The sequence below is a fragment of the Frankia sp. BMG5.23 genome (assembly GCF_000685765.2).
Taxonomy (GTDB): domain Bacteria; phylum Actinomycetota; class Actinomycetes; order Frankiales; family Frankiaceae; genus Frankia; species Frankia casuarinae.
Window position 1 is genome coordinate 27,699 of the sequence record NZ_JDWE01000013.1, and the last position, 83,436, is coordinate 111,134.

Consider the following 83,436-nt stretch of genomic DNA (forward strand, 5'->3'; position numbering starts at 1 on the left):
GCCGCACATCGGCCTCGACAGTGCCGCACATCGGCCTCGGCCGGGCCGCACATCGACAGTGCCGCACATGAGCCGAGCCGCGTCCGAGCACGGCCCGTCGGCACTGGTATGAAGCGTGCCACTCCTGGCCGCGTCGGACCAGTCGCATCGCGCGCTCTCGCCGGATCCACGGGCCGTGTACCCGGCGGGGCCGTGCGGATCACGGCCGCGCCGAAGAGGATCCGCTCCCGCGGCGAAGGCCCACGGCGGACCAGAAAAGATCCCTGCCGCCGGCCCCGAACAGGTGGGCTGTTCCCGGCCGGCGTCCGGCTATTGCGCCCAAAGGTTTTTACACATTCGGCATCCAACGCCGGGACGATGTCGTCGCGCCCTGACGTCCGGGCACTAGGCCGGATCGAGAACCAGGTAAATCGACCGGTGGCCACGTCCGGGCGAAGAAATCCGCACGCTCCGGCCCACCCGAGGCGCGGTGAATCTCCGGACCGCCGTCCGGGCTAGAATGCCGTTTCCCGTTAAGCCAGCCACCGGCGGAACGGATCGGAAGCAGCCGACACACTGCTCGACCAAGCCGCCCCGCGCCCTCGCCGACGCCTCGACGAGGAGCCGGCGGGCAGGCAGGGACGGTCACGCGCTCTTATTCACCCGGCGGTCCCGCTGCCACGAAGCCCCGCCGGCTCGAGCAACGCACGCGGTGAGCAGATGATCATCTTCCGCGATACTCGATCGGGCTAGACCGGCCGGGTGTTACGGAGAGTATTGGATAACGCCGAAGGGAACGAGAAGCATGCGGGGACCGGTCGCGGGCGGTACCAACATCACAGCTCCCCAGCTCCAACCAACAGCACCCAGTGCTATACATAGCGTTATACGCAGTAACCCGTAGTCGAGTTGATGCCGCCCATCGACCGACCATCCAAGCCTTAAAGTATTCAGAGCGACACCTCTAGTAGTCGAATCATTCTCGCTCGGCAATCTCCTCCATCCCGCGAACGCGCCGGGTCACCCAGCCCAATACGCCGGTCCGTGTCGGCACAAGCGGTGGAGTTCTGTCACGGGCGGCGGCCGGTGAAACTCGTGGCACAGATACTCGTATGCTCACCCACTACCGGGATGATTCGACGGCACGGAAAACAGAAAGTCTTCACTCACGGTAAGATCCGTCGAGTCCGGGCACGGTTGTCGGACGGGGCATATAGATGATCAGAGGTGGCCGAATCGGTGGGCGGCAAGCGCCCGGGCGAGTCACGGCCGCAATCAGAACCTCGGCGGCCCGGGCCGGATCGCGACTCCGGCGGCGATTCATCCACCCGCTGATCGTCGGACTACTCACGGTTGCGGTCCTCGGTACCATGGCAATCTGGACGGGCTCCGATCTGCTGAGCCGGGAGAAGATCGACCGCCTCAACGAACGTTCCCAGCTGGTCAAGCGGCTCGCGCAGTGGGCGGCGATCGTCGATAACCCGGCGGCGATGCAGTCCGCGACCGATCGGACGCCCTTCCAGCCCGGTGACCCCCTGGGAAACGAAGCCCTGCTCCCGCAGCTCCAGATCGCTCACTCCGGCGATGTCATCCGGGTGGTTGCGCTGCTCGACACCGCGGGCCATACCACGGCCTCCTATCCACGGGGGAACTCCATAGTCCCCGCCGACCTGGGGCAGGCCTGGTCCGCTGCCTGGTCCGGGGTTCCCGCGGTGTCCCCCGTCTTCGCCCTCCACGATGGCCGCGTCAGAGCAACGGTGGTTCCCGTCGGCCGTCCGCGGCCCTGGGCCGTCCTGGTCGCCGTGTCCACCGAAGAGTCCAACCTCCAGTTCACCAACTGGATCACGGCCCTGCTCGGGGTCGGCCGGGGCAGCATGTCGACGGTCGGCCCGGACGGGGTACCGATCGCATCCACCGAGCCGGGCATGCTGGGTCGGCAGGTCCTCTCGACCGCCGATCTCTCCCGCTCCCACGCCCAGCGTGGTGGTGCGCGGATCTGGGAGACGACCGAGAACGGCAGGAGGATCACGAACATCACGGCGGTGCAGCCGACGACGGGGTACCTGACCTACTTCCGGCAGGCCACGGACTCGCTGAACGCCGACCTCCGGGCCCGACGGAACCAACGGAATCTGACGTTGCTGGCCTTCGCGCTGACGTCGGTCCTGAGCATCGTCTTCGTCGGCCTGCTGCGAGAGACGGCGGCTCGGCGCTCCCGGGCCGGGCTGTGCGCGTTGTTCGCGGCGGCCCATGACATCGTGCTGACAACCGACCTCACTGGACGACTCACGTTCATCAGCCCCGCGATCGTCCCGTTACTCGACCATTCCCAGGAAACCTGGCTCGGGCGCAAGGTCGCGGATCTGGTGCACCCGGACGACGCCCACCGGCTCGTACGATTGATCGAGAACCCCGCTGCCGGGTCCCTGCTCAACATTCGGATGACGGCGGCGAACGGCACATCCCGGTGGTTCGACGTCGCGACCCGCCACCTGTCCACCCGGGATGGATCCGGCGAAGTGCTGATCACCTGCCATGCGGTCGGTAAACGGAAGCAGTTGTTGGACCAGCTCGGCTATCAGGCGCGCCATGACGTACTCACCGGACTGTGTAACCGGACCGCCTTCGAGGAGCAGCTAGAGGATGCCCTCGCCGCGGCTGGGGGCGTCGCGGTCCTGTTCATCGACCTCGACAGCTTCAAGCCGGTCAACGACACCTTCGGCCACGCGGCCGGCGACCGGGTGCTGCAGGTCATCAGTGGACGGATCCGAACACTGCTGGGCCCCGACGATGTCGCCGGGAGATTCGGCGGCGACGAGTTCGGGGTCCTGCTGCTGCGCGCGAACGAAATCGCCGCTCGCACCATGGCCGGTCGGGTCATCCGCGCGGTACGGGAACCGATCCTCGTCGACGGCTACGAGGTCTGCGTCGCCGCAAGCATCGGAGTAGCGCTGGCCGTCAGCCGGCCCAGCCATTCCGGGCGGCTGCTGCGCGCGGCCGACGAGGCCATGTACAAGGCCAAGCAGGCTGGTCCGGGACGATATGCCATGGCGGACCCCCCAGCGGCCGAGACCACCACGCTCAAGGCGCCCGCACCGTCCGCGTCTGTGCTCCTCGCCACCGACCGGATCATGCCGCGATCCCCGGTCACCCGACCGCGCTCGATGTCCTTCCCAGCCTTGCCCAGATCCCCAGGCCCGCCCAGATCCCCAGGCGCATCCGGATCGTCACCCGCGGGCCGGACCGGGCATCCGCTGTCTCCTCGACGCTGGCGGACAACCGTGCGCGAGCAGCTGGGGCGAGCCATCCCACTGCTCGTGCTGGGGACCGTCATCCTGGCCGCCACGGCGGTCACCCTGGAGATCGAGAATGCCAACCGGCGGCGAGACGAGGCCCAACACACCGCCGAGACCCACTCCCTCGTCCTCCGTCTGGCCGAGTATGTCGCGGACCTGGGTCAACCCGTGCGCCTGATCGACCCGATCTCCAGACTTCCCTGGTCGCTGACCGAACCCGCTGTCGACCAGCGGGTGCTGGCGTCGGTCTCCCGATCGGCGCTCGCGGGCCCCGACACCGTTCTGGCACTGGTCGATCTCGACGGCAGGCCGACGGCGGTCCAACCCACCGGCGCAACGATCCCGTTCCCCCCACGGGACCGGATCTGGGCTCTCGCCCGCACCAGCGGAATCAACATCCCTGTTTTCCACCTGGGCGATCGGGTTCGGGCGTACAGCATCGTGCCGATCGTGCGGGACGGACGCAGCGCCGCGTTTCTGGTCATGGGTAGACCGGGAGCCGGGATGCCGGGAGCCGAGATGGTCCGCGTTTTTGGCGGCGGGGGTACCGGGACGAGCGGCACCGGAGAGGACACCCGGATCGTCATCGTCGACGAGGCCGGGCGCATCGCCCTGTCCGACGATCCGTCCGCGGTCGGGATCGCCCTGATTGACGGCACGGAGCTGCGGTCAATCAAGCCAGGCCAGAGCCGGCAGGTGACGGTGCGCAACGGCGGCGGTCACGTCGCCGTCGCCGCCGCGATCCCCGGCCATCCCACGTGGGGGTACCTCATCCTGCAACAGAACGGCCCGCTGCCGCGCGACCCGCGAGACAACCATGCCGTCGGCGATCTGCTGCTGCTCGGCATTGTGACCGTCACGTTCTCAGGCCTGACAAAAATGATCTTCCGGGGAGAGCAGGCGGTCCGGCGCGACCGGGCGCGGCTGCAGACCCTGCTGCACGAGTCGCACGACATCATCGTCAACCTGGACCGTGCGGGCCGGCCGACCTTCATCAGTTCGGCGGTCGAAAGCCTGCTCGGCTACCCGGTCAAGGCCATGATCGGGCTGCCGCTCATCGACCTGGTCCATCCCGAGGACCAGGCTGCGACGCGGGCCTTCCTCGCGGACCGGCAGCGTGGTGGACCGGGGTCCCTGCTGGACGTCCGCATGCAGACGGTTAACGGCGACCATCGCTGGTTCGACATCGAGGCCGGCGCCTGGCGGCCCGCGTCCGGGCCGGGCTGCTTCGACGGTGGTGTCCTGCTCACCTGCCACGAGATCAGCGAACGTCGTCAGTTGCAGGAGCAGCTACGGAAACGTGCCACCCACGACCCGTTGACCGGCCTGCCGAACAGGGCGGCGCTTACCGAATTCCTCGATCAACTGGCTCGGGAGCAGACTCCGTTCGCGGTTCTACTCATCGATCTGGATGACTTCAAACCGATCAACGACACGTTCGGTCACCAGGTGGGCGACGATGTGCTGTGCACGGTCGCCACTCGGTTGGCCGACGTCCTCGCCCCGGGCCCGTCGGTGGCCAGCGCGGGACCGGTCGAGCCGATCGGTCCCGCGCTGATCGATCCCGAGATGATCCGACCGGAAGCACATGCTGGGCAGGCGTTCCGACTCGGCGGTGACGAGTTCGTCATTGTGCTGCCCGGGGCCGACTCCCTGACGATGCGCCAGACCGAGCAGCGGGTGCGCGAGTTCGTCGAGGCACCCCTCACCGTGGCCGGCAACACCCTTGTGGTCAAAGCAACGATCGGCCTGGCGTCCTCGCAGGCCGTCGGGGGCGCCGGCTCGCACAGTCCCGAGAGCGTGGTCCGGCACGCCGATACGGACATGTACGAGGCGAAGACGAGCGCCCGGGCCCGACGCTCCATCTCCCCCGCGGCGCGATGACCTCCGCTCTCCCGAGGCCCTCGGTCGCCCTGTCGACGTGCGCGGGATTGTCGCGCTTCACAGCCGGTGAGGTCGAAGTAACCGACACGTCGTCAGTACCCCCCGACCCACAGATCACATGTTCCGGAACACGTTTGCCGGCAGCCTGGTAGGGCCAGCCGCCGGGACCTGCAAGGATGGCGGCGCGAGAAGCCCGGATCGCTCGCCGGCCCGGGATGGGATCCATGATCAGGCGCGAGCCGCCTTATCGTGAAGGAGCACTCTATGTCCGTATTGGACCGTTTCCGATTGGACGGTCGGGTCGCCGTCGTCACCGGGGCGTCCTCTGGTCTCGGGGTGGACTTCGCCCGGGGCCTGGCCGAGGCCGGCGCGGACGTGGCCCTGGGCGCCCGCCGGGTCGACCGGCTCACCGCCACCGCCGAGTTCGTGGAGAAGGAGGGCCGCCGCGCCCTGCCCGTCGCCACCGACGTCACCGACCCCGCCTCCTGCGAACACCTTGTCGCCGCCGCGATGGAGACCTTCGGCCGGGTCGACATCCTGGTCAACAACGCCGGGATCGGCACCGCCGTCCCCGCGCTCAAGGAGACCCCGCAACAGTTCCGCTCCGTCATCGACGTCAACCTGGGCGGCTGCTACTGGATGGCGCAGGCGACGGCGCGGGTCATGCGACCCGGCAGCAGCATCGTTAACATCTCCAGCGTTCTCGGTCTGACGACCGCCGGCCTGCCGCAGGCGGCCTACGCGGCGAGCAAGGCCGCACTCGTCGGCCTCACCCGCGATCTGGCCCAGCAATGGACCGGCCGACGCGGCATCCGGGTGAACGCGCTGGCGCCGGGTTTCTTCCACTCTGAGATGACCGACGCGTACCAGCCCGAGTACCTCGAGACCCAGTTGCCGAGGGTCCTCGGCGGACGCTTCGGTGAACCGGAGGAACTGACCGCGGCGCTGCTCTTCCTGGCCTCCGACGCCGGCAGTTTCGTCACCGGGCAGACCCTTGCCGTCGACGGCGGTTTCACCATCACCTGAGCCCTCCGTCCATATCGTCCGACTCGCCAGAAACGCCCGCCGATCAGGTCTCGAGCGGCATGAGTTCGGCGGCGAAGGCGTCGAAGAAATCCGGCCATCCGCCGGGTGTCGTGACCGGATGAACGACGAACTTACTCATCCCGGCGGCAAGATATTCGGCGATCAACGAACGCGCCGCGTCCCACCCGACCGGGAGGAGTCGCTCGGGGTCGACCTGCGGGTAGCGCCGCCGCAATGCGGCAAACGTCTCCGCGGGCGGCGTGGAGATGGCGATCCGCAGGAGATCAGACCCGGCGGCCGTCGATGCCGGGCACCGTCGCCAGCTCGTGGCGCAGCTCGGCCACCACCTCGGCGACCAGCGGTTCCCGCAGGACGCCGCGGTGGTCCCCGCCGATCCGGCGGATCGCGGCGGGCCCGGTCAGGACGCCCCGCCAGGCCTCGATCTCGTCGTGGTCGTCGGCGAGCCAGACCGTCGTCCGGCCATCGTAGGTGCGGGGGCGGTAGGTCATCGTCAGAATGCGCCCCTGGTTGTAGAAGACGTCGTACTGGTGCATCCCCCGGAAGCGGACCACGCCGGCGAGCGGCAGCTCGACGAGTTGGCGCAGGCGGTCGACCACCACCCGCGGGGTCAGCGTGGGCCCGTCGTCGGCGGCGAGTGGGCCGATCCCCCGACCGGCGTCGGGCGGTGTTGGGGAGTCCGGATGCGCTCCCTCCAACTGACTGGTCGGCACGATCGCCCCGGATCGGGTCAGCCGCGAGGTACCCGGCAGATAGGTGTCGATCAACGCCAGCAGGCCGACCTCGTGGCCCGCCTTCCGGAGGACCTGCGCGGCCTCGAACGCGATCAGTCCGCCGAAAGAGTGCCCGGCCAGCAGGTAGGGACCCGTCGGCTGGAGAAGACGGATCTCCCCCACGTGCCGCCGGGCGGCGGCCGACACCGACCAGTCGGGGACGCCCCGCCGTTCCAGGGCGTGCGCCTGCATCCCGTAGACTCGCCGTTCGCCCGCGAAGTACCGGGCGAACGGGAGCAGACCGATCGCCGGCCCACCAGCCTCCGGGAAGCAGAACAACGGGGTGCCGGAACCGTCGGGCGTCAGCGGCATCACGGTGGGATGCCCGACGGACTCGCTCTGCCGGGCGGCCCACACCTCGGCGAACGCGGCGGGCGTCGGCGCCTGGGCGACCACGGAGCTCGGCAGCCGGACCCCGAACTCGTCGCACAGGGTCGCCACCAGCTCCTGGGCGGTCGCCGCATCACCGCCGAGATCGGTGAAGTCGTCATGCAGACCGACGGTCTCGAGACCGAGGACGCGGGCCCACAGCAGGGCCGCGGCCACCTGGTACGGATCGGCCGCAGACATGCCCGGCAACGACATCACCCCACAGGACTAGGCGAAGAGCACATTGAACACCACCGGTGGAGATCATCGACACGCCGACCAGGCGTTCGTGGGAACCAGTGGTCGCGGCCCGCGGCGCTGCGCCTGGTTCCGCCGGTCGGCCCGCCCCCGGCGGGAGGGCCCGTACCCCGATGGGGTGCCTGCTACCCGCCGGGGGCATTGACGGCTCGGTATCGGGCGCTCACCGTAGACGTGTGGGTGATGTGGGCAGACCGGAACGGATCGTCGAAGACGAGCCGATCAGCTTTCCCGACTCCGAGCCGCTGACCATCCCGGTCCCGGCCGCGCCGGAACCGGACCTGGAACCGGTTCCCGGGTGAGCCTGCTCGGCTGGCGGCAGTGGGCGGTGGACGCGCGCGGCCAGCTACGCCCTGCCTGGACGCCGTGGTCGCCGTTTCCACCCGGGTTGCTGCTCTGGCGCGCCGACGGCATGACCGAGGCACATTGCCTGCGCACCCGCCGGCCGGACCGGGACGTCGAGCCCGGCGAGCCCGGCGCGGGCCACGGACGGGTCCCGGACGAGCACTGCGCCTGCGGCCTGTATGCCTGGCGGGACCCGAGCATCCTGGCCGCCGCCCGCCCGCCCCGCTGGACCTCCCTGCCGTACGTCGTCGGAGTGGTCCGGCTCGGGGGGCGGGTCATCGTCGGTGAACGGGGCTATCGCGCGGAGCGCGGCTATCCCGTCGCCGTGCTTGACCGCGACGGCGTCGTCTCCGACGACTACGCCGTTGCGCGCTATCGCAGCTACGCCGCGTTGGTGGCGGAATGGGCGGATCCGAGCGCCACGCCCCGCGGCCAGGACCGGGCAGCCGGGTAGTACCGCGCGCCGCACCGGAACGGCCCGGACAGCCCAGCACCGGACAGCCCAGCACCGGGAACCGCCGGACCCGCGGGAACGAACGCGGTCCCGGAAAACCGGTGAGGGTTTCCGCAGCCGGCTGAGGAACTCTCCCCCGGCGGGTATCCCTCCCTGTGCCGTGTCGCGGGTGGACCGTCACCCCATACCGCCAAATCATCACGTTATGTAGCTACGGAGGCAATCAGGGCGACTATGGTCGTGAACGCCCCGTACATCCCGTCCGCAGGGGGCGGATCGGGGTCTACGGGCACACGAGGGGGGCCGTCGTGACGCAATCCGAAACCGCTGGGGCCGCCGAAGGCATCTCCGGTCACGGTACCGATCATGCTCCCGGCCACAGTGCACGCCCGGCGCCGGAGATCCGGTCCTGGCGGATCCAGGTTCCTCCGCCGCTGTTGGTCGCGGTGGGATACCTGGCGGTGGCCATCGGCATCTTCCACTCCGCGTGGGGGAATCTCGGGAACGTCTCCTACGGCGGCAACGACGCCATGCTGTTCGCCTGGTTCCTCGGCTGGACGCCGCACGCGCTCGCCGACGGGCTCAACCCGTTCCTGACGCACCACATCAACGCCCCCGACGGGGCCGACGTCCTGTGGAGCACACCCGTGCTCCTACTGGGCGCGCTGGCCGCACCGATCACGCTGCTGGGCGGCCCCGTGACCACGCTGACGGTGCTGCTGACTCTGGCGCCCGTGATCAGCGGATTCGCCCTGTTCTGGGTGCTGCGCCGATGGGTACGTCCGGGACCGGCGGCGCTGGCGGGCCTGCTGTACGGCTTCGGACCGCACATGATCGGCGCGTCCTACGGTCATCTGCATCTGACCTTCGCGCCGTTCCCGCCGGTTCTCCTGCTGCTCCTCGACGATCTCGTGGTCCGCGGGCGGGGGCCGCGGCGCACCGGCGTCCTGCTCGGCCTGGCGATCATCGCCCAGGCGCTGATCGGCGAGGAGCTGCTCGCCACATCCGCGCTGGCAGCCACGTTCGGCCTTGTGATCCTCGCCGTACGTCATCGCGATCGGATCCGATCGCGGCTACGACCGGCCCTGAGCGGCCTCGCCACGGCCGGCGGGGTCGCCGCGGTCGCGCTCGCCTGGCCGCTGGGCACCCAGTTCCTGGGTGCCCAGCGGATCCATGGCTCGATCCAACCCGATGGAATCGCCGTGACGGATCTGCTGACCTTCGTCACGCCGACGCCCATGCAGGCCGTCGCCCCGGACGGCGCGCTGCGCCACAGCCTCGGTTTCACGGGGAACGCGGTCGAGGTCAGCGGTTACCTGGGCGCTCCACTGATCGTTCTGGTCGTCGTGGTCGTCGTGGTCGTCGTCGCGACGGGCGGCGCGCGCCGGCCTCCGCCGGTCGGGGTGTTCGCTCCGCTCGGCGTGGTCATGGCCGTGCTCTCACTCGGTGGTCACCTGCATGTCGACGGCCGGGACACCGGCGTTCCCCTCCCGTGGCTGCCCCTTCAGCACGTGCCGGTACTCGGCAACGTGTTGCCCTCCCGCCTGGCGTTATACGTGATGATGTGCGCGGCCATCGTGGTGGCGACCGGGCTTGACCGGCTGGCGTCGGACCGGACGGTGCCCGCCGATCCGGACCCCGGACGGGAGATCCCCGCTCGGGTCCGGACCAGGACCGTCCGGCTGGGAGCCGGCCTGCTGACACTCGCGGCCCTGGTGGCGCTCGTCCCCGCCCCGATGCTCACCACGTCGATGACGACGCCCGCGTTCTTCACCAGTGACGGGGTGACCCTGATTCCGCAGGGTGCCACCGCACTCGTCGTCCCCTTTCCCCATCCCCAGAACGCCGAGGCCATGCTGTGGCAGGCCAGGGCGAACTTCCGGTTCGTCATCCCCGGCTGCTACTGCACCGTCCCCGGGCCCGATGGCCGGGCGGCGTTCCACAGCCCGCCGGACGCGCTGACGTCCGCCCTCATCGACATCGACAACGGCGCGACGACCGCCGCTGCCATGTCGGGATCGCCGCGGCTGCGGGCGGCCTACAAACGGCTCGCCCCGGACGCCGTCGTGCTGGGACCGGCGCGGCGGACCGCCGAGCTACGCACGCTGCTGCGCGAGCTCGTCGGCGCGGCTCCCAGCCGGGTCGGCGGGGTCGACCTGTGGCTCCCAGGCCGGGAAGCCGGACGTTGGCCTCGCCACCGGTGACCCCGTGTCGTCCACCGGACAAGCCCGAAGGCCCGCCGGGAATCGCGCTCCGGAAGAGTTTCCGAGAAGCTGGCAGCGGGGCGCTTTACCACCGCACCCCCGGCTGTGAACCTGCTCTGCCGATTCCTCTACGATTTCCCGCATTCCGCGACCATGGTCGTCAATGATCCACATCCCAGAGCGGAGGATGCGCGGTGTCGACGGACCAACCGGCCGGGTCCCGGCCGGAAAGGCTGACCCGACGGCAACGCCTCACCGTGGTGATCGGTGTGGTTCTCGCCGTCGCCGTCGTCACTTTGCTCATTACCACGTCCGATCGTTCCAGGGCGGCCGCCTGGCCGCCGGCGGGCCGATCCGCCTGCACTTCGGTACAGATCTTCACTGGCAGTGTCGGGTCACCCTACAACCAGTTTGCCCGGGTACTGCGGACCCGGTTGCAAGCCGCCCCGGAACACTTCGACGTGGACGTCGTGGAAACGGCGGGTTCCACGGAGAACATCTATAACCTGGAATCACCCGACAGCCGCGTCTGCGGGTTGGCGATCGCGCAGCTCAACACGACGGTCGACGCGGCGGAGGGGGTCAACCAGTTCGATCCGAACCGCGGTGGCCACCCGGTGGCGGGTCTGCGCACCATCGGACCCGTCCATCAGGACCTGCTGCACGTGATCGTGCGCGACCCCACCAGCAGGTCGGATGACGTCGACATCACCCGCTTCGCCGATCTCTGCCACCGACCCATCGCCGCCGGCCGGTCGGGATCGGGGGTCCGGCAGATCAGCGAGGTGCTCCTGCGGGTGGCCCTGTCCGAGGACTGCCGCGGCGAACTGGACGAATCCTCCATCGACGAGGCCCTGCGCCGCCTGTCCGCCGGGAAGGTGGACGCGGTGGTCTGGGCGGGCGGAGCCGGAACCCGGCAGATCAAGAACGCCATCGCCAGTGGCGCCAGGCTGCGCCTGCTCGACCTGTCCAGCTACCAGGACGGCATCACCGCCGACTGGGACCAGTTCTACCGGTCCCGCGGGCACTTCTTCGCCGGGCCGGTCTTCGGCACCGGAAGCCTCGGACCCGACGACTACCGGGGGATCTCGCCGGTCCGGACCGTCACGATCCCCAACGGCCTGCTCGCCCATGCGGACGCCGATCCGGTGCTGGTCAGGCGGGCGACCGCCGAACTGTTCCGGGATCCGCAGGACTACGCGAAGGAGCTGTGGGGCGACAACCCCGGGGGACGGACGGTCCCGGACGCGCTGTCCGTCTACGAAGGGCCACTTTTCTGCTATATACCGCTGCATCGGGCCGCCGCGGAATACTACGTTCAGAGATTCCGACGGCCACCGGGCTGTGGTGCGACGTGACAGCGCCACCAACGTGACAGCGCCACCAAAGGCAGTGCCGCCGGGGACAGGGACGCTCGAGGACCAGCCGTGCTACGACCACTGAACGACACCGACCCGCGGGTGATGGGGCCCTATCGCCTGCACAATCGCATCGGCGCCGGCGGCATGGGCGTTGTTTACCTGGGATTCGGACCGGACGACCAGCCCGTCGCGGTGAAGGTGCCGCACGAGGTGCATGCCAGTGACCCCGAGTTCCGTGCCCGCTTCCGTTCCGAGGTCTCGGCTGCCCGGCATGTGCGAGCCGACACCGTCGCCCGGGTGATCAGGGCCGAGGTGGACGGGCCGAAGCCCTGGCTCGCGACCGAATACGTGGCGGGCCCCACCCTGCGCGCCGCCGTCCAGGAGGGCGGCCCGCTCACGGGCCGCCCTCTGGATGGGCTCGCGATCGGTCTCGCCGCGGCCCTCGAGGCGATCCACGCCGCCAGCGTGGTGCATCGCGACCTCAAACCGGCGAACATCGTGATGTCCTGGGCCGGTCCCAAGGTCATCGACTTCGGGGTGGCCCGGTCGGCCGACTACACCGGCTACACCCAGGCGGGCGAACTCGTCGGGACCGTGGTCTGGATGGCCCCCGAGCAGATCAACGGCCAGCAGGCGGGATCGGCCGCGGACGTCTTCGCCTGGGGATGCTGCGTGGTCTTCGCCGCGACCGGGCGGCGGCCCTTCCGCGGCGAGGCGCCGGAGATCGTGGCGCTGCACATCAGCTCGACCGAGCCGGAGCTCGACGGCGTGCCCGAGCGGCTGCTCGGTCCCGTTCGTCAGGCCCTGACGAAGAACCCCGGGCACCGGCCCTCCGCCGGCGAGCTCGTCCGCCTGCTCACCCAGCGGCTCTCCCCCGAGGAGACGGCCGACGCCAGCAACGACGTCCCCCCGGTCACGGGTGCGGAACCGAACCGCGAGCAGACCCGGCCGACCCCGAATCCCGGCCCGCCGGCAACCCCTCCCCCCACACCCTCACCCGTCCCGACGCCGTCATTCCCCGCAGTCGGGCCCGCGCATCCGTCACGGCCATCCCCGTCCTCGTCACGGCCATCGGTCCTGACCGCGCTGCTCGCCCTGACCGGTCTGGCCGCCACGGTCGGGGTCTGGGCCGCCGAAACCGAGCGGACCGGCCATGCCGTCGTGGGGCCGGTGGCCGCCGCGATAATCGGCCTCATCTGCGGGCAAATGATCTTCCTGAGCGACCGGCGGATCGGTGTCCTGACGACCGTGGCCGCGGCGGTGAGCGGGTCGGGGATCGGTCTGCTGCTCGCGCGCGTCCTGGATGTTGACGAGCCGAATCGCGTGCTGCTGTCGGTCGCCGGCGCCCTGATCGTCGCCACGGCCTTCGCGGGCGCCATGGCGCCGTCCCGGCCGGCCCCGGGGGATCGGCCTGGAACCGACGGACCGGGTGAGCCGGTGGGGTCACACCGGCTCCTGGAACCGACCCACCCGGTATCCCGTACGAACACCGGTGGGGAAGCCGGCACGGACGCCGCCGGGGCGACCCTGCGCCTGCACGGCGCCGCGGCCCCCGGCCAGCACCTCGTGCCGGAACGCCCCGACCCGTCCTGACCGACCCAACCCCGGCCCAGCCCGGGGTCACCCGACCCGACCCCGGCGAGCGGGCTGCTCGGCAGCGTCTCGATATTTCCGTCCACCTGGGAAGCTGTCCTGCGACAATGGAGGAAGCCAAGGGGGTGTCGTGGCTACCGTTCCGGTAGGCAACCGTATGGTGGCGGGCCGATACCGACTCGTCGCGCGGCTGGGTGCGGGTGCGATGGGGACGGTGTGGCGTGCCTTCGACTCCGTGCTGGAGACCGAGGCGGCCCTCAAGGAGATCGAGTTCGCCGGCGGAGTCGCCGAGGCCGAACGCGCAGACCGGGTCGAACGCGCCCTGCGGGAGGCGCGCCATGCGGCCAAGCTTCGCGGCCATCCGCATGTCGTCACCATCCTCGACGTGCTCCTGGAAAACGGCCTGCCCTGGATCGTGATGGAGCTCGTGCCGTCCCGGTCCCTGTTCGAGGTGGTCCGGTCCGACGGGCCCCTGCCCGTTGCCGAGGTCGCCCGGATCGGGACCGCGGTGCTCGATGCCCTCGTCGCGGCACGGGCGCATGGCATCGTTCACCGTGACGTCAAGCCGTCGAACGTCCTGATCGGGACCGATGGACGGGTCGTGCTCACCGACTTCGGCATCGCCACCGGCGACGGCGACCCGACCCTCACCGTCACCGGTGTCCTCGGGACCCCCCTCTACATGGCGCCGGAGCGGCTGAACAACCAGCCCGCCACCTTCGAGGCGGACCTGTTCAGCCTGGGCGGCACGCTGTACTTCGCCGTCGAGGGCCGGCCGCCGTTCGAGCGGGACACGTTCGGCGCGATGCTCGCGGCCATCCTGCTGCAGCCGCCCGCCCAGGCGCACCGGGCCGGCGAGCTGGCCGCGGTGCTCGACGGCCTGTTGGAGAAGGACCCCGGCCGGCGGATGACCCCGGCCCGGGCGCACGAGCTGCTCGCCCGGGCGGCCCAGGCCGATCCGCCGCGTCGGGCGGCCCACGTTGACGAGCTGTCCTGGCATCCAGGGCCCACCGCCAGAGCGGCGCCCAGCCAGGTGCCCGGCCAGGCGCCCAGCCAGGTGCCCGGCCAGGCGCCCAGCGGACACGTCGATCCCGGCGCGCCGCAGACCGGCCGTCCTGCCGCCCCGACGGAGCTCACCGCGGTGGAGCAGGACGGCGCGGTCCTGCTCCGATGGGAACCATCGACCACGCAGGGCGCCTCCTACCGGGTGTCGCGTGTTCTTGTCGACCCCACGGCCCCCGGCGGCCGCCGCGAACGCAGCCTGGGCATCACCACGGCCACCGAGCTGTTCGACGCCGGCGTGCCCAGGGGCGTCCCGCACTGGCACGAGGTGGTCACCACGGTGTCCGGCGAATCCGGCCAGCTGCGGTCCGTACCGGTCCGCACCCCGACCCGCACGCTCTTCCCGCCCGTCACGGCGCTGCGGGCGAGCATGATCGACGACGCGGTCGCGCTGTCCTGGCGACCGGTTCCGGGGCAGGGCTGCATCGTCATCGAACGGACCTTCGCCGAGACCTCCCCGCTGTCGGGCGCGAAGCGCCGGTTCCGCGGATCCGACGGCTATTTCCTCGACCAGGACACCGCGCCCGGCGCGATCTACCGCTACCAGGTGTGGGTCGCCGGAGCGGACGCCTCGGATAGTCTCGTCGCCCCGTCGGGTGCCGCGGAGGTACTGGTGCGGGTCGTCGCACGGCCGCGCGCGGTGGTGGATCTGGAGGCCCGTTCCACCCTGGGCGGCACCGTCCTGCGCTGGACGACCGTGCCCGGAGCGATCGTGCGGATCTACGTGACCGAGGTTCCCGAGCAGGCCGGGCTGGTCGGTACCGGCCCGTTCGGCCCGGCCGACCACGAGGTGGGCGTGGGGTCGCTGGAGGGCCGGGCCCGTCTTGTCGGGGAGAGCCGCCGCGGACGTCTCGTCGACCGCAATCCCGCCGGCGTGGTGGTGTACACGCCGGTCACCATCACCGAGGACCGCGCGGTGATCGGCGCGGCCGTCACCCATCACGCTCCGTAAACAGGCCCCGGTCGTGACCTGAACGCCCATCCCGAGCGGAGTGGCCGCGGGTCCGGATGCCAGCATGGGTCACCGTGGAAAGTCCAGACAACATCGCCGACAGCACCGGCACAATCGACAGCATCGGCACCACCGGCCCGACCGACCGCACCAGTCCGAGCCACACCGGCCCAAGCCACACCGGCCCAAGCCACACCGGCCCAAGCCACACCGGCCCAAGCCACACCGGCCCAAGCCACACCGATCAGGACGGTTCCGCGCCGCTGCCGGCCTACGGCTACCGTGACATCGACCCGGACACGGCCCGCCGGGCGAGCCGCTTCTACTGGGACGATGCCGCGGCGGACTACCAGTCGGAGCACGGCGCGTTCCTCGGCGACAGCGACTTCTGCTGGTGCCCGGAGGGACTGCGGGAGTCCGAGATCGGGTTGCTCGGCGACGTCGCCGGCAAGGTGGTCCTGGAAGTCGGCTGCGGCGGCGCGCAGTGCGCCCGCTGGCTGCGCGGGCAGGGCGCCCGGGTGGTGGGATTCGACCTGTCCGGCGGACAGCTGGACCAGGCCCGCGCGCTCGGGATCCGCACCGGTATCGATGTGCCGCTCGTCCAGGCGGACGCCACGGCGCTCCCGTTCGCGGCCGCCAGCGTGGACGTGGCCTGCTCGGCGTTCGGCGCGGTCCCGTTCGTCGCCGACAGTGGCACCGTGATGCGGGAGATCGCCCGGGTGCTGCGGCCGGGCGGCCGCTGGGTGTTCTCCACGACCCATCCGTTCGTCTGGTGCCTGCCGGATGACCCGGACGAGAACGGCCTGCGGGTCTTCCACAGCTACTTCGACCGACGCGCCTACACCGAGCATGACGAGCAGGGCAGCGCGATCTACACCGAGACGCACCGCACAATGGGCGACCGGGTCCGCGAGATCGTCGCCGCGGGATTGATCCTGCTCGACGTCATCGAGCCGGAATGGCCTCCTGGCCAGGAGCGGGCCTGGGGGCAATGGGGACCGATCCGGGGCGGATACGTCCCCTCCACCTCGATCTTCGTAACCCAGCTCCCTTCCGGGGCCTCGGGTGCCGATCAGCATGGATGCGGCGCGTACCAGGCCACCGACTCAACGCCGCGACGGGCTGACACACTATGCGAACAACGCCCCAGGGTGCGGTGAGACGGCCCGATCCCCCCCGTTATGGTGAGCCCCGGATTCGCCGTTAGGGGCAGACCGTGTATCACGCTCACTCCACACCCGGAGATGCCACGTTCAGGCGACGCGGCAATCCGGCCGTCCGCACGTGCGCGGGCGTGGTCATGACAGCGGCGCTGGGGCTCGTGGCCGGGTGCTCCTCCAGCGGCGGCGACACCGCCTCGTTCACTCCGGCGCCACGGGCTACCCGGATCGCGCCTGCCGTCGCGGCTGATCCGTTGCCACCGTTGAGCAAGTTCATCACCCAGCCGGACGGCAGCCAGGTGACGACGGTCAGCGCTGACTACCTGTTCGACTCGAACAGCAGTGAGCTCCGGAGGGAGGCCGTGACCGCGTTGGGGCAGATTCTGCCGTCGATCCGTGAACACCCCGGCCACATCGCGGTCATCGGGTACAGCGATGGGCTGGGTCGGACCGAGGACAACCTGCGGCTGTCGCAGGATCGCGCCAAGGCGGTCGAGTCGTGGCTTGCTACTCAGGGCATCCCCGGCTCGGTGCTGGAGGTCGAGGGCAAGGGCGAGGAAGGCGCGCAGGACGGCGTCGCCGACGCGAGCCGGCGCCGAGTGGAGATCGTGCTGCGATGACGAGCAATGTTCCCGTCGCTGTTCCCGTCGCTCCCACGGTGGCGGCCGAGGATGCCACCGAGGACGATCTGATGGTTGCCGGGCCGCGGCGACGGGCCCGGCGCAGGCGGCTCGCCGGTCTGGTCGCGGCGACGCTGCTCGCGACGCCGATGCTCACCGCCTGCAACACCGGCGGTCTGCTGGGCAGGGCCGACGCCTCCGCTCCGTTGGACTGCACCCGATACCAGGAGAAGGCCCCGGACAACGGCGCACCCCTGCTACTGATCCTTCTCGACCTGTCCGACAACTCGCCCGAGACGGCCGGGCGGGTGACCGCCCGGACCCAGCCCTATCTCGACACCGCGCTGAAGAACGGCGAGTACATCCGGCTGGTCGCCAGCGGCGGCGGCCCGATGACCTACTCGGACTGCTTCCACGGTGACCGGATGTTCCAGATCACTCGGAACAACGACCGACGCGAGGAGAAGGACCGGCTCGCCGCGTCGAAGGTGCTCAGTCAGGAGATCGACCACATCGTCCAAACCGAGCGGGTCAGCCCGAAGGGCAGCGTGACGGGCCTGCTCGCCGGCATCAACGACGAGATCAACGCCGTCCGTTCCACGCCCGATGTGAAGGTCAACGAGGTGACCGTGCTGGTCTGGACGGACCTCCTGGGGACCGGCCAGGACTCCGACTGCCTCAACGTCGACGGTAAGAAGGCCTCCGTGTCGATCGCCGAGGCACTGGTCAAACGGTGCTTCGAGACGCGGCAGATCACCTCCGTCGGAAACGACAGGGTGCGTTTCATCGGCGTCAACGAGGGATCAGCGGACCGCCCGCAGCAGGACCTCGCCCGTTACCTCAAGGGCGAGCTGTGCCGACGGATCAGCAGTGACTGCAGCTAGGACGGCCCCGCCCCGGCCGGACACCCGGCGTCATCATCCTCATGCCCCCGACCAGCCCGGCCCCATCGAAAGCGGCACTGCACTGACCACTCTCACCGCCACCTCAAGTCCGGCCGCGACCGTCGCCGGAGCACCCGAGATCCCGGAACACCCCGTCCGCATCCGCCGCGGCGCGCACCACGCCGACACGTCCGAGCCACTGATGATCGCGACAGCACCGGTGGAAACCCACGCAAGGAGGCGACCCATGGGTGTTCTTCACGAGCCCGAGGAGCAGCATTTCAGCCCGGCCCTCATGCGCTCGACGGTCGTGATCACCAGCTGTCTGCTCATGCTCGCGGTGCTGGAGATCTGGGTCTGGCTGACCCTGTCGTCGCCGTTCGCGAAGGTCTCCGTCACCGGCTCGATGATCGTGACCGCGCTCAGCTTCTTCATCACCGGGAACACCTTCCGACTGCGCGACATCCGCCGCCGTGTGGGCAACCAGGCCCGGGCCGGCCGGATCGCCCCGATCGACGCGCTGTCCAGGCTGCCGCCGCGGGAGACCATCCAGCGACGGTTCCTGCTGGGGGCCGTCGGTGCGGTCGTCGGGGTCGGCACGCTCGTACTGACCATGGTCTTCTCCGGTGACGAGGCCCAGGGTGCGCGCGAGGCGATGGTCGCCTCGGTGCTCGGCATCGTCTGCGCCATGCTCTGCTTCGTCGGCGGCACCTTCGCCCGTCCGATCGACTGACCGGCCGACCACGCCAACCACACCGACCAGCAGCCGACGAGGCCGACAGCTCCGTGGAACCTCTCGTCGAATGTCCCGTCGAACCCGTCCGGTCGAACCCGGAAGGACCGAGATCGGAAAGTAGGAACCTCCAAGGTGCTGCGTAGGGGAAACCAGCCAGGGCGTCTGGCCAAGCAGCTCATCCGCCGGGTGGGAGACGCCGACATTGCGCTGGCGGGCGCCGAGACCCGCCCGAAGGTCCTCAAGAGCCTCGAGGACGCGGAGGTCCAGGAGGTCCGCGCCGCGGTCCGGGCCGACGGACGGACCCTGGAAGAGCTGATCGCCGAGCTCCGGATGGAGATCGACTCCCGGGCCGAACGCCGAGAGCGGCGGACCGAGCTGATCAAGAACAAGGTCGAGCAGGGCCGGCTGTGGCGCAGCGTCGGGGTGCAGGAACGCATCCCGCAGATGGCACTGGCGGGCCCGGCCCGGGCCGCGGTGCTGACGGTGCTCGCGGCGCTGGACTTCTACGTCTTCGCCCAGTCCTACGCCGTCCTCGCCGACGTCGGCGGGTACGGGCCCGAATGGTGGCTGGGCGGCCTGCTGGGGGTCGCCGTGTTCATCGCCGGGGTGGCGCTCGCCCACGGCATCAAGGCGTCGATCCTCGCACGGGCCCAGAAGCAGATGCTCGCCGACGCCGACGCGGGCCGGTTCAAGATCGATCCGGAGATCCGCGAGCAGCTGGTGGAGTCGAAGTCGTCGCCGCTGGCCTTGACCCTCACCACCGCGATCTTCCTGCTGCTGTCCATCGCCGGAGTGCTGGTGCGCACCCAGGGATCGGCCAGCGAGAGCACCGGCGGCGCGGTGATCGTGTTCCAGGCGTTGATCCCGCTGGTCGCCGTCGCGGTCGAGCTCTACCTGCACGACCCGACGGAACGGGACGAGCCGATGCCCAACATCGTCGACCGTCGGCTCGAACGGCGGCTGGCCAAGGCCGAACGGCGGCTGCGCATCGTCGCGGCCCAGGTCGAGGCGAAGGTCTCCAGGATCGAGAAGCTCTACCGGGTCGAGGAGGCCATCCTTGACGTGGAGCAGAAGGACATGGGCCTGCGGCACACCACCGACCTCGTCCTCGGCGGTGGCCACATCCCGACCGTCCCGACGAACGGCCGGGTCGCCGAGGTGGACCGCGAGCAGTTGGAGAAGACCCTCAAGATGGCCCGTCGATCCTGATCCGGCTGACGGGTACCGATCCGGCTGACGGGTACCATATGAGACCGCCATCGAAGAGCACGCCGCCCGCGTGCCGGCCCCACAACCGGGGGTGACAATATTCCCATGCTTTCGGATGACGGCCTTTCGGATGACGACGTAGACGAGATCGTCTTCAAGGCCGCGGGAAACGGCGACCATCGCGGCGCGGCGGCCACTCTGGAGGCCCTGGCCGAACGGAGCGAGACGCACAGCGAACGCGTCACCCGGGCATCCCTGCTGGTCGACGCGGGCAGCCAGTACGGGCTCGCGGACGACTGGGACGAGGCGATCCGCTGCTACCGGGCGGCGGTGGCGGACGGCGGCAAGTGCCCGGTCGATCCCCGCGTCTGGCTGCATGACGGCCTGCTGCGCAACGGTCAGCAGGACGACGCGGCCGCGCTGCGGGCCGAGCTGAAGGCGTCCCGGTCGGTCGATCCGGGCGTCTACGAGGCCGTGGCCGAGAGCCTGGAGTCAATCGGTCTGCTCACCGACGCCCACGCCTGGTTCACCATGGGCTACCACCGCTGCGAGCACGCCACGGTCCCCGACTTCATGCTCGATCTCCTGCTGGTCGGCCGGCGGCGGGTGCGCGTCGCCCTCGGTTATCCGACGGACGATCTCGACGAGGTGGCCGAGGACTACATGGAGACGGTCGGCGGCTGATGGCCCCCGGGGTGCCCGGGGAAGTACCCCGGGAAGAGCGCGGCCGGATGCTTCGTTATAACCAGCCGTGAGCCCGGCCCGACCTGTCCCCCTGTCCGTGTTGGATCTCGTCCCGGTGGGCACCGGCGTCCCCGCCACCGACGCGGTCCACGGGACACTCGAACTCGCCCGACATGCCGAAAGGCTCGGATACACCCGATACTGGTTGGCCGAGCATCATGGCATCCCGGGGATCGCGAGCTCGGCGACCTCGATCCTCATCGGTCAGGTCGCCGCGGCCACCACCACCCTCAGGGTGGGGTCCGGTGGGGTGATGCTGCCCAACCATGCGCCACTCGCCATCGCCGAACAGTTCGGCACGTTGGGCACCCTCTTCCCGGGACGGATCGATCTGGGTGTCGGCCGTGCTCCCGGCACCGATCCCGCGACCGCCCGGGCTCTACGCCGCACCAGCGATCTGTCAGCCATCGACGACTTCCCCGAGCAGCTCGCCGAACTGACGACCTTTCTGGCCGGGGGGAATTTCCCCGACTCGCACCCGAGGCGCGGCGTCACCGCGTTCCCGCGGGCCGAGGTACCGCCCATCTGGTTGCTGGGATCGAGTGGCTACAGCGCCCAGGTGGCCGGCATGCTCGGCCTGCCGTTCGCGTTCGCGCACCATTTCAGCTCGGTGAACACGGTGCCGGCGTTGGAGCTCTACCGGAAGTCCTTCCGTCCCTCGCCCGGCCGGGAACGACCGTATGCGATCGTCGCCGCCGCGGTGCTCTGTGCCGCCGACGACGAGCACGCGCAGTGGCTGGCCGGACCGCAGCGGCTGGCGATGCTGCGGCTGCGTAGCGGCCGCCCCGGGGTGTTCCCTTCGCCCGAGGAGGCCGCCGCCTACCCGTGGACCTCGCGGGAGCGGTCGATCGCGGAGGCCGCCACCGCCTCGCACATCGTCGGCTCCCCGGTGACGGTTCGCGCGGGGATCGACGCGCTGCTCGACGAGACGGGTGCCGACGAGGTCATGGTCGTCACCAACGTCACCCGGCTGGCGGACCGGATCCGCTCCTACGAGCTGGTGGCCGAACTCGGCGGACTGACATCGACGGGTCCGGCGGCCGCGAGCGGCCGGGGCGCAGTACCCGTTCGGTGATCCGCGCGACCAGTCCGCGCGGCAGCAGCCGGGAGGCGTTGGAGGTCAGGTAGTTCAGCCGTCCGTCGATGACGTACGGCTGGCCGCGGTCGAGGGCACGGAACGCGGTGGCGATCACCTCGTCCGTGGTCCGCAACCGGCCACCGGCGGACATCCGGGTTCCCAGCACCTCGAAGAACTCGGTGTCGGTCGGTCCGGGGCATAACGCGAGGACGCGCACCCCCCGCCGGCGGTACTCGGCCCACAGGCCGATCGAGAACGACAGGACGAAGGCCTTCGAGGCCCCGTAGACGGTCATGTACGGGACGGCCTGGAAACCCGAGGTGGAGGAGACGTTGATGACCGTGCCGCGGCCCCGGGCCACCATGCCCGGCAGGAACAGGTGCGCGACCCGTTCGACAGCCACCACGTTCAGCATCACCTCACGGTGATCCCGGTCGGCGGACAGCTCGTGGTAGGGACCGCGTGTCCCGAACCCGGCGTTGTTGACGAGGATGTCGACCTCCAGGCCCGCTTCGGCGACCGCCTCGGCGAGGCGGTCCGGACCACGCTCGTCGGCGAGGTCGACCGCGATGACGTGCGCCTCGGTGCCGTACCGGGCGCCGAGGCGCTCCGCGACCATCCACAGCCTCGGCTCGGACGGCGCCACGAGGACGAGCCGGGCTCCACGGTCCGCGTATGCCTCGGCGAACGCCGCGCCGATGCCCGAGGATGCGCCGGTGATGAGAGCGGTGCTCATCCGAAGATCCGGGTCGGCGGTCATGCTCCTCCTGCTCAGCCGGGGTTCCGCACGGGCGTCCGCGCCGGGCGCGCCGGGCACGCCACAGGGCGATGTCAGGAAACGCCATCATCGAACACCCGGAAGGAGGAGCACTCACCCGGCACTAGGCGGATTTTCCCTTAGGCGACAGATCGCTCACGCCAAGCATCGACAACCCGGCGAAAATTACTACGGAAAGTCACCATCGCCGTCAGAGTCCCTCACCCGCTCCGCTCGACTCACCCACGAAGAATGACTCCGATGCGCGTCTAATCAACTACAATTTCGCCGCTACCCGGCAACCGCGGCAGGAGGATCGTGTCCCTACGTAGTCGAATGCCGCGACATCCCGGCGCACTCGTCCTCGTCCTCCTCGCCATGAGTGCTGTTCTTATCGCGACCCTCGGTCACGAACACCGCGGCCGCGACGGCAGCAGCGCGGCCGGGCCCAGTAGCCCGGACAGACCAGGGCCCACCAGCGCGGCCAGCCTTCCCGGCCCACCCGGCGCCCATGCACCACCCGGCGCCCATGCACCACCCGGCGCCCATGCACCACCCGGCGCCCATGCACCACACGATGAAGGGGATCCGCGGCCCGGCCCCTGGGGCCGGGCGCTGGCGGCGGGAATCCGACCCGTCCCGGCGACCCAGCCGGGCAAGCTGCGCTTTGGTCTCGGGCCGGCGCTCGACAGCGCCCTCGCCTCGCCGCTCGCCGGGAACCTGGACTTTCTCACCACCTGGTACAACGGCCCGGGCGACCTGAGCTTTCTACGGAAGTGGCGGGCGGACCTGATTCCCGAGGTCTACCGTTCCGGCCACGGCATTCATCTCGTCGTCTGGCTCGACGGCACCGGCAGCGTGGGGACCTTCCAGACCTCCCATGGCCCCGCCTGCGGCCGGGAGTACCCGTTGTCCGGCGCCTTTCTCACCGACGCCCGCGAGCTCGCCTCGATCTTCGCCGGACCCGCGAACGGCCCGGCGCTCTACGTCACGCTCTTCACCGAACTGCAGACATATCCGTGCCAGTCCAACGAGTGGGCCGCCACACCCGAGACCACGAACTACTACCGGGCTCTGCAGGACCGCTATCTGGCGACCCAGGAGATCTTCCATGCCGGGGCGCCCAACGCCCGGGTGTCGCTGGGCTGGGGCGGTTGGCAGAGCCGCTGGGACGATCCGGTGAAGGGCGGCGGCCGCTCTCTGATCACACACTTCGCGGACGTGCTGCGGGCGTCGGACTTCCAGAGCTTCCAGGCGATGGGGAACGATTCCAACGCCGCCGACGTGCGGAACATGACGAAGCTGCTGGGACAGTACGGCCCGGTCATGGTGGCGCATTTCAAGTCGGGGTCGCAGGCGGCCTGGGACGCGGACATGCACGCCCTGCTCGCCGGTGACGAGGTGCGCAAGCTCAGCCTGGACGGGCTGTTCGCCTTCAGTTTCATGGACCAGTCCAACATCAACTTCTCACCGCAGGCGCTGGCCACCGCCCGGGGGGCGGTGCAGAGCCACGGCGTCCGGTCCTCGTACTAACTGATCTCCTAGAACGATCAGTTAGTACGCGTGCGGAGAGGGTAGTCGGTTAGGACTACGAGGCAGCCGTGGCCCGCGCCCGCCGCACGCGATGATCACGCAATGATGAGGAGGAGGCCGCGCGGATGCGTCTGCCCGCAGCCCGGACCGTCCTGCGCGTGCCGAGCGCCCTCCTGGGGGCGGTGGCCCAGCCGGTTCTCGCCCATACGGTTCTTGCCCATACCCGGACCGGGTGGAGTCCGGATTCAAAGCCCGGTTCCCTCGCACCCGGGCCCCCCACGCCCCGCGGCGTCGATCGCGACGGCGCCGATCGCGACGGCGCCGATCGCGACGGCGCCGATCGCGACGGCGCCGATCGCGACGGCGCCGATCGCGAGATCGCCGGCTCCACGGCGGCCGGCGAACCGCGGGGGAGGGCCGACGCCCACCACCTTCTCAGTCTCGGGATCCGGGGGATCTCCGGGCCTGCCGGCGAATCCCGTCGCCGGCAGCTGGAACGAGTACTGGAGAATCAGCCCGGGGTGGCGTGGGCCCGGGTCAACGAGCCGTTGCAATGTGTCCTGATCGGGCTCGCCGAACCGCCCCCCACCCTCGACGACCTGGTCGCGGCCCTCGGCCGGGTGGAGGGCGTCGCGCTCGAACCGAAGCCGGGAGCGGTGGCGAGGTTCGCGGCGCCGGTCCGCCGGACGGCCGCGGCACTGGCGGCCGACGGGGTCGCGTTCGCGCTGGCGTCGGCGGGCCGGCTCGCCCGGGCGGTGCCACTGCCCATCGAGATCGCATCGCTGGTCACCCTCGTCGACACCCAACCCCGGCTGCGCCGGTGGGTGGAGCAGATGCTCGGCGCGGGCCGGGCCGACGTCGTCCTCGGGCTGGTCAACGCCGGTGCCCTCGCCCTGGCGCAGGGGAATCTCGGTCTCGCGGTCGACGCCGGCTACCGGATGGTCGCGCTGGGCGAGGCGCGTGCGCGCCGGGACGCCTTCATGACGGCTCGGGACGGGCTGCTCGGTCATCCGGACTGGGCCGCGGCCGAGCCGGTGGTGACCGAACGGCCGCGACCGCTGCCGGACGGTCCGGTGGAGCGCTACGCCGACCTCGCCGTGCTCGGCGGGCTCGGCGGGTTCGCGGCCGCCACCGCCGCCACCGGGAATCCGCGCCGTGCCGTGGCGCTGGCCGCCACCTCGCTGCCACGCCCGGCCCGGGTCGGGCGGGAGGGCTTCGCCGCCCAGTTGACCCGCGTCCTGGCGCGCCGCGGCGTCCACGTCATGGATTCGGCGGCCCTGCGGGTGCTCGACCGCGTCGACACCATCGTCATCGACGCCGACGTCCTGCGCGGAGAGGAACGCATAATCGCCGACGTCGTGCCGCTGGCCGGTGCGAACCGCAGCGACGTCGCGGTCCGCGCGCACGCCCTGTTCCGTCCGGCCGGTATCAGCGCCGTCGCCACCGCGGAGGGCTGGGCCCTCGGGCCGGTGGAACAGCTCGGCCTGCGCGGCCGGACCGGTGTCCGGGAGCGCCGCGAACTGGCCCGGTCCGGGGCGGACACGGTGCTCGGTCTGGCTCAGGGCAGCAGGCTGATGGCCATCGTGTCGGTCGAACCCGGGCGAGCGGAGGGGAGCCACCACCTGCTGGCCGCCTGCCGCCGTTCCGGGCGGGCGGTGTTCATCGCCGGTGACCCTCCCGCCGGCGCCGGCGGAACAGTGGAGGACACCAACCTTCCCGGGGTACCCGGGGGGGACCGGTTGGTCGGGACGATCCGCGGTCTGCAGGCCGAGCGCGGCGGCGTCCTGGTCGTGTCCCGCCGACGGGCCGCGGTCGGCACCGCGGACTGCGGCGTCGGCGTGAACGGCCACGACGGCTCGCCGGCCTGGGGGGCGCACATCCTGGTTGGGAATGACCTGGCCGCCGCCAGCCTCGTGATCGAGGCGGTCGCCGCGGCCGCCCGGGTGAGCCGGCACGCGGTGCGGCTCGCCCAGGTGGGCTCGGGTGCCGGTGCGTTGGCCATGCTCACCGGGGCCGACCCGCGGCTGGTCTCCCGGGCCATGACAATGGTCACCGCGGCGGTCACCGCAGCCCTCGGCGAGGGGATCTGGGCGGCGCGGGAACTGGGTCGCCGCCCCCCGCCGCCCGCGGTCCCCCGTACCCCGTGGCATATCCTGCCGGCCGAGGACTGCCTGGCTCGGCTGGACAACAGCCGCCCGGCTGGGCTGTCCACCGAGGAGGCGGCGCGACGCCGCCAGGACGGCGCGGTGTCGATGCAGGCGACCGCGCCCAGCCTCGTCCGGGCGTTCGCGGCCGAACTGGCCAACCCGCTCACCCCCGTCCTCCTCGGCGGCGCCGCGCTGTCGGCCGCGACCGGTTCCGTGCTGGACGCCGGTCTGGTGCTCAGCGTCGCGATCGGCTCGGCGTTCGCCGGCGCGGTCCAGCAGATACGGGCGGACCGGGCACTCGCCCGACTGTTCGCCGTCTCGGCGGTTCCGGCCCGGGTGCTGCGGGACGGCGAGGAGACCAAGCTGCCGGCGGACGACCTGGTCCCGGGCGACATCATCATGGTCGGGGCCGGGGATGTCGTCCCCGCGGACTGCCGGCTCCTGTCGACGACGGGGCTCGACGTCGACGAGTCGTCGCTGACCGGCGAGTCCATGCCGGTCACGAAATCGCCCGGACCGGTGGCAGCCGCCAGCCTGGCAGACCGCTCCTCGATGATCTACGAAGGAACGACCGTCGCCGGCGGACGGGGCACCGGCGTGGTGGTGGCCACCGGCTCGGCCACCGAGGCGGGGCACAGCATGGCCGCGACCGCCGGTCCCGCCCGACTCAGCGGCGTCGAGGCGCGACTGTCCACAATCACCGATCTCACCATTCCGGTGGCGCTCGCCGCCGCCGGGGCACTGTTGGCCTCCGGGTTGATCCGTGGCCTGCCGATCCGGGACACGCTCAGCGCCGGGGTGGCGCTCGCCGTCGCGGCGGTGCCCGAAGGGCTGCCCTTCCTCGCGACCGCCGCCCAGCTTTCCGCCGCCCGGCGGCTCTCGGCACGGGGCGCGCTGGTACGCAACCCCAGCACCATCGAGACCCTCGGCCGGGTGGACGTGCTGGGTTTCGACAAGACCGGAACGCTCACCGAGGGCAGGATCCGCCTGCACGCCGTCTCGGACGGCACGCACACCGCCGCGGTGACCGAGTTCGGAGCGACGCATCGGCGGGTGCTGGCCGCCGGGCTACGCGCCACGCCGCGCGGCAAAGGAAAGAAGAAGTTGCCGCATCCGACCGATCGCGCGGTGCAGAAGGGAGCGGCCGCGGCGGCGGTGACCCGCGAGTACGGTCTCGCCGTGTGGTCGCCGACGGCCTCGCTTCCCTTCGAGCCGGGCCGCGGCTACCACGCGGCAGTGGGGGATGCCGGCACGACCACGGTGCTGAGCGTCAAAGGGGCGCCCGAGGTGCTGCTGCCACGGTGCGCCCGCATCCGGACCGCCGACGGAACGGCACCGCTGAACGACCGCCGGCGGGCGAGGCTCATCCAGGAGCACAGCCGGCTCGCGGGCGCGGGCTACCGCGTCCTCGCGGTGGCCGATCGCGACCTGGGGTCCGCGCCCCGACCGGCGGACGAGGAACTCACCGATGACAGCGTGGCCGAGTTGGCCTTCCTCGGCTTCCTCGTCCTGTCCGACCCGGTCCGGACCACGGCCGGGGCGTCGCTGGAGGCGCTGCGCGCCGCGGGCGTGCAGGTGCTGATGATGACCGGAGACCATCCGGCCACCGCCAGGACGATCGCCACCGAACTGGGAGTGCTCACCGACGACCAGATCATGCTGACGGGTGTCGAGCTCGAAGCCATGGACGACGAGGCCCTGGACGCGGTCCTGCCCAGGGTGGCCGTGATCGCCCGGAGCACTCCGCTGCATAAGGTGCGGGTCGTGGAGGCCTACCAGCGGCTGGGCAAGACGGTGGCGATGACCGGCGACGGCGCCAACGACGCGCCCGCCATCCGGCTCGCCGACGTCGGCCTCGCGCTGGGCCGGCGTGGCACGCCGGCGGCCCGGGCCGCCGCCGACGTGATCGTGACGGACGACCAGCTGAACACGATCATCGACGTGCTCGTCGAGGGCCGTTCGATGTGGGCCTCGGTCCGCCAGGCCCTGGGCATCTTCGTGGGCGGGAACCTCGGCGAGATCGCGTTCACTCTCCTCGGCTCCATGGCCACCGGGCGGTCGCCACTGTCCGCGCGGCAACTGCTGCTCGTCAACCTGCTCACCGATCTCGCCCCGGCCCTGGCCGTCGCGCTGCGCGAGCCGGATCCGGAGGCGACCGGACAGCTCCTCAGCGAAGGCCCGGAGCGCTCCCTCGGTACCGCCCTGAACCGGGAGATCGCGGTGCGGGCGGTCGCCACGACCCTCGCCGCCACGGGTGCCTGGATCATCGCCCGCCTCACCGGGCGCCGACGGCACGCGAACACGGTCGGCCTCGCCGCGCTCGTCGGCTCGCAACTGGGCCAGACGCTGCTCGTCGGCGGCCGCAGCCGGACGGTCCTGCTGAGCATCGCCGCCTCGGCGGTCGTCCTGGCCGCCATCGTGCAGATGCCAGGCGTCAGCCAGTTCTTCGGTTGCACCCCGCTCGGTCCGGCGGGCTGGTCGATCGCGATCGGCGCGTCGCTGGCGGGGACGTTGCTCTCCTTCCTCCTCCAAGCCTCCGCCGGGCTGCAGTCCGCCGCAGGACACCTTTGGGTACGTGCGAGGTGAGTTGCGAGGTGAGTGGGGTAGGTGCCCGCACAGAAGCGGCCATGATATCGCGATTGAGGAATCTGATATTGAACCTGTGAGGTGACGCCGGTGGCCGACATCCTCGTACGTGACGTGCCGACGCGGTTCTCCCCAAGCTTGACGCTGCCTCCGCCCGAGCCGGAAGCTCGCGTGTCGAGTATCCGCGCCGCACGCTTGCCGCCGCAGCCGGCCATCACCGGGCCCCGAGCGTCCCCGATCCGCTGATCGCAGCGACAGCGGAAGCCGCCGGCCTCGGTCGCTCCACTCGACCTGACCGCGTTCCTGGCGGGGATTGGAGAGCTGGGGCGGCCCTGGGCGCCAACGCATACTCGACCGTTACGTGATGGTACAGTCGCAACCGTGCGGGATGTGGCTACTTCGCCGCAGATAGCCGCGATCGACCCGCATCGACGCGTGTTCGCGCTGGCGAACGGGACCCGTCCGCGGATCCCAGCGGCAGCCTGCTCGTGTTCGTCCAGGTTAGCGACCTGCGCCACTCTGCCGAGGAGCGTCCAAGCAGTGACGGCAAAGCAGAACCTGGCCATCGCCTGTGCCGACCATCTGCTAGGCGGAAGTCCGCGTACCCACCTGCCCCACCTGCCCCAGCTCGCCGGCCGCGGCGCACTGGTCACCGGTGCCTCCAGCGGGATCGGGCGCGCCGTCGCCCTTCGGTTGGCGCGGGCCGGCGCATTTGTCATCGCGACCGGTCGCGATGAGGAGGTGCTGGCGAGGATGGTCAAGGAGGCCGACGAGGTCGGTCTGACCATCCACCACCAGGCTGCGGACATCACCGATCCCGCGGACCGCGGCTGTCTGGTCGACATGGTCCGTGATCAGCCCACGGACCTGAAGATCCTGGTGCACTCGGCAGGGGCCTACCACCGCGGCGCGATCGCCGACGCCCCACTGACCGACCTTGACGAACAGCTGGACATCAATGTACGCGCGCCCTATGTGCTCACCCAGATGCTGATTCCGGACCTCGTCCGGACCGGTGGCGACGTGGTGTTCATCAACTCCACCCAGGGCTTGTCCGCCGGCGCCGGCGTCGGCCAGTACGCCGCGGCCAAGCACGCCCTGCGGGCGATCGCCGACAGCCTGCGGGCGGAGGTCTCGGCTGCCGGGGTGCGGGTGTGCACGGTCTTCCCGGGCCGCACGGCGACCCCCATGCAGCAAAAAATCTTCCAGGCCGAGGGGCGGGCGTGGAATGCCGACCTGCTCATCGCGCCCGACGACATCGCCGACGTCGTGACCGGGGCAGTGGCACTTCCCGACCGCGCGAGTATCACCGAGATCGTGATACGCCCCACCCATGGACCCGGACCAGTGGACTCGTTCGTAGCTCGTCCACAGACGGGCTAGACCTCACAACGCTGTGCGGCGACTGCCGCCCAGGTCCCAGGTTCGCCCGCTAGCCGGCTGCCGGCGCCACGATGTTCACCCGATCGGGGGCGCGATGGGCAATTCAACACCTACGTTAGTGTTTGTTCCTCCGAGGTATCGCCGTGGCCTCGCCTGGGACGGCACGCACGGCTGACGATCAAGGGGGCGCGTTGACCCGGAGGACCTCGCCAGAATCCGCCCAGCAGGAGAGCTTCCGTCCCTCGCGGCAGCTCCCAGCACCTCAGACCGGGCTGGAGCTGCCCACGTTGACCGGCTTGCGGGGAGTCGCCGCCACTCTGGTGTTCCTCCGCCACATCCACGCGGACGTCCAGGGGACCCTGCCGGTGGTCGCGGTGCTGGGCAACATCGGTTACGTGGGCGTCACGTTCTTCTTCGTGCTGTCGGGGTTCGTCCTCACCTGGGCGACCAGGCCGATCACCGCGGGGCAGTTCTACTGGCGCCGGTTCGCCCGGGTCTATCCCCTGTACTTCGCCGCCATCTGGATCTGGCTCGCGATCGCGTGGCCGCTGGGGACATTGGGGGACTTCGGCTCGAAGCCCCTCTCCATCCTGCCGAGTCTGCTCCTCGTCCAGGCATGGGTTCCAACCCAGTCGATCTATTTCGGCTGGGGTGGTGCCGTGCTGTGGTCGTTGTCCTGCGAGGCGTTCTTCTACCTGGTCTTCCCCCACGTGTACCGCAGGTTCGCGCCCCGCACCAACCCCGAACGCATCCGCGCCGCGCTCCTGTTCGTTCTCCCTGCCGCGGCCGTGGCATGTGCGGCGAGCACCGCGGGCTCTCGGTTCGATCTTGCCGCGTACGCGAACCCGGCGGTGCGGCTCGGCGAGTTCGTCCTTGGCGTGGTCCTTGGGTTGCTGGCTCGTGAGGGTGCCCGCGCAACGCCGTGGCAGCGTCGGATGCTCACCGCCTTCTCCTGCGCCTGGCTGGTCGTCCCGATACTCCTGGGCTACCGCTACGGCCATCTACAGGGATTCATGGACACGCTCACACTGCCGGCGTTTGCCATCATCATCTTCCTGGCCGGCACCCGTGAGGCGGACGGCCGCCGGATTCCGGTGTTCAGCTCCCGCCCACTCGTCTATTTCGGCGAGATCTCCTACGCCTTCTATCTCATTCNCCCCGCCACACTCACGATCAGCGGGGAACTCGGCTGGGTCGACGCCACCACCGCGGCCGGGACGGCGCTCGCCATCCTCGCCGACTTCGCCCTGTCCTTCGCCTTCGCCGCGGTCCTGCATCACACGGTGGAAGGCCCGGCCCGCCGATGGCTGATGGGGGTACTCCGGTCACGATCATCCCCCCGTCATGCCTACCGGAGTCTGCTGCCCGATGTGCGACCGCGGATCCCACCGGAGTCCGCAAGCGCGGATCATGTCGTACCTGTCGCTCGTCCGTGACCACCGGCCCATCCCGCCCGGACGGAGGTCGGACGACGCATCGCCCTGTGAACGGCCATCACCCGCCCCCCGCGTGACGGAGCCGGGAAGGCCCGGTTCACGATGGTGGCCGGTCCCGACTTCGGACCGGCCCCGGACCGCGGCCATCGGTCCCGGCAGACGGAGGTGCCCATGGGCTCGCCCGTTGGTAAGTCCTCGGCCTGGCGCAACTGGGCGGGCAACGAGACCGTCCGGTCGGTGCGCCTCGCCCGCCCCCGCGACGCGGAGGAGATCTCCGCCCTGGTCGGTACCGCCATCCGGGACGGCCATCAGATCCGGGCGATCGGATCGTCCCATTCCATGAGCGCCATCGGCCGCCCGGACCCGGGCTCCGTCCAGGTCCGCCTGGACAGGTGCGCCGACCTCGTCGCTCTGGACGGCGGCAGCGGCCTGGTAACGGTGCGCGGTGGGATGACCATGCGCCGGCTGAACCGGCTGCTCGCGGAGGCCGGGCTCGCCCTGACCAACCAGGGCGACGTCGACGAGGTGACCATCGCGGGTGCCATCTCGACCGGCACCCACGGCACCGGGAGCCGCTTCGGCGGCCTGTGCACCCAGGTCCGGGCACTCGAGGTGGTACTCGGCGACGGCAGTGTGGTCACCTGTTCACGCGGCGAACGTCCCGAGTTGTTCGCCGCCGCCCGGCTGGGCCTGGGTGCCGTCGGCGTCGTCACGTCGGTCACCCTGCAGGCGGTGCCGCTGTTCGCCCTGCAGGTCCAGGAGGGTCCGATGCGCCTGGACGAGGTCCTCGACACCTACGACGATCTCGTCGACCAGACCGACCACCTCCGCTTCTCGTGGTTTCCGCACACCACGACGGCCCTGGTCAGACGCGGGCAGCGGCGTCCGCTCGACGACGGTCTGGCGCCGCTGCCCCGGCTGCGCTGCTGGGTTGACGACGAACTGGTGTCGAACACCCTCTTCGGCGCGCTGATGACGACGGGCCGGCGGATGCCCGCGGCGGTGCGGCCCATCGCGCACGTCAGCGCGCGGGCCTCGGGCAGCCGCACGTTCCGCGACCTGTCCTACCGGGTGTTCACCTCCCACCGCCGGGTCCGGTTCAAGGAGATGGAGTACGCCCTCCCCCGTGCCGATCTCGCCGCGACGCTGCGTGAGCTGGTCTACGCCATGGGGAGCGCGGACGTGCGTGCCGTCTTCCCGGTGGAGGTCCGATGTGCCGCCGCGGACGAGATCCCGATATCGACGGCGTACGGCCGCGACACCGCCTACATCGCCGTGCACGTGGATCATCGCGGTGCGCACGGCGACTACTTCGGCCTCGCCGAGAAAATCATGTTGTCGGTCGGCGGCCGGCCGCACTGGGGCAAACTGCATTCACTGGACGCGGCGACGCTGCGTGGGCTCTATCCCCGTTTCGACGACTTCCTGGCCGTGCGCGACGCCGCCGACCCGACCGGGGTGTTCGCGAACGCGTATCTCGACCGCGTCCTCGGCTCACCGGCCTGCGCCACCAACGCTCGGTGACCCGACCGCGGCACGCCACGGCGGTTTCTCGCCGATGTGGCGACGGGCGGAGCAGCGGTCGCGGGCGGTTCAGCCTGCGGTGGTCCGGCCGCCGACGTCCTCCCCGAGGTAGGCCTGCCGGACCCGGTCGTCGGCCAGCAGACTCGCGGCGGTACCCGCCAGCACGACCTCGCCGGTCTCCAGCACGTAGCCGCGGCCCGCGATCCGCAGCGCCGAAGCCGCGTTCTGCTCGACCAGCAGTACCGCGACCCCCTCCCGGTTGATCTCCGCGATCACCTCGAAGATGGTCTGAACGATCATTGGGGCCAGCCCCATCGACGGCTCGTCGAGGAGCATCAGCCGGGGACGGCTCATCAGCGCGCGTCCGATCGCGAGCATCTGCTGCTCGCCGCCGGACAACGTGCCTCCCGGCTGCGCGATCCGCTCGGCCAGCCGGGGGAAGAGCGCGAGCACCCGGCCGAGGTCGGTCCGCACATGCCGGCGATCGTGGTAGGCGCCCATCAGGAGGTTCTCTCGGACACTCATGCTCGGGAAGATTCGCCGGCCCTCGGGCACGTGGCTCACCCCCCGGCCGACGAGTTCGTGCGCCGGAATTGACGACAATGGGCGACCGTCCAGCCACGTCTGTCCCGCCCGGGGCCGCAGCAGTCCGGAGACCGTCCGCAGCGTGGTTGTCTTGCCGGCGCCGTTGGCCCCGAGCAGGGTGACGATCTCGCCCTCGGCCACCTCCAGGCTGACGCCGCGCAGGGCGGTGACGGCGCCGTAGGCGACCTCGACATTGGCCAGGGTCAGCAGCATCAGCGCAGTTCCTTCCACCCGGCGGGGCCGGCCGCGCCGGGATCCACCACATCGGGATCCACCACATCGGGATCCACCACATCGGGATCCGCCGCGCCGGCGTCGGCCAGGCCCAGGTACGCCTCGATGACCGCCGGGTCCCGCTGGACCTCCACCGGCGTGCCGGACGCGATGATCCGGCCGAAGTTGAGCACCACCACCGAGGTCGCCACCGACATGACCAGCCGCATGTCATGCTCGATGAGCAGGACCGACACCCCGGTGCCCGCGATCCGGATGATCAACTCTGCCAGGTCACGCTTCTCCGCCGGGTTCGTGCCGGCCGCGGGCTCGTCGAGCAGCAGCAGGCGCGGCTCGGTACCGAGCGCCCGGGCGATCTCCAACCGGCGTTGCTCGCCGTAGGGCAGCGACGAGGCGAGCTCGTGCGCCCGGTGCGGCAGGCCCACGAGCTCAAGCAGCTCCAGCGCGTGCCGCACGCCGTCACGCTCGGCCCGCCGGGCGCCCGGCAGCCCCAGCACCGCGGCCAGCGGCCCGTACCGCTGCCGCACCTCGGTCCCGATCTGGACGTTCTCCAGCGCCGACAGGGCGGGGAAGAGCCGGATGTTCTGGAAGGTCCGGGCGACGCCGAGCCGGGTGATGGCGTGCGGGCTGCGCCCCACCAGCTCGGCCTGCCGGCCGGGCCGGGGCCAGAAGGTGACCGATCCCTGCTGCGGGCGGTATGCCCCGGTGAGGCAGTTGAACAGCGAGGTCTTGCCGGCCCCGTTCGGTCCGATCACCGCCAGGATCTCGCCCCGGCGCTGGCGCAGTGAGACGCCGTCGAGGCTGGTCACACCCCCGAACCGCAGCGCCAGGTCGCGGGCCTCCACCACTAGGTCCTCCGGGCCTCCGCCGCGCCCGGCTTCCCCCGGGCCCTGGCTGTCCCCGCGGCCCTGGCTGCTCCCGCGGCCCTGGCTGCTCCCGCGCTGCCGGTCCCGGGAGCGCCGGTGTCCCGGCGGGGAGACGCGGTGCGCTCCGCCCCTGGTCACGGCTTGCCCCCCGTGGGCGCGGCGCCCAGGGAGTCCGCCGCGCCGATGCCGGCCTCCGCGAGCTGGATCTCCCGACGCCGCCGGCGCGACGGCACGAGTCCCTGCGGACGGAAGATCATCATGATCACGATGACAGCGCCGAAGTAGATGTACCGGTCCGCGGGCGGGACCTTGTCGCGCAGGTAGAAGGCGATGCCCTGGAGGACGACGGCACCGACCACCACCCCGAGCCGGGAACCCATCCCGCCGAAGATGACGACGGCGACGACGAAGAACGACGCCTGCAGGCTGAAGCTCTGCGGGTTGAAGAACTGTTTGGAGGCGAAGAGCACGCCGGCGAAGCCCGACACCGAGGCGCCGATAGCGAAGGCGAGCAGCTTCATCCGCAGGGTCGCGACCCCGGTCGCCTCGGCTGCGATCTCGTCCTCGCGGATCGCCGCCCAGGCCCGGCCGATCCTGGACCGTTCCAGCCGACCGAAGGCGATCATGACTCCGACGATGATGGCCAGGAGCAGGTAGTAATACGGCAGCGGATCGATGCCCCACTCGTAGCCGAGGCCGAGCAGGTTGATCGACAGGTGCGGAACGCCGAAGGCCCCCCGGGCACCGTTCGTGATGTTGTCGGCGTTGTTCGCGATCAAATGGATGATCTCACCGAAACCGAGCGTGACGATCGCCAGGTAGTCACCCCGCAGCCGCAGCGTCGGCGCGCCCAGGACGACGCCGGCGAGCGCGGCAAGGACCAGCGCGATCGGGAAGACGAAGAACGGGTTGAGCACGAAGGGCGCGTGCCACGGCATCGCGGTCTGTGAGGTGAAGTAGGCCGTCGCGTAGGCACCGATGGCGAAGAAGGCGATGTAGCCGAGGTCGAGCAGGCCGGCGTAGCCGACCACGACGTTCAGGCCCAGTGCGAGCAGCGCGTAGATGCCGATGTCGTTGACCATCGACTGCTGCGCGGCGGTCGAGACGACCAGCGGGGCGATGATCGCGACCGCCAGAAGCGCCAGGTTCAGCGCGATCGGGCCGCCCCGGGTGGCGTAGGCCGCGCTCACCGGCCCCCGGATGCCGGCCGTCAGCCGGCCCGCCGCGCCCCGCAGTTCGACGCCGAGCGCCAGGACGATCCACAACGCGGCGGCGAGCCCCAGGTAGGGCAGGATCCGCGCGTCCAGCACCGAATCCTGAAATGCCTTCAGCGGTTTGTCGGAGCCCCCGGCCGGACCGGTCACCACCGCGGCGAGCACACCCACCAGCAGCAGCACCCCGAGCTGGCGCAGCCGGGCCGGGGAGAACAGCACGGCCGGACGCAGCGATGCGCCCGCCGGGTCGCCACCAGACCCGCCACCCGGCCCGGCGGGTGGGAGCGGCGCCCCGGCCCTCGGCGGGCGGGCGGACGACGTCGCAGCGCTCACGCTGCCCTCCCTAGACGTTCCCCGAGCAGGCCGGACGGTCGGATCATCAGGATGCCGACCAGGACCAGGAAAGCGATCACGTCCTTGTAGGACGCCTGGAAGATATATCCGCCATAGCTTTCCACCAATCCGAGGAGCAGGCCGCCGAGCATCGCCCCGCGCACGTTGCCGATGCCGCCGAGGACCGCGGCGGTGAACGCCTTCACCCCGGGGACGAACCCCATGCTGTAAGAGGCGTTGAACGTCATCGCGTACAGGAAGCCACCGGCCCCGGCCAACAGGCCGCCGAGCACGAACGTGACGATGATGATGCGTTCGACGTTCACGCCCATGAGAACCGCGGTGTCGGCGTCCTGGGCCACCGCGCGGATGCCCTGCCCGAGCCGGGTCCCCGCGACCAGCCGGTCCAGTCCGACCAATATCGCGATCGCGACCGCGAAGATGACCAGCGACTGGGTGGAGACGTCCGCTCCGAACAGCGTGAACACCGTTCCGTCGGTGAACAGGTCGGGCAGGGCCACATTCTGCCGGCCGAACTCCTTGCCGGCAAGGTTCACCGCGAACAGCGAGGCCCCGATGGCGCTGATGAGATAGGCCAGCCGGGGGGCGGAACGGCGCCGCAGCGGCCGGTACGCCACCCGTTCGAGCGTGAAGGCGGCGAGCCCGCCGCAGATCGCGCCGGCGCCGAGGCCCATGGTCACCAGGCCCACCGATTCGAGGCCGCCCGGGACCGAGCCGTCCCCGGGCAGCAGGGCGCGGGCGGCGAACAGCCCGCCGAAGGATCCCAGCATGAAGACCTCGCTGTGCGCGAAGTTGATGAGCTGGAGGACCCCGTAGACGAGGGTGTACCCGAGCGCGATGACCGCGTACAGGGAGCCGACCGTCAGACCGTCGACGGTCAGCTGCCAGAACTGGTCGAGGAAACCCATCCGTGTGCCTCGTTCACCACCAGGCGAAGCGGTGGCCGGACGTCCCACCCCCGGCCACCGCCCGCACCGACATCAGGACTTGACCAGGTTCGCGATGTTGCCGAGAACGGTGATCTGTCCACCCTTCACCTGGTAGACGAACACGTTGGAGCCCTTGACCTCGCCGTTGGGCTCGAACACCACGGTCTTGGTGATGCCGGGGAAGTTCACGGAACCGAACGCGCCGGTCACGGACTCCCGGGTGACGTCCTTGCCGAGCTTCTTGAAGACGTCCGCGAGGGCGAGCGTGGCGTCGTAGGCCTCACCGGAGTAGGTGCCGGGCTTCGTCCCGTTGTTGACCTTCTTGTAGGACGCGACGAAGGACGCGGCCTTCGGGTCGGTGTTGGCGTCGCCGCAGGGGCAGGTGAGGTAGGCACCCTCGGCCGCGGCGGCCCCGGCCTGCGCGACGTACTGCGGGTCGAGCGAGCCGTCACCGCTGATGATCTTTCCGGTGAAGCCCTTGCCCTTCAGCGCCTTCGACAGCAGCGCGAACTCGGGGTAGTAGCCGGAGTAGTAGAGGACCTCGGGCGCGGCAGCGATGATCTTCGTTGCCTCGGAGGTGTAGTCCTTGGTCGGGTTGATGCCGTCGTGGGTCGCGTTGACACCCTTGGCTTTGAGCTCGGCCTCCAGCGCACCCGACAGGCCCGTGCCGTACTCGCTCTTGTCGTCCAGCGAGTACACCTTCGTCGCCTTGAGCACCGTGGCGATGTAGTCGGCCGCGGCCTTGCCCTGCACGGTGTCCGGGGCGATGACCCGGTAGAAGGTCTTGAAGCCCAGGGTGGTGAGCGCGGGGTTCGTCGCCGACGGGCTCACCGACAGCAGCCCGGCCTGGGTGTAGGCCGGCTCGCTCGCCTTGGTGGCGCCGGAGAACATCGGGCCGACCACCGCGACGACCTTGGAGTCATCGATCAGCTTCTGGGCTGCCGTCGGGCCCTGATCCGGCGAGCCGCCATCGTCGGATTCGACGAGCTTGAGCTGGAACGGCGCGCTCGCATCCGCGTTGACCTCGGCGATCGCCGTCCGGACGCCGTAGAGGGCGTTCAGACCGAGCTGCTGGCTGTCGCCCGAGAGAACTCCCTGGAAGCCGATCGTGATGGTCTGCTTCCCGTTCGAGGACGAACCACTGTCACTTCCACAGGCCGCCGCGGTCAACGCCACGGTCGCGGCAAGGGCTATCGCTCCCAGGAGCGGGCGCCTACCCATGCAATTCCTCCTCCGGTCCCGCCAGACCCGACTCCGATGCCATGGCCCGGCCCAGTCACCCCGACGCGCCCGGCCCGCGAGCCGGTGCGCCACCGCATAGAGAATGACGTGCTAACCAGCATCAATTCGCACCACCCCCCGGATGGACGGGGCGGCGCACGGTTACACACCGGCACGATCCCGCGGAACCCGGCACCTCAGCATGGCTATGCCCAGACCGCCGGGCTGGTGCCCAGCTGTGCCGGCGGGGAGCTCCAGCTCGGCGCGACGCCGGCCACGGTGGCGGCCGGGCGGATGTACGACAGGGGTCCGAACTCGCTGTTCATCGTGGCGCAGAACTCCTCGGCCTCCTCCCGGGTCGGGTCGGGGAGCGCGAGCGTGTCGTGGTGTCCCAGCCCCTGCAGCCAACGACCGGTCCGGGTCAGGGACACACCGACGTGCCAGCTGCCCCCCTCGGTCGCCCGGCGCGCCAGCGCGTCCAGCACCCCGTAGACGGTGAGGTAGCCAGTCGAATGATCAAGGGCCTGTGCCGGCAGCGGCACGGGGCGGTCGGACCGGGTCACCGCCGCGGCGGCGGTCGCGATGCCGGACGCGGTCTGGACCAGACTGTCGAACCCGCGCAGACCGCTCCAGGGGCCCTGCCGTCCATACGCGGTGATGGTCGCGCAGACGATGCCCGGCCGGATCCTGGCGACCGCCTCCGGGCCGAAGCCGAGCCGGTCGAGGGCCATCGGCCGGTAAGCCTGGAGCACCACGTCCGCCGAGGCGATCAGCTCGCGCAGCCGGCGGGCGTCCGCGGTCACCCGCAGGTTGAGGAAGGCGTTGCGCTTGCCGAACCCGGTGTCGACGAGCACCGTGTGCACCTCCGGCAGGTGGGCGGCGCCGACCCGCAGGACGTCGGCTCCGTAGGCGGCCAGCGTGCGACCGGCGACGGGACCGGCAATGACCCGGGTCAGGTCGAGCACCCGCAGACCCGCGGCCGGCGTCTCGGCCGGGGGCGCGGCGAGCGCCGGGCCGTCGCCGAGCCGGCGCACCTCGACGAGGGGAAGCTCGTCAACCGCCCGGGCCTGCCGGTGCTCGCGCCACTCCCGCTCGCTACGGGCCATGCTGGCGCACAGACCCATGGCGTGCAGCTCGAGTTCCAGCGGCTCGGCCTCGAAACGGCGGATGACCCGTTCGACGGCGGCGCGCTCGCCCGGCGTCCCAAGAAGATCCAGGATCCCGTTGCGGTGGTGCGGGAAGTTGCAGTGCAGCTGGATCCACCGGTCGTCCCCGGTGCGGTAGTACCCGGAGATCGGGTCCCACGGGCTCGGCGGTGGCTTGCCGGCCACTCGCAGGTACCGTTCGCTGCGGAAGACCGCACTCGCGTGACGAGTGTCCACGGTGACCTCCGGCGGGGCCCCGCCGCCGCGGGCCGCGAGCAGGCGGCTAGCCCCGACGGCCGCGGCCGCCACCGACGCGGTCGCCACCGTCGTCACCCGGTAGAGGCTGGGCAGGACGTCGGCGGGTCCGGTCACGGTCAGCCGCTCGGCGATGTCCGGATCCTGTACCAGCGACGCGACCTCGGTGACAATCTCCGAGTTCTGCCGTTGCCCCATCCACCCATCCTGTCCCACCCTGGTGTGCACGCGGCGCCCCGAGCGCGCCGTCGGCCGAACCGGAATGAGGCCGGCACGCCCGATAAGACGATCCTGAGAGCCAAGAGCCACAACGCACAGAAAATCCTATTTTGCCGCTGTCCCGGCCTCCCGACTCGCGCTCGCCCCGGGCCGTCCAAGGCCCATTCTGGTCATGTGTAGGTACTTTCGCCATGACACCGGGCTCGCGGCCGCCCGGTCGGGTGGTCGGCAATGGCAGGAGACACCCCGATGCGCGTGCAACGCTCGCTGTACGAGGTGCTGGACGTACCGCCCAGCGCCACCGCCGAGCAGATCCGGCATGCCTACCGCGTGGCCGCCCGCCGCACCCATCCCGACGCCGGTGGTTCGTCACCGGCCTTCGATCGGGTCACCCTCGCCTACCGCGTTCTCGGCGACCCCGACCGGCGGCGCCGCTACGACCTGCGCCTCGCCGCCGGCACGCCTCACCCGTCCGCGCCGCGCCGATCATCACCGGGCCGATCATCACCGGGCCCATCCGCACCGGGCCCGGGTGCACCGGGCCCGGGTGCCGATCCGATGGTCCGTCGCCGCTACCTCGCCCTGATGCTGGTGGCGCTGACCCTGTTCATCTCGGCAGGCACCGTGGTGCGGCTGTACTCCGTGACCGCCGCCATGATCATGATGGTGGTCGCGGCGATGATCCCGCCCGTCGCGGTCACCGTGGCGAGCCGTCCCCGTCGGGCGCCTTCCGACCCCCGTCCCCGAGCAGGCGAGGACCGGGGCGTCCGCGCCGACCGCACTCCCCCGCCCGGATCAGACCGGTAGCCGCACGCGTAGGGAACCGGCCGGGCGCCCGCCGCCGAGCACCGTGGGCGCCCCGAGCACGGCGAGCTGGGCGAAGTCGAGCTCCTGGTGCCCGGGGGCGTCCGGACCGGGAAGAGCACCCAGGCGGGTCAGCACGGCCAGCGCGACCGGGACGCCGGGCCGCCCGCTCCCATCCGCGATCTTGACCGCGACCGCGTGACCCTCGGACGTCGCCACCACCGTGACACCCTCGGCGCCGTTCTTCGCGACGACGCCGGGTACCGCCCGCATCAGGTCGGTGTCGGACCGGCCAACACCCCCGATCAGCTCGGGATGCGCCCGCATGGCGTTGATGACCCGCCGCTCGGGGCCGCCCGGCGCGGCCCGGACCATCGCCCGCAGCCCGCGAGCCAGGCCCGTGAGCGAGAACGCGAACAACGGGGCCCCGCACCCGTCCACGCTGGTCGCGACGATCTCCTCGCCGATCAGCTCCTCGATCGTGCGCCGGATCACCTGCTGCAACGGATGATCGGGGTCGGTGTAGTTCTCGATCGGCCAGCCGGCCGCCACGCAGCAGGCGATCATCCCCGCATGCTTGCCGGAGCAGTTCATCAGCACCGGCTCCGCGCGGCCCCCGGCGCGAAGGTGCGCCTGGGCCGCGGCCGGGCCCAACGGAAGATCGGCGGGACAGCGCAGGGTGTCGACGGAGACGCCCGCTACCGAGAGGATCTCCAGCACCCGCGCGAGATGCACCGGCTCGCCGCTGTGGGAACTGGACACGATGGCAAGCAGGTCACCGGGGATCTCCCGGCTCAGGAAGATGCCGTCCAGCCCGGCACGAAGCATCGCGGCGGCCTGAAGGGGCTTGACCGCCGATCGGGGGAAGATCGGGTGGTCGGGCACGCCGACGGTGAGCGCGCTGTCCCCATCCCGACCGAGGCCGATGACGGTGCCGTGATGGCAACTCTCCACGAACGGCGCACCGCCGCGCAGCCCCCGGACAACCTCGGCGACCACCTGCGGGCCCTCCGGCGGCTGCATACAGCCAGCGTACGTCGGGCCTTCTCCCGCTCACCCGTTCTCGCCATCCGCCGAATCCGACGCTCGCCTCACGGCGGCCGCATATCCTGGTGCCGTGCCTGCCTACGACTACCGCTGCCGGGTATGTGACGCATCGTTCGAGGTTCGCCGCAGCATGCACGAGTCCGTGCCGGACAGCGCGGTGAGCTGCCCCTCCGGACACACCGAGACCTCGCGGATCTTCTCTGCGATCGCCGTCAGCCGCGGCTCGGCCACGCCGGCTCCGGCTATGGCCTCGCCGTCCGCCGGCGGGGGCGCGTGCTGCGGCGGCGGCTGCTGCGGCTGACGCCACCGTTCATCCTGACGCCACCGTTCATCCTGACGCCACCGTTCATCCTGACGCCACCGTTCATCCGCGGTGACGATGGATGCCCGCGGCCTGCGATTTCGTCGGCCCACGCGCCGCCCGGGTCCGCGGGCCGACATCCACCTGACGGTCCCGCTGGCCGCCGCACGCGGCGGCCCGGTCCTCCACCAGCCGCCGTCGCAACAGCCGCAGGGTATCTTCCCGCTCCGTCTGATCCAGACCGGCTACGAGGGTCTGCAGCAGATCACCTGATCCGGGTCGTTGGTCGCCATAGCCGAACCCACTCGTACCCATGGGCGTGTCCTACCCAGGCCACCGGCGTGTCACGCAGTCCCGGGCCCACGGGAACAAGGCACCGGGCCACCGGCGTCTCCGCCGCACCCCCCGCAGCGCCTCCCGCAGCCGAGCGCGGACGACCCGGCGATCGATGGCCCGCGGGCCGAGCACCATGATCCATGCGATACCCAACGCCCACAGGCCGGCGAGGGCACCGAAGGCAAAAACGTTGAACGCTCCGATCATCGCGAAGCCGACGAGCAGCAGAACGCTCGCGGCGAGCCCGCCACCCACGGGTGTTTCCGTACCCCGCCGGCTACGGCGTCATACCGACTACTTCATGATGTTGGTCATATTATGGATCATCGGACGGATTCAGTGACGCCGTGACTCCACGTGAGGAGGGCCGGGTCGCAGTACCCGCCACAGCGCGCCCAACGAGGTGAACTGGATGTCGGGCGGCGCACCGGCGACCTCGTCAACCACCCGGTCCGGGGCGTGCTGATGACGCAGATGATCCATGATCTCGTCACGGTTGGCGGGGAAGACCGCCCGGCCGAGCCAGCGGGCGAGCTCGGAGCGTTCCTCGACGTCCACCGGCGTCATCCCGGCCGGCACACCGACCCGCGACCCAGCGGCATCCAGGTTCTGCGGGCCACCGGTCGCTTCCTCGGGGAACGGTTCAGCGGAGCGCCATTCCTCCGCCCGCGTGTCCCGCCCGGCCCGCACAAGCCCCTCGACCTCGTGCGCCAAGATGTCGTCGCGCACAGGGCCGTGCTTGGTGCTTCCGCGATCCACTGCCATGTTCTCGTTCCTTTCCGCTGTTTCAGTGGTGCGCGCTGACGGACGAAGCAAACCCGCGATCGGGCCACCCGGCTTCTCCGGTCAGCAGATGTTCACGGCCAGCGATGGGCGGGAACACCGGCATCCATGGTGCGGATACCCCACAACGTGTTGGTCAGACCCGCCGAACGCCTGGAGCGGGCCGAAGCTCTCGACCCGGTGGCAGTGAAGATCCGTGACATGGTCCGCCGCTCCCTGCACGACGGGACCATCCGGGACACCCTGCACGGCGTGCCGCTCGGTCACCCTCTGCATCCGGCGCTCGCTGCGCTCCCCATCGGAACCTGGATCTCCGCGGGAATCGTGGACCTGCTCGCGGGACGTCACGAGGGGTCCGAACGGGCGGCCCGGGTACTGATCGCCACGGGGTTGCTCGCGGCGGTCTCGGCCGCCGCCAGCGGCCTCGCCGACTACTCCGAGCTGCATGAGCGCCAACTGCGGGTCGGGGTGGCGCACGCCGCGACGAACAGTCTGGCGGCCTGCTGCTACGCCGCCTCGCTCGGCATCCGATGGCGTGGCAACGGCCGCCTCGGCCGTCGTCTCGCGCTGCTCGGCCTCGCCACGGCCAGCACGTCGGCCTACCTCGGCGGTCATCTGGCCTACCGGCAGGCGTCGGGAGCCAACCACACCGAGGAGGTACCCCACCTGCTGCCGCCCGGTTGGCATCCGCTCGCCCTTCTGGACGAACTGGCGGACGGCCGACCCGAGGCGCGGCTGTTGCGGGATGTGCCGGTCGTCCTCCTCCGGAAGGGAGACCACGTCGACGTACTGGCCGGCCGGTGCAGCCACCTGTCCGGACCACTGCACAAGGGAGAGATCATCCGAAGGGACGGCTTCACCTGCCTGCGCTGCCCCTGGCACGGCAGCACCTTCCGGGTGACGGACGGCGCGGTGGTGCATGGTCCCGCGACCGCGCCCCAGCCGCGGTTCGATGTGTGGATCTCCGATGGTGAGGTCCGGGTACGGCTGCCTGGGGCGGGATAGCTACCGCGGAATAGCTAACTGGGGCGGGACAGCGTCGAGGGGCTGTCCGCCGCGGAGCGGGGCGTCCCGGCTGCCGGACCGGTTGGCGGGACGGCTGGCGGGACGACGGCCGGGCTGGCGGCGCCAGCCGAGCGCTGTAGGCCCGCGCGGTCCGAGCCCGGGCGCCCGGTGGTGGCCATCTCGCCCACCCCGTAAAGCGCATAGGCTTTCCTGATCACCGGCCGGGCCACGTTACGGACCGGCACCCCACCGGCCGTCATCCCGTGCTCCGAACCGGCATGGGCGTGACCGTGCAGCGCAAGGCAGGCGGCCCCCGCGTCCACCGCCTCGGCAAGGTGGTAGCTGCCGAGAAACGGGAAGATCTCGGTTCGCTCGCCGATGAGCGTGTCCGGTACCGGAGCATAGTGCATCAAAGCCACACGGATTTCGCAATCCAGACTTTCCAGCGCACCGCGCAGCCGGGATCCGGCGTCCTTCGTGTGCCGGATGAACGCCTTCATCAGTGGTTCGCCGAAGTCGCTTCCGCTGGCCCCGGCGAACCCCCCGCCAAATCCCTTGACGCCGGCGATTCCGAGACGGCGGCCGTCGATGTCGAGGACCGTGCCGCCGCCTTCGAGGACGGTCACGCCAGCATCGGCCAGCATTTCGATGATCTCGTTCTCGGCACCGCCGTGGTAGTCGTGATTACCCAGGACGGCGACGACGGGCACCTCGGCGTCCGCCACCTCGGCCGCGACGATCTCGGCCTCGGCCGGCAGCCCCCGCTGGGTGAGATCACCGGCCAGCAGCAGCACGTCCGCCCGACCGGCGAGTCCACGCAGCAGCGGTGCGAAGGTTCCGCGGCTGTCCACGCCCAGGTGGATGTCGCCGACGGCGGCAATTCTGATCATGAGATGGTCTCCACGTTCGGCGGCGCCTCGGTCGGCATCCCCCGATCCGCGATGGTGACCTCGTTACTCACCAGGCGTCCGGGAAGCGCCTCGGCGAGCACATCCGCGACGGCCCGGCGGCGGGCGTCCGTGGCGACCTCGCCCTCGACCAGGATCTGCTGGCCATCCACCACCACCTCCAGCCCGAGCTCGGCCACCCTTGGATCCTCGGCGAGGCGTTCGTGCAGGTCACCGGCAAGATACTCATCGGCCTCGGTGAGGTTCAGTGCCCCGTACCCGGCGGTGTCGGCGATCCGCTTCGCGGTCCCGGCCTGCTCCGCCGCACCCGCTGGCACCGCCCCACCCGCTGGCACCGCCCCACCCGCTGGCACCGCCCCACCCGCTGGCACCGCCCCACCCGCTGGCACCAACGGGCCGTGCGGACGTGAACCCGTGGGGGTGCCCCCGGCCGACGGAGCACCTTCGGTAGACGGAGCACCTTCGGCCGACACTGCACGACCGGCGGCCGGGATCAGGTTGAGCCGGGTGGCCACGAGCAGGGCCGCCTCGGCGAAGGGGGAGGTGGCCGTCGCGCGACGTACCTGATCCCAGTCGACCTGCTCCCGCATCGCTCTGATCATCGGTATCACGCGAGCGAGGTCACAGTACCGTTCCTCCAGGGCCAACAGGGTCATCTCGAACCAGTCGGTGGCATCCAGCACGGGCATGCGCACCGAGTCCACCGACATCTCACTGGACCGCTCCAGCGTTTGCTGGGTCACCGCCCGACCCACCGGATGGTGGATGAGATCGACCAGCACCTCGCCGTCGAACACCTTGGTGAGCCAGTCCTCGGGTGAGTCGACCGGGCGCAGGCCGGCGTTCGCAAGCACCTCGACCGCCCGCGGCACGTCGTCCTCGCGCAGCATGAAATCGACGTCGTGGACCGGCTCGGGGCCGCCCCGGGCCCAGCAGGCGTAGCTGCCCCCGAGAGCGAACGGGATGCCCGCCTCCTTCAGGGTCACAGCCACGCGTTTCAGACTCTCCCGCAGGCCTCTGGGCGCATCCTCCATACCGCTGCCCGTACCCGCGGGAACCATGTGATGCACCTCGCGTACCCCACCGGAGTCGGGCGGCAGGTGGCTGTCGCGATTGCGACACCTCTAAATGACTACCTCGAAGCGGTGACAGGACTACTACAGAAGCATGGCGCCGTCCGGCTATCCGTAGTTATAATTTCACTACATGCCACAAGAGTTACCACTTCGACGCCTGATAGACACCTGAATCTCACGGCTTGACGACACCGAGCGTCGACATGAGCGATGATGACCTTCGCGGCAAACCTGTCGCCCGCCTACTTCGACACCGGATTGGAAGCGAACCCTGAACACGCGCACACGATCCGACCAGTTGGCCAGGGCCCTCGGAGGGGAAACAGCCGCACCGGAGAACTCCGGCGAACGCCTCCCTGAACAACGCGCCACTGGGCCGGCCACCCTGACCTCGCGGCCGGCCGCCCCGGGCGGCCACGGCGTGGTCGACCTGTCCAGCCATCCCGGCCAGCTGGCCCGCCGGCTCCAGCAGGTGACCTATCAGCTCTGGACCACCACCGTCTCGACCGAGACGACACCTCCGCAGTTCGTGGTCCTCAACAGCCTGCTCGCTGATCCCGATATTGATCAGCGCACGCTCGGAGAACGAGCCTCCCTGGATCGGTCGACGGTGGCCGATGTGGTGGCGAGGCTCGTGCAGCGTGGGCTCATCCGCCGGGTCCGTGACCCGCGTGATGGCCGGCGCAACGTCCTGCGGCTGACCAAGCGGGGAGAGTCGACCCACGGTCAGGTGGCGGACCGCATCGACCAGATGAACGACAAGCTGCTGGCGCCGCTGTCCGAGGAGGAACAGACCGCCCTGTTGTCGATGTTGGCCCGCATCGTCGACCAGGATAGGCCCCATTAACACGATGCGGGGTCGCTACGTATCGCCCGAGGTCGATGACGGTCGGCATCTTCGGTATCGCCGCCTCTTGACGTCCTCTCCGCCCTGAAGGGTGGAGATTCCCGCCTGCTACGCCGCTGTTCGCATCCCGGTCGTGGACGACCCCGCAGGCCGGGCACGTCCACGACCGGACGGTCAGTGGTTTCGGCCCGTCCTTCACCCCGCACGCCGAACAGACCTGCGACAACGCAAACCACCGGTCGACCTTCACCACGGTCCGGCCGTACCGGGCGGCCTTGTACTCCAGCATCCCGACGAACCGCGACCAGCCAGCGTGGGACGGCTCCGCCTAGCATGGCCAGGCATCACCGACCAGAAGCAGCCCGATGCCTGTCCAGATCACGAAGGTGAAAATGTGACTTCACGAATCTCTCGTGGGGCATCCACGCCGCGAATCCGGTGAACGTCGCCGGTCTGCTGCTCGCTGCCGGGGCAGGACGGCGGATGGGACGCCCCAAGGCTCTGGTCGAGTTGGGCGGTGTGACGCTGGTCGAGCGGGGTGTCCGCCTGCTCACGGCGGGGGGCTGCCGGCCGGTCGTGGTCGTCACCGGCGCCGCCGCGGACGAGGTGGGCATCGTCGTGCGACGCCTCGCCACCCGCCGGGTCGCCGGGCCGGCGCCCGCGGGCTGGGATGCGCCCGAGATCGGCCTGGAACCCACGGCCGGCCTGATACCGGAGGTTCGCCTGGTATCGGCCGCGCGGTGGACCGAGGGTGTCGGCGCGTCGCTGCGGGCCGGTCTCGCCGCCCTGGTCGGCACCGACACCGACGCCGTGGTTGTCACCCTGGTGGACCAACCTTCCCTCGGCGCGGCGGCGGTGCAACGTCTGATCTCCGCCGCGGCCGACCCGGGGTCGGCCCATCCGGCGATGACCGCCACCTACGGAGGCCGGCCGGCCCATCCCGTCCTGCTACGCCGCTCGGTCTGGCCCGAGGTGGCGGCTCTCGCGCGCGGCGAGGCCGGCGCCCGGGCGTGGCTGCGGGCCCACCCGGGAGAGGTCACCGGCGTGCCCTGCGACGGCACCGGCTCACCCGCCGACGTCAACACCCCCGCCGACCTCGAAACCCCCGCCGACCTCGCCAGCGGCGACACGCACACCCAGCCCGGGTAGAACGCTAAGGACCCATGAGTAGGAACACCGCCGCAACGACGTGAGAAACGGAAGAACAACAGCGAACCCCGGTATTCCAAGAAAGGATGACGCCCAACCGGGCCACCGGCAGTATCGGCGGCACGGGAACCGGCGCGGGGCACCATACCATCACCATCTGAGGCTGGCCGGACACCCGGGGATGGTGTCGGGCGCTGCGCGATGGGCTCGGCGGGAAACGTTACGCAGACCATCGTGCTGGTGGCGGGTCAGGGACGGACACGACGCTCGCTCGCGGAAAGGACGTCTCCGTGTCCGACGCCCGCCATCGATCCCGCCGCAACAGATTTCGTGGTGGCGCGTCCCATCACGGCGCGTCCCGGTATGGCGGGTCCCGGGCCGGTGGCCGCGGCCGTGCCGTCACCGTCGGCCTGGGCATCGTCAGCGGCGCGGCGCTGCTTGTACTGGGCGCGTTGACCGCCACCGGGATCGGGTTCGCGGCCCGCGCCGCCTGGGATGCCGGATCGGCCGGGGAATGCGCGGACGGCGGCGAACGGGCCACCCTGACCATCACCACCGCGCCGGCACTCGCGGCGCCGATCAGCCGGCTCGCCGCCGACTTCGATCGTCAGCGCGCCGGTGCCGAGGGCTCGGCGGGCCCGTGCGTGACCCTCGCCGTGTCGGTGGTCGCCTCCGACCGGGTGCTCGACACGCTGTCCCGGCCGGAGTCGCCGGACTCCCCCGGGCCGCCCGACGTCTGGATCCCGGAGTCGGCCGACTGGCTGGAGCTGGGCCAGGAATCGGACCCGGTCACGGCGAAACTGCCGGCGAAGGCCACGACGATCGCGGGATCGCCCGTCGTCATCGCCATGCCGAGACTCATGGCACAGCGCCTCGGTTGGCCCGAACATCATGTGACCTGGGCCGAACTGGCCGCGGCCGCGGGCGAGGCCGATTTCTGGACCCACCGGGGCGAGCCCCAGTGGGGGGACTTCCGGTTCGCCATGGCCAATCCGGAGCACTCGGCCGCCGCGCTGCGGGCCGTCATCGCAACGGTGGGCGCCGCCCGCGGACTCACCGCGGCCGAGATGACCACCGGCACGTTCGACCAGGATCGCGCGGCCCAGCTCACCGTGCTCCGGCAGGAACGCTCCATCGACTGGCTGCCAGAGTATGACCAGCAACTCTTCGACTCGGTGCGCACCGGCGGCACGGAGAACGGCGCGGCCGGATCCGCTCCCTCGGCCTTCCCGGCTCTGGAGGCCGATGTCATCGCCTACAACCGGTCCCTGACAAGCCAGAACGGTAACCCCCCGGCCACGACGCTGGTGGCGTCCTACCCCTCGGACGGGATGTTCACGGCGACGGTGCCGTACATCGTCCTGAAGAAGACGGCGAGCTCGTCGTCCCGGCGGGCCGCGGCGGACGCCTTCGCCGCGTTCCTGCGCGGGGACGCGGGCCGCGCGGCTCTCAGCGGAGCCGGTTTCCGCACACCCACCGAGCTGGCGGGCCACGATGACCCAGGCGGGCTGGCCGGGACGCTCAACGCGACCGACGGGGTGCGCTCCGTCCCGCCGAAGCTGGCGAGCACGGACGCCTCCGACAGCACGCTCGGCACGGCTCGGCGGTTCTTCCGCCATGCCCGTCAGCGTGGTGCCACCCTCGTGGCGCTCGACAGCTCCGGATCGATGGCCGAACCGGTCCCGGGCACCGACCCGTCAAGAACTCGGCTGCAGGCGGCCGTCGAGACCTCCCTGGCCGGCCTGCGCCTGTTCGCACCCGACAGCCAGGTCGGTCTCTGGCGGTTCTCCGGCGAGCAGGGCGCCCAGGGAGTCCATGGCTACCGGGATCTCGTGCCGATGGCTGCGCTCAACGCACCCGGACGAGGCGGCACCCATCGGGACGAGCTGATCGCCGCGCAGGCCGGGATCGTCCCCGGCGGAGCCACCGATCTGTATGCCACCACGCTCGCGGCCTTCCGCTTCCTGACCCAGCACTACGTCCCCGGCCGGCTCAACCAGGTCGTCATCCTCACCGACGGTCGCGACACGAACCGGGGTGCGGCCGCGCCGAGCCTGGACAGCCTGATCGAACAGCTGCACGCCGAGTACGACCCGAAGCGGCCGGTCGCCATAATCATGATCGCCTACAGCAACGACGCCGACCTCACCGCGCTGTCGCGCATCGCCGCGGCGACCGCAGGACGCTCCTACCTCCGGCCGGACCCGAGCCAGGTGGTCGACATCTACCTCGACGCGCTCACCCGCGTCCGCCCCTGAAGCCACGCGCCCCTGAAACCGCGCCCCTGAAACCGCTCAGACGGGAACTCCGGCGGCACGCCGTCTGCCGGCTCGGGTCCGGCGCGGATCGGGACTCGCGGCGTCCGGGAACCTCCGCAGGTATTCGCGTTCGAGCTCCAGCATCCGTGCGGTGTGGGTCTCGAAGGCGTCCTCGCTCCCCGCGATGAAGGCATCGTGCCGGGTACGATGCAGGTGCCGCAGCTCTCGGACGAGATCGACGTCGGTCAGCTCCTGCGCGGGAATTCCAGCTGGTCGGTGCATCATGCCCTCGGTCTACCCATTCCGGCGGCGCGATTCCCGGCTGGCGGGAGGACCAGCAGGTTCGGCGGGATCGGAACATCCGGCCCCGGGCCGGGCGGTGGTACCGGATCCGGCGCGGGCTCGGGTGGCGTCGGCTCGGGACCGGGCAGAACAGGATCGGGGATCGGCGAGGGCGGCGAGGGCTCGGGTGGCGTCGGGCCGGGACCCGGCGGCGCGACCGTGACGATGACGGGATACGTGGTCTGCATCTGATTGCGGTGCCCGGATGGCCCTCTTCACACACCGGGACGACCAGATGCCCGCTCCTTCTGGTCAGGCGCTGGCAGACGCTGGTCGATCTGTGGCTGGCTCGCTACCGTTGCGCACTATGACCGGGCTGGTTGGATCGGCGGCTTCTTCCTGCGACGTCATCCAACGTACCGAGCAACGCATGTCCCGGATGGTCGGCTACACCCGAGCAGCCTGTGCGACGTTCGTGATCATCCCGCTCTTCGGCTGGGCTCGCCTGCGCCACCCGTGGATCGCCGTGCTGATCGTGGCTGCCGCGGCCGTCGAGGCATCCTGGTTCACCTGGCGGGTCTGGCGGCGGCCGGGCCGGCTGTCCCCCCGGTTGGTCCTGGCGGACGTCGCCTTCTGCGTGGCGCTGATGCTCGTCGGGTCCAGAGCCGCGCAACCCGACGAACGCAACAAGATCATGACTGAGCTCGTGCCGTTCAGCCTCGTCGCACCCGCGGGCATCGGCTTCGGCCTCGGGCTGACGCTGCTCGCGGTCGGTGCGGTGGCCGTCCTGATGGCGGCATGGAGCCTGGCCGTGCTGCCGGATGTCTCCCTCAAGCTCGGTTCGGACCTGCTGGGCTTCGCCCTGTGGTACGTCGTCGCCATGCTCATCGCCCGCGAGCTGCGCGCGCTCTGCGCGGCGACCGCGGCCGCCCAGGACGAGGCCGCGGCGGCCGGGCGGCTCGCGATCGAGCAGGAGAAGGAGGCCGAAAGCCTGCGCCAGCGTGAGATCACCCATCGGGAGATCCACGACTACCTGCTCCCCGTCGTCGATCATGTTGCCGCCGGTGGAGTGCCCTCACCGGCACTCGTCCGGGAGGCCCGGCGCGGGGCACAGCGGGCGCGTCGGATCATCATGGATCCACGCGGGATGGACCCGCGGGCCCTGGCCGTCGACGGCACGGCTTCACCGGACTCCACCCAGAACGGCCTCGAGGAGATGATGTCCGCGGTCGTGGACGCCTTGGCCGACGAGGGGCTCGCCCTGGTGCCCTTCGTGTCGATCAAGGGCGAACCGCCCGCGGAGGTCCGCGAGGCACTGGTGGCCGCGACGAGGGAGGCCCTGCGCAACGTGGTCCGACACTCCGCCAGCACCGACGAGGTCCACCTCTTCGTCGAGGGCGACGCGGATTCGGTGCTGGTGGTCGTCCGGGACAGGGGCGTGGGGTTCGATCCCGGCTCCGTCCGAGCGGGCGGGGGCATGACCGGAAGCTATTCCGCCCTGCGCCGGTATGGCGGGGAGACCCTGGTGACCGCCTGGCCGGGCGATGGGACGAAGGTGACCTTCCGCTGGCCCGCCGCCGAGCCGACCGGAGCCGGCGCGCCCGGGACCGGCCGATGAGCGTCGATCGCCGGCCGGTCTCGGTGGCGATCATCGACGATCATCCGATCGCCACCGAATCGCTGGCCGCCAGGTTCGCCGGCGCGGGGTTCTCCGTGCTGGCGCCGGCCCCGAGCCTGGAGACCTTCGACCGGGACACCACGCCCGGGATCGTGGTGTGCGACCTGCACCTGCCCGGGGTGTCCGGGGCCGCCGCCGTGGCCGACCTGCATCGACGCGGTCTTCGGGTGCTGGCGACCTCCGGGGTTGCGACACCGGACGAGGTCCTCGACGCGGTCGCCGCGCAGGCTCGCGGCTTCGTCGAGAAGACCGCCCCGGCCCAGCAGTTCGTGGCGGCGGTGACCGCCGTCGCCGGGGGTAGCTTCCACGTCTCCGCCCGCCTCGCCGGGTTTCTGCTGGAGGATGCGCACCGGCGACCGCTGTCCCGGGGCGAGATCGGCCCCGGGGAACGGAACCTGCTGCGCGGACTCGCCCAGGGCGACCTCATTGACGAGCTGCGCGGCGAGTGGGGAATGACCGCCGCCGCCGTGCACGACCTGCTCGATCGAATCTTCGACGCCGCCCGCCGACGGCGCCGCCTGCACCGGCCCTCCCCGCGGGAGGCCGAGGTGATGGTCCTCGTCGGTTGCCGGGGTATGTCCCACCGGGAAGCGGCGCGGGCGATGAACGTCAAGGCCAGTGTCGTCGCCGACTATCTGCGCACGGCGAAGGCGAAGTACGTGGCGAGCCATCCCGACGCCCCGGCGACGATCCCGCCCAGCACCGCGGCCGCCCTCTGGGCCCGCGAGCTCGGATTCGGCTGAGCCCCCTCGATTGAGGCCCCTTGATTTCGAGGGATTGCCCTGCGCCGGCTTCGGTCACACCCTCGTCAGGATGGGCGGGGGAGGCGGCGAGGATGAGGGTCATCCGCGGTCCTGTCGTCTCTGGGCGGCCTTCCGCGGGTCGTTCCTGGGACCGGAGGCGCTCCCCGTCGGCATGTGGCGGATCAGATCTCCCGACGTCGCGACGGCCCATCCGGCTGACCAACCGATCCCCGGTGACGGCACGAATCCCGAGGCGGACGGCCGTGAGATCCAGGCGGTGCACCGTGGGCACGCGATCTGGCTGGGTACCCCGGACGCGGATCTGTACCGGCTGGACGACTCGCGGTGGCTGCTGCGCAACAACCGGCGGGCCGCCGCACTCACCCGACGCCTGGTCGCCCGGGCCAGGCCCGTCACGGACGGCACGGCCGGGTCCGCCCACCTGCATCTCGTCACCGGCGATTCGCTCGCGGGCTACCTTCAGATCATCCGGCTCGGACCGGTGGTCGCCCGGCTGCGCACGATCCCGGGCGAGGGGTCCTCGCTACCGCGCACCGTGGCCGTTGATCTCGGCAAGCAGGCCGCCGAGCAGGTAGCCGGGCTGGCGGCAGCCATGGGCGACCTGCGTCGCGCGCCCTGGCGCCCCAGCCGATGGATTACCCGGACGGATCGGTAACGGCCGGGGATCATCCGCTTTCCCCCGATGATTGAGGGATGGTGTCGGCCCATCGGAACTACCAGGATCGAGGGTAGGGACCGCGCCGGTGCGACGGGTTCGGGCCGGATCGTCGGGGGGAGCGAGATGGCTTGGTGCCGAATCGGGGGCGCACCGGCGTGATTCCGCGGACTGTCGGTCGTCGGGGAAGGTCGGCAGTCCGCCTGTTCATACCGGCAAGCGCCGGCCGCCGCTGTCCGCACCGGTGAAAGCCGCCACGGGGGGCAACCGGTCACAAACATTCGGTCCCGGCGTTCGCCCCACTGATGAGGGTGTCGCTGGTGGCTTTGTCGACATCGCTACGATCTGCCCACTGGAAACGTGGACAGGGGGTGCTGTGGGCGAGCCGATCCTCGCCATCGACTACGGCACCTGCAGTGCCTCGGCCGCCTTGGCCGTCGACGGTCGCATCGAACCGGTGAAGGAGCCCGCGAGCGGCTCGGCGAGCTGGCCCGCGTCGGTCTTCGTGGATGGCGGCAGCCTGATCGTCGGCACGCTCGCCGAGCGGCGCAAGCGGATCTGGCCCGCGGCGTACCGCGGCGAGGTCAAGCGCGATCTGGCCCGGGACAGCGCCGTGTCACTCGACGGCCGCAGCTATCCGGCGCACGTGCTGGTGACCGCGGTGCTGTCCGCGCTGAAGGCCGAGGCCGAACAGCAGCTCGGTGGTGCGGCGCTGTCGCGGGCCGTCGTCACGATACCGGCGAGCTACGATCCCGCCGGCCCGCTGCGCCGGACGATGATCGCCGCAGCGGAGGCCGCCGGGTTCGTCGACGTGGACCTGCTCGCCGAGCCGGTCGCGGCGGCCTGGTCGCCGGTGGTCGGCGTCGCGCCCGAGCCCGGCTCGCTCATGCTCGTGTACGACCTGGGCGGCGGGACGTTCGAGGGGGCGCTGGTCGCGGTCGGTGAGGACGGCCGGCACGAGATGCTCTCCCACTCGGCTCTGCACGACTGCGGCGGCCGCGAACTCGACCAGATTCTGTTCGACGAGATCCTGGGGTTGTACGGGCCGGGGCTGGAACCGCTACTGAATCCGCCCGGGATCGGCGAGACGTTCCAGACCACGGCCAACCGGACCCGCCACGAGCTGCTCGACTTCGCCCGGGCAGTGAAACATCAACTCTCCGACATCGCCGTGGTGGAGGATGTTTTCAGCCCGGCCGGCCTGCTGGTCAGCATGCAGCGTGACCGGTTCGCCCAGCTCGCCTCCCCCATCCTGGCCCGCACGATGGCCTGCTGCCAGCACTTGCTGAAGTCCTCCGGTTACGGACCGGACAAGCTGAGTGGGGTGCTCCTCGTCGGTGGCAGCTCCCGGATCCCGGTCGTCACCGACATCCTCGAAGGTCGGCTCGGGGTCGGCACCGACTGGCCGGGGCAGCAGATCTACCTCCCCGCCGATCCCGAGCTCGCCGTGGTGCTCGGCGCCGCCGCCTGGGCAAGCTCGGTCTCCACCCGCCGGACCACCGCGGCGCGCCCGAATCCGGTCCTGCAACCGGCTCGCTGGGACATCCCCGGCGGGCGGGCGACGATGGTGCGCTGGCTCGTCGAGCCCGGGGAGCGCTTCGACGCGAGCGCCGTGCTGGCGCGGGTCCGCCTCACCGACGGTTCCCTGTTCGACCTGGCCGCCGAGGCGCCGGGTAGCCTCATCCACACCCACGCGGCACCCGGCACTCCGGTCCGCGACGCCGACTGGTTGGCGACCACACTTCCGTCCGGGCCGGTGCCGATGGGGTCGGCGGTGCCGGCGGACCTGCGCGGCTTCGAGCGCAGCAGCCGCCCGTCCCACCACGTCGAGGTCACCGCGCGGGCCACCCTCAAGGGACACGAACGCGACGTCACCTCGGCGGCCTTCTCCCCGGACGGCAAGCTGCTCGCCACCACCAGCAAGGACGGCACCCGGCTGTGGGACGTCGCCACCGGCCGAACGTCGGTCACACTCAGCGGACGCAAGAGCCTGGTCGTGCACGGCTGCGCCTTTTCCTCGGACGGCAAGCTGCTCGCCACCACCGGCAGCGACAAGACGGCCCGCATCTGGGACGTTGACGCCGCCCGCCAGACGGTGACCCTGACCGGGCACCGGGGACCCGTGTACGGCTGCGCCTTCTCCCCGGACGGCAGCCTGCTCGCCACGACCAGTACCGACCGCACCGTCCGGCTGTGGGGTTCGTCGACCGGGAAAAACCTTGCCACCCTCAACGGCCATCGCGGCTCGGTCTACGGCTGCGCCTTCTCCCCCGACGGCCGGCTGCTGGTCACCGCCGGCGCGGAGTCCACCCTGCTGTGGGACGTCACGGTTGGCGAGATCATCATGAGCCTGCCGGGGCACACGAACTTCGCCGGCGGATGCGCCTTCTCCCCCGACGGCCGGCTGCTCGCGACGAGCGGCAACGAGGGCACCCGGCTCACCGACGCCTCCAGCGGCACCACCGTGCTCACTCTGCCGGGTTCGGCGCAGAGCTGCGCCTTCTCCCCGGACGGCCACCTGCTGGCGACGGCGAGCACCGACGACACCGCGCAACTGTGGGACGTCGCGACCGGGTCCGCGATCGCCACCCTCACCGGGCACAGCAGCACGGTGATGAGCTGCGCGTTCGCCCCCTACGGCCTCCTGCTCGCCACCACCAGTACCGACATGACCGCTCGGCTCTGGGACATCATCTACACCCCCTGACGCTCCGGCCGTCCCGGCAGGCACAGCCGCCGCCCGGAGATCCCGGAACTCCCGGAGATCCCGGAACTCCCGGAGATCAGGTCGGAAAGACCGCGCCGTCCCGTGGCGGGCACTGCAGGCCGAGGTCGTCCAGCACCGCCTCGGGCGCGACGCCACACCCGACCTCGTAGGTACCGAGCTGGACCAGTTCCCACCCGGAGCCCGTGTGATGCAGTACACCCTCGGCCCGGTCGAGATCGGCCACGGTCGGGCGCAGCTCGGTCAGTGCCCAGCTCGGGTCGCTGGCGGCCAGGGTGGTTCCGGTGACCTCGTAGTTCTGCGGCGGAACATTCGCGGTGAACGAGCTCGTCCGGACCGCCTCGGCAATCGCGTCCGCATCCCCGGCCGACGGCGGGAAGGTGCCGGCGCCGCGAGCCACGGCAGCGACGACGCGGCTGGTTTCCCCGGGAACCGACGCCACTGAGGACGACCTGGAACAGGCAAACGCCGTACCCACGGTCACGACTCCCGCGGTGACCAGAGTTGCGGTGGGCAGTACCACCCGGCGCACGATACGGGGACGGTTACCGCGGACGGCGGACCGAGGACGACTGTGGCGAGCCATGCTGTGCACCTACCCAGTTTGCGCAGGTGAACCCCCTGAAGGGGGATACTCCGACGGTCAACCCGACGACAGATCACATCGTGATCTCGTTGAGATTCACCCATCCCTCACTACTCTCGCCCTCATTGGTCTCACCAAGATAAAATCTTGGCAAAATGTGGTGCAATACTTGATCGAGCGTGGTGTCCATCCCATCCAAGCCGTCGGGCCCGCCACCCCGGGAGAGGCTGCCATTCGAGGGGGTCCCGGTCGTCTCGTCGATGGACATCGCGGCGAGTGGCACGCCTACGATTCCGCGGCCCCGCCGGGCATTCACAGACCCGGCATTCACAGCAGGCTCACAGCAAGACCTCAGGTAACAGCCAGCCAAGGAGGCGAAGCTGACACCATGCAACCGGTGCGGGTCCTCGTGGTGGACGACGAGACAACACTGGCGGAGCTGCTGTCGATGGCGCTGCGCTACGAGGGGTGGGAAGTGCGCAGCGCCGCGGATGGTCGCGGAGCGCTGCGGCTCGCCCGCGACTTCCGGCCGGACGCGGTGGTTCTCGATATCATGCTGCCCGACATGGACGGCTTGGAGGTGCTTCGGCGCCTGCGGGCGGAGAGCCCGGACGTACCGGTGCTGTTTCTGACCGCCCGGGACGCCGTCGAGGACCGGGTGGCGGGGCTCACCGCCGGCGGCGACGACTACGTCACGAAGCCGTTCAGTCTCGAGGAGCTCGTCGCGCGGCTGCGCGGACTGATGCGCCGCGCCGCGCGCACCACCGAGGCGTTGCAGGGCGCCCGGCTCGTCGTCGGCGATCTCACGATGGACGAGGAGAGCCGGGAGGTGCAGCGCGCCGGCCAGCCGGTGCACCTCACCGCCACCGAGTTCGAGCTGCTGCGCTTCTTCATGCGCAACCCACGCCGGGTGCTCAGCAAGGCCCAGATCCTCGACCGGGTCTGGAACTACGACTTCGGCGGCCAGGCGAACGTCGTCGAGCTCTACGTCTCGTACCTGCGCAAGAAGATCGACGCCGGCCGCCCCCCGATGATCCACACGATGCGCGGGGCCGGGTACGTCCTGCGGCCGGCCGATCCGGCGCTGGCACCGAGGACCTCCGCCACCCCGTCATCGAGGGGCACCTCGCCGGGCCCGGCATGAGCTCCCCGGCTCACCGGGTCCGGATCGTGCCGGTCGCGCCCTCGCGCTGGTCACTGCGCACCCGGCTGCTCGCCCTACTGATGCTCCTGCTGGCGACCGTCTCGCTGGTGATCGTGTTCGTCACCGCCGTCGCGCTGCGAGGAGTCCTCGTCGACCAGCTCGACAGGCGGCTGCGGGAGGCCAGCGGGCGATGGGACCGGCCGGAACCCACCTTTCTCCAGAACCTCCCGTCCTTCCCGGCCCTGCCGGCCCTCCCGGCCCCGGCCGCCGCCGACTCCGCTGCCACCGCTGCCGCCGACTCCGCTGCCACCGACTCCGCTGCCACCGCTGCCGCCGACTCCGCTGCCGCCGACCAGCCGTCCAGCCTCAGCCCGCAGCAGCTGCGGGTCCGCCGGTTCTTCCGTGGACCGGTCGATCCGGGAACGCTGGGAGCCGTCGTGGGCGAGGATGGAACCTACGGGGCCTTCATCGATACCGCCGGCGAGGGGAAGGAGCTGACCACCGCCGAGACCGCCGTCGTCGCGGGCATTCCCGCCTACCTGCGGCCGTATACCCGGGCGTTCGGCGATCAGGGTGACTATCGGCTCCTCGCGAGGACCACCCATGACGATATGATCGTCGTCACCGGGCTGCCGATGAAACAGGTGAACGCGACCCTCACCAGGATGACAATGATCGCTGGGGTGGTGGCGCTGGTGGGGGTCGCGGCCGCCGCGATCGCCGGCACGGCGATCGTCCGCGTCACGCTGCGACCGCTGCGGCGGGTCGCAGCGACGGCCTCCCGGGTCGCCGAGCTACCCCTCGACCGGGGTGAGGTGGCCCTGTCGGTGCGGGTGCCGCAGGTAGACACCGACCCGCGCACAGAGGTCGGCCAGGTCGGGGCGGCGCTCAACCGGATGCTCGGCCACATCGGTGCCGCGCTGGCCGCCCGCCACGCGAGCGAGATGCGGATGCGCCAGTTCCTCGCCGACGTCAGCCACGAACTGCGCACTCCGCTCGCGGCGATCAGCGGGTACGCCGAGCTGACCCGCCGGACCCGCGAGCACGTCCCCGCGGACGTCACCTACGCGATGAGCCGGGTCGAGTCCGAAAGCGCGCGGATGACGGCGCTGGTCTCCGACCTGCTGCTGCTCGCCCGGCTCGACTCCGGTCGGGACCTGGTCCGGGAACCGGTGGACGTCTCCCGGCTGATCGTCAACGCGGTCAACGACGCGCACGTGGCTGCCCCGGGCCACCGCTTCGCTCTCGACCTGCCCGAGGAGCCGGTCACGGTCACCGGGGACCCGGCCCGCCTGCACCAGGTTCTCGCGAACCTGCTGGCCAACGCCCGCACCCACACGCCGCCTGGCACCCAGGTCACGGCGAGCCTGACCGTGAGCGGCCCCACGGCGATCCTCGCGGTCGTGGACGACGGCCCGGGCATCCCTCCGGATCTGCTCCCCGAGGTCTTCCAACGCTTCGCGCGCGGCGACAGCTCGCGGTCCCGCGCCGCCGGTAGCACCGGGCTGGGGCTCGCCATCGTCGCCGCCGTCGTCGAGGCACATCACGGGCACGTGCGGGCCACGAGCGAGCCGGGACGCACCGCCTTCATGGTCGAGCTGCCCCGATGCCTCCCCCCCTCGGAGACGGTCCCGTCCGAGCCTGCCCGCCTGACCGGCCCGACGCACCCCGACCGAGCTTCACAGCCTGCGCACAGGTAGATCACAAGAAGCCGAAAGGTCCGCGGTCGACAGTGATCCCCATGTCGCCCATACTCACCGACCCGGTGCCCCTCTCCGGAGGCGGTCGGGCCCCTGGACATCGGCGGCGCATGCCGTGGACCAGGGACCAGCCCCACCACGTGCCCTCCCCCGACGCCCCCACCGAGACCGGGCTCCCGGTCGGCGGCTCCGGTGGCCTCGTATCCGCCGAAGACGTATCCGCCGAGGACGCCCGCTGGGTCCGACCTGCACTGGTCACCCTGCTGGTGGGCACGGGTGTGCTCTACCTGTGGGGCCTCGGCGCGTCGGGGTGGGCGAACGCGTTCTACTCGGCCGCGGTCCAGGCCGGCTCGGTGAGCTGGAAGGCGTTCTTCTACGGTTCCTCGGACGCCGCCAACTCAATCACGGTCGACAAGCCGCCGGCCTCCCTGTGGGTCATGGCGCTGTCCGTCCGGATCTTCGGCCTCAGCGCCTGGAGCATCCTCGTGCCCCAGGCGCTGATGGGTGTCGCCACCGTCGGCCTGCTTTACCAGACCGTGCGGCGGCAGTTCTCCGCCGGTGCGGGCCTGCTCGCCGGCGCGGTGCTGGCCCTGACCCCGGTCGCGGCCCTGATGTTCCGGTTCAACAACCCGGACGCCCTGCTCGTGCTGCTCCTGGTCGCCGCGGCCTACGCGACGTTGCGGGCGATCGAGCAGGCGAGCACCCGCTGGCTGGTGTTCGCCGGGGTCCTGGTCAGCTTCGCCTTCCTGACGAAGCTGCTGCAGGCACTGCTCGTCGTCCCCGTCTTCGCGCTGGTGTACCTGGTGACCGCGCCGACCTCGTTCTGGCGGCGCGTCCGGCAGACCCTGGCCGCGGGGCTCGGACTGCTGATCCCCGCCGGCCTCTTCATCGCGATCGTGGAGCTCGTTCCGGCGTCCTCCCGCCCCTACATCGGGGGTTCACAGCACAACAGCCTGCTGGAGCTCACCCTCGGCTACAACGGACTCGGCCGACTTACCGGCAACGAGACCGGCAGCGTTGGCGGTGGCCGGGGCGGCCGGATGGGCGGCCTGCCGGAATCCATCGGGAACGGCGCGGCAGGCGCCGCTCCCGGCGGCGGCACGGTCATCTTCGGCCCCGGGGGTCCGGGCGGCCGCGGGGGCGGCATGTGGGGCCAGGCCGGTTGGACCCGCATGTTCGGCTCGGAAGTCGGCGGTCAGATCTCCTGGCTGCTCCCGACGGCACTGATCCTGCTCGTCGCCGGCCTGTGGATCACCCGGCGCGCCCCGCGGACGAACCGCGCCCGCGCCGCCTTCCTTCTCTGGGGCGGCTGGCTGCTCGTCACCGGCATCGTCTTCAGCCAGATGAAGGGCATCTTCCACGCCTACTACACGGTGGCGCTCGCCCCGGCGGTCGGTGCCCTGGTGGGGATGGGCTGCGCGCTGCTCTGGCGTCATCGCCGGCATCCCGCCGCCGCCGTGGTCTCGGCTGCCACGATGGCCGCCACCGCCGCCTGGTGCTACACCCTGTTGAACCGCACCCCCCAGTGGCATCCATGGATCCGGTACGCCGTGCTCGTCGCCGGGATCATCGCGGCGCTCGGGTTCCTCGCGGCCATCCGACTGCCGCGGCGGGCCGCGCTCGGTGTCGCCACCGTGGCGCTGGTCGCCGGGCTCCTCGGACCCGGCTCGTATGCCATCGCCACCGCGGCGACCCCGCACACCGGCTCGATCCCGGCGGCGGGTCCCGCCGGCGCCGGCTTCGGCGGGCCGGGTGGCGGCCGCTTCTTCCGCATGGGCCAGGGCGGCCTACAGGCCGGCCGTCAGCGGGGCTTCCCGCCGCGGGGGATGGGCCGCGGGGCACAGGGCGGCCCACAGGGTGGTGGAATCTTCCCCGGCGGGGCCTTCCCCGGCGGTGGGCAGCAGATGCCCGGCGGCCAGGGCGGCATGCCCGGCCAGGCCGGTGGTGGTGCCGGGACCGGAACCACCACGCCGGGGAACGGGATCCTCGGCGGGCGGGAGAGCCGGGGCGGTGGCCCAGGCGGTCTACTCAGCGCCGTCACTCCCAGCAACACGATCGTGAAGCTGCTCAGGCAGAACGCGGACTCCTACACCTGGGTCGCCGCCGCGGTCGGTTCGAACAGCGCGGCCGGATACCAGCTCGCGACCCAGGACCCGGTCATGCCGGTCGGCGGGTTCAACGGGAGCGACCCCTCGCCCACCCTGGCGCAGTTCAAGCAGTACGTCGCCGAAGGAAAGATCCACTACTTCATCGGCGGCGGCGGCGGCTTCGGTCAGGCCAACGGCGGTAGCTCGTCCTCACGGGAGATCTCCAGCTGGGTGACGGAGAACTTCACCTCGAAGACGGTCGACGGCGTGACCCTCTACGACCTGACCGCACCGAAGACCGGCGCCACCACCGGCTCCACGACGGGCACCGGCGTCACTGCCTGACGCTGCGGTGGCCTGACGCGGACGGGCGTCCAGCCCGTGGGCCACGGGTGAACGCGACGCCCACCAGGATGCCGCGATCGCCGTCGCGATCCTCCTGGTGGGCGTCACCGCGTTGGCGCGATGCCTCACCGACGCGATGCCTCACAGTTATGGTTCCAATCCGCTCCGCACCACAACCACAACCACCGAGACGGTCCTCAGCCCGGCCGGCGCTCACAGCAGGCGCACAGCATCGGCACACGAGCGGCACAGCTCCCGAACCGAGGGTGGAGAGCATGACGATGACACGGATGCCTTCCTCGACGACCGTGATCTCCGGGACGACCGAGACCTCCGGGACGACCGTGATCTCCGGGATGACCGTGATGACCGGGACCTTCGAGACGACCGGGAGCACCGGAGAGAGCATTCCCGTTCAACATCATCAGCCCGGGTGGCTCGGGCCGGACGGCGGCCGTCCGCGCCCGGTGCTGGACGTCGTCATCCCCGTGTACAACGAGGAGAACGACCTCGCCCCCTGCGTCCGACGGCTGTACGCCCACCTGACCGGGACGTTCCCGTACCCCTTTCAGATCACGATCGCCGACAACGCCAGCACCGACGGCACCCTGGCCATCGCCCAGGCGTTGGAGAAGGAGCTCCCCGAGGTCGCCGCGATCCACCTCGAGGCCAAGGGCCGCGGCCGGGCACTGCGGGCGGCCTGGGGCCTCTCGCCCGCACCGGTGCTCGCCTACATGGACGTCGACCTGTCGACCGACCTCGCCGCGCTGCTGCCCCTGGTGGCTCCGCTCATCAGCGGCCACTCGGATCTCGCTATCGGCACCCGGCTCTCCCCCGCCTCCCGGGTCGTGCGGGGACCGCGCCGGGAGGTGATCTCCCGCTGCTACAACCTGATCCTCCGCAGGACCCTGGCGGCCCGGTTCTCCGACGCGCAGTGCGGCTTCAAGGCGATCCGCGCCGACGCCGCGGCGGGCCTGCTACCCCTGGTGGAGGATAGCGGCTGGTTCTTCGACACCGAACTGCTCGTCCTGGCCGAACGGGCCGGGATGCGCATCCACGAGGTCCCGGTCGACTGGATCGATGATCCGGACAGCCGCGTCGACGTCCTCGCCACGGCCATCGCCGACCTGAAGGGTGTGGTCCGCCTCTTGCGGGCGTTCGGCAGCGGAAAGCTGCCGCTCGCCAAGCTGCACCAGGAGTTCGGCCGAGGTCCGCTCACCGCCGGCCACGCCGAGGAGGGCAAGGTCGTCGAGGTCCCGGGGGTACCGAAGGGACTCGCCGGTCAGCTCCTGCGATTCGCCGCGATCGGGGTCGCCAGCACGCTGTCCTATCTGGTGCTCTTCGTCCTGCTGCGGACAGTCACCGGGGCGCAGATCGCGAACCTGCTGTCGCTGCTTCTCACGGCGGTCGCGAACACCGCGGCGAACCGGCGGCTGACCTTCGGTCTCACCGGTCCGCGGCGCGCCGGTCGCCACCATCTGCAGGGCCTGGTGGTGTTCGCCGTCGGCCTCGGCCTGACCAGCGGTTCGCTCGCGCTCCTGCACGCGGCGAGCACGAACCCCGGCCGCGGCCTCGAACTCTCCGTGCTGGTGCTGGCGAACCTGGCCTCCACGGTCATCCGGTTCCTTCTGCTACGCGCCTGGGTTTTCCGCCCGGACCGGGAGGCGAGGAACGTGGCCGGGATGCCCCCGGCCACGACACCCCCGCGGAGGCGGGCCCCGACCGGCGAGATCAGGAACGCAGAGTAAGCAGCAGGTCGCCGACCTCGACGGAGTCGCCGCTGGAGCGGACGAGCTCCACGACGGTCCCGCCCACCGGGCTGGTCACCGCGGCCTCCATCTTCATCGCCTCCACCACCGCCAGCCGCTGGCCCTTCGTCACCGTGTCGCCCACCGCGACGCTGAACGTGACGATGCCCGGCAGCCCGGCGCCCACCTGGTTCGGATCGGCGGCGTCCGCCCGACGGGCCGCCGTGGTGGTGGCCGTGATGGACGCGTCCCGGACCCGCACCGGCCGGGGCTGGCCGTTGACCCGCAGGTACAGGGTGCGCATCGCGGAGTCGTCCGGTTCGGAGAGCGTCTCCAGCTCCACGATGATCTCTACCCCGGGCTCCAGGGTGACGGTGAGCGGAACGCCAGGCCGCAGCCCGTACAAAAAGCCGTCGGTCGGGACCACGGAGGAGTCCCCGTAGGCGTCCACCGCCCGCAGATAGTCCTTCCACGGGCCGGGGAAGAGCAGCCTGGACAGGGCCACCCGCCGGGCCCCCGGGAAGGAGAGCTCGTCGGCGTCCGCCGCGTCGAGGTCGACGGACGGCGGCGACGGACGGCGCCCGGCCAGCGCCCGTTCCCGGAACGGTTCGGCGAAGCCTGCCGGCGGCGTGCCGAGTTCACCCGCGAGGTAGCCGAGCACGCTGGCCGGCAGGTCGAACTCCTCGGGATGCGCACGCAACCGGTCCACGTCGACGGATCCGCCGGCGATGAACAGAGCCAGGTCACCGACGACCTTGCTGGTCGGCGTCACCTTGATGGGCTTGCCGAGCAGCTCGTTGGCGATCGCGTAGCACTCGGTGACCTCGGCCCACCGGTCCCCCAGTCCCAGCGCGATCGCCTGCTGACGCAGGTTCGTCAGCTGGCCGCCGGGAATCTCGTGCCGGTACACGGCCCCGGTCGGGGCCCGCAGCCCCGCCTCGAACGGGGCGTAGAGGTCGCGCACAGCCTCCCAGTACGGCTCCATCGCGGACAGCGCGGACAGCGCGATGCCGGTCGCCCGGGGAGTGTGGTCGGTCGCCGCCACCAGCGCGGACATGTTGACCTGGCTGGTGCCGCCGGACATCGGCGCGGCGGCGGCGTCCACCGCGTCCACCCCGGCCGCGGACGCCGCGAGCAGGGTGGCGAGCTGGCCGCCCGCGGTGTCGTGGGTATGCAGGTGGACGGGCCGGTCGAAACGCTCCCGCAGGGCCGTCACCAGCGTGGCCGCCGCCGCCGGGCGCAGCAGTCCCGCCATGTCCTTCACGGCAAGCACATGCACACCCGTCTCGACGAGCTCTTCGGCGAGGCGCAGGTAGTAGTCGAGGGTGTAGATCCGCTCCGCCGGGTCGGAGAGGTCACCGGTGTAGCAGAGCGTCCCTTCGGCGATCGCCCCGGTACCGAGCACCGCCTCGATCGCCGGGCGCATCTGCTCGATGTCGTTCAGCGCATCGAAGATCCGGAAGATGTCGACGCCGGTCGCCGCGGCCTCGGCGACGAACGCCCGGACGACGTCGTCCGGGTAGGGGGTGTACCCGACCGCGTTGCGCCCCCGCAGCAGCATCTGCAGGCAGATGTTCGGCGCGGCCTGGCGCAGCGCGGCGAGCCGCTCCCACGGATCCTCCGCGAGAAAGCGCAGCGCGACATCGTAGGTCGCCCCGCCCCAGGCCTCCAGGCTCAGCAGGTTCGGCGTCAGCGCGGCGTACGACGGGGCGGCCGCCAGGATGTCGAAGCTGCGCAGCCTCGTGGCCAGCAGCGACTGGTGGGCGTCACGCAGGGTGGTGTCGGTGACGGCCAGCGCCTCCTGGGCGCGCAGCCACGCCGCCCAGCCCGCCGGCCCGAGCTCCGTCAGCAGCTGCCGGGATCCCGCCGGCGGCTGCGTGCCGCCGGACGCCGTGCCGCCGGACGCCGCCACCTGCGCGGGCGCGGGCGGCAGCAACTCCCGGGGGTCGGTCAGGGCGACCGCCGGGCGCGGGAATCCGTTCACCGTGCTCTCGGCGAGGCGAGCCAGCAGCCGGCTGGTCGGGTCCGCCCCCTTGCCGGGAGCGAGCAGCTCCGGCCGTTCATCGATGAACGACGTGCTCACCCCGCCGGCGAGGAAGCCGGGGTCAGCGAGGAGCCGCACCAGGAAGTCGATGTTCGTGCGCACCCCGCGGACCCGGAACTCGTTCAGCGCCCGCCGGGCGCGCCGCGCCGCCTTCTCCAGCGTGTTACCCCGGGTCGTCAGCTTCACCAGCAACGAGTCGAAGTACGGGCTGACTTCGGCCCCCGGGTACGTGGCGCCGTCGAGGCGCACCCCCGGACCGCCGGGTGACTGGTAGAAGCTGATCGTCCCGATGTCGGGCCGGAAGCCATCCGAGGGATCCTCGGTGGTGACCCGGCACTGGATGGCGGTGCTGCGCAGGACGATCTGCTCCTGGGTGAGGTTGAGGCCGGCCAGGCTCTCCCCATCAGCGATCCGCAGCTGCGCCGCGACCAGATCAACCCCGGTGACCTCCTCGGTGACCGTGTGCTCGACCTGGATCCGGGGATTCATCTCCATGAACGTGTACCGGTCGTCGGCGCCGAGAAGAAACTCGACCGTGCCCGCATTGACATAGCCGACATGCCGGGCGAACCGCACCGCGTCGGCGCAGATGCTCGCCCGGACCGCCTCGTCGAGCTGCGGCGCCGGGGCGATCTCCACGACCTTCTGGTGCCGGCGCTGCACCGAGCAGTCCCGCTCGTACAGATGGATGATGTTGCCGTAGGCGTCGGCCAGGATCTGGACCTCGATGTGGCGCGGCCGGTCCACCGCCTGCTCCAGGAAGATCGTGCCGTCCCCGAAGGCGGCGGCGGCCTCCCGGGACGCGCTCGCCACCGCGTCGGCGAGGTCGGCGGGGCGTTCCACCCGCCGCAGGCCGCGCCCCCCACCACCGGCGGAGGCCTTGACGAACAGCGGGAAGCCGACCTCCTCGGCGGCGGCGAGCGCCCCGGCGCCCTCCGGCAGCGGCACCGAGGCGCGCAGCACCGGCAGCCCGGCGGCCAGCGCGGCGTCCCGGGCGGCGACCTTGTCTCCGGTCAGCCGCAGGACCGCCGGGGGCGGTCCGACGAAGGTGACGCCGGCGGTGGCGCACGCATCGGCGAGCACCGCCGACTCCGACAGGAAGCCGTAGCCGGGGTGCAGCGCGTCGGCCTCCGCCTGCTTGGCCACGGTGAGCAGGGCATCGATGTCCAGGTATCCGCGCACCGGGTGCCCGGGGCCACCGATCTCGTAGGCCTCGGACGCCTTTGTCCGGTGCAGCGCGGAAACGTCTTCGGGCGTGTAGACCGCCACCGTGCGCAGGCCCAGTTCCTGAGCGGCTCGGAAAACACGGACGGCGATCTCGCTACGATTTGCAACCAGTACCTTACGCACACGCGCCTCCTCGGACGGGTGCGCATCATTGTGGGGTGTGCAGGCCCCTACGTGCCAAAGTAACGTCTCAAGGGCCACCTTCGACAGATGGGCATAACGTCGGGACCCATGACGGCCCGTATCGTAGTGTTCGGCGCGACCGGTTACACCGGCCGGCTGGTGACCGCGGAACTCGTGGCTGCCGGGCACCGACCTGTCCTCGCCGGCCGCACGGAGACCAGGGTCCGTGCCCTCGCCGCCGCCTACGACGGCCTGGAGACCACCGTGGCTGACGCGGCCGACGTGGTTGACGCGGCCGACGTGGTTGACGCGGCCGACGTGGTTGACGCGGCCGACGTGGTTGACGCGGCCGACGTGGTTGACGCGGCCGACGGCGCGTCGCTGGCCCGCCTGCTCGGGCTCGGCACCGGGGACGTGCTCGTCTCCACGGTGGGCCCGTTCCGCCGGTTCGGGCGACCGGTCGTGGCGGCGGCGGCCGCGGTCGGCGCGCACTACCTGGACTGTTCCGGGGAGGGCGCGTTCCTGCGGCACGTCTTCACCGAGGTCGGCCCGCGAGCGGCGGCGTCCGGGGCGGCGTTGATCCCCGGCGCCGGCTTCGACTTCGTCCCCGGCAACCTCGCCGGAGCACTGGCCCTGCAGGCGGCCGGCGGCGAAGCCCGCCGCCTCGACGTCGGCTACCTCGTCATGGGCGCTCTCGGGATGAGCAGCGGAACGCGGGCGACCCTGCTGGCCGCGCTGACCGAGCCCGTCATCGTGCTGCGCGGCGGCGTCCTGGTCGAGCGCCCGCTCGCCCGCGAGGTGCGGTCCTTCCGGTCGTCCGGCAAGGTCACCGGCGGGTCGGGCGGCAGGCGGGGACACCCGGCGGTGCTGTGGTCGGGAGGGGAGCCGTTCACCCTGCCCCGGCTCGCACCGGCGCTGACCGACGTCGCGACGTACATCGGCGGCGTCGACCGCGGCATCCGCGTGGGGCAGGCACTGTCGTTCCCCCTGTCCGGGCTGCGTCGTTTCCCGCCGAGCCGGGCGCTGCTGGCCGCCGCCGCCCGGTCCGCCCTGCGGACGACCGGCCGCGGACCGGACCGGGCGGCGCGGGCCCGCGCCGGGGCGCAGGTGTTCGCGCTCGCCCGGGACGCCGCCGGCCGGGAACTCGCCACCGTGCGGCTGGAAGGTCGCGACCCCTATGCCTTCACCGCTCGGATCATGGCATGGATGGCGGGACATCTCGCCGCGGGCACCGTCGCCCGCGCCGGCGCGCTTGGCCCGGTCGACGCCTTCGGCGTCGAGGACCTGGAGCGGGCCGCCGCCGCGGCCGGACTGCGCCGGGTGGGCTGATACCCGGTCAGCACCGCCGGCAGGTCAGTACCGCCAGCGGGTCGCCGCGACGACGGCGGCCGGGGCGGCCTCGGCGAACCGGTCAATCTCCGCGCGCCGGACGGCGGCGACCGTGTCGTGCAGCTCCCGTCCCAGGGCGCGGTGCAACACCTCGTCGACCTCGAAGGCGGCGACCGCCTCGCCCAGGCTGGTGGGCAGGCGCCGGATGCCGCGGCGGGCCCGTTCGGCGGGGTCGAGCGAGGCCGGGTCAACGTCCACCGGCTCCGGCAACGTGGCCGCCGCCGCTAGCCCCGCCTGCCCGGCGGCCAGCAGACCGGCCACCAGAAGGTAAGGATTCGCGGTGAGGTCGAAGGATTTCACCTCCAGGTTCGCCGCCTGGCCGACCGCGGCCGGCGGCCCGGGGATCATACGCAATGCGGCCTCCCGGTTCTCCCGACCCCAGCAGGCGTGGACACCCGCCCACGTCGATGGCACCAGTCGCAGGTAGGAGGCGACGCTCGGGGCGCCGAGAGCCATCAGCGCCGGCAGCCGGCCGAGGATCCCGGCGGCGAACGCCTCCCCGGCAGCGGTCAGTCCGAGCGGCCCGTTGCCACCCGCCATGAGGTTGATCCGGCCCGGGCGGGCGGAGCCCCCACCGGTTCGGGCCAGGCCACCTGGGTACGGGCCGTCCGGGTACGGGCCGTCCGGGTACGGGCCGCCGGAGTTCGCCCCGCCCGGGCCTCCGCCCGAGGCCGTGGGCCGGGGCGGGGCCGGCGGCCGGTCGGGATCGTCGCTCCACAGGCTCAGATGCACGTGGCCGCCGTTGCCCACGTTGTCGACGAGAACCTTGGGGGCGAACGAGACGCGCAGGCCATGGCGCCTGCTGACGCCGCGCACCGTCTCCTTGACCAGCACGCATGTGTCGGCGGCGCCGAGGGGATCCTGCGCGGCGACGGACACCTCGAACTGACCGGCCGCGTACTCGGGATGGATCTGCTCGACGACCAGCCCCTCCTCGGTGAGCGCGGTGACCACATCCCGCAGGTAGTCACCGAGTTCGGCCACCCTGATCATCCCGTACGCCGGCCCGGAAGCGGCCGGGGCGAACTCGTCGGAACCGGCCGGGGAAACGGCCCATTCGACCTCGAACGCCATCATCGCCGTCAGGCCGTGCTCGGCGAGCAGGGCCGTCTGGAGGCGGACGAGTTCCCGGCCGTCCTGCGGGTGCGGTCGGCCGTCCTGGTCGCGACGGTCGGCGGGGGCCCAGGCCCAGCCGGGCTGGGCGGCGAGGGGTGTCAGCCGCTCAAGGTCGGGATGCAGCCGCAGATCCCCGACGGGACCCCCGGCGTAGCGCCCTGTCGTGATCGAGTCATCGGCGCCGAACACGTCGAACACCGGCGACACGCCGACGCCCCACACCGCCGCCGCGTCGAGTCGGCCGATCGGCACCCCCTTCATCCGAGTGATGCCGCTGTTGTCGACGTAGGTCACCGCAACACAGACGACGCCGCGTACCTCCAGGTTCGTCGCCGCATGCCGGGCCGCCGAGGCGAGCCGATCACGCCTACGATCCTCTCCGGCGATGATCCGAGGGGCGAACTCGTCCAACGCAGGCTCGTTCATCCTCACCTTCCCCACGGGTCTCCCCTGTCCCCATGGTCGCGCGTACGCCTGCCGGACGCCGGGCGGGGCGCACGGCACGGCGGCGCCTCACTCTCCCGCGATGTTACGGAGAGCGACAAAATTCGGCCGGATCGAAGGAGAAGCCAGCTGTTCATAACAAGCGCTCCGAGCGTTGTCCACAGTTGCCGCCGACGCAAGAAGAGATGAAAACACGGCAACATCATCGACTTTCGGAACGACTGTCCCCAGGAAGCCAGGAGTAATCCACAAGTTATCCACAGGGCCGCCGTGGACTTGGGGATGACCGAGTGTGTCCAGTACGGTCAGGCATGACCCCACCTTCCAGGGGGGATCATCGATGGGTGGGCCGCCCGGTGGAACCGTTCGTAGATCACGAGCTCGTCGACCATCACTGCCATGGTCTGGTCGGCCGCGATCTGACTCGCCCGGAATTCGAAAGCATGATCACTGAGGCGGAACACCCCGGACCACCGGGGACGACGCTGTTCGACAGCCAGATCGGCTTCGCCCTGCGGCGCTGGTGCGCGCCGGTGCTCGACCTGCCGGCGCATGCCGCGCCGGAAGACTACCTCGAACGCCGGGCGGAGCTTGGCCACGCCGAGGTGCACCGGCGGCTGCTGCGTGCCTGCGGGATCACCACGTTCTGCGTTGACGCCGGATTCCAACCGGAGCCGCTGACCAGCGCCGCGGAGCTGGCCGAGCTCGCCGGCGGACGCGGCGTGGACGTGGTGCGGTTGGAGCGGGTCGCCGAGCAGGCCGCGGTCGACGTCATCACCGGGCAGATCGGCATGACCCACCTCGCCGACACCGTGCGGGCCCGGCTCGAGTCCACCCGCCCCACCATGGTCGCGGTGAAGTCGGTCGCGGCCTACCGCGGCGGCCTGGAGCTGCCCGCACAGCGACCGACCGACCGCGAGGTCGCCGCCGCCGCTCGCGGCTGGATCCACGAGATCCGCGCCGGCGCCCCGATCCGGCTGACCGACCCCACCCTGCATGCCTTCCTCATCTGGTGCGGGGTCGACGCGCGGCTCCCCATCCAGATCCACGTCGGATACGGGGACAGCGACATCGACCTGCGCCGGGGCAACCCACTGCTACTCACCGGCCTGCTGCGGGCGATAGCACCGACCGAGGTCAGTGTGCTGCTGCTGCATTGCTACCCGTTCCACCGGGAGGCTGGCTACCTGGCCCAGGTGTTCCCGAACATCTACCTTGACCTCGGGCTCGCCATCCACAACTGCGGCCGCGGCTCGGCCGGCCTGCTCGCGCAGGCACTCGAACTCGCCCCGTTCGGCAAGTTCCTCTTCTCCACCGACGCCTTCGCGCTCGGCGAGCTGTACCTGCTCGGGGCCGTCCTGTTCCGGCGTGGGCTGTCGGCGTTCCTCGCGGCGGGCGTCGCCGACGACGCCTGGACCGCGGCGGACGCCAAGCGGGTCGCCCGGCTCATCTGCGCGGACAACGCCCGCCGCGTCTACAACCTGTACAACCCGCCCTGACCAGCACGGGCGGCTAGGCGGTCAGCCTGCGGCGGCCGGCGGGCAGAGGCAGAACGGGTGACCGACCGGGTCGAGAAGCACCCGCCACCGGTCCCCGCCCGGCTGGAACTCGGCCTGCCTCGCCCCGAGGCCTTCCGCCAGGGCGATGGCGGCCGTCAGGCCGGCGACCCGGAAATCCAGGTGGAACTGCTGCGGGGCGTCCTGGTCCGGCCAGCGCGGCGGCTGGTAGCCCGCCACCCGCTGGAAACCGATCATGATCTCGGTCCCCGGTGGGGTGAGGTATGCCCAGGCCCCCTCGTCGTCGGCGCCGGCGACGCCCCAGCCGGTCAACGTGCCGTAGAAGGTCGCGAGCTCCTTCGCGTCCGGACAGTCGAGCATCAGTCCGGCCCAGGTCACCGCCGCGTCACTCGCGAAGCCAGCACTTGCGGACCCAGCCGCCGCACCGGTAGCGGCCGTGTCCCCGGTCCTGTCCACACCCGTCTCCCGAGCCGGGTCCGTTCCCGCCATGGCGATCTCCTTCGCGTTCCGGTGTCGATGCGTCGGATCCCATCCTCGAAGCCATACCTGACTTCTCCTGGCAGGTATGGCCCGGGGAGAATCGGGCATGCGTGCCAGCCGGCTCCTCTCCGTCCTGCTGCTGTTGCAGACCCGTGGGCGGCTCACGGCGCGTGAGATCGCCGACGAGCTCGAGGTCTCCGTGCGGACGGTCTACCGGGATCTGGAGTCCCTCGCCGAGGCCGGGGTTCCGGTGCTGGCAGACCGCGGTGCCACCGGCGGGTACCGGCTGCTCGACGGCTTCCGCACCCGGCTGACCGGGTTGACCTCCGGCGAGGCCGACTCCCTGTTCCTCGCCGGCATGCCGGCGGCCGCCGGCGAGCTGGGGCTCGGCACGATGCTCGCGGCGGCGGAACTGAAGCTGATGGCGGCGCTGCCCGAGCAGCTGCGCGAACGGGCCGGCCGGGTGCGGGAGCGCTTCCATCTCGACGCGCCCGGCTGGTTCCGGGCCACCGAGGACACGCCGCTGCTGACCGAGGTGGCAGCGGCGGTGTGGGAGCAGCGCCGCGTCCGGGTCACCTACCGGCGTTGGCGGGCCCCCCGCGAGATCATCCGCCACCTCGAACCGCTCGGCGTGGTCCTCAAAGGCGGCACCTGGTACCTGGTCGCCAACGTCGCACACGGCACCCAGGGCGTAGGCCTGGCCGAGGACGCTGGCAGCACCCGAGACCCTGACGGCACCCGAGCCGCAGGCGCCACCGAGAGTGCGGACGGCAGCGGAGGCACGGAACCGGCGGGCGGGCCGGCCACTCTGCCCCGGGTGTACCGGGTCGCGAAGATCCTCAGCCTTGAGACGACCACCGAGACGTTCGAACGGCCGCATAGCTTCGACCTCGGCGCCTACTGGGCCGGCTGGACGGCCCGCTACGAATCCGAGGTCTACCGGACGCGGGCGACCGTGCGGCTTTCCCCGACCGGCGTGACGATGGCCCCCTTCCGGCTACCCCCGGCGGTCGCCCGCGCCGTCCGGGAGACGGCGAGCGCACCGGAGGAGGACGGCTGGGTACGCGCGGTCGTGCCGATCGAGTCCGTCCGGCACGCCGAGCGCGAGCTGCTCGTACTCGGCCCGGATCTGGAGGTGCTCCACCCCCCGGAGCTACGCGAGGCGGTGACGCGCGCCGTGGGCGCGCTCGCCGCGCTATACGGCGCACCGGCGCCGGGCAACGACGGAAGTCGCAGGCCCGTCGCCGGGAACCACAACCTGCCGGCACCCTGACTGTACGCTCTGTACGCGACAGCATGCCCTCCAGATAGGCGCGGGCCTGCTCCCTGGCCGTATCAGTGCTGAAGACCGATTCGCCGGAAAGAGACCACATAGAGATCACTACGACTGTAGTACTACGGCACACGAAGATGATGTCCGTTACCGGCTCCACGATGCCGCCTCCGGCACCGGCACCGGCAGCAGGAACCGGAAGACCGTGCCGGCGCCGACGGCACTGGACACCTCGACCCGGCCGCCGTGGGCGGCGGCGGTCGCCGCGACGATGGACAGCCCCAATCCGTTGCCACCATGCCCCCGGGCCCGGCTGTCCGCGGCCCGGTAGAAGCGGTCGAACACGTGCTCGGCGACCTCCGGTGGCATGCCCGGCCCGTGGTCGATGACGTGAAGCTCCGCGCCCCCGGGGGTCCCGGGGCCGGCGGGGCCGGTCGGCGCGGCGTCCGCTGGCAGCGCCTGCAGCCACACCTCGATCGGCGTCTCGGGCGGGGTGTGGACGCGGGCGTTGGTCAGGAGGTTGCCGGCGAGCTGGCGCAGCGCGTTCTCGTCGCCGAGGACGACGCAGCTCGCCGGGAGCTCGGCGCTCACCGGGCGCTCGGGGGCCGCAACCCGCAGGTCGGCGACGGCGTCGCGGACGAGCCCGGCGAGGTCGATCCCGGCCCGCCGCATCGGTCGCTGCTCGTCGAGGTGGGCCAGGTACAGCAGGTCGTCGACAAGGGTGCTCATTCGGGCGGCCTCCTCCTGGACCCGGCGTAGCGCGTCATCCGCGTCGACCGCCGTCACCATTCCGCCGCGCAGCAGATCGGCGTAGCCGCGGATCGAGGTCAACGGCGTCCGCAGCTCGTGGGAGGCGTCGGCGGCGAAGCGGCGGAGCTGCTCCTGGGATGTGACCCGGGCGGCGAACGCGGCCTGGATCTGGCCGAGCATCGTGTTGAGGGCCGTGGCGAGCTGACCGGTCTCCGAACGGGCCGACCCCGCCGGCACCCGCCGGTCGAGATCCCCCCCGGCGATCGCCGACGCGGTGGAGATCATCTGACGCAGTGGGCGCAGGCCACGGGTCAGCCACACCCAGGCGAGCACGGCGATCGCGGCAAGCACCGTGAGACCCACCGCAACTTCGATCATCACCAGTCGGTGGACCGTCTCCGTGACCGGCTTCAGCGGCAGCGCGACGAGGACCCGCGGCCCGCGCGGACTGTCCCGGACGACCGCTCGGTACCGCTCCCGGTCGGCGATGACGGTGAACGGTGTGGCACCCCGGTCCCCGGCGGCGTCCAGCAGGGGCGTGGCCGGCGGCGTGGGAGTCACCGAACCCGCGATGCGCAGCACCGTCCCGTCCGTCCGCCGGATCTCCACCAGGTAGTCGGTCGGCGCCACGGCCCGCTCCACCCCGGCCCGGCCCAGCGCCTCCCACCGGGACAGATAGACAGCGACCGGCAGGCCGCCCAGCACCCGCGCGCGGGTGAGCTGCTGGTCGATCCGGTCGTCCAGGTAGGCACGCAGCGCGAACACGCTCGCCCCACCCACGATGACCAGTCCCAGTGCGGTCAGCGCGATCAGGCCGGACATCAGCTTCAGGCGGAGCGTCACCGGTTGGACCCCGCCACCGGAAGGCGCAGCACGTAGCCAAAACCGCGCTGGGTGTGGATGAGGGACGGGCCGTGCCGGCCGAGCTTGCGCCGCAGGTAGCTGACGTACTGGTCCACGATGGTCGACTCGCCCCCGTAGTCGTAGCTCCACACCGCGTCGAGGATCTGGGTCCTGGACAGCACCCGGTTAGGGTTGGTCAGGAAGTACCGCAGCAGGGAGAACTCCGTCGGCGACAGGTCGATCGGCTCCCCGGCGCGGCGGACGAGATGGGCGTCCGGGTCAAGTTCCACGTCGGCGAACCGCAGCGGGGACGGCGGCGCGGGTGCCGGTTCGGCCGGCGGAGGTGACGTCCGGCGCAGCACGGCCCGGACCCGGGCGAGGAGCTCGTCGACGGCAAACGGCTTGGTGACGTAGTCGTCGCCGCCGTAGGTGAGGCCGGCGATCTTGTCCCGGTGAGCGTTGCGCGCGCTCAGGTAGACGACGGGTACCGGGTGCCCGTCCGCGCGCAACCTCCGGCAGATCTCGAAGCCGTCGATGTCGGGCAGCATCACATCAAGGATCATCAGATCCGGCCGGGCCGCGACGGCCAACTCAAGCGCCGCCCGACCGGTGGTCGCGGTCAGGACGTCGAAACCATGGAAACGTAACGCCATCCGCAGCAGATCGACGATGTTCGGCTCATCGTCGACGACCAGCACACGCGGGGCAGTGGACATGTCCGGCTCCCTGGACGCGACCTCGATGCGGCGGGTGGACGGCGATGCGAACGGCGATGCCGGCATCGTCCGCATCGAGTTCATCCGAGCATCATGAGAGTTCGGTGTGAGCCGGATGCCGACCGGACGCGCCGGGACTGTCCGCCCGGGCCTCCTCGCCGGGCCTGGCGAGGAGGCCCGGTCCCGCAGCGGGACTGCCTCGGCGGAACAGTTCCACGCTCGGTAATCCACACCCGCGGGACATGGTTAACACATGATCCCTCTGGAACAGTTCCCCAATGAAATCACTCACGGACATCGACCTGATACGCGATCTGGAGCCCGTCGCCGAGGCCAACCTGAACCGGCATCTCGGCGTCGCTGCCGAATGGATGCCGCACGAGTACGTACCCTGGGGCGAGGGCCGCGACTTCGACAGCCTCCCCTGGGAGCCCGGGCAGTCGAAGCTTTCGCAGATCGCGCAGATCGCGTTCGAGGTCAACCTGCTGACCGAGGACAACCTGCCCAGCTACCACCGAGAGATCGCGGACGCGTTCGGCCAGGACGGCGCCTGGGGAAGCTGGGTGCACCGGTGGACCGCCGAAGAGGGGCGCCACTCCATAGCAATGCGCGACTACCTCCTGGTCACCCGGGCGGTGGACCCGATCGCCCTCGAACGCAACCGCATGTACCAGATGGGCAAGGGCTACGACAGCCGGAACAAGTCCCCGCTGGAGGCAACGGTGTACGTCTCCTTCCAGGAACTGGCGACCCGGGTGAGCCACCGCAACACCGGCCGTTTCTGCGGGGAACCGATCGCCGAGAAGCTGCTCACGCGGGTGGCGACGGACGAGAACCTGCACATGATCTTCTATCGGAACGTGATCGCGGGGGCGCTGGAGCTCGACCCCTCGCGTACTGTGGTGGCCATCCGCGACGAGCTCGTCAACTTCCAGATGCCCGGCACCGGCATCCGTGACTTCGGCCGCAAGGCGATCCAGATCGCCCGGGCCGGCATCTACAACCTGCGCATCCACCACGACGACGTGGTGTTGCCGGTCCTGCGTCACTGGCGGTTCTTCGACCTGGAGGGCCTGAATGGCGAGGCTGAGAAGGCCCGCGAGGAGGTCTCCGCCTTCGTCACCGGGCTCGACGCCCTCGCGACGCAGCAGGAAGCGAAGCTGGCGCGGACCACGGAACGTGCCACCCGGCGAGCCAAGGCGCTGGCCTCGGCCTAACGCATAACCTGCATAACCTGCATAACCCGGAAAACCCGGAAAACCCGGGATGGTCTCACTGTCCGTAGCGTCCCTACCGGGTGGCGAGGTGTTCGCAGATCGTGTCGACACCAGTCTCCCGGTCCACCACCAGCCACGGGGAGACCCAACTCCGGGCCGCCAGCTCCTCGTACATCCGCGCGCACCGCTCCTGCAGCCCGTCGTCGGATTCGAAGGTGTCCAGCGCCCGCCCCCGGTCGGCCCCGGCGCGGGCGAGCGTACCCGCCCGCGCCGTCCCCACCGGGATCCGCAGCAGGACCTGGAGATCGGGCACCGGCAGCGCGAGCGCGCCGAGTTCCAGCTCGGCGATCCAGGCGGGAAAGCTCTCCCGCTCGGTGGCCGGCAGCCGCGCCGCGCCGTACGCCGCGTTCGACGCCACGTAACGATCGATGATCATCAGATCGTGCGTACGGACGAGAGCGTCGAGTTCGGGACGGGAGTTGGCCCGGTCGAGCGCGAACATCATCGCGCTCGCCCGGGGGGAGGCCGCGAGCGGCGCAAGCCGCGGATCGCCGGCCAGCAGGCCACGCACCGCCGGGCCGAGGGGCTCGGTCGCATAGCGGGGATAGGCGAGCGTCGCGACGCTGCGGCCGGCGGCGGTGAGGCGGGCGACCAGCCGCCCGGTCAGCGTGTTCTTGCCCGCGCCGTCAACGCCTTCGATCGCGAGGATCATCCTCCTGGCACCTCCCCGCCACCGGCCGTCGTGAGCCCTCGGGCCGCGACGGCCACCCTCAGGCCGCAGCGTAACCGTAACAAGGAGACAATCCGTAACAAGGGCATCGCAAGGACACGTCGAAACCGGTCGACCACCGGCCGGGCGCTTCCTCCTCCCGGCTGCGTCCCGGCTCCCGGCTGCGTCCCGGCCCGTACGCCGGATACGTCCAGTGGCGGATGTCGGCACGACGGCGGCTCGCTACCGTCGGAGAGATGGTAGAGGCCAGGCGCGGCATCTTCCCGGTGATCGGTGACCTCCTGTTCACCGCGTTCACCGCGGCGGCGTTGCTCCGCGGTTCCGGGGAGGTTGGTGCCGACCAGGTGCCCCCCTCCCGGCCGTTGGATGCCTTCGCCTACGTGCTGCTCGCCCTGCTGGCCGCCGCCATCCCCCTGCGCCGCCGGGCTCCGTTGGCCATGCTGATGGCCACGAGCCTGCTCCTCGGCGGCTACCTCGGCACCGGCTACCCGCACGGCCCCGCCTTCTTTCCCGTGATCGTGTCCGGGCTCGCGGTCGGGCTGCGCCACGACCAGCGGACGACGAGCCGAGCCGTGGGGGTCTGCGTTCTGCTGATCTTCCTCGGCTCGGTCGTCGCGCTACTGCGGGGATATGCCGACGGCGGCTGGAAGTTCGGCATCACGATGATCGGGACGGTCGCGTCCTGCACCGTCCCCGCCTTCGTGGGCGCCCTGATCAGACTCAACCGCATCGCCTCTGCGCAGGCCAAGGAGGAGGCGACCCGCCGCCGGATCGAACAGGAACGGCTGCGGATGGCTCGCGAGGTCCACGACGTCGTGGGCCACAGCCGGTCCATTATCTCCCTACAGGCCGCGGTGGCGCTGCATGTGCTGGACCGGCGTCCCGAGCAGGCCCAGGTGGCCCTGGAGGCCATCCGCCGGACGAGCGTCGACGCGCTGGACGAGCTGCGGGCCACCCTGGCGCTCACCCGGGCCGGCCGGCGGGCGGACCCGGCGGCGGCCGCGGACTCCGTCACCGCCGCCGCCAGCGCCGCCGCCACCACCAGCGCCGCCGCCGCGTCCTCGACGGATACCCGGGAGGGGGGACCGGCAGGGCCCGCGAGGCGCCTGACGAGCCGCCCAGGACCCCGTTGACGGGACTCGGCCGACTCCCGAGCCTGCTGCGCGAGGTCCGGCTCTGCGGGGTGCCCGTCGAGCTCGTCACGCAGGGAGACTCCCAGGATCTCACGGGCCTGCCGGCGGACCTCGATCTGGCGGCCTACCGCATCATTCAGGAGTCGCTGACCAACGTGCTCCGGCACGGGGAGCCGAACGGAGTACGGGTGCGCGTCACCATGGGGATCATCGACGGCCGGCTCGTCGTCGACGTCACCGACCAGCCGGGCACGGCCGCGGAGCTCGGCGGAAGCCTCACCGCCGGACCGGTCCGGGCCGGCGGTTGGCAGGTCCGGGCCGAGCTTCCGGTGCATACCGGCGGCGGCCGGACGTTCCCCAGCTGGGTGACCCGCTCGTGATCCGGGTGGCGGTGGCCGACGACCAGCCGCTGGTGCGGCTCGGGCTGCGGGTACTCATCGAGACCGAGGACGATCTGGAGCTCGTCGGCGAGGCCGAGGACGGTCGGGCCGCGGTCGAACTCGTCCGCGCCACCCGACCCGACGTCGTGCTGCTCGACATCCGCATGCCGGTCCTCGACGGGCTGGCGGCGCTGCGGACGATCGTCGAGGATCCCGACCTGGCCGCTACCCGGGTCGTCATGGTCACCACCTTTGAGCTGGACGAATACGTCTTCGAGGCGTTGCGGGGCGGCGCCTCGGGCTTCGTGCTCAAGGACACCGAGGCCGCCGACCTGCTGCGAGCGATCCGGGTCGTCGCCGCGGGCGAGTCTCTGCTCTCCCCGACGGTGACCCGACTCGTCATCGAGACCTTCGCCCGCCGGCCAGCCGCCGTCGCCGCCCCGGACCTGCGCGGGCTGACCGTGCGGGAACGCGAGGTGATGAGCCTCGTCGGCCACGGGCTGTCCAACGACGAGATCGCCGCCCGACTGGTGATCAGTCCGGCGACGGCCCGCACCCACGTGAGCCGGGTGATGGTGAAACTGGCGGCGCGGGACCGGGCCCAGCTCGCCGTCCTGGCCCACCAGGCCGGCCTCGTCTGAGCCGGCTGGGCGTACCCGGTGCTGCGTCACATTGCGTACGACGATGCCGCCGCTGGACGGACGACGTGAGGGGGCGGCCACACCAGTCTGATTCCCATGATGACAACCACTGGCGGGCCCGGTTCGCCATCACCCGGCGCCACCCGGCCCGGCGCCACCCGGCCCGGCACCACCCGGCCGGTACCTGAGACAGACCGGCCGGCCGCCGTCGACGTCCAGGGTCTGACCAAGCGTTACGGGCGCCGGACCGTCGTCACCGGTCTCGACCTCACGATTCCCGAGGGGGTCGTCGCCGGATTCGTCGGGCCCAACGGGGCCGGCAAGCCCGCAACTGAAGTAGCTGATTGCTCTATTTGATCTACCGCCGGGCGGTCCCCTACGCGCGGAGCACCGGGAGTCAGCCTCCAGTGGATCTAGCCCGTCAGCATGACGGGAGCCGGGGGCCATGTGTCGTGTCTCTCGCGCGGCTCCGAAAGTCGTCATGGGGTCTGGCCGATTTCGGGCCTCAGAAAGTCAATCCCGGGCCTACGAACTTGCGGGACGTCCTGAGCAGTCGGTGGGAATTCTTGCGGGCCTCTGCTACGCTCCGCATCGGAGGTGACGGCATGCCCGACATAATGCCTGGTGACAGGATTGCCCAGATACGGCGTAGGCGCTCTCTCTCACAGGAAGAGCTAGCCGCACGCTCTGGTGTCAGCGTCGCCGTAATCAGAAAGCTAGAGCAGAATCGACGGGCGGGGGCTCGAATAGAAACGCTTCATGCGTTGGCCCGTGGTCTGAACGTTAAGACCTCTGAGCTTTTCGATAACGGCGAATCTGTGGCGCCGCGGGACTCTCTTCAGGAACCTAGTCTCTGGGCACTGCGGAAGACGCTAATGCCTTCGTCGGATAGCCTGAATTCTGCCCCCGCCAGCGAACCACCCGCGCTAGACGAAATTGGCAAAACCTTGGCTCGGGCGGGGCGCGCTTACAACAGTTCTCGCTATCAGCTCGCCGCTACAGAGCTGCCCGGGATACTCGATGCGGCACAAGTAGCAGTGTCGCACTATGACGGCGACGATGAACTAACCGCATTGCGCTATCTGGCTCAGGCGTACCGCCTTGCAGGGGCCGTACTCATCTACCTTCGACACGAAGACCTCGGCTATTGGTCTGTGATGAAGGCAAAGGAGACGTCATCCCGTGCGGGTAGCGAAATCCTAGATGCGACCGCCACCGGCGTGCTGTCATGGTATCTACTAAGACAAAGGCGCTTCGATGAAGCGGAAGAAATCGCGGTACGCGCTGCCGAAAACATCGAACCTTCGATGACCAAGGCCACACCTCAGCATCTCTCGGTGTGGGGAACATTGCTTCTTCGAGGTAGTAGCGCGGCATCCCGAAATAACCGGCCTGATACATCGCACGAACTGATCCAACTTGCTCGCATGGCGGCTGTTCGGGTCGAGACCGACAGGATAGATTACGGGCCGCATGCATGGATCTCTTTCGGGCCGACTGTGGTCGAGACGGCATCCGTTGAAAACACTCTTATAGGTGGCGATCCGTCTCTAGCACTCCACCTGGCTCGGTCCGTCCGACCATCGAAGAAGATGTCTTCGGGTAGGTGGTCTCGCCATCTACTGACCGTGGCCGAAGCGCAGGTCTCTACGCATAATTACCCGGGTGCAACGAGAACTCTGGTGAGCATCCGAAAGTCTGCTCCCGAATGGCTGAGAAATCAACGGACGGCGCATTCATTGGTCGGCACATTGTTGGATGCTACCGGCGTCCGCACCGCAAAGAGTAGTGGCCTTAGCGAGATGGCCGACTTCATGGACCTCCGACCATGACAATATCCCTGGTCGCAACGATTCGAGATCAGCCGTCCCACACTTTCGAGAGTCTTCACCGGTTGTAAGCATCCTGCAACTGGACAACGCCGTACCTCCGCCCGAAGTCCTCAAGGTTCCGGGCGGGTACGGCGAGAACGGTCGACGTCGCGGCCAGTCGGACGCGCAGCGAAGCTAGATCGGAAACGGCGCGATTGTTACGAATCCGGATTGACTAGTTGTCGCACGAGGGAGGGTCCGGGAAATTCTGCCGGTATAGCGTCCATGAGGGTCTCATCGGCAGACTGGCCGAGCCAATACCCGGACTGTCGCCGTTCCCCGATCTTCCGGAATCCGGCCTTCTCGTAGGCGCGGATTGCTCCTGTGTTCGGGGTCAGCACCGACAGGTAGACGCATCGAAGATTGGAAATATGAAAGGCGTAATCGAGTGTTAGGCGGGTATCTTCGGTTCCTATACCTTTGCCTCGGCTGGACGGGTTGAGCTGGATTATAAACTCGCCGGTCCGTACGTGATGATCGATGAGTACGGCAGTGGTCCCCACAGGGGTTGGCGGGGTTGTCGTTATGTCGTAGACGGTGAATCGTAGTTGATCGTCGGTACCTCGTGCCTGATGCTGGACTCCTTCTCGCCGGTTTTCGAGTGAGTCCGGAGTCTGACGACCGTATCCGACCAATACACTCGGGTCTTGTTCCCACTCCCAATACAGCTCGACCAGACTGGCGGAGAAGGGGCCTAGTCCCAATGCCACTTCCACTATTTGGATCTTGGCTGGCTGTGGTGTGTCGGTTCGGGTGGATCTGCCGGGTTGACGGCATGATCCTGGGCTGTGACGGACACGGGTAGCCAGCTGACGGACTGGATTTCGTTGGGGGTCCTGACGTCGTTCGTCTCGCGGGACGCGGTTGATGAGGCGATCGAGGCGACCGGGAGAGGTGCCCGGCGTTCCGACACGACGATCC

The 83,436-nt window shown here is 70.7% G+C and carries 65 protein-coding genes and 3 pseudogenes; 43 read left to right on the forward strand and 25 right to left on the reverse strand.

Annotated elements, in window-relative coordinates:
- Positions 1 to 1,349 precede the first annotated feature (1,349 nt).
- A complete protein-coding gene (locus BMG523DRAFT_RS08485; protein ID WP_235462972.1) occupies positions 1,350 to 5,159 on the forward strand; it encodes a diguanylate cyclase in 3,810 nt (1,269 codons plus the stop codon).
- A gap of 264 nt (positions 5,160 to 5,423) precedes the next feature.
- Complete coding sequence (locus BMG523DRAFT_RS08490; protein ID WP_011434832.1) at positions 5,424 to 6,185, forward strand: SDR family NAD(P)-dependent oxidoreductase; 762 nt, start codon at positions 5,424 to 5,426, stop codon at positions 6,183 to 6,185.
- A 43-nt stretch (positions 6,186 to 6,228) separates the two neighbouring features.
- Here the strand turns inward: BMG523DRAFT_RS08490 and BMG523DRAFT_RS08495 are convergent, their stop codons facing one another.
- Positions 6,229 to 6,420, reverse strand: coding sequence for a hypothetical protein (locus tag BMG523DRAFT_RS08495; protein WP_011434831.1), 192 nt, complete (start codon positions 6,418 to 6,420; stop codon positions 6,229 to 6,231).
- Positions 6,421 to 6,469: 49 nt separating this feature from the next.
- Entirely contained in the window at positions 6,470 to 7,546 is a 1,077-nt protein-coding gene (locus BMG523DRAFT_RS08500) for a non-ribosomal peptide synthetase (RefSeq protein ID WP_108913197.1), read from the reverse strand.
- 355 nt (positions 7,547 to 7,901) lie between these two features.
- Between BMG523DRAFT_RS08500 and BMG523DRAFT_RS08510 the strand changes: the two genes are divergently transcribed.
- From BMG523DRAFT_RS08510 to BMG523DRAFT_RS08565, 12 genes are all read left to right on the forward strand, one after another.
- A complete protein-coding gene (locus tag BMG523DRAFT_RS08510; RefSeq protein WP_011434828.1) occupies positions 7,902 to 8,402 on the forward strand; it encodes a hypothetical protein in 501 nt (166 codons plus the stop codon).
- A 308-nt stretch (positions 8,403 to 8,710) separates the two neighbouring features.
- A complete protein-coding gene (locus BMG523DRAFT_RS08515) occupies positions 8,711 to 10,606 on the forward strand; it encodes a hypothetical protein (protein WP_235462975.1) in 1,896 nt (631 codons plus the stop codon).
- Positions 10,607 to 10,800: 194 nt separating this feature from the next.
- A complete protein-coding gene (locus BMG523DRAFT_RS08520; protein ID WP_035909864.1) occupies positions 10,801 to 11,964 on the forward strand; it encodes a TAXI family TRAP transporter solute-binding subunit in 1,164 nt (387 codons plus the stop codon).
- A 69-nt stretch (positions 11,965 to 12,033) separates the two neighbouring features.
- Positions 12,034 to 13,560, forward strand: coding sequence for a serine/threonine-protein kinase (locus BMG523DRAFT_RS08525; protein ID WP_011434825.1), 1,527 nt, complete (start codon positions 12,034 to 12,036; stop codon positions 13,558 to 13,560).
- Positions 13,561 to 13,690: 130 nt separating this feature from the next.
- Complete coding sequence (locus BMG523DRAFT_RS08530; RefSeq protein ID WP_043590840.1) at positions 13,691 to 15,574, forward strand: serine/threonine-protein kinase; 1,884 nt, start codon at positions 13,691 to 13,693, stop codon at positions 15,572 to 15,574.
- Positions 15,575 to 15,630: 56 nt separating this feature from the next.
- The gene (locus BMG523DRAFT_RS08535) at positions 15,631 to 16,734 is read left to right on the forward strand and encodes a class I SAM-dependent methyltransferase (protein WP_043590842.1); all 1,104 of its coding nucleotides are present in this window, start codon (positions 15,631 to 15,633) and stop codon (positions 16,732 to 16,734) included.
- 140 nt (positions 16,735 to 16,874) lie between these two features.
- A complete protein-coding gene (locus BMG523DRAFT_RS08540; protein WP_232235168.1) occupies positions 16,875 to 17,354 on the forward strand; it encodes an OmpA family protein in 480 nt (159 codons plus the stop codon).
- A complete protein-coding gene (locus BMG523DRAFT_RS08545) occupies positions 17,351 to 18,238 on the forward strand; it encodes a hypothetical protein (RefSeq protein ID WP_043590844.1) in 888 nt (295 codons plus the stop codon). The genes BMG523DRAFT_RS08540 and BMG523DRAFT_RS08545 overlap by 4 nt, the downstream gene beginning before the upstream one ends.
- A 247-nt stretch (positions 18,239 to 18,485) precedes the next feature.
- Complete coding sequence (locus tag BMG523DRAFT_RS08550; RefSeq protein WP_011434820.1) at positions 18,486 to 18,971, forward strand: hypothetical protein; 486 nt, start codon at positions 18,486 to 18,488, stop codon at positions 18,969 to 18,971.
- A gap of 135 nt (positions 18,972 to 19,106) precedes the next feature.
- Positions 19,107 to 20,183, forward strand: coding sequence for a hypothetical protein (locus tag BMG523DRAFT_RS08555; RefSeq protein WP_011434819.1), 1,077 nt, complete (start codon positions 19,107 to 19,109; stop codon positions 20,181 to 20,183).
- 105 nt (positions 20,184 to 20,288) lie between these two features.
- Positions 20,289 to 20,867 (forward strand): hypothetical protein, encoded by a 579-nt coding sequence (locus BMG523DRAFT_RS08560; RefSeq protein WP_011434818.1) that lies wholly within the window; start codon positions 20,289 to 20,291, stop codon positions 20,865 to 20,867.
- 67 nt (positions 20,868 to 20,934) lie between these two features.
- Positions 20,935 to 22,002: an LLM class flavin-dependent oxidoreductase gene (locus tag BMG523DRAFT_RS08565; protein ID WP_011434817.1), complete on the forward strand. Its 1,068-nt coding sequence runs from the start codon at positions 20,935 to 20,937 to the stop codon at positions 22,000 to 22,002.
- On the opposite strand, the gene BMG523DRAFT_RS08570 is transcribed toward BMG523DRAFT_RS08565, so the two are convergent.
- The gene (locus tag BMG523DRAFT_RS08570) at positions 21,890 to 22,765 is read right to left on the reverse strand and encodes an SDR family oxidoreductase (protein ID WP_011434816.1); all 876 of its coding nucleotides are present in this window, start codon (positions 22,763 to 22,765) and stop codon (positions 21,890 to 21,892) included. The two genes, BMG523DRAFT_RS08565 and BMG523DRAFT_RS08570, sit on opposite strands and share 113 nt — an antisense overlap.
- 315 nt (positions 22,766 to 23,080) lie before the next feature.
- Between BMG523DRAFT_RS08570 and BMG523DRAFT_RS08575 the strand changes: the two genes are divergently transcribed.
- From BMG523DRAFT_RS08575 to BMG523DRAFT_RS08595, 5 genes are all read left to right on the forward strand, one after another.
- On the forward strand, positions 23,081 to 24,295 hold the full coding sequence (locus BMG523DRAFT_RS08575) for a hypothetical protein (RefSeq protein WP_235462976.1): 1,215 nt from the start codon (positions 23,081 to 23,083) through the stop codon (positions 24,293 to 24,295).
- Between the two features lie 125 nt (positions 24,296 to 24,420).
- Positions 24,421 to 29,028 (forward strand): cation-transporting P-type ATPase, encoded by a 4,608-nt coding sequence (locus BMG523DRAFT_RS08580; RefSeq protein WP_043590847.1) that lies wholly within the window; start codon positions 24,421 to 24,423, stop codon positions 29,026 to 29,028.
- Between the two features lie 540 nt (positions 29,029 to 29,568).
- Positions 29,569 to 30,411, forward strand: coding sequence for an SDR family oxidoreductase (locus tag BMG523DRAFT_RS08585; RefSeq protein WP_235462977.1), 843 nt, complete (start codon positions 29,569 to 29,571; stop codon positions 30,409 to 30,411).
- Between the two features lie 191 nt (positions 30,412 to 30,602).
- The gene (locus BMG523DRAFT_RS08590) at positions 30,603 to 31,847 is read left to right on the forward strand and encodes an acyltransferase (protein WP_235462979.1); all 1,245 of its coding nucleotides are present in this window, start codon (positions 30,603 to 30,605) and stop codon (positions 31,845 to 31,847) included.
- A gap of 171 nt (positions 31,848 to 32,018) precedes the next feature.
- A complete protein-coding gene (locus BMG523DRAFT_RS08595; protein WP_035958326.1) occupies positions 32,019 to 33,371 on the forward strand; it encodes a D-arabinono-1,4-lactone oxidase in 1,353 nt (450 codons plus the stop codon).
- Positions 33,372 to 33,440: 69 nt separating this feature from the next.
- Here BMG523DRAFT_RS08595 and BMG523DRAFT_RS08600 read toward each other — a convergent pair whose 3' ends face one another.
- The 6 genes from BMG523DRAFT_RS08600 to BMG523DRAFT_RS08625 all read right to left on the reverse strand — a co-directional run bounded on the left by BMG523DRAFT_RS08600 (position 33,441) and on the right by BMG523DRAFT_RS08625 (position 40,372).
- On the reverse strand, positions 33,441 to 34,169 hold the full coding sequence (locus tag BMG523DRAFT_RS08600) for an ABC transporter ATP-binding protein (RefSeq protein WP_011434810.1): 729 nt from the start codon (positions 34,167 to 34,169) through the stop codon (positions 33,441 to 33,443).
- Positions 34,169 to 35,038 carry an ABC transporter ATP-binding protein gene (locus BMG523DRAFT_RS08605; protein WP_235462994.1) on the reverse strand — a complete coding sequence of 290 codons (870 nt, stop codon included), beginning with the start codon at positions 35,036 to 35,038 and terminating at the stop codon, positions 34,169 to 34,171. Before BMG523DRAFT_RS08605 ends, BMG523DRAFT_RS08600 begins: the two co-directional genes overlap by 1 nt.
- A gap of 152 nt (positions 35,039 to 35,190) precedes the next feature.
- On the reverse strand, positions 35,191 to 36,501 hold the full coding sequence (locus tag BMG523DRAFT_RS08610) for a branched-chain amino acid ABC transporter permease (protein WP_235463001.1): 1,311 nt from the start codon (positions 36,499 to 36,501) through the stop codon (positions 35,191 to 35,193).
- A gap of 98 nt (positions 36,502 to 36,599) precedes the next feature.
- Positions 36,600 to 37,532 (reverse strand): branched-chain amino acid ABC transporter permease, encoded by a 933-nt coding sequence (locus tag BMG523DRAFT_RS08615; RefSeq protein WP_011434807.1) that lies wholly within the window; start codon positions 37,530 to 37,532, stop codon positions 36,600 to 36,602.
- A gap of 72 nt (positions 37,533 to 37,604) precedes the next feature.
- Positions 37,605 to 38,774 carry a branched-chain amino acid ABC transporter substrate-binding protein gene (locus tag BMG523DRAFT_RS08620; protein ID WP_011434806.1) on the reverse strand — a complete coding sequence of 390 codons (1,170 nt, stop codon included), beginning with the start codon at positions 38,772 to 38,774 and terminating at the stop codon, positions 37,605 to 37,607.
- A 206-nt stretch (positions 38,775 to 38,980) separates the two neighbouring features.
- Complete coding sequence (locus BMG523DRAFT_RS08625) at positions 38,981 to 40,372, reverse strand: CoA transferase (RefSeq protein WP_011434805.1); 1,392 nt, start codon at positions 40,370 to 40,372, stop codon at positions 38,981 to 38,983.
- A 270-nt stretch (positions 40,373 to 40,642) separates the two neighbouring features.
- Between BMG523DRAFT_RS08625 and BMG523DRAFT_RS08630 the strand changes: the two genes are divergently transcribed.
- Positions 40,643 to 41,200 (forward strand): J domain-containing protein, encoded by a 558-nt coding sequence (locus BMG523DRAFT_RS08630; RefSeq protein ID WP_235462980.1) that lies wholly within the window; start codon positions 40,643 to 40,645, stop codon positions 41,198 to 41,200.
- Here BMG523DRAFT_RS08630 and BMG523DRAFT_RS08635 read toward each other — a convergent pair.
- Entirely contained in the window at positions 41,189 to 42,220 is a 1,032-nt protein-coding gene (locus tag BMG523DRAFT_RS08635) for an asparaginase (RefSeq protein ID WP_035941548.1), read from the reverse strand. The two genes, BMG523DRAFT_RS08630 and BMG523DRAFT_RS08635, sit on opposite strands and share 12 nt — an antisense overlap.
- A gap of 94 nt (positions 42,221 to 42,314) precedes the next feature.
- Between BMG523DRAFT_RS08635 and BMG523DRAFT_RS22855 the strand changes: the two genes are divergently transcribed.
- Entirely contained in the window at positions 42,315 to 42,545 is a 231-nt protein-coding gene (locus BMG523DRAFT_RS22855; protein ID WP_011434802.1) for a zinc ribbon domain-containing protein, read from the forward strand.
- Positions 42,546 to 42,608: 63 nt separating this feature from the next.
- Here the strand turns inward: BMG523DRAFT_RS22855 and BMG523DRAFT_RS22860 are convergent, their stop codons facing one another.
- From BMG523DRAFT_RS22860 to BMG523DRAFT_RS08650, 3 genes are all read right to left on the reverse strand, one after another.
- Complete coding sequence (locus BMG523DRAFT_RS22860; protein WP_011434801.1) at positions 42,609 to 42,860, reverse strand: hypothetical protein; 252 nt, start codon at positions 42,858 to 42,860, stop codon at positions 42,609 to 42,611.
- A 9-nt stretch (positions 42,861 to 42,869) separates the two neighbouring features.
- Positions 42,870 to 43,136, reverse strand: coding sequence for a hypothetical protein (locus BMG523DRAFT_RS08645; protein ID WP_011434800.1), 267 nt, complete (start codon positions 43,134 to 43,136; stop codon positions 42,870 to 42,872).
- Between the two features lie 81 nt (positions 43,137 to 43,217).
- Positions 43,218 to 43,646, reverse strand: a complete 429-nt coding sequence (locus BMG523DRAFT_RS08650) for a DUF2795 domain-containing protein (protein WP_011434799.1) — start codon at positions 43,644 to 43,646, stop codon at positions 43,218 to 43,220.
- 147 nt (positions 43,647 to 43,793) lie between these two features.
- Here BMG523DRAFT_RS08650 and BMG523DRAFT_RS08655 point away from each other — a divergent pair, with 147 nt between their 5' ends.
- The gene (locus BMG523DRAFT_RS08655; protein ID WP_235462983.1) at positions 43,794 to 44,669 is read left to right on the forward strand and encodes a Rieske (2Fe-2S) protein; all 876 of its coding nucleotides are present in this window, start codon (positions 43,794 to 43,796) and stop codon (positions 44,667 to 44,669) included.
- Between the two features lie 14 nt (positions 44,670 to 44,683).
- Here BMG523DRAFT_RS08655 and BMG523DRAFT_RS08660 read toward each other — a convergent pair whose 3' ends face one another.
- Both BMG523DRAFT_RS08660 and BMG523DRAFT_RS08665 read right to left on the reverse strand, forming a co-directional pair.
- A complete protein-coding gene (locus BMG523DRAFT_RS08660; RefSeq protein WP_011434797.1) occupies positions 44,684 to 45,559 on the reverse strand; it encodes a metallophosphoesterase in 876 nt (291 codons plus the stop codon).
- The gene (locus tag BMG523DRAFT_RS08665) at positions 45,556 to 46,638 is read right to left on the reverse strand and encodes a nucleotidyltransferase (protein ID WP_083494772.1); all 1,083 of its coding nucleotides are present in this window, start codon (positions 46,636 to 46,638) and stop codon (positions 45,556 to 45,558) included. The genes BMG523DRAFT_RS08660 and BMG523DRAFT_RS08665 overlap by 4 nt, the downstream gene beginning before the upstream one ends.
- Positions 46,639 to 46,951: 313 nt before the next feature.
- On the opposite strand from BMG523DRAFT_RS08665, the gene BMG523DRAFT_RS08670 reads away from it, so the two are divergent.
- Positions 46,952 to 47,500 carry a MarR family winged helix-turn-helix transcriptional regulator gene (locus tag BMG523DRAFT_RS08670; protein WP_232235176.1) on the forward strand — a complete coding sequence of 183 codons (549 nt, stop codon included), beginning with the start codon at positions 46,952 to 46,954 and terminating at the stop codon, positions 47,498 to 47,500.
- Between the two features lie 115 nt (positions 47,501 to 47,615).
- On the opposite strand, the pseudogene BMG523DRAFT_RS22865 reads toward BMG523DRAFT_RS08670, so the two are convergent.
- Positions 47,616 to 47,828, reverse strand: a pseudogene (locus BMG523DRAFT_RS22865) (zinc ribbon domain-containing protein); the annotation flags it as partial.
- A gap of 110 nt (positions 47,829 to 47,938) precedes the next feature.
- Here BMG523DRAFT_RS22865 and BMG523DRAFT_RS08675 point away from each other — a divergent pair.
- The gene (locus BMG523DRAFT_RS08675; RefSeq protein WP_051623802.1) at positions 47,939 to 48,649 is read left to right on the forward strand and encodes an NTP transferase domain-containing protein; all 711 of its coding nucleotides are present in this window, start codon (positions 47,939 to 47,941) and stop codon (positions 48,647 to 48,649) included.
- Between the two features lie 290 nt (positions 48,650 to 48,939).
- Positions 48,940 to 50,907, forward strand: a complete 1,968-nt coding sequence (locus BMG523DRAFT_RS08680; protein WP_043590853.1) for a substrate-binding and VWA domain-containing protein — start codon at positions 48,940 to 48,942, stop codon at positions 50,905 to 50,907.
- A gap of 36 nt (positions 50,908 to 50,943) precedes the next feature.
- On the opposite strand, the gene BMG523DRAFT_RS08685 is transcribed toward BMG523DRAFT_RS08680, so the two are convergent.
- Positions 50,944 to 51,192, reverse strand: a complete 249-nt coding sequence (locus BMG523DRAFT_RS08685; RefSeq protein WP_011434791.1) for a DUF6158 family protein — start codon at positions 51,190 to 51,192, stop codon at positions 50,944 to 50,946.
- Between the two features lie 364 nt (positions 51,193 to 51,556).
- Between BMG523DRAFT_RS08685 and BMG523DRAFT_RS08690 the strand changes: the two genes are divergently transcribed.
- The 4 genes from BMG523DRAFT_RS08690 to BMG523DRAFT_RS08705 all read left to right on the forward strand — a co-directional run bounded on the left by BMG523DRAFT_RS08690 (position 51,557) and on the right by BMG523DRAFT_RS08705 (position 56,993).
- Positions 51,557 to 52,807, forward strand: a complete 1,251-nt coding sequence (locus BMG523DRAFT_RS08690) for a sensor histidine kinase (protein WP_175443354.1) — start codon at positions 51,557 to 51,559, stop codon at positions 52,805 to 52,807.
- Positions 52,804 to 53,610 (forward strand): response regulator transcription factor, encoded by an 807-nt coding sequence (locus BMG523DRAFT_RS08695; protein WP_011434789.1) that lies wholly within the window; start codon positions 52,804 to 52,806, stop codon positions 53,608 to 53,610. Before BMG523DRAFT_RS08690 ends, BMG523DRAFT_RS08695 begins: the two co-directional genes overlap by 4 nt.
- A gap of 172 nt (positions 53,611 to 53,782) precedes the next feature.
- Entirely contained in the window at positions 53,783 to 54,286 is a 504-nt protein-coding gene (locus BMG523DRAFT_RS08700) for a hypothetical protein (protein WP_235462984.1), read from the forward strand.
- Between the two features lie 376 nt (positions 54,287 to 54,662).
- Positions 54,663 to 56,993: an Hsp70 family protein gene (locus tag BMG523DRAFT_RS08705; protein ID WP_043590855.1), complete on the forward strand. Its 2,331-nt coding sequence runs from the start codon at positions 54,663 to 54,665 to the stop codon at positions 56,991 to 56,993.
- A gap of 76 nt (positions 56,994 to 57,069) precedes the next feature.
- On the opposite strand, the gene BMG523DRAFT_RS08710 is transcribed toward BMG523DRAFT_RS08705, so the two are convergent.
- On the reverse strand, positions 57,070 to 57,597 hold the full coding sequence (locus BMG523DRAFT_RS08710) for a hypothetical protein (RefSeq protein ID WP_023840872.1): 528 nt from the start codon (positions 57,595 to 57,597) through the stop codon (positions 57,070 to 57,072).
- Between the two features lie 388 nt (positions 57,598 to 57,985).
- On the opposite strand from BMG523DRAFT_RS08710, the gene BMG523DRAFT_RS08715 reads away from it, so the two are divergent.
- The 4 genes from BMG523DRAFT_RS08715 (at position 57,986) to BMG523DRAFT_RS08735 (ending at position 64,621) form a co-directional block, all read left to right on the forward strand.
- A complete protein-coding gene (locus tag BMG523DRAFT_RS08715) occupies positions 57,986 to 58,741 on the forward strand; it encodes a response regulator transcription factor (RefSeq protein WP_023840873.1) in 756 nt (251 codons plus the stop codon).
- Positions 58,738 to 60,441, forward strand: coding sequence for a cell wall metabolism sensor histidine kinase WalK (locus BMG523DRAFT_RS08720; RefSeq protein WP_235462986.1), 1,704 nt, complete (start codon positions 58,738 to 58,740; stop codon positions 60,439 to 60,441). Before BMG523DRAFT_RS08715 ends, BMG523DRAFT_RS08720 begins: the two co-directional genes overlap by 4 nt.
- Before the next feature lie 41 nt (positions 60,442 to 60,482).
- Positions 60,483 to 62,873, forward strand: coding sequence for a glycosyltransferase family 39 protein (locus BMG523DRAFT_RS08725; protein WP_043590856.1), 2,391 nt, complete (start codon positions 60,483 to 60,485; stop codon positions 62,871 to 62,873).
- 290 nt (positions 62,874 to 63,163) lie between these two features.
- The gene (locus BMG523DRAFT_RS08735) at positions 63,164 to 64,621 is read left to right on the forward strand and encodes a bifunctional glycosyltransferase family 2/GtrA family protein (RefSeq protein WP_235462988.1); all 1,458 of its coding nucleotides are present in this window, start codon (positions 63,164 to 63,166) and stop codon (positions 64,619 to 64,621) included.
- On the opposite strand, the gene BMG523DRAFT_RS08740 is transcribed toward BMG523DRAFT_RS08735, so the two are convergent.
- Positions 64,605 to 68,015, reverse strand: coding sequence for a pyruvate carboxylase (locus BMG523DRAFT_RS08740; protein WP_011434782.1), 3,411 nt, complete (start codon positions 68,013 to 68,015; stop codon positions 64,605 to 64,607). The genes BMG523DRAFT_RS08735 and BMG523DRAFT_RS08740 overlap by 17 nt on opposite strands.
- A 108-nt stretch (positions 68,016 to 68,123) precedes the next feature.
- Here BMG523DRAFT_RS08740 and BMG523DRAFT_RS08745 point away from each other — a divergent pair, with 108 nt between their 5' ends.
- Entirely contained in the window at positions 68,124 to 69,344 is a 1,221-nt protein-coding gene (locus BMG523DRAFT_RS08745; RefSeq protein ID WP_235462990.1) for a saccharopine dehydrogenase NADP-binding domain-containing protein, read from the forward strand.
- Between the two features lie 24 nt (positions 69,345 to 69,368).
- Here BMG523DRAFT_RS08745 and BMG523DRAFT_RS08750 read toward each other — a convergent pair whose 3' ends face one another.
- Positions 69,369 to 70,946 (reverse strand): glutamine synthetase family protein, encoded by a 1,578-nt coding sequence (locus BMG523DRAFT_RS08750; RefSeq protein ID WP_023840878.1) that lies wholly within the window; start codon positions 70,944 to 70,946, stop codon positions 69,369 to 69,371.
- 374 nt (positions 70,947 to 71,320) lie between these two features.
- Here BMG523DRAFT_RS08750 and BMG523DRAFT_RS08755 point away from each other — a divergent pair, with 374 nt between their 5' ends.
- Entirely contained in the window at positions 71,321 to 72,463 is a 1,143-nt protein-coding gene (locus BMG523DRAFT_RS08755; RefSeq protein ID WP_235462992.1) for an amidohydrolase family protein, read from the forward strand.
- A gap of 21 nt (positions 72,464 to 72,484) precedes the next feature.
- On the opposite strand, the gene BMG523DRAFT_RS08760 is transcribed toward BMG523DRAFT_RS08755, so the two are convergent.
- Positions 72,485 to 72,841 (reverse strand): VOC family protein, encoded by a 357-nt coding sequence (locus BMG523DRAFT_RS08760; protein ID WP_108913712.1) that lies wholly within the window; start codon positions 72,839 to 72,841, stop codon positions 72,485 to 72,487.
- 226 nt (positions 72,842 to 73,067) lie between these two features.
- Here BMG523DRAFT_RS08760 and BMG523DRAFT_RS08765 point away from each other — a divergent pair, with 226 nt between their 5' ends.
- Positions 73,068 to 74,234: a YafY family protein gene (locus tag BMG523DRAFT_RS08765; RefSeq protein WP_011434777.1), complete on the forward strand. Its 1,167-nt coding sequence runs from the start codon at positions 73,068 to 73,070 to the stop codon at positions 74,232 to 74,234.
- A 147-nt stretch (positions 74,235 to 74,381) separates the two neighbouring features.
- Here BMG523DRAFT_RS08765 and BMG523DRAFT_RS08770 read toward each other — a convergent pair whose 3' ends face one another.
- Positions 74,382 to 75,827, reverse strand: coding sequence for a cell wall metabolism sensor histidine kinase WalK (locus BMG523DRAFT_RS08770; RefSeq protein WP_043590860.1), 1,446 nt, complete (start codon positions 75,825 to 75,827; stop codon positions 74,382 to 74,384).
- Positions 75,824 to 76,543 (reverse strand): response regulator transcription factor, encoded by a 720-nt coding sequence (locus BMG523DRAFT_RS08775; RefSeq protein ID WP_011434773.1) that lies wholly within the window; start codon positions 76,541 to 76,543, stop codon positions 75,824 to 75,826. Before BMG523DRAFT_RS08775 ends, BMG523DRAFT_RS08770 begins: the two co-directional genes overlap by 4 nt.
- Positions 76,544 to 76,821: 278 nt before the next feature.
- Here BMG523DRAFT_RS08775 and BMG523DRAFT_RS08780 point away from each other — a divergent pair, with 278 nt between their 5' ends.
- Positions 76,822 to 77,760 carry an acyl-ACP desaturase gene (locus tag BMG523DRAFT_RS08780; RefSeq protein WP_011434772.1) on the forward strand — a complete coding sequence of 313 codons (939 nt, stop codon included), beginning with the start codon at positions 76,822 to 76,824 and terminating at the stop codon, positions 77,758 to 77,760.
- A gap of 73 nt (positions 77,761 to 77,833) precedes the next feature.
- Here the strand turns inward: BMG523DRAFT_RS08780 and BMG523DRAFT_RS08785 are convergent, their stop codons facing one another.
- Positions 77,834 to 78,472 (reverse strand): dTMP kinase, encoded by a 639-nt coding sequence (locus BMG523DRAFT_RS08785; RefSeq protein WP_011434771.1) that lies wholly within the window; start codon positions 78,470 to 78,472, stop codon positions 77,834 to 77,836.
- A gap of 254 nt (positions 78,473 to 78,726) precedes the next feature.
- On the opposite strand from BMG523DRAFT_RS08785, the gene BMG523DRAFT_RS08790 reads away from it, so the two are divergent.
- The 6 genes and pseudogenes from BMG523DRAFT_RS08790 (at position 78,727) to BMG523DRAFT_RS22885 (ending at position 82,476) form a co-directional block, all read left to right on the forward strand.
- Positions 78,727 to 79,623 (forward strand): histidine kinase dimerization/phosphoacceptor domain-containing protein, encoded by an 897-nt coding sequence (locus BMG523DRAFT_RS08790; protein ID WP_023840881.1) that lies wholly within the window; start codon positions 78,727 to 78,729, stop codon positions 79,621 to 79,623.
- On the forward strand, positions 79,620 to 80,003 hold the full coding sequence (locus BMG523DRAFT_RS08795; protein ID WP_011434769.1) for a sensor histidine kinase: 384 nt from the start codon (positions 79,620 to 79,622) through the stop codon (positions 80,001 to 80,003). Before BMG523DRAFT_RS08790 ends, BMG523DRAFT_RS08795 begins: the two co-directional genes overlap by 4 nt.
- Positions 80,000 to 80,644 (forward strand): response regulator transcription factor, encoded by a 645-nt coding sequence (locus BMG523DRAFT_RS08800; RefSeq protein ID WP_011434768.1) that lies wholly within the window; start codon positions 80,000 to 80,002, stop codon positions 80,642 to 80,644. Before BMG523DRAFT_RS08795 ends, BMG523DRAFT_RS08800 begins: the two co-directional genes overlap by 4 nt.
- 96 nt (positions 80,645 to 80,740) lie before the next feature.
- Positions 80,741 to 80,968: pseudogene (locus BMG523DRAFT_RS26350) on the forward strand (ABC transporter ATP-binding protein); the annotation flags it as partial.
- A 293-nt stretch (positions 80,969 to 81,261) separates the two neighbouring features.
- Positions 81,262 to 81,435 (forward strand): annotated as a pseudogene (locus BMG523DRAFT_RS27300) (helix-turn-helix domain-containing protein); the annotation flags it as partial.
- A gap of 84 nt (positions 81,436 to 81,519) precedes the next feature.
- Positions 81,520 to 82,476, forward strand: a complete 957-nt coding sequence (locus tag BMG523DRAFT_RS22885) for an XRE family transcriptional regulator (RefSeq protein ID WP_131728979.1) — start codon at positions 81,520 to 81,522, stop codon at positions 82,474 to 82,476.
- Between the two features lie 197 nt (positions 82,477 to 82,673).
- Here the strand turns inward: BMG523DRAFT_RS22885 and BMG523DRAFT_RS22890 are convergent, their stop codons facing one another.
- Complete coding sequence (locus BMG523DRAFT_RS22890) at positions 82,674 to 83,240, reverse strand: GNAT family N-acetyltransferase (RefSeq protein ID WP_083494774.1); 567 nt, start codon at positions 83,238 to 83,240, stop codon at positions 82,674 to 82,676.
- Between the last annotated feature and the right edge of the window lie 196 nt (positions 83,241 to 83,436).

Bases quoted from the DNA above. Each gene is read 5' to 3' on its own strand.
- BMG523DRAFT_RS08485 (WP_235462972.1), top strand. From the start codon at position 1,350: ATGGCAATCTGGACGGGCTCCGATCTGCTGAGCCGGGAGAAGATCGAC.
- BMG523DRAFT_RS08490 (WP_011434832.1), top strand. From the start codon at position 5,424: ATGTCCGTATTGGACCGTTTCCGATTGGACGGTCGGGTCGCCGTCGTC.
- BMG523DRAFT_RS08500 (WP_108913197.1), bottom strand. From the start codon at position 7,546: ATGTCTGCGGCCGATCCGTACCAGGTGGCCGCGGCCCTGCTGTGGGCC.
- BMG523DRAFT_RS08535 (WP_043590842.1), top strand. From the start codon at position 15,631: ATGCCAGCATGGGTCACCGTGGAAAGTCCAGACAACATCGCCGACAGC.
- BMG523DRAFT_RS08540 (WP_232235168.1), top strand. From the start codon at position 16,875: ATGACAGCGGCGCTGGGGCTCGTGGCCGGGTGCTCCTCCAGCGGCGGC.
- BMG523DRAFT_RS08545 (WP_043590844.1), top strand. From the start codon at position 17,351: ATGACGAGCAATGTTCCCGTCGCTGTTCCCGTCGCTCCCACGGTGGCG.
- BMG523DRAFT_RS08550 (WP_011434820.1), top strand. From the start codon at position 18,486: ATGGGTGTTCTTCACGAGCCCGAGGAGCAGCATTTCAGCCCGGCCCTC.
- BMG523DRAFT_RS08560 (WP_011434818.1), top strand. From the start codon at position 20,289: ATGCTTTCGGATGACGGCCTTTCGGATGACGACGTAGACGAGATCGTC.
- BMG523DRAFT_RS08570 (WP_011434816.1), bottom strand. From the start codon at position 22,765: ATGACCGCCGACCCGGATCTTCGGATGAGCACCGCTCTCATCACCGGC.
- BMG523DRAFT_RS08580 (WP_043590847.1), top strand. From the start codon at position 24,421: ATGCGTCTGCCCGCAGCCCGGACCGTCCTGCGCGTGCCGAGCGCCCTC.
- BMG523DRAFT_RS08595 (WP_035958326.1), top strand. From the start codon at position 32,019: ATGGGCTCGCCCGTTGGTAAGTCCTCGGCCTGGCGCAACTGGGCGGGC.
- BMG523DRAFT_RS08600 (WP_011434810.1), bottom strand. From the start codon at position 34,169: ATGCTGCTGACCCTGGCCAATGTCGAGGTCGCCTACGGCGCCGTCACC.
- BMG523DRAFT_RS08615 (WP_011434807.1), bottom strand. From the start codon at position 37,532: ATGGGTTTCCTCGACCAGTTCTGGCAGCTGACCGTCGACGGTCTGACG.
- BMG523DRAFT_RS08620 (WP_011434806.1), bottom strand. From the start codon at position 38,774: ATGGGTAGGCGCCCGCTCCTGGGAGCGATAGCCCTTGCCGCGACCGTG.
- BMG523DRAFT_RS08625 (WP_011434805.1), bottom strand. From the start codon at position 40,372: ATGGGGCAACGGCAGAACTCGGAGATTGTCACCGAGGTCGCGTCGCTG.
- BMG523DRAFT_RS08630 (WP_235462980.1), top strand. From the start codon at position 40,643: ATGCGCGTGCAACGCTCGCTGTACGAGGTGCTGGACGTACCGCCCAGC.
- BMG523DRAFT_RS08635 (WP_035941548.1), bottom strand. From the start codon at position 42,220: ATGCAGCCGCCGGAGGGCCCGCAGGTGGTCGCCGAGGTTGTCCGGGGG.
- BMG523DRAFT_RS22860 (WP_011434801.1), bottom strand. From the start codon at position 42,860: ATGGGTACGAGTGGGTTCGGCTATGGCGACCAACGACCCGGATCAGGT.
- BMG523DRAFT_RS08650 (WP_011434799.1), bottom strand. From the start codon at position 43,646: ATGGCAGTGGATCGCGGAAGCACCAAGCACGGCCCTGTGCGCGACGAC.
- BMG523DRAFT_RS08660 (WP_011434797.1), bottom strand. From the start codon at position 45,559: ATGATCAGAATTGCCGCCGTCGGCGACATCCACCTGGGCGTGGACAGC.
- BMG523DRAFT_RS08665 (WP_083494772.1), bottom strand. From the start codon at position 46,638: ATGGTTCCCGCGGGTACGGGCAGCGGTATGGAGGATGCGCCCAGAGGC.
- BMG523DRAFT_RS08685 (WP_011434791.1), bottom strand. From the start codon at position 51,192: ATGATGCACCGACCAGCTGGAATTCCCGCGCAGGAGCTGACCGACGTC.
- BMG523DRAFT_RS08690 (WP_175443354.1), top strand. From the start codon at position 51,557: ATGACCGGGCTGGTTGGATCGGCGGCTTCTTCCTGCGACGTCATCCAA.
- BMG523DRAFT_RS08695 (WP_011434789.1), top strand. From the start codon at position 52,804: ATGAGCGTCGATCGCCGGCCGGTCTCGGTGGCGATCATCGACGATCAT.
- BMG523DRAFT_RS08700 (WP_235462984.1), top strand. From the start codon at position 53,783: ATGTGGCGGATCAGATCTCCCGACGTCGCGACGGCCCATCCGGCTGAC.
- BMG523DRAFT_RS08710 (WP_023840872.1), bottom strand. From the start codon at position 57,597: ATGGCTCGCCACAGTCGTCCTCGGTCCGCCGTCCGCGGTAACCGTCCC.
- BMG523DRAFT_RS08715 (WP_023840873.1), top strand. From the start codon at position 57,986: ATGCAACCGGTGCGGGTCCTCGTGGTGGACGACGAGACAACACTGGCG.
- BMG523DRAFT_RS08720 (WP_235462986.1), top strand. From the start codon at position 58,738: ATGAGCTCCCCGGCTCACCGGGTCCGGATCGTGCCGGTCGCGCCCTCG.
- BMG523DRAFT_RS08725 (WP_043590856.1), top strand. From the start codon at position 60,483: ATGTCGCCCATACTCACCGACCCGGTGCCCCTCTCCGGAGGCGGTCGG.
- BMG523DRAFT_RS08735 (WP_235462988.1), top strand. From the start codon at position 63,164: ATGCCTTCCTCGACGACCGTGATCTCCGGGACGACCGAGACCTCCGGG.
- BMG523DRAFT_RS08745 (WP_235462990.1), top strand. From the start codon at position 68,124: ATGACGGCCCGTATCGTAGTGTTCGGCGCGACCGGTTACACCGGCCGG.
- BMG523DRAFT_RS08750 (WP_023840878.1), bottom strand. From the start codon at position 70,946: ATGAACGAGCCTGCGTTGGACGAGTTCGCCCCTCGGATCATCGCCGGA.
- BMG523DRAFT_RS08760 (WP_108913712.1), bottom strand. From the start codon at position 72,841: ATGCTCGACTGTCCGGACGCGAAGGAGCTCGCGACCTTCTACGGCACG.
- BMG523DRAFT_RS08765 (WP_011434777.1), top strand. From the start codon at position 73,068: ATGCGTGCCAGCCGGCTCCTCTCCGTCCTGCTGCTGTTGCAGACCCGT.
- BMG523DRAFT_RS08775 (WP_011434773.1), bottom strand. From the start codon at position 76,543: ATGTCCACTGCCCCGCGTGTGCTGGTCGTCGACGATGAGCCGAACATC.
- BMG523DRAFT_RS08780 (WP_011434772.1), top strand. From the start codon at position 76,822: ATGAAATCACTCACGGACATCGACCTGATACGCGATCTGGAGCCCGTC.
- BMG523DRAFT_RS08785 (WP_011434771.1), bottom strand. From the start codon at position 78,472: ATGATCCTCGCGATCGAAGGCGTTGACGGCGCGGGCAAGAACACGCTG.
- BMG523DRAFT_RS08790 (WP_023840881.1), top strand. From the start codon at position 78,727: ATGGTAGAGGCCAGGCGCGGCATCTTCCCGGTGATCGGTGACCTCCTG.
- BMG523DRAFT_RS22885 (WP_131728979.1), top strand. From the start codon at position 81,520: ATGCCTTCGTCGGATAGCCTGAATTCTGCCCCCGCCAGCGAACCACCC.